Below are 114,200 nucleotides of genomic sequence, written 5' to 3' on the forward strand. Positions count from 1 at the left end.
GCCGGCACGAGGATGCGGGCCGGGAATCGACGGGCGAGCGGCACGACGCCGAGACCGGCGGCGATCATGACGGCGAGGCCCGGCAGCAGCGCGATACCCGCCTCCATGGGGCTGAGCTCGAGGACGAGCTGCAGGTGCTGCGCGACGAAGTAGAGGAAGCCCACCAACCCGATGACGCTCAGGAGGTTCACCAGGACCGCACCGCTGAAGGTGCCGCGGCGGAAGAGCGCCATGTCGAGCATGGGGTCGGCCGCGCGCAGCTGCCGGCGCACGAAGAGCGCCCCGGCGACGGCGCCCAGGGCGAGCAGCCAGGGGGCCGGTCCCGTGAAACCCTCGACCGCGAGGGACTTGATCGCGTACACGACGGGCACCATGGTCGCCAGCGACAGCAGGATGCTGATCGGGTCGATACGCCCGGGGCGGGGGTCGCGGCTCTCGGGGATGAGCAGCGGAGCGGCGACGAGGAGCGGGATGAGCACGGGCACCGCCAGCAGGAACACCGAGCCCCACGCGAAGTGCTCGAGGAGGAACCCGCCCACGATCGGCCCCAGGGCCATGCCGGCGCTGAACCCCGCGGCCCACACCGCGATCGCGAGTCGGCGCTGCTCCCGGTCGCGGAAGATGCTGCGCAGCAGCGACAGCGTCGAGGGCATGAGCATCGCCCCGAAGACGCCGAGACCCGCGCGGGCGGCGATCAGCAGCTCCGCCGTCGGCGCGAAGGCGGCCAGCACCGAGAGGATGCCGAACCCCGTCGCACCGATGAGGAGCAGGCGGCGGCGGCCGAAGCGGTCGCCCAGCGTCCCCATCGTCACGAGCAGGCCCGCGAGCACGAGCGGATAGGCGTCGATGATCCACAGCTGCTGCGCGCTCGTGGGCGCGAGATCCAGCGCGATCTGCGGCAGGGCGAAGCTCAGCACCGTGTTGTCGACCGAGACGAGCAGCACGGGGAGCATGAGCACGGCCAGCGATACCCAGCCGCGCCAGCCGACGCGCTCGGAGGCGCCGGACGCGAGGGAGGTGTCGATCGTGTGAAGAGCCATGATTCCGTCGTTCGTTTGTAAACCGTCCAGTCGGTACAGTATCAGGATGACCTCCCCCGCGTCCACGCCGCCACGGCGGATACGATCGAGACCATGAGCCGACCGCCGCGCGCCCGCGAGAGCGTGCTCGACGCCTTCGAGACCCTCGTCATCGACGAGGGCGAGCGCGCCGCCACGCTGGATGCCACGGCGCGCGCAGCCGGCGTCTCGAAGGGCGGACTGCTCTACCACTTCTCGTCGAAGGACGCCCTCGTCGAGGGGCTGCTCGAGCGGCTGCGGGTGCTGTCCGCCGACGACATCGAGCAGATCAAGGGCTCCCCCGAAGGCCCCGTCGCGGCCTTCATGCGCACGTCGATCATGACCGACTCCCCGCTCGACCGTGTGATCGTCGCCGTCTCCCGCCTCGCGCAGAACGGTCATCCCACGGCGGGCGCCGCGATCCGCGAGCTGCGCGTGCTGTGGGAGGACGCGCTGCGCCCTCACGCCCGCGACGAGACCGCGCTGCAGCTGATCATGCTCGTCAGCGACGGTCTCTACTTCAACAACGCCCTCACCGTCGGATCCGTGTCCGGCCCGGTGCCCGAGGGCGCCGAGCTCGACGCGCTCATCGCGCTCGTGGAGTCCTCCGCCGGGCGCTGACCCCGGCATCCACTGCCTCCGTCACCGTGCGAAACACCACATCCGCGGCGAGCCACCACGTGCCGTTTGGTGCGTCGGCGCGGAAGTGGTGTCTCGCGGGCGGGGAGGACGCGGGGTGCGTCAGGCCTCGGTGATCTCGATCTGGCGGAACAGATCGGCGCCCACGGCCTCGCGCAGCTCGTCGAGGATCTGCTCGGGCACCTGGCTGTCGACCGTGAGCACGGAGAGGGCGCGCCCACTGGCGTCGGGGTGGGCCACCTGCAGGCTCTCGATGTTGATCTGCGCATCGCCGAGCTTCTTGCCGTAGATCGCGACGATCCCCGGGCGGTCGGCGTACCGCATCACCACGTGGTGGCGCGCGATCGGCACCTCGATCTCGTAGCCGTCGATCGAGACGACCTTGGGAACCATGCGCGTGCCGGCGAGCGTGCCCGCCACCGTCAGGACGCTCCCGTCGGCCAGCGAGCCGCGCAGCACCGTGATGTTGCGGTAGAGCGGGCTCTCGGACTCGACGATCATGCGGGTCTCGATGCCGCGCTGTTCGGCGAAGAGCGGAGCGTTCACGTACGAGACGTTCTCGCTGACGATGTTCGTGAAGATCCCCTTGAGCGCCGCGAGCCGGTACACGCTGACGTCGTAGGCCGCGAGCTCGCCGCGCACCTCGATGTCGAGGCTCGTGAGAGCGCTCGGCGCGAGCGCCGCGAAGAACTGGCCGAGCTGCTCGACGAGCGCGATCCCGGGGCGCACGAACGGGTCGATCACGCCGCCGGCGACGTTCACGGCATCCGGGACGAGGTCGCCCTCGAGCGCGAGCTTGACCGACTTGGCGACCGAGACGCCCGCCTTCTCCTGGGCCTCCTCCGTGCTGGCGCCGAGGTGCGGCGTCACGACCACGTTGGGAAGCGAGAGCAGACGGCGGGCCGGCGAGTCCTCTGCCGGCGGCTCGGTGGAGAAGACGTCGAGACCCGCACCGGCGATCTGGCCGGTCGTGAGAGCGGTGTACAGCGCCTCTTCGTCGACCAGGCCGCCGCGAGCGACGTTGACGACGAAGGCGGAGCTCTTCATGGCGGCCATCTGCGGCGCGCCGATCATCCCCGTGGTCTCGGGTGTCTTCGGCATGTGCACCGTGACGAAGTCGCTCTCGCGCAGGACGTCGTCGAACGAGAGCAGCTCGACCTGCAGGTGCTGCGCCCGCGCCGGGGTGACGTAGGGGTCGTAACCGACGACCCGCACGCCGAAGGCCCGCAGGCGCTCGGCGACGAGCGCGCCGATGCGGCCGAGTCCGAAGATTCCCACCGTCTTCTCGTAGAGCTCGGTGCCCGTGAACGAGCTGCGCTTCCACTCTCCGGCGGAGAGCGAACCGTGCGCCGCGGGGATCCGACGGGCGAGGCTCAGGATGTGACCGACGGTCAGCTCGGCCGCCGAGATCACGTTCGAGGTGGGCGCGTTCACGACCATGACGCCCGCGGCCGTTGCGGCCTTGATGTCGACGTTGTCGAGACCGACCCCGGCACGCGCGACGACCTTAAGGGCCGGGGCCGCCGCAAGGGCCTCCGCATCGACCTTCGTCGCGGAGCGCACCAGTACCGCATGCGCCTCCCCGAGCGCCGCGAGCAGCGCGGCGCGGTCGGTTCCGTCGACGTATCGGACGTCGAAATCGGGACCGAGCGCATCGATCGTCGCGGGCGAGAGTTCTTCGGCGATCAGCACGACAGGCTTCGTCACGGGGATCCTTCGGGACGCACGCCGGCGGGTGAGCGCGGCGCAGGGCGGTGCAGGGATGCCGCGCCGCACGCCAAGGGGGCGAGGCCTAATGAGCCTATCGGCTGCGCCGGGGGGCCGTTGACCGTGTGACGCAGCGCGTGCGACGCGGCCTCATCCGATCACGGCCGAGGTGTTCAGACTCGTGTAGGCGACGACGTTGAGCCAGAACACGCCCACCAGCGCCAGCCCCGTGAGCAGGACGAGCGCGTAGGTGCCGGGGCCGCGGCGCCACGAGAGCGCGAAAGCACACGCGAACACGATGGCCGGCATCAGGATCGCGAAGATCCAGATCAGCCAGCCGAGGCCGTTCAACCCGATCTGAGCCGCCGCCACGGTGTTGCCGACCGCCTGCCAGATCGCGTAGGCGTAGAAGAGGCCGAGCACTCCCCCGATAGCGACGAGGATCCACACCGGGGTGCGGCGCCGGTCGTCCGATCCCACTGCGCTCATGCGCCCACCGCTCCGATCATGATGAAGGGCCACGGCACGAGGAGGACCGCTCCCGCGGTCAGCCACGCCCAGCGCGCCCATGCTCGACCGCCGCGCGTGGCGAACAGGACGGTGCCGAACCAGATGAGGGGCGCCGCCGCGGCGAGCCACAGCGCGCCCTGGTACATCGCGTCGGTAACGAGCACCCGGTACTGCCCCTGGAGCCGCAGGCCGCCGACGAGCCAGCCCACGGCGAAGAGCAGGTACACCCCGCCCAGCACGCCGAGCGCGACGAGGGACGCATTACCGAGCCCTGCCGGCTCCTCCGCCTCGGCGGGCGCCGCGGCATCCACCGGGCTCTCCTCGGCGGGCCCCCGGTCCCCGGCGCCGTCGGCGCTCGCGGCACCGTCGCTCCCCGTGCCCACTGCACGCCAGCCGGCGGGCAGCTCGTCCTCGGGGGCGGCCGGCGAGGCGGACCGGACGGCGTCCTCCCGGGGCGAGGTGACGAGCGTGGGGTCGTCGTCGCCGTCCCAGGAGAGTGCGTCGTCCTCGCGTCCGGTGATCACGGATCCAGCGTAGCCCGCAACGACAGACCCGGCCGCCCCGCCCCTTGATGCGGGGACGGGACGACCGGGCGAAAGCCGTGCCGGATGGGAACGGCTGGTCAGTGTCGGATCAGCGCGCGGCGGATCCCTCGACGTAGTCGGAGTCCTGTTGCTTCCACGCGAACAGCGCCCGAAGGTCCTTGCCGACCGCCTCGATGGGGTGCGACGCGGCCTTCTCGCGCAGCTCCCGGAACTCCACGGCACCGTTGTCCTGGTCGCCGATGAAGCGCTCCGCGAAGGCGCCGGAGCGGATGTCGGCGAGCACGCCGGCCATGTTCTCCTTCACGTGCGGGTCGATGACGCGGGGGCCCGACACGTAGTCGCCGTACTCCGCCGTGTCGGAGACCGACCAGCGCTGCTTCGCGATGCCGCCCTCCCACATCAGGTCGACGATGAGCTTGAGCTCGTGGAGCACCTCGAAGTACGCGATCTCGGGCTGGTAGCCGGCCTCGGTCAGCGTCTCGAAGCCGTACTGGACCAGCTGCGACACGCCACCGCAGAGCACCGCCTGCTCGCCGAAGAGGTCGGTCTCGGTCTCCTCGGTGAAGGTGGTCTTGATGACGCCGGCACGGGTGCCGCCGATCGCCTTCGCGTAGGACTTGGCGATGTCCCAGGCCTGGCCCGACGCGTCCTGCTCGACGGCGATGATGTCGGGGATGCCGCGGCCCGCGACGAACTCGCGACGCACGGTGTGTCCGGGCGCCTTGGGCGCGACCAGGATGACGTCGACGCCCTCGGGTGCCTCGATGTACCCGAAGCGGATGTTGAACCCGTGCGCGAACGCGAGGGTCTTGCCCGCGGCGAGATTGTCCTTGATGTGGTCGTTGTAGATCGAGCGCTGGTGCTGGTCGGGCGCCAGGATCATGATGAGGTCGGCCCACGCCGCGGCATCCGCGACGCTCTTGACCTCGAACCCGTCCTCCTCGGCCTTGGCCGTGGACTTCGAGCCGTCCTTGAGGGCGATGACGACCTCGACGCCCGAGTCGCGCAGGTTCTGCGCGTGAGCGTGGCCCTGCGAGCCGTAGCCGACGATCGCGACCTTCTTGCCCTGGATGAGCGAGAGGTCGGCGTCGGCGTCGTAGAAGATCTCTGCCATGGGGTTTTCTCCTTGATTCGGAAGCGGTGGTCGTTACGTCTCGCCGCGCTCGCCCAACGACCGGTGGGCGGGCGGCGCGGATCCTCAGCCGCGAAGGACGCGCTCGGTGATGCTCTTGCCGCCGCGGCCGATCGCGAGCTGGCCGGACTGCGCCAGCTCCTTCACCCCGAAAGGCTCGACGGCACGCAGGAAGGCCTCGACCTTGCCGCGGTCGCCCGTGACCTCGATCACGAGGGCATCCGCCGCGTAGTCCACGATCGACGCGCGGAACAGATTGACGACCTCGATGACGTTGGAGCGCGTCGCGTTGTCGGCGCGCACCTTCACCAGCATGTGATCGCGCAGCACCGACGAGGCGGGGTCCAGCTCGACGATCTTGATGACGTTGACAAGCTTGTTGAGCTGCTTCGTCACCTGCTCGAGCGGCAGCTGATCGACGTCGACGACGACCGTGATGCGCGACAGGCCGGGCACCTCGGTCACCCCGACGGCCAGCGATTCGATGTTGAAGCCGCGGCGGGCGAACAGCCCCGCCACGCGCGTCAGCAGACCGGGCTTGTCCTCCACGAGGAGGCTCAGGACGTGCGTGCTCACGATCAGTCCTCCTGCTCGCCGAAGGACGGCGAGTGCTCGCGGGCGTACTGGACGTAGCTGTTGCTGACGCCCTGCGGCACCATCGGCCACACCATGGCGTCGGCACTCACGACGAAGTCGATGACGACCGGGCGGTCGTTCGTCTCCAGGGCCGTGCGGATCGCGGCATCCACGTCTTCTTCCCTCTCGACCCTCAACGCGAGACAGCCGTACGCCTCGGCGAGCTTGACGAAATCCGGGATCCGGATCGAGTCGTGCCCGGTGTTCAGGTCGGTGTTGGAGTAGCGACCGGAGTAGAAGAGCGTCTGCCACTGGCGCACCATGCCGAGCGAGGAGTTGTTGATCACGGCAACCTTGATCGGGATGTTGTTGATCGCGCAGGTCGCGAGCTCCTGATTGGTCATCTGGAAGCAGCCGTCGCCGTCGATCGCCCAGACGACGCGTTCCGGCTCGGCCACCTTCGCGCCCATGGCTGCGGGGACCGCATAGCCCATCGTGCCGGCGCCGCCCGAGTTGAGCCACGCGTTGGGGCGCTCGTACTTGATGAACTGCGCCGCCCACATCTGGTGCTGGCCGACGCCCGCGGCGTAGACGCCCTCGGGGCCGGTGAGCTCGCCGATGCGCTGGATCACGTACTGCGGGGCGAGCAGCCCGTCGCTCGTGGGCGAGTATCCCAGGGGGAATTCCTCACGCAGCCCGTCGAGGTACGACCACCACTCGGAGATGTCGGCGCGGCCCTCGGTCGTGGCGCCCGCGAACGCCGCGTCGAGGTCGACGAGGACGTCCTTCAGGTCGCCCACGATCGGCACGTCCGCCGTACGGATCTTGGAGATCTCGGCCGGGTCGATGTCGACGTGCACCACCTGCGCCTTGGGGGCGAACAGCGCCGCCTTGCCGGTCACGCGGTCGTCGAAGCGGGCACCGAGCGAGACCAGCAGGTCCGCCTCCTGCAGGGCGAGCACCGCCGGCACCGTCCCGTGCATGCCCGGCATGCCGAGGTGCTGAGGGTGCGAGTCGGGAAAGGCGCCGCGGGCCATCAGGGTGGTCACGACCGGCGCACCGGTCGCCTCGGCCAGGCGCAGCAGCTCCTCGGCCGCCCGCGCTCGGACCACCCCGCCCCCGACGTACAGCACCGGCTTGCTCGCGGTCGCGAGGAGCTGGGCAGCCGCCTGGATCTGCTTGCCGTGGGCCTTCGTCACGGGGCGGTACCCGGGAAGGTCGATGCGCGGAGGCCAGACGAAGGGCGCCTCGGCCTGCTGCGCGTCCTTCGTGATGTCGACGAGCACGGGGCCGGGCCGGCCGGTGGAGGCGATCTCGAACGCCGCCGCGATCGCGCCGGGGATGTCCTCGGCCGTCTTGACGAGGAAGGAGTGCTTCGTGATCGGCATCGTGATGCCGACGATGTCGGCCTCCTGGAAGGCGTCCGTCCCCATCAGGTTGCTGAAGACCTGACCGGTGATGGCCACGATGGGGACCGAGTCCATGTAGGCGTCGGCGATCGCCGTGACGAGGTTGGTCGCGCCGGGGCCCGACGTCGCGATCGCGACGCCCACCCGGCCGGATGCCGCGGCGTAGCCCTCGGCGGCGTGCCCTGCGCCCTGCTCATGCCTCACCAGGATGTGGCGCACTCCGGTGGAGTCCATGAGCGGGTCGTAGACGGGCAGGATCGCCCCGCCCGGAAGGCCGAAGACATCGGTGACGCCGAGCAGCTCCAGTGAGCGGACGACGGCCTCGGCGCCCGTGAGCACGGGCGCGGATGCGGTCCGGGCGGGCGGCCGGGGAACGGCCGTGGCGGATTCGGCGGGCATGGTGGGATTCCTCTCCGCGAGAGATCGAGCGGGATGGGGTGGCCGCGGTTACCCCGTGACGGCGCCTTCCGCGGCGGAACGCACGAGCTTGGAGTACTTGGCCAGAACGCCTCGGGTGTAGCGCGGGGGCAGGGGCTCCCAGCCAGAGCGGCGGGAGCTCAGCTCTGCCTCATCGACGAGTAGGTCGAGAGTGCGAGCCGCGATATCGACCCGTATCAGATCACCATCGCGCACGAAGGCGATGGGACCGGCGTCCACCGCTTCGGGTGCTATGTGGCCGATGCACAGGCCGGTTGTGCCGCCTGAGAATCGTCCGTCTGTCAAGAGTAGTACATCTTTCCCGAGACCCGCGCCCTTGATGGCGGCCGTGATGGCGAGCATCTCGCGCATCCCCGGACCGCCCTTCGGGCCCTCGTACCGGATGACGACGACGTCGCCGGCCGAGATCTCCCCCGCCTCGAGGGCGTCCATCGCGGCGCGCTCTCGCTCGAACACGCGGGCCGGACCCTCGAACACGCTCGCGTCGAAGCCAGCGGTCTTGACGACGGCGCCGTCGGGCGCGAACGAGCCGTGCAGGATCGTCAGCCCGCCGGAGGCGTGGATGGGGTCGTCGAAGCGGTGGATGACCGTGCCGTCGACGGGGTCGGGGTTCAGGTCGGCGAGGTTCTCGGCGAGCGTCTTGCCCGTCACGGTGAGGGCGTCGCCGTGCAGCAGGCCCTCATCCAGCATCGCCTTCATGACGACCGGGATGCCGCCGTGGCGGTCGACGTCGTTCATGACGTACTTGCCGAACGGCTTCATGTCGGCCACGTGGGGGACCTTGTCGCCGATGCGGTTGAAGTCGTGCAGGTCGAGGTCCACCTCGGCCTCGTTCGCGATCGCGAGCAGGTGGAGCACGACGTTGGTCGAGCCGCCGAGGGCCATCGCGAGGGCGATGGCGTTCTCGAACGCCTCCTTGGTCAGGATGTCGCGCGTCGTGATCCCCTGGCGCAGCAGGTTCACGACCGCCTCGCCGGAGCGGTGGGCGAAGTAGTCGCGGCGGCGGTCGGCCGAGGGCGGGGCCGCGGAGCCGGGCAGGCTGAGGCCCAGGGCCTCCGCGACGGAGGCCATCGTGTTGGCCGTGTACATGCCGCCACAGGCACCCTCGCCGGGCGCGAAGGCGCACTCGATGCGCTTGAGGTCGGCCTCGCTCATGCGGCCCGACAGGCACGCACCGACACCCTCGAACGAGTCGATGATCGTGATGTCCTTCTCCGTGCCGTCGCTGAGCTTGACCCAGCCCGGCGCGATCGAGCCGGCGTAGAGGAAGACGCTCGACAGATCGAGGCGGGCGCTCGCCATCAGCATGCCGGGGATCGACTTGTCGCAGCCGGCCAGCAGGACGCTGCCGTCGAGACGCTCGGCCATCATGACGGTCTCGACGGAGTCGGCGATGACCTCGCGCGAGACGAGCGAGAAGTGCATGCCCTCGTGACCCATCGAGATGCCGTCGGAGACGGAGACGGTGCCGAACTGCAGCGGATATCCGCCACCCGAGTGCACTCCCTCCTTCGCACCCTGCGCGAGGCGGTCGAGGCTCAGGTTACAGGGGGTGATCTCGTTCCAGCTCGACGCGATGCCGATCTGGGGCTTCTCCCAGTCCGCATCGCCCATTCCGACCGCGCGCAGCATCCCGCGCGAGGTGGTGGCTTCGATGCCGTCGGTCACGACACGGCTGCGGGGCTTGATGTCGACGGGCGCGCTGGAAGACGGGTCAGAGGGGTGGGCCATGCCCAAAGTCTATTCCTGCGCCGCGGAGCGCATTCGCGCCAGCTGCGACAAGACCTGGGCGAGTTCTGTGGGGGATGCCACACGTACGGCCGCCGCGGTCTCCCCCGCGCCGACCTTGATCCCGAGGTCGTTATCCCGCAGGCTGCGCAGCGCGTCCTCGTCGGTGACGTCATCACCCGCGAACAGCACCGCGGTGGCCGCCAGCTGCTCCCGCAGGGCCGCGACCGCGGCATCCTTGCCCTCGTGCCGCCACGCGAACTCGAGGATGTCGCGTCCCGTGCGCCGGCGCCATGCGGGTGCGCGCTCCGCGACGATCGTGTCGACGGCGCTCGTCGCGCGATCGGTGTCTGCCGCGTTCGCCAGCCGGGTGTGCAGGCCGAAACCGAACTCCTTGCGCTCGATCCACGCGCCATCGAGCGCCTCGACGGCGGCCTCTACGGCCGCCAGCACCTCGTCCGCCACGTCGGGCCGGTCTTCGTCCACCGGCGAGACGCTCGCATCGTCGCGGACGGAGGACCCGCGCGGGTGCCAGAACTCGGCGCCGTGCGATCCCGCGAGGTGGAAGGGGGAATCGTCGTCGTGCTCCGCGATCACCCTCAGGTCGCGGAGGGTACGGCCCGAGACGAAGGCGACGTCGGTACCCGGTGCGGCGGCGAGGGAGCGCACGGCCTCGGCCGCCTCGGGCAGCGCCCGCACGCTCATCGGCTCGTCGCTCAGGTGGGAGAGCGTTCCGTCGAAGTCGAGGGCGACGAGCAGGTGCGGTGTCGTCGCTACCCGCGCCAGCAGCGCTCGAGCCTCGGGCGATCCGGCGGGTGCGGCGGCGCTCACGCGTGCGCCGCGCTCTCGGTGCGTCCCCGGGCCTGCTCCAGGGCCGCGAGGAACGAACGCGACCACGCATCGACGTCGTGCTCGAACACGCGACGTCGGAGCGCGCGCATGCGCCGGCCCTGCTCGGCGCCGGGCATGTCGATCGCCCGCAGGATCGTGTCCTTCATGCCCACGATGTCGTGAGGGTTGATCAGAAGGGCGCTGCCGAGCTCGTCGGCCGCGCCGGCGAACTCGCTCAGCACGAGCGCCCCCCGGTTGTCGATCCGGGAGGCGACGTACTCCTTCGCCACGAGGTTCATGCCATCCCGCAGGGCGGTCACGAGCATGACGTCGGCGGCGAGGAAGAGCGCGACCATCTCCTCCCGCGGATACCCGTGATGGAGGTACCGGATGACGGTGTGTCCCGTGGTGTCGTAGGTTCCGTTGATGCGCCCTACGGTGAGCTCGATCTCGTCCCGCAGCTGGGCGTACGCCTCGACGCGCTCGCGGCTGGGACTCGCGACCTGCACGAGCGTCACGTCGGATGCCTCGATCCGCCCGTCCTCCAGCAGCTCGCCGAACGCCTTCAGCCGGTGGCGAATGCCCTTCGTGTAGTCCAGGCGGTCGACGCCGAGAAGGATCTTGCGCGGGTTGCCGAGGCCCTCGCGGATCTCCCGGGCGCGTGCCTGCACCTTCGGGTCCCGGGCGAGCGCGGCGTACGACTCCGCATCGATCGAGATCGGGAACGCCTTGGCCAGCGCGGTGCGTGTCGTGCCATCGGGCTGCGGGACGGTGATGCCCGACGCCTTCGTGTCGTAGCGCAGCTGACGTCGCACCGCCCGGGCGAAGTTACCGGCATCCGCCACCCGCTGGAAGCCGATGACGTCGGCACCCAGCAAACCCTCGAGCACCTGACGCCGCCAGGGCAGCTGCGAGTACAGGCCGTATGCAGGGAACGGAATGTGATGGAAGTACCCGATCGTCAGGTCGGGCCGCAGCTCGCGCAGCATCATGGGAACGAGCTGCAGCTGGTAGTCCTGCACCCACACTGTCGCGCCGTCGGCGGCGACGGCTGCGGCCGCCTCCGCGAAGCGACGGTTGACGCGCACATAGGCATCCCACCACTGGCGGCGGTAGCGGGGCGCGGCGATCACGTCGTGGTAGAGCGGCCAGATCGTGTCGTTGGAGAAGCCCTCGTAGTAGAGCTCGACGTCTTCTTCCGTCAGCGTGATGGGCACGAGGTGCGTACCGTCGAACTCGAAGGGCTCGACGTCCAGGTCAGGTTTTCCCGGCCAGCCCACCCACGCCCCGTCTGCGCGACGCATCATCGGCTCGAGCGCCGTGACGAGGCCTCCGGGCGAGCGCTTCCACTCGCCATCGTCACCGCGGTCCACGGGGAGGCGGTTCGCGACGACGACCAGATCGGCGAGGTCGGGGGTCTGAGCGGAGGTCACGGGTTGCCTCTTTCCGGGGATGGGCGGGATGTCGTGAGCCTCCAGGGTATCGGGCCGCTCCCCCGCATTCCCGGGCTTGCGAGCGGGAGCGAAGCATGCCAGAGACTGCCCGAGGGCGCCACCGTGGGGCCGCGTGCTGCGTTGCAGGTAGCGTTGCCGTCATGCGCAAGTACGTGTTCGGCACCGGCATCATCTCGGCCGTCACCGGCGGCATCACCCTGCTGCGGTCGGCGCGCGCGGGCACCTTCACCTGGCGGACGGCCCTTGCGTGGCTCAGCTGGGGCATCAGTCTGGCGCTCGCGATCGGATCGATCGTCGACACCAGGCGCGCGACCCGTGGTCGCCCCATACCCGACGATTCCCCCGTTCACGGCAAGGAGAAGAAGCTTCTCCGCGGCCGCGTGCAGGGTGAGCGCTGACGCAACGCCCCGCTTTCACCGGGTCAGTAGGGGGCCTCGCGCTCGCCTTCCCCCACGCCCGCGATCATCGCGGAAGAGGCAGCCTGAATGCCGGCACCGCGGTATCGTGGACGAGATGCGAGCGACGACGATTCATGCTGCCGGCGATATCCGACTCGAACAGGTGCCCGACCCCGTGCTCAGCACGGGACGCGACGCGATCGTCAGGGTCGTCGCCGCCTGCGTCTGCGGCTCGGACCTCTGGAGCTATCGCGGCGTGCGCGTGCCCAAGGCCGGCTCGCGCACCGGCCACGAATTCGTCGGGGTCGTGGAGTCGGTCGGCGACGACGTCGAGCGCGTCTCGGTCGGCGACTTCGTCATCGCGCCCTTCTACGACTGCGACATGACGTGCGTGAACTGCGCGAACGGCGTCTCGACCTCCTGCCTCGAGCTCTCATGGTGGGGTTCGCGCGACCACTTCGGCGGGTTCGCCGACGGCGGACAGGGCGAGTTCGTCCGCGTCCCCCACGCCGATGGCACGCTGGTGAAGACCCCTGAGTATCCGTCGGAAGACCTCATCCCGCACCTGCTGACGCTGTCGGACGTCTTCGGCACCGGTCACCATGCCGCGCTCTCGGGCGGGGTCGGCCCCGGCACCACGGTCGTCGTGATCGGCGACGGAGCCGTCGGGCTCTGCGCGGTGCTCGCCTCGAAAAGGCTCGGCGCAGAGCGCATCGTGCTGATGTCCCGGCACGAATCCCGCCAGGCGCTCGGGCGTGAATTCGGCGCGACCGAGGTCGTCGCCGAACGGGGCGAGGCGGGGGTGGACGCGGCGAAGGCGTTGTTCGACGGGATCGGACCCGACGCCGTTCTCGAGTGCGTCGGGACGAGCGCGAGCATGGAACAGGCCGTCGCGACCGTCCGGCCAGGCGGCACCGTCGGCTTCGTCGGTGTTCCCGCCGAGGGCAACTCCGTCCCCGTGCAGTCGCTCTTCGGGGCCAACGTCGCCCTGCGCGGTGGCGTGGCGCCCGTCCGCAACTACATCGAGGAACTGCTGCCGGATGTCTGGGGCGGGGTCGTTCAGCCGGGTCGTGTCTTCGACCTCACCCTACCCCTGGCCGATGTCGCCGAAGCCTACGCCGCGATGGACGAGCGCCGAGCGATCAAGGTGCTGCTGCAGCCCTGACGCCACGGCATCCGCTCGCCCGGCGTTCGGTCGATATCAGTCGTCCCACCCGTTCTGGGGGGGGGTCGCGCACATGTCGCGGAAGACGTACTGCGACGGGAGCTTGCGCTCGTGACTCGACCAGTCGATCGGAGGCCGCCGGGCGTTCGGGGGCAGGTAGCCGAGGCGGTACACGGCCATCAGGTCGAGCGTGTCCGGCACCTCGAGCAGCCGCTCGATGCGCTCCCAGTTGCCCGGGACCTCCATAGGAAACGACACGAACTGGATTCCCATTCCGAGCTCGACGGTGGCGAGCCAGACGTTCTCCATCGCCGCACCCATGCTGAATATCGAGTAGAAGGACGACAGCTCGCCCGTGCGGTTCTCGGCCCGATCGAGCAGCACCGCCATGAGCAGGGATGATCCCGCGACGAGCCTCCGGTTTTCCTCCCCCCAGGGTCTGCGGGACCCGCAACGCATTCATCATCTTCTGGCCCCGGCGAGTGAACACCTGGCTCGTGAACGGCCGGAGGGGCGCGGGAAGGCGGTCGAAGAGCATCCCGTCGCGACGCCGCTGCATCTCGGCGGCGCTGAATCGGAAGTACCTCTTGTACCTCTCGAAGAAGTCCCGTTCGACATCGCCGTCGTCATGCTCTCGCCGCTGATCGCAGCGATCGCGTCGATGCTCCCGCGCTGCTCGATGAGCACGAATCGCCATGGTTGGCTGTTCAGCTGCGAGGGCGCACGCCCGGCGACCTCCATGAGCAGGCGCTGATGCTCCGCCGACACCGGATCCGGCAGGAACGGGCCGCTCGTCGTCTTCCGGCGACGCACCACATCGAGGAATTCCATTCCTACCTCCGAGAAGCGATGATCGCTCCGACGAAGAGCGGCGCCGCCGCCAGGGCGGTCGCGCTGTGGCGCCAGGTGCGTGTGCCGACGAACGGGATGAGGGCCAGCACGGCCAGCGCCGCGGACAGCGGGGCGACGAGTCAGGGACGGCGGGCGACACCCGCCGTGGCCGCGGTCACGCTCGTGAGGGCGGCCGTCGCCGCGAACAGGGCATGGTGAACCCAGCGGATCTCGTGCGTGTCTATCAGCCGCGTCGCGACGCTCGTTCCGAGCGCGCAGTTCGCGATATAGCCGATGGATGCCGCGGCCAGCCATGCGCGAACACCCAGCGGGTCGGCTCGGGTCGGTTTCCGGGTGATCGCCAGGGGTTCGGGATTCTACCCGTCGGACATCTCGGGAATCAGCTCGCCCGTCGCGTTCACATGTCGCCCGATCCGGGTCGGAGAACGATGGAAGGCCCGGCCACTGATTCTGCTCAGTGATCCCGGGCCTTCCTTTTCGTGCACCCCCAGGGACTTGAACCCTGAACCCACTGATTAAGAGTCAGTTGCTCTGCCGATTGAGCTAGAGGTGCGAGTGGTGCGCCGCGCGCACCGAGGATCAACGTTATCACCCGCGACCGGCTCGCCGCCAATCGGGACGACCACCCGCGGGTATCCTGGGCGGGTGACCCTCCCCGCTTCCCCGACGGGCGCGCTGACGCCCCCTCGCGCCGACGACCTCGCGCTCGCGCTGCGCATGGCGGATGCCGCGGACGCGGTCTCCATGGCTCGGTTCGACGCCGACGACCTCACGGTCGAGACGAAGCCCGACGCGTCTCCCGTCACCGAGGCCGACCTCGCCACCGAGCGAGCGATCCGCGACATCCTCGCGGCAGAGCGTCCGCACGACGGCGTGTTCGGCGAGGAATTCGGCCGACAGGGCGACCAGGCGCGGCAGTGGATCATCGACCCCATCGACGGCACCGCCAACTACCTGCGCGGCATCCCGATGTGGGGCACGCTGATCTGCCTCGCGGTGGAGGGCCGCCCCGTCGTCGGCGTCGTGAGCGTGCCGGGCATCTCCCGCCGATGGTGGGCCGCCGAGGGTCTGGGTGCCTGGACCGTCGATGCGGGCGGCTCCCCCGCTCGCCTGCGCGTCTCGGGGATCGACCGTATCGAGGACGCGAGCGTGAGCTTCCAGAGCATTCGACAGTGGGATGACGCGGGCCACCTGCCCGCCCTCGTCGCGCTGTCGCGCCGCGTCTGGCGCGACCGCGGCTACGGCGACGTGTGGCCGTACATGCTCCTCGCGGAGGGCCGGCTCGAGTTCGTCGCGGAGTTCGACGTGAAGGAGTACGACATCGCCGCGGTCGTGCCGATCGTTACCGAGGCGGGCGGCCGATTCACGTCGTTCGAGGGCGACGAGACGCTGTCGGCGCGCTCCTCGCTCGCCACCAACGGGGTGCTGCACGAAAGCTTCCTCGCCTTCCTCCATTCCGACCACGTCCCCGTATGAGCCTCATGCCCCGTCGTCCCCTCCTGCCCGCGGTCGCCTTGGTCGGCTCCGTCCTGATCCTGGCCGGGTGCGCGGGCGAGCAGGCACCCTCGCTAGAGTCCGGTTCTCCTCCGACCCCGACGGCGCCGGTCGAGACGACGACCCCCACCCCGGAACCCGCGCCGACGGTCGACCCGGCGAGCGTGACGTGCGAGAACCTCATCCCCGCGTCGGTCGTCGAGGCGTTCGGGGAGTCGGGGTGGACCTACCAGGAAGACGTCTTCCGCGTCGGTGCGCAGGAGATCGAAGACGGCATCTGGTGCACGTGGGGAGACGCCCAGAGCCCAGCCTCCGACAACGTGCAGATCTACGGGTGGACACCGCTCGAGCCCGGACTCGCCGCCGATGCGCAGGACGAGCTCGCCGACCAGGGTTGGGTGCGCGAGGATTCCACCGAGGGCGTGTACGTCACCGAGAATCCCGACACCCTCGTGTCGGCGGATGCCGAGGGCTACGGCATGACCTACCTCTTCGGCGACGGGTGGGTCACGGTGTCCCACGGCAAGTCGAGCCTGCTCGTCATCGAGCGCCCGGGAGTGTAGGCGCCGACCGCCCTCACCCGTCTCCGGCGGGCGTGGCCTTGAACCGTTCAACGGCGAGCGGAGAGGCGGGCCCGTCATAAAGATCCCCACGGCCGCCCGGGTCGTCCAGTACGACCGCACCGGCGGCCCGGATGTGCTGCGGCTGCAGGAGCGGCCCCTGTCGCCGCCCGGGGCCGACCAGGCCGTTATCGAGGTCGTCACAGCCGGGATCAATCACATCGACGCCTTCATCCGCGAAGGACACGAGACGCAGTGGGACGACCCTTTTCCCCGCGGCGCCGGCAGCGACGCTGTTCGGGATGACGATCCCGCGGCCCGCCCCTTCGCCTGTCGCGAACCGTCGGGGCGGGGCCGCGTCGACGACGTTTCGTGACAGGCGAGGAGGCGAAACGACGAAGGCCCGGTCCCCGCGAGCGTCACGCGCGCGGGAACCGGGCCCTGGTCGGTGCGAACCGCGGTCGTGGAGATGGGGGGAATCGAACCCCCGTCCATCGCTGTGTCTCTGGGGCTTCTCCGGGCGCAGTCTGTAAGAGCGTTCTGCTCGGCCCCGACCTTTGTCACAGACACCTAAGTCGACGGGCCCAGCCTGATAAGAGTCCCGCGCGACGCTCAGGCGTCGTCGCGCAGCAAGATCCCTAGATGACGCCAGGATCCGTGTCGGGATCACCCACGGTCTGACGGACTATCGGGCTCGCTTAAGCAGCGAGGGCGAAGTCAGTGCGCTTGGATTCGGCACTTATAGTTTTGCAGGGAGCGTTTACGAGATAACCCTGCATCCTCGGCCCGCTTCTCGCAGATTCGCAGGCGATGTCGAAACCGATCATCCCCGTGAACCTTCGTCGAAGGAACCGCTGTTCGCACGCTGTGGAGTTGTGTGCCGGGCGGATGCCGCCCGAGCCCTTCAGCATACAACGATAGCGAACGCCCGACCATTCCCGAGCCGCGAGGACGCGTCGTCCGCCCGGGTTTCGCCGGGCGTAGGCTCGGCCGCATGAGCGAGGTCATCATCACCGTCCGCGGCGAGCACGAGGCGCGTGTCTCCCCCGAGCGTGCAACGGCTCACCTGAGCGTGCGGTGCGACGGACCGGCCCGCGGCCCCGTCATCGAGAAGATCGCGGCGCTCACCGCGCCGCTGCGCGAGGAGCTCGACGCGCGTCGCGCCGACGGCGACGTGACGGAATGGTCGAGCCAGCGCGCAGCCGTCTGGTCGGAACGCCCGTGGAACGCCGAGGGCCGCCAGCTCACGCCCGTCTACCACGCATCCGTCGACCTCCAGGCGACGTTCGCCGACTTCGCGGCACTGTCGTGGTGGGTCTCCGCCGCGTCCGAACGGGAGGGCGTGCAGATCGGCGGCATCACATGGGAGCTGACCCCCGAGACGCGTCGCGCGGTCGAGGCGGATGCCGCGGCCCAGGCCGTGCGAGAGGCGCTCGCTCGCGCGACCGCGTATGCCGCCGCGATCGACCGCGGCTCCGTCACACCCCTCGAGATCGCCGATCAGGGGCTGCTCCTCACGAGGGGCGATCGACCGGAGCGCGCCGAGCCCCGCGCCCTGCGTGCGATGGCGACGTCCGCCGACGGCGGCGGACCTTCGGTGCAGTTCGAGCCGCAGCCGATCGTCGTGACCGCGAGCGTCGAGGGCCGGTTCTCGGCGCGCTGACGGGCCGCCGGCATGCGCTGACTCGTCACCGGCGCCTGGTCACGCGCGAACCTTCGGTCGCGCAGTCGTCAGGGTGAGGAGGGAGTCCGCGCCCGTCACTCCCCGAGGCGGTTGCGCGTGCGCATGGCGCGCTCGGCCTCGCGCTTGTCCTCGCGTTCGCGGATCGTCTGGCGCTTCTCGAACTCCCGCTTGCCCTTGGCGATGGCGATCTCGACCTTCGCGCGGCCGTCGGAGAAGTAGAGCTTCAGCGGCACGAGGGTGTATCCGCCCGCCGAGACGGCGTGGGAGAGCTTGATGATCTCCTCCTTGTGGAGGAGAAGCTTGCGCGTGCGCTTCGTCGCGTGGTTGGTCCAGTGGCCCTGCGAATACTCCGGGATGTGCACGGCGTCCAGGAAGGCCTCGCCGCCGTCGATGTATGCGTACCCGTCGGTGAGGTTCGCACGACCCTGCCGCAACGACTTGACCTCGGTGCCCGTGAGCACGAGGCCCGCCTCGTACGTCTTCTCGATCGCGTAGTCGTGGCGGGCACGACGATTGGTCGCGACGACCTTCTCCCCGCGTTCCTTCACCATGACGACCTCCGGCATCTGCGCCGCGCGGACGCACGGCAGCCTCTCAGTCTAGCGGTTGCGCACCTCGGGTCAGGCCCGGAGCCAACGCCGGATGGCGAAGCCGGCCGACAGTGCCGCGAGGAATACGCCGACGACGACCATCACCGGGATGACGACGAACAGCTCCTCCGCGCCCACCCACGTCGTGATGAACGCGACTCGCTCGCGGAGATATCCCTCCACCCCGAAGCGCAGCCCCGCCCAGACGGCGAGGGCGGCAAGACCCGAGCCGAGCAGCGCCGCCAGCACGCCCTCGAGGATGAACGGCGTCTGGATGAATCGGTTGGATGCCCCGACCAGCCGCATGATGCCGAGTTCTCGCCGGCGGGCGTACGCCGAAAGGCGGATGGTCGTCGCGATCAGCAGGACGGCCGCGATCAGCATGAGACCGGCGATGCCGACGGCGATGTACGTCGCCACCGTCAGGGCCTGGAACAGCGGATCCAGGTACTGCAGCTGATCGGCGACGTCCTCGACGCCCGCTGTGCCGCTGAACGCCTCGATGATCACGTCGGACTGCGTCTGGTCGACGAGGTTGATCCAGAACGTCTCGTTCATCTGCTCGGGCGCGATGACGCTCGCGTAGTCCTCGCCCATCTGCTCGATGAGGTTGGCGTAGGCCTCGTCGCGGGTCTCGAAGCGGTACTCCTGCACGAGCGGTCCCAGCGTGTCGGAGTCGAGGGACGCCTGCACCTGTGCGATCTGCTCGGGCGTGGCCGCGCCGTCGACGCACGTCGCGCTCACCGAGATCGGCGTGCACATGTAGACCGCGACCTGGGCCCGGTCGACCCAGAAGTCCTGCATCTTCGCGATCTGCATCTGCATGAGGATCGCGGCGCCGACGAACGTGAGCGACACGAAGGTCACGAGCACGACGGAGATGACCATCGAAGCGTTGCGCCGCAGGCCGCTGAACGCCTCGGCGAGTATCAGTTGCCACCTCACGACGTGGGACCCACCCTGTCGTCCTCGTCGCCTTCGCCGAGGCCCAGGCGGTCGGCGACGCCGACCTCGGGCAGCTCGGGCAGCTCGATCTCGATGGGTCCGGTCAGGTGCACGCGCGGCGCAGCTCCGGTGTCGTGGGGCGGCGGCGGCATGGGCGGCGAGGGCGCCTCCTCCTCGACATGGACGATGGGGTCGAAGGGCGGCGGGCTCACGGCGGCGGCGGCCTGACCCGCGACGGCCGAGAGCGCGGCGTTGGCAACGGCCAGCGCGTCCGCGTCGGGGATGGCCTCCCCCGCGGGGGCAGCATCCGCTCCGGCGAGGTGCTCGTCGCCGTCGGAGTGGGATGCCGCGTCGGCGCGGTTCTCGGAGGCCTGTGCCGCCGCGGGTTCCGGTTCGACGTCGGGGGCGAAGACGGGGACGTCGCCCGTCGGGAGCGCCGCGTCGCCCGCGGCGACGCGCTCCTGCAGCTCGAGAACGGCAGTGAGGGCGGCGATGGCGTCCGCGCCCTTCTCCTTGGCAGGGGCGAGGCTCGGCAGCTGCGATGTGTCGCCGTACCCTCCGTGCACCTCGTCGCGCACGATCTCACCGTGCGCGAGCTCGATGACGCGTCGGCGCATCTGGTCGACGAAGCCCGCCTCGTGGGTCGCCATGAGCACGGTCGTGCCGTTCGCGTTGATGCGGGCGAGGAGCTGCATGATGCCGATCGACGTGGCGGGGTCGAGGTTTCCCGTCGGTTCGTCGGCCAGGAGCACCTGCGGGCGGTTGACGAGCGCGCGCGCGATCGCGACGCGCTGCTGCTCGCCGCCCGAGAGCTCGTGCGGCATCCGCTTCTCCTTGCCCGCGAGCCCGACGAGCTCGAGCACCTCGGGCACCGCCTGCTGGATGAACCCGCGCGAGGCTCCCGTGACCTGGAGGGTGAACGCGACGTTCTGGAACACCGTCTTGGAGGTGAGGAGGCGGAAGTCCTGGAAGACCGCGCCGACGTGCCGGCGGAAGTACGGGACTTTGCGGTTGGAGAGCGTCGTGAGGTCGCGGCCCAGCACGACGACACTGCCCGTCGTGGGCATGTCCTCGCGGAGGATCAGGCGCAGGCACGTCGACTTGCCCGAGCCCGAGGGGCCGACGAGGAAGACGAACTCGCCGCGGGCGACTTCGAAGTCGACGCCCGAGAGACCCGGCTTCTGCGAGCCGCGGTAGGTCTTGGTGACGTGTTCGAACCTGATCATGGCCATCCGAGCCTAAGCGTGTCGCGGGGGATGCCCCTCAGCGACACCCGGCTGGCGGCATCCGGATCAGTCGTCGTCCTTGCGCTTGCGCCAGCGGATGCCCGCGGCGATGAAGCCGTCGAGGTCGCCGTCGAACACGACGGCGGGGTTGCCGACCTCGTGTCCCGTGCGCAGGTCCTTCACGAGCTGCTGGCCGTAGAGGAAGTACGAGCGCATCTGGTCGCCCCAGCTGGCCGTGATGACGCCCGCGAGCTCCTTCTTCTTCGCCGCCTCCTCCTCGCGCTTGAGCAGCAGGAGCCGGGTCTGCAGCACGCGCATGGCGGCGGCGCGGTTCTGGATCTGCGACTTCTCGTTCTGCATCGAGACCACGATTCCCGTGGGGAGGTGGGTCAGGCGCACGGCGGAGTCGGTCGTGTTGACCGACTGTCCGCCGGGGCCCGACGAGCGGAAGACGTCGACGCGGATGTCGCCCTCGGGGATGTCGACCTCGACGGCCTCCTCCATGACGGGGATCACCTCGACGGCGGCGAAGGACGTCTGGCGCTTGTCGGCCGAGCCGAATGGGCTGATGCGAGCCAGTCGGTGGGTGCCGGCCTCGACCGAGAGCGTTCCGTAGGCGTAGGGGGCATCGACCTCGAACGTGGCCGACTTGATGCCCGCGCCCTCGGCGTAGGAGGTGTCCATGACCTTGACGGGATACTTGTGGCGCTCGGCCCAGCGCAGATACATGCGCATGAGCATCTCGGCGAAGTCGGTCGCGTCGTCGCCGCCGGCGCCCGAGCGGATCGTCACGACGGCCGAGCGGGAGTCGTACTCGCCGTCGAGCAGGGTCTGCACCTCGAGCTGGCCGATCGCCTCGCCGAGGGCGGCGAGCTCGCGGCGCGCCTCGTCGGCTGACTCCTCGTCCTCCATCTCGCGAGCGAGCTCGACGAGCACCTCGAGGTCGTCGAGGCGACGCTCGATGGCGTCGACGCGCGCGAGGTCGGATTGGCTGTGGCTCAGCGCGCTCGTCACCTTCTGGGCGGCCTCGGGGTCGTCCCACAGGTCGGGAGCCCCCGCCTGCTCGCTCAGGCGAGCGATGTCGGCACGCAGGCCGTCGACGTCGACGACGGCGCGGATGTCGGAGAAGGTGGAGCGCAGCGCCTGGATGTCGGCGGACAGATCGAGTTCGAGCATGACAGTCCAGACTAACGTGGATACGGTGACCCGATCCCCCGTCTCCCCCGCCGACGCCGGCGACAGGGCTCGGATCGGGGCGGTCGTCGGCCGCCTCGCCCCCATGATCTACGGCCCCACGGTGCTCTTCGCGTTCGGCGAGGGGGCCGTGCTGCCGCTGCTGCCGGTGATGGCAGCTCGGCTGGGCGCCGACATCGCCGTCGCCGGCCTCGTCGCCTCGGCGCTCGTCGTCGGCCAGCTCGTGGGCAACATCCCCGCCGGCTGGGCAGTGGCGCGGTTCGGTGAGCGCGCGACGATGGCGGCGGCCGGAGTGGTGGCGCTCGCCGGCGTGGCGGGACTGCTCTGGGCGCCGAACATCGGCGTGCTCGCGGCATCCGTGCTCATCGTGGGTTTCTGCGCCGCGGCGTTCGGCCTCGCGCGCCACTCGTTCATGGCGACGCGGGTGCCGCTGGTGTTCCGCGCCCGCGCGCTATCGCTGCTGGGCGGAACGTTCCGGCTCGGGCTGTTCGCCGGCCCGTTCGCGGCGGCCGCCCTGCTGCTGCTCTTCGACGACGAGCGCGCCGCCGTCTGGTTCTTCGGCGTGTGTCTCATCGCGTGCGTGCTGCTCGTCCTGCTGGGTCCCGATCCGGAAGCGCAGCTCGCCGCGCGCAGCACAGCCACCCCGCCCGCCGGGCACTCCCGCTACTCCCGTCACGCCGATGGCGGCGAGGACTCGGGCGAGCCGGTCACGGGATCGATCCCCACGCAGTCGCGCGCCGGGGTGTTCCGCACCATGTGGGCGCATCGCGACGTGCTGGCGCGCCTGGGGCTCGCGGCGGCGTCGGTGTCGGCGGTGCGCTCGGCGCGCCAGCTGGTGCTGCCCCTGTGGGGCGTCTCGATCGGGCTGGACGCCGCGACGATCGCCCTCGTCGTCGGCATCTCGGGCGCGATCGACTTCGCCCTGTTCTACGCGAGCGGCCAGGTGATGGACCGCTTCGGCCGCCTGTGGGCCGCCCTCCCGGCGATGACGCTCATGGGCCTCGGCTTCCTGGCGCTGTCGGCCACGCACGATCTCGCCGACGCCGACGTCTGGTTCGCCGTCTTCGCGATGGTCGTGAGCGTCGGCAACGGGCTCTCCAGCGGCATCCTGCTCACCCTCGGGGCCGACACCGCGCCGCCCGCGAATCCGGCGCCCTACCTCGGGTCGTGGCGGACCCTGACGGATGCCGGGGGCGCCGCGACGCCGCTGCTCGTCTCCGGGGTGACGGCGGTGTGGTCGATCTCGGGCGCCGTCGCGCTCGTGGGGGTCATCGGGCTCGTCGGGGCCGTCGCGCTGACGCGCTTCATCCCGCGGTTCTCGCCGCGGCGCGGCTGAGGCCGCCGCACGGGCGCGGTCACCGCGCCGCGGTGCGGCTCGTCGCCGTGGACTCGAGCGCCACGCCGCCCGGGACGAACACGCTGAAGACCACCGGATGCCACGTGTCCGACACCGTCACGCGTGCCGACACGCCGTCCGGCGTCCACGCCCGCACGAGCCGCGCCGCGCGTCCGTGCGCGTCGACGATCGACGCCGCCTGCCCACGCACTCCCCCGTCGTGCAGCACCGCTCGGGGCACACCGTCCCAGAGCACGAGGTCGAACCCGTCCGCCGCCGCGAGGGCCGCGGCGTCCGCGATCGCGTCCACCCGCTTCTGGGCGAGGTAGAGGCTCGTGGCGTTCAGGCACACGAGCACGACGGCGATCGTGAGGAGGGCGTACCCGAGAGTCAGCAGCATGACCGAGCCCCCTTCGTCCCGCCTGCACGCGCGGACGCGCCCCGGTCGGTCTGAGCGACCCGTCACGAGGCACCCCAGAACCGAGAGACCTTCTGCATCGCCGTGGCCTCCACGGGCAGCGAGACGATGCGCTCCAGCCCGAAGACCGGAGGCACGAGCGGCAGCGCGACCCGCGTTCGCACGTCCACACGCACCGTCGCCCCCGCGGCGGGGCAGGGCGCGGCGGGCTCGCAGGAGATCGAGAGGACGACGGCGGAGGCATCCATTCCGTACTCCCTCGCGGTCGTCGCGAGCACCGCTCCCGCGCGGGCGTCGGCGGAGCGGATGCCGTCGGCCTGCGCGATCGCCCGGGCGACGTGCCGGGCGGCGGATTCGGCTCCGAGCGCATGCGCCTGCAGGGTTGCGGCGGCGAGCACCAAGTACACCAGCGGCACGAGCAGGAGAAGGCCCACGGCGATGAACTCCAGCGGCGCAGAGCCCGCGTCCGAGGAATCAGTCGAAGCTTTCGAGCGGCGCATGCGCCTGCACCTCCATGCCGGCAGCCGGGCCCAGCAACCCCACGAGCGGCAGGCGCGCCCGGACGGTCACCCGCACGGTCGGGTACCCGAGCTCGCCGCTGCGCTGCGCGCTCACCTCCTGCGCGAACGACTCGCCGACCGCCCGCCCGATCAGCTCGCGCGTGCGCTGCGCGCCCTCGGCGGGTGACGCATCCGCGAGCGCGCCGCGGTGCGCGCCCTCGACCGCCGCGTCGTGCACGACGTTGCGGACGTACACGGCCACGCCCAGCTGGATCACCCCGAGCGTCAGGAAGGTCAGCAGCAGCCCTACCAGGACGAACTCGACGGCCGCGGCCCCGGCATCCTCTGACGTGCGCGCGGAAGGCGGGGCGATGGCCATGAGCGCGGTCAGAACCCCGCCACGCGGGAGATGGCCTGTTCGAACAGGGCGCCGAGGGCGGGCCCCGCGAGCGCCCAGATCACGACGACGAGCCCCGCGGTCATCAGCGTTATCAGCACCCAGCCGGGCACGTCGCCGCGCTCTTCGGATGCCGCGGCACGCACCCGCGCCTCGAGCAGCCGCAGGGTGCGCGTCAGCCGCGACGGGCGGACGCGGGGAGCGGGTTCGGTCATGAGGGTTCCTTTCTGAACGGAGCGATCCGACCGGCGGGCATCAGCCGACGCCGAGCCTGAGCAGCACCACACCCGGAAAGACGGCGTAGATGACGGACAGGGGAAGGATGAGGAAGACGAGAGGGAAGAGCATGGCGATCTCCGCGCGGCCCGCCCGCTCGATCAGCGCACGCCGGAAGTCCTCGCGCGCGTCGTGCGCCTGCGCATGGAGCACCTCCGCCACCGGCGCGCCGCGCTCCAGCGCCGCCACGAGCTGGTCGGTAGCACGCGTCAGCGGGGGCAGCGACGCCCGTTCGGTCAGGGCCCGCAGCGCGGTGGTGAGCGAGGAGCCGGTGTCGACATCGAACACGACACGCCGAAGTTCAGCGCTGAGCTCACCGGAGCCGGATGCCGCGACGCGGCGCAGCGCATCGCGGAGACCCTCGCCCGCCGACAGCGACAGGCTCAGCAGCTCCAGCACCGTCGGCAGCTCCTCCCTCATGCGCTGACCGCGACGCCGCGCGGCGCGCTGAAGCTCGGCATCGCACAGGACGACGGCGATCATCGCGGTCACGGCGGGGAGCACGGCGAGCCCGGGGAATCCGCGTCCCATCAGCGCAAGCGCCACCCAGGCAGCGGCTCCCACGAGCAGCCCTGCCAGCCCCCATGCGAGGCGCCGCGCACGGAACTCCGACACGCTCCGCTCCCTGCCCGCCTGCCCGAGGCGCCGGGCGAGCACGGCGGGATCTCCCAACGCGGCGCCCCCGCGATCGGAGAGTGCCCGAAGCAGGCCGCGAAGCGTGGGAGGCGCGTCGCCGGGCCACCCGCCGGCGCTCTCCCACGGCGTCGTCCCGAGCGCATCGCCGATGTCACGGATGTAGCGGGCGACTCGTATCTGCAACGCGGGCGCACGCCAGCGCGGCACCGCCGCGACGATGCACCACAGGCCTGCGCCGAGCGCCGCTCCGAGCGGCAGCGCCCAGACCGCGGAAGTCGGGATGCCGAGGGTCACGCGAACCACCTCGCCTGCTCGGGCAGGCGGCCCAGCCGCAGCATGAGCCGGTACGCGACCACCGACACGGCCGCGCCGCCCAGCACGAGCAGGATCCCCTCGGGGCTCGAGTACGCGCGGGCCCCCTCGGGCCGGGAGGCCAGCAGGACGAGCACGACCCACGGTGCGATCACCCCCAGCGCGGCGGCGGCACGCACCCAGGACTGCCGGGCATCCACCTCGGCGCGCAGCGCGGCCTCCTCCCTCACCGACGACGCAAGGGCGCGCAACACCGTGCCGAGCTTCGTCCCGCCCACCTGTCGGGCCATCCGCAGCGTCTCGATGATCCGATCCGCGACCGGATCGGCGAGTGCCGTCTTGAGACGCACGAGGCTCGAGTCGCCGTTGCCCGAGGCCGCCATGTCGAGCGCGAAGCGGGCGAATGCGGGGCGGAGCACCTCCGGGCCTGTCGCCTGGAGCGCGGAGACGGCGTCGGTCACCGAAAGCCCGGCCCGCACGCCCGCGACGATGTGCTCGCAGACATCGGGCCACACGGCCCGTCGCCGGCGCCGCCGCGCCGCGCGCCGGGCGCGCAGCCACGCGTACGGCGCGACCGCCCCCGCGCACCCCGCCGTGACCGCGACGATCGCCACCCCCAGCACTGCGGCGGCGAGGACTCCCGCCAGCGCACCGACCGCCAGTGACGCGGCCACCAGCACCCGCACGCGCACATGCGCTAGCCCTGCCTCGTCCAGTAGGCGCCCGAGCCGCCCTCGACCGGCGTCGTGGCGATCCGACCGGCGGGGCCACAGCCACGGTGCTGTCACGAGGAGCGCACCGACAGCGAGCAGGCCGCCCCACACGGCCGTCATGCGACCACCTCGATGTCCGCCCGGCCGTCGCGGATCTCGCCCGTCGGGCGGACGATCTCGGTCACCCGCCGGGAGCCGCCCGGCAGCCGCGTGCAGTGCACGACCAGATCCAGTGCACGGGCGATCGCCGGGAGCGTGAAGGAGGCGTCGATGTTCCTGCCCGCCAGGAGCGGGAGCGCGGCGAGCTTGTCGATGGCGTCGGCCGCGGAGTTGGCATGGATCGACGCGAGACAGGGCAGGCCCGTGTTCAGGGCGAGGACGAGGTCGAGGGCCTCGGCATCCCGCACCTCGCCGACGACGAGCCGGTCCGGTCGCATCCGCAGCGCCTCCTTGATGAGCCGACGGAGCGTCACCTCGCCCGTTCCTTCGAGGTTCGCCACCCGTCCCTGCAGCGCGACGAGGTCGGGCGCGTCGACGGCCAGCTCGAACGTGTCCTCGACGGTGACGATGCGCCGGTGCGGCGCGCAGGCGGCCAGCAGGGCGCCGAGCAGGGTCGTCTTGCCCGCGTGCGTCGGCCCGGAGACGAGGATGCTGGCATCCGCCGCGACGGCGTGGTGAAGGATCTCGGCGTGCGCGGGGTCGAGCGATCCGAGAGCCACGAGCGCATCCAGGTCGCGCGATGCCGCGGGGAACTTCCGGATGTTCACCGCCCAGTGGCGACGCGTGATGTCGGGGATCACGACGTGCAGCCGCGAGCCGTCCGGCAGCGACGCATCCGCGAAGGGCTGGCTCAGGTCGACCCGTCGTCCGCTCGCGTGGAGCATCCGCTCGACGAGGTCGCGCACGCGCGCGTCATCCAGCCGGATCGGCAGCCTCTCGGCCACGCCGTCGCGCGCGGCGAAGACATCGCGCGGAGAGTTGATCCAGATCTCCTCTATACCCGGATCATCGAGGTAGCGCTGCAGCTCGCCGAATCCTCCGATACCCGCCAGCAGCTCCCGGACGAGCTCGTGCTCGTCCGCCACCGGCTCCCACCCCCGGGCATGCGCGATGTCGTTGTGACGACGCACCTCGGCCCGCGCGATCGCAGCGGCCGCTTCCGGCTCCTGTGCCGGATCGACCGACTCCCCCCGCAGCCGGTCCCGTGTGCGCTCCAGCAGCACGACCCCGGAGGGCGAGGCGAGCAGGGCACGAGCAGACACGAGGTCATCCTGCCCAAACCTCGGCCCGGGCCTCGCAAGTTATCCACAGCCGCCGAACCCGGACGGGGCGGGAGGCTCCCGTTAGAATGAGCGCACCCGCGGGAGTGGTGAAATTGGCAGACACGCAGGATTTAGGTTCCTGTGCCTCCGGGCGTGTGGGTTCAAGTCCCACCTTCCGCACGCGGCCGCCGACGATGGCACCCGCATCACATAGCCACCCGCCCAGCACCGACGGGAACATCACGTGCAGCCTGCAGCCCTCATCCCCTGGCTCGACCCCGCCGCCATCATCGAGTGGGCTGGGCCCTGGGCCCTCGTCGTGGTCTGCTTCATCGTCTTCGCCGAGACGGGGTTGCTGGTCGGTTTCCTGCTGCCGGGCGACACGCTCCTCATCATCGCCGGGCTGCTCTCGCACTCCACCTCCATCGCTCCCAACGGCGTCTTCGGGCTCAGCGCCTGGTGGGTCGCGCTCCTCATCGGCGTCTCCGCGTTCGTCGGCGGCGAAGTCGGATACCTCATCGGGCACAAGGCCGGCCCGGCGGTGTTCGAACGCAAGGAATCCGGCCTGTTCAGCGTCAAGAACGTCGAGCGCACCAACGCGTTCTTCGAGCGCTTCGGCGGGCTGACGATCATCCTCGCCCGGTTCGTGCCGATCGTGCGCACCTTCGCACCCGTCGCCGCCGGCGTCGGCCACATGCACAAGGGCAAGTACACCCTCTACAACCTCATCGGCGCCGTGCTCTGGGGCTTCGGCCTGACGATGTTCGGCTACCTCATCGGGTACATCCCCGGCGTTCGAGACATCGTCACCGAGTACATCGACGTGATCCTGCTCGTCGCCGTCGGCGGCACCGCGGTCGTGACGCTCTGGCACTACCTCTCCGAGCGCCGCAAGGCGCGCCGCGCCGCCGAGGCCGGAGAGGACGTCGTGACCGACGACGCCGAGGCCCGCGAGCTCGTGCTCGACCCCGAGGTGTTCGACAAGGCCCCCGAGGTCGGCGACGAGGGCAAGGATCCCACGACGACCGACCGCTGACCCCTCCCGCCGGTCACGGCGGGCGCGGACTCACGACGCCTTCGACGCCTTCTTCTTGGGCTTTTCGGCCTTGGCCGACTTCCCGGACGACGAGTCGGATGCCGCGGCACCCTTACCCTCGCCCCGGGCCGCGCGGGAGCGCTCCACGCTCGCGCGCAGCGCCTCCATGAGGTCGATCACCTCGCCGCCCTTCTCGCCCTCCTCCTGCTCCCCGAAGGTCTCGGAGGTGTCGAGCGCATCGCCCCGCTCGAGCTTCGCCTCGATGAGCGTCCGCAGCTCGCGCTGGTACTCGTCGACGAACTGCCCGGGGTCGAAGTCGTCGGCGAAGCTGTCGACGAGGCTCGCCGAGAGCTCGAGCTCCTTCGCCGAGATCTTCACGGGCTCGTCGAGCGCCGGGAACGCGACCTCGCGCACCTCGTCGGCCCACAGCAGCGTCTGTAGCACGAGCACGTCGCCGCGCACGCGCAGCGCCGCGAGGCGCGTCTTCTGGCGGAGCGTGAAACGCACGATGGCGGTGCGGTCGGTCTGCTCGAGCGTCTTGCGCAGCAGCACGTAGGCCTTCGGCGACGCCGAATCGGGTTCGAGGTAGTACGAGCGGTCGAGGATGATGGGATCGACCTGCTCGGAGGGCACGAACTCCACGACCTCGATCTCGCGGCTGCGCTCGGAGGGCAGCGCGTCGAAGTCCTCCTTGCCGAGCACGACCGTGCGCTCGCCGTCGTCGTAGGCGCGGTCGATGTCGGCGTAGGGAACCACCTCGCCGTCGATCTCGCAGATGCGCTGGTAGCGGATGCGTCCACCGTCCTTGCTGTGCACCTGATGCAGCGAGACGTCGTGATCCTCGGTCGCGGCGTAGACCTTGACCGGCACGTTGACGAGTCCGAACGCGATGGCGCCCTTCCAGATGGCTCTCACTCCCACAGTCAACCGCTTCCTTCCCCGCAAATCGAGCCCGACGGCATCCACCCCGCCTCGACGCCGAGGTGCACGGGGCCGCGGCGGCACGTCCGGCTGGGCCGCGGCCGGGTAGCGTGAGGGCGTGGCGGGCGAGCAGATCGTGCAGATCGGCGGCCGCCGCCTGCGTGTGACGAACCTCGAGAAGGTGCTGTACCCCGAGACGGGGACGACCAAGGCCGAGGTCATCGACTACTACTCGCGCATCGCCGGGTGGATGATCCCGCACCTGGCCGGGCGCCCGGTCACGCGGAAGCGCTGGCCCGACGGCGTGGGCACGGCGGCGGAGCCGCTCGAGGCCTTCTTCGCCAAGGACCTCGAGCCCGGCGCCCCCGACTGGCTGCCCCGGCAGAGCATCGCGCACTCGGGCGGACCGAAGGACTACCCGCTGGTGACGGATGTCGCGGCGCTCGTCTATCTCGCGCAGGTGGCGAGCCTCGAGCTCCACGTTCCGCAGTGGCGCTTCCGTGCGGACGGCGAGCGGGCCAATCCCGACAGGCTCGTGCTGGACCTCGACCCCGGCCCCGGCGTCGGGCTCGCGGAGTGCGCGGAGGTGGCGCGGGTGTGCCGCGACATCCTCGCGGGGATGGGCATGGCGGCGCATCCCGTCACGAGCGGCAGCAAGGGCATCCACCTCTACGCGGCCCTTCCCGGCGAGCAGACGAGCGACCAGATCACGGCGTTCGCGAAGGAGCTCGCCCGCGCGGTCGAGGCGGATCATCCCGACCTCGTCGTGAGCGCCATGAGCAAGGCCCTCCGGCCCGGCCGGGTCTTCATCGACTGGAGCCAGAACAACGGCTCCAAGACGACCATCGCGCCGTACTCGCTGCGGGGACGGCCGGAGCCGACCGTGGCGGCGCCGCGCACGTGGGCGGAGCTGGAGGATGCGGGGCTGCGCCACCTGCTCTTCTCCGAGGTGCTCGAGCGCGCCGAGGCCGACGGCGATCCGCTCGCGGCGCTCGGTGCACCCGGCCTCGGCACCGGTGGCCCCCTCGCCGCCTACATCGCCAAGCGCGACGCCGGCCGCACCCCCGAGCCCGTGCCCGCGGAGCCGACGGGCCGGCCCGCCCGGCCGGAGGAGCGGCCCCGCTTCGTCATCCAGGAGCACCACGCGTCGCGCCTGCACTGGGACCTGCGCCTCGAGCGGGACGGCGTGCTCGCCAGCTGGGCCGTCCCGCGGGGCGTGCCCCCCACGAGCGCCCGCAACAACCTCGCGGTGCAGACCGAGGACCACCCGATGGAGTACGCCTCGTTCTCCGGCGTCATCCCCGCGGGGCAGTACGGCGCGGGCACGATGACGATCTGGGACGAGGGCCGGTACGACCTCGAGAAGTGGCGCGACGACGAGGTGATCGCCACGCTCGAGGGGCGCCCCGGTGGCCCGCTCGGCACCGTGCGCCTCGCCCTCATCCGCACCGACGGCGCCGGCGAGAAGTCGACGTGGCTGCTGCACCGCATGAAGACGGATGCCGCGGGCCGCGCCCAGCCCGACGGCGCTCCCGTCGAACCCGCCGACCATGCGGGACTCGGTGCGACTGCCGAGCCGTCCGTCCCGGGACCCGAGCCGCCGTCCGCTCCGGATCCCGAGTCGCCGCCCGCTCCTACCGCCGGCCCGCCTCCGCCGGACGCCGGCCGCCATACGCCGATGCTCGCGACATCCGCGACTCCCGGCATCGCGAGGGCCACCGCGAGGCGCACCGCCGAGGCCGCCGGCACGGCGCCCTGGGTGGAGTTCAAGTGGGACGGCATCCGCGCGATCGGCGTGTGGAACGGGTCGTCGCTGCGCCTGCTGACGCGCACGGGCACCGACGTCACCGCGCGCTATCCGGAGGTGACGGCCGCGGCACCCGCCGTGTTCGGATCGGTGCCGCTCGTCGTCGACGGCGAGCTCGTGGCCCTGGACGAGACCGGTCGCCCGAGCTTCCCCCTCCTGCAGAACCGCATGAACCTCGCGCGAGACGCCGACATCGCACGCGAGACGTCCCGAACCCCCGTCACCTACTACCTCTTCGACGTCATCGAGCGGGACGGCGCCGACACCGCGGCGCTTCCTCTTCACCGTCGACGCGAACTGCTCGAGGGATCGCTCAGCCCCGGCGAGACGGTGCGCATCCCGCCGGTCGTGGACGACGTCGATGCCGCTCTGGACACGGCGCGCGAATTCGCGCTCGAGGGGATCGTGGTCAAGGATCCCGCCGCGCCGTATCGCCGCGGCATCCGCACCGAGGCCTGGCTGAAGGTCAAGCTGACCCGCACGCAGGACGTCGTCGTCGGCGGCATCCGTCCGGGGAAGGGCGGGCGGCGCGGCTCGATCGGCTCCCTGCTGGTCGGCGTGCACGACGAGCGCGGGCTGCACTACGCCGGGCGGGTCGGCACCGGGTTCTCGGAGCGCGCTCTCGCGCAGCTGGCGAGCACGCTCGAGCCGCTGCGCACCGAACGGTGTCCCTTCGCCGACGTGCCCGCCGCCGACGCCTCCGATGCGCACTGGGTGCAGCCGGTCGTCGTCGGCGAGGTGGAGTTCGCCGAGTGGACACCGGGCGGCATCCTGCGCCACGCCCGGTGGAGGGGCGTGCGCGCCGACGTCCCCTCCGACGAGGTCGTGCGCGAGGACTGACCCGCGGATCGCCGCCGACCCCCGGGTCAGCGGGGTAGCGCCTCCAGCAGCGGCGCGAGTGCGGCGAAGGCCCGGGCGCGATGCGACTGCGCGTTCTTCTCCGCCGCCGAGAGCTCGGCCGCCGTTCGTTCCGCGCCGCCCTCCTGCCCATCGGGCACGAAGACCGGGTCGTAACCGAAACCACCGTCGCCGGAGGGAGCGAGCGCGACGCGCCCCGGCCACACTCCCTCGACGACGTGCTCGCTCGCCTCCTCGTCGCCGTCCGCCGACGGGACGACGAGCGCGATCGTGGAGACGAAGCACGCCCCGCGGTACGGATCGGCGATGTCCGAGAGCTGGTCGAGCAGCAGGGCGAGGTTGGCCTCGGCATCCTTCCGGTGGCCCGCCCAGTACGCCGAGAACACGCCCGGCGATCCGCCCAGCACGTCGACGCAGATGCCGGAGTCGTCGGCCAGCGCCGGCAGTCCGGTGTGGGATGCCGCGGCGCGCGCCTTGATCAAAGCGTTCGCGGCGAAGGTCGTGCCGTCCTCGACGGGCTCGGGTCCGTCGTAGCCGACGACCTCGAGGTCGGGACGGGTCGCCGCCACGATCGCGGCGAACTCCGCGACCTTGTGCGCATTGTGCGTGGCGAGCACGACGCGCCGCCGGGGGCCGGCGCCGGGATCGGCGTGCGTCATCGTCGTCACTCGCCCGCGTCGGGCTGGAGGGCCGCCAGCTGCGCCACCCGCAGGTCGGCGCATCCTGCCACGCCGAGATCCAGCAGGGCGTCGAGCTCGCGCTTGTCGAAGGGCGCGCCCTCCGCGGTTCCCTGCACCTCCACGAACAGGCCGCGCCCCGACACGACGACGTTCATGTCGGTCTCGGCGCGCACGTCCTCGACGTAGGCGAGGTCGAGCATCGGCTCGCCGTCGATGATGCCGACGGAGACCGCCGCGACCGAGTCGACCAGCACCGACGAGCGCTGCGCGATGAACTTCTTCTCGCGGCCCCACTCGATCGCATCCGCCAGCGCGACATAAGCGCCGGTGATGGCCGCCGTGCGGGTTCCCCCGTCAGCCTGCAGCACATCGCAGTCGATGACGATCGTGTTCTCACCGAGCGCCTTCGTGTCGACGACCGAGCGCAGGGCACGCCCGATCAGGCGCGAGATCTCGTGGGTTCGGCCGCCGATCCTGCCCTTGACGCTCTCGCGGTCGTTCCGGCTGTTCGTGGCGCGCGGCAGCATCGCATACTCCGCCGTCACCCAGCCCTTGCCCTTGCCGGTGAGCCAGCGCGGCACCCCGTTCGTGAACGACGCCGTGCACAGCACCTTCGTGCCGCCGAAGCTGATGAGGGCCGATCCCTCCGCGTGAGCGCTCCAGCCACGCTCGATCGTCACGGGCCGCAGCTGGTCGGGGGTGCGGCCGTCGGCGCGCGTGGTGTCGGTCATCTCGTGGGGATCCCTCTCGTGGTTCTCGGATGTCTCGTGGTCGTCGTGCCCGGACGTGCGGGTCACGCCGGGTGGGGCAGGTCGATCGCCCCGGTCTGCACGAGGCGCACGCTCTGCACCTCGCGGCCCAGCAGGCGATTCGCGAGGTCGATGAAGGCGCCCGCGGAATCCCCGGTCGCCTCGTAGACGTGCGATGGGGCGCCCGAGTCGTCGGTGAGGAGGTCTCGGGTGACGAGCTCGCGGTACACGTCGTTCGCCGTCTCCACGTCGCTCGAGACGAGCGATACCGCCGGCCCCATCACGTAACTGATGGCGCCCTTGAGGAAGGGGTAGTGGGTGCAGCCGAGCACGAGGGTGTCGATGTCGGCCTCCCGCAACGGGGCGAGATACTCCTCCGCGACCCTCAGCAGCTCGCCCGACCCGGTGACCCCCGCCTCGACGAACTCCACGAAGCGGGGGCACGCGCGGGCGAAGACCGTGAGCCGCTCGTCGACGCCGAGCATGTCCTGGTACACGCCCGACCCGATCGTCCCCTGCGTGCCGATGACGCCGATGCGCCCGTTGCGGGTCGTCGATATCGCGGTGCGCACGGCGGGGCCGATGACCTCCACCACGGGCACGTCGTAGCGCTCGCGCGCGTCGCGCAGTACGGCGGCCGATGCCGTGTTGCACGCGATCACGAGCATCTTCACGCCCTGCGCGACGAGCGTGTCGAGCACCTCGAGCGAGTAGCGCCGCACATCGGCGATCGGCTTCGGGCCATACGGCGAGTGCAGCGTGTCGCCGATGTAAACGAGCGATTCGCGGGGCAGCTGATCGCCGATCGCCCGGGCGACGGTGAGTCCGCCGACCCCCGAGTCGAAGATCCCGATCGGCGCGCCGTTCATGGTCATCAACCCTACCCGCGGTCGCATCGGCATCCCGGCCTCGCGAGCGCCGTAAAGTGACCGACATGACGGCCGCCACCGCCCTGCTCACGGACCGCTACGAGCTCACGATGCTCGACGCCGCACTGAAGGACGGCACCGCGCAGCGACGCTGCGTCTTCGAGCTCTTCGCCCGGCGCCTGCCCGGTGGCCGCCGGTACGGGGTCGTGGCGGGCACCGGCCGCCTGCTCTCGCTCCTGCGGGACTTCCGATTCGGCGACGACGAGCTCCGCTTCCTCCGCGACGAGAGGATCGTGGATGCCGCGACCCTGTCCTTCCTCGCCGGCTACCGCTTCCGCGGCGACATCAGCGGGTACCGCGAGGGCGAGCTGTACTTCCCCGGCTCCCCCGTCCTCACGGTCGAGGGCACCTTCGCCGATGCCGTCGTGCTGGAGACCCTCGCCCTCAGCGTGCTCAACCACGATTCCGCCGTCGCGACGGCGGCCGCCCGCATGAGCGTCGCCGCGGGCGAGCGCCCCCTCGCCGAGATGGGGTCCCGGCGAGCCGGCGAGCGATCCGCCGTCGCCGCCGCGCGGGCGGCGTACATCGCGGGGTTCGGCGCGACGAGCAACCTCGAGGCGGGACGCACATGGGGCATCCCCACGATGGGGACCGCGGCGCACGCGTGGACGCTCCTGCACGACGACGAGGAGTCGGCGTTCCGGTCGCAGGTCGCGGCGCTCGGCGCGGGCACGACCCTCCTCGTCGACACGTACGACATCGCGCGCGGCGTGGAGACCGCGGTCCGGGTCGCGGGCCCGGGCCTCGGCGGCGTCCGCATCGACTCCGGCGACCTGCCCGCCATGGCCGCCGCGGTGCGCGCACAGCTCGACGCGCTCGGCGCCAGCGGAACGCGCATCACCGTCACGAGCGACCTCGACGAGTACGCGATCGCCGCACTCGCGGCGTCCCCCGTCGACGCCTACGGTGTCGGCACCTCCGTCGTGACGGGTTCGGGACACCCCACGGCGGGCATGGTCTACAAGCTCGTAGCGAGGGAGGACGCGAGCGGCGGCTGGGTCGCCGTGTCCAAGGCATCCGCCGCCAAGGCGTCCGCGGGCGGACGCAAGGCGGCGTTCCGGGTGCGGGAGGGCGCCCACGCCGTGCAGGAGCTCGTCACCGTGTCGGACGGCACCCGGTCGCGTGACGACGCCTCACGGCATCCGGATGCGCGTGCGCTGCAGGTGCCCCTCGTCGTGGCAGGCGAGGCCGACTCCGCCCATCTCGGGGCCGAGGGAACGCGGTCCGCGCGCGCCCATCACGCCACCGCTCGCGCCGAGCTTCCCGTGCAGGCGCTCGCGCTGAGCAAGTCGGACCCGGCCCTGCCGACGGTCTTCCTGGAGCGCTGAGCCCGGCGGTCAGGTCAGCAGCGACTCGTAGATCTCCTTGCAGGTGGGGCAGACCGGGAACTTCTCCGGGTCGCGTCCGGGGGTCCACTTCTTCCCGCAGAGGGCGCGCACCGGCTTGCCCGTCATGGCCGACTCGAGGATCTTGTCCTTCTTGACGTAGTGAGAGAAGCGCTCGTGATCGCCGGGCTCGACGCTCTCCTCGCGGATGAGCTCTTCGAGCTCACGGTCGAGGGTCGCGATGCCCCCTTCGTCGGGGGTTCCGGTGGGCGTGCTCATGAATCGAGAGTCTAGCGGCGGGCCCGCGGGACGGGGGCGGATCAGACCATCTCGGCGTGCTCGAGCAGGCGCGTGCCCCTCCGCGCGAAGATGGCTCCGCCCGCGAAGATGCCGGCCACGAGCAGCACGAGCCCGGCCCCGAGTCCGAGCGCCAGCGCCGCGTCTGCCGCGCCGGCATCGCCCGACAGCGCGCGAACGCCCCACCACAGCGACGGTGCCGCCGCGGCAAGGGCGCCCAGCAGCACGAGCGCCTGCGACCACACCCCGGAGGACCCCGCGCGCTGCGGCTGCCGGAAGGGGCTGTCGCCCGGCCGGGTGACGGCATAGGGCGCGAGCGCCGACGCGATGCTCGACAGGCCGAGCCCGCCGAGGAAGAGGGCGGCGGAGACCCCGAGCAGGGCGGGAAGCAGGTCGGCCTGGCCCGACAGCGTCGACGCGAGCACCGCCCCGACCACGAGGACGGGTGTGCCGAAGAGGAGGATCGGCACGAGCCGGCCCGCACGATCCGCCGCGCCGCGCACGCCCGCCGCGACGTGCATCCATATCGCCGTGTGGTCGTAGGCGACGTCGTCGTGCGGCAGCCATCCGAGGAAGAGCGCGGCGAGCGGAACGGGGATGAGCGCGACCAGTTCGGCCGGAACCCCCGCGACCAACGGAGGCAGCGTCACGAGCAGCGCCGCCACGGGGACGATCGCGATGTTCGTGAGATAGCGCCGGTCGTGGAGCCAATAGATCATGCTGCGCGCGCCGATCGCGCCCGCGGGGTTTCCCGGCATCACGCCGAACCAGCCGAGGCCGGCCCGGCGCGGCACGGGGCGCCTCGCGGGAGCCCGCAGCAGGCCGACGGTCACCGCGGCCCACGCCGCGAGGGTGACGACGAGGGTGATCACCGCGACCGCCCAGGCGTCGCCGCCGCCGGAGAGGAGCGCCCACGGTGCGGCGAGCGGGGACACGACGAGGGCGGATGCCGCGGCATCCACTGCGCCCGTGGGCGGCACGCCGGTGAGGGCGCCGACCGCCGCCGCAGCGGGGGCGGCGGCGAGCAGCACGGCGACCACGACGACGAGGCTGGGCCGCCGCCGTCGCGGGAGCTGGGCGGCGAGGGCGAAGCCGAGCCTCGCTGCACCCACCGCCGTCGCGAGAGCGATGAGAACGGCGAGGACCGCCGTCACGACCCCGAGGCCCGCGGATGCCGCGATGCCCGCCGCCGCGATCGCCGTCGCGACCACGGGGACACTCAGGAACGACGCCCCGAAGACGGCCGCCGCGAGTGGCAACGGCGCGACTCCGATGACGGCGAAGCGGCGGGGGTCGAGGGGGTCTTCCGCTCTCGTGAGAACGGGCATGAGGAAGAAGGACGCCGTCACCGCCGTCCCGAGGAGCACCGCGAAGGTCGTCAGCGCGCCGCTCTCGCGCGAGAGCGCGCCCGCGAGCGGCCAGATCAGGACGGCGCCGAGGCCGAGAAGCACGCCGCCGAGGACCGAGCGCACGGCCGCCCGCCGATCGCCGCGCGCCGACGCCAGCAGCAGGGAGATCCTCAGTCGGAGAAGTTGTGCAGCCACTCCAGGCCCTCCGCGTCGTCGAGCCCGCCGGTGAGTTCGATGAAACGCTGCTCCATCGTGAGGTCGCCGCGCACGTCGTCGACGGTGCCCTGCGCGAGGACCCTGCCATCGACGATCACCGCGACACGCGTGCAGACCCGTTCCACCAGACCCATGCCGTGGCTGGAGAGCACGACCGTTCCGCCGTGCTCGACGTAGCTGCGGAGGATGTCCAGGATGATGTCGGACGACTCGGGGTCGACGGCCTCGAACGGCTCGTCGAGGATCAGCACGCGCGGCGAGTGGATCATCGCGCCGGCCAGCATGATCTTCTTGACCATCCCCGCCGAGTAATCCGACACCGAGCGCGCCAGCGCATCGCGAAGGTCGAAGACGCGCGCGAGGTCGGCGATCCGGTCGTTCACGACCGCGGGGCGCAGCCCCCGGAGCACGCCGTAGTAGTACAGCAGCTGACGGCCGCTGAGGCGGTCGAAGGTTCGCAGCCGGTCGGGCAGCACCCCGAGCTTCGCCTTCGCGGCGCGGGGGTCGGCCGCGGCATCCACGCCCGCGATCTCGACGGTGCCCTCATCCGCTCGCAGCAGGCCCGCCATGATCGACAAGGACGTGGTCTTGCCCGCCCCGTTCGGGCCGACGAGCCCGAAGAAGCTGCCCGCGGGAACTGTGAGATCGATGGCGTCGAGCACGGTGTGCCCGCCGAATCGCTTGGTCACCGCCGTCATCGCGATGGCGGGGCTGTCGGAGTCCGCATCCGCGGTCGCCACCCCCTCTGCGGCTGACTCCGCCGCCACATCCGCGTCCGTCGCGGCGGTGGCGTCTACGGCTGAGACGTCCGCGACCGGCGCCTCGTCGGAACCCTCGGCTTTCGTCTCGGGCTCAGGCCCGGGGGCCGCATCCTCGCGCCCCGCGCGGGGCTGCCGCGCAATCGCCACCGTGTCCGGGACGGGCTCGGCAGCTGTATCGGCCTCGACATCCTCGCCTTCGCCCTCCGCCACCACCGCGATGTCCGGTGCGATGACCGGCGCAGCCGTCCCCGACGGCTCTTCATCGGCGTCGGCTCGACCCGCGTCGTCCTTCTCGCCCGTGCCCGCCGGGATGCCTTCGGCCGCGAGCGCCTCGCCAGGGACCGCGGCTTTCAGCCGGGCCGCCTCCGCAGCGCTCAACGGCGGAAGCGGCGGAAGCGGCGGAAGCGCCGATACGACGCCCGTGCTCTCGTCGTCAGCCGGGGAGGGGGCGGACGCACTCGATTCGGGCGTGGGAAGGTCCGTCTTCTTCGGCACCGCCGCCGCACGCGGCTTCCTGGGCGCCGCACCGGCCCCGGACTTACCGGACGCCGCACCGGACCCGGACTTACCGGATGCCGCACCGGACCGGGGCTTGCGGGGAGCCGTGGCGGCACGCGGCTTCTTGGCCGCCGCCCCGGCACCCGACTTCTCCGGCTTCGCCCCGCCGCTCGCGGCCGTCACACGGGGCGCCCGGGGCGCACGCGGCGCGGCGGGCTTCTTCTCGCCCGTCGGCGTTCGCGCGGGGCGCTTGCGGGGAGGTGGCGTCGACTTCTCCGCGCTCGATCCGGCATCGTCCACGGACGCGTCCGGTGCGGGCGCCGACGCGTCGGGCTCGTCGGACGGATCACGCGGGTCTGAGCTCGAGGCGGTCACCGTCCCAACGTATCAACCCCGTCGGGTTCGCACCGGCGCGGGGGGCAGCCTCGGCGCTCCGCGCGGGGCGACCGAGGCGCATGATGACGCAGTTGTCACGATGGCGCAACGGAGGCGGCATATTCTGCCCCTTCTCAGGGGGCTTCGATACCATGCAGGAGGCACAACGGGGTGTCGCGTCGATGAATCGACGTTGAACACACGAACCGCAACGGTTCATGAGCGGTCACACCACACACAGCGCACACTCCCAGGAGCACCATGACTCACCAGATCGTGATCCTCGCCGCGGGCATGGGCTCGCGGCTGGGCCGCAGCCTGCCCAAGCCCCTCACCGCGCTCAGCGACGGCCGCAGCATCATGCGTCAGCAGCACGACAACATCCGCGCCGCCTTCGGCGACGATGCGCGCATCACGACCGTCGTGGGATATCGCGCCGAGACCATCGTCGAGGCGTTCCCTGACGTCGATTACGTCTACAACGACCGGTACGACCAGACGAACACGTCGAAGTCGCTGCTGCGAGCCCTCAAGGCGACGGGCCGGGCCGGCGTGCTCTGGATGAACGGCGACGTCGTGTTCGACCCCCGCGTGCTCGGCCGCGCCGTCGACCTCATCGAGCGCGAGCAGTCGTTCGTCACCGTCAACACCGCGAAGGTGAGCGACGAAGAGGTCAAGTACACGGTCGATGACCGCGGTCTCATCAGCGCGCTGTCGAAGACCGTTCGCGGCGGGATCGGTGAAGCCGTCGGCATCAACTACATCGCCGCGGCAGACAAGAAGACCCTCATCCAGCAGCTGGGCCGCGTCGACGACCAGGACTACTTCGAGCGCGGTCTCGAGTTCGCCATCATCGAGAACGGTCTGCGCCTGCAGCCCCTCGACATCTCCGATCTGTACGCGGTCGAGGTCGACTTCGCGGAAGACCTGGAGCGGGCGAACCAGTACGTCTGATGGATGCCGCCGAGATCCGTCGACACCCATGAGTGACGAGATCCACCGCATCCACTCGCTGCCCCACGGAGCGGCGTGGGAGGGCGGTCTGCCCCCGGTCGGCTCCGCCGAGCATCCGCTCATGATCCGTGCGCTGGATCGGGTGCTCGCGATACAGCGACCGGTCGTCGTGGCGCACATCCGCAGCATCCGGCTCCGGCACCCCGGCGCCGGCCCGGCTCAGATCATCACGATGCTGGAGCGGCGCTATCTCGCCGCCGTCACGACGGGCGGCGCGGCGGTCGGCGCGACCGCCGTCGTGCCCGGCATCGGAACAGGCATCACGTTGGCGCTGTCCGGTGTCGAGACGGTCGGCTTCCTCGAGTCGACGACCCTCTTCGCGCAATCCGTCGCCGAGGTGCACGGCATCGCCGTCTCCGACCCCGACCGGGCGCGCGCACTCGTGCTCACCCTCATGCTCGGCAAGGAGGGCGTCGACCTCGTCGCGCAGCTCGCCGGACAGGCGTCGGGCCGTGGCGCGAGCCGCTCGGCCTACTGGGGCGAGATGGTCACGAAGACCCTACCGCGCGCGGCCATGGGGCCCCTCGTCGATCGCCTCAAGGGGGCGTTCATCCGCCAGTTCGCGGCGCGCGGCGGCGCGTCGTGGCTCGGCAAAGCCCTTCCCTTCGGCGTGGGCGCCGCCGTCGGAGCGGCGGGAAACCACATCCTGGGCCGGCGCGTGCTCACGGGTTCACGCCGGGCGTTCGGTGCTCCCCCGATCGCCCTGCCCGAGGACCTCGAGCCGCGCCCGGGGGCCCAGCGCGCAGAACGCGCCGCCCTGTCCTCCCTCCGCCGCGCCGGCGGCGCGATGACAGGGGGCGCAACGGCGGCGGCGCGCGGCATCGGGCGGGCGGGGCGCCGGGTGGGCGGCGTCGCGGACACGCTGCGTCGGAGCCCCCGCGCGATCGCACCGCCCGACGACGACGACTGACCAGGCCGCTGCGACTCCCCGCCCCCGCTAGGAGATCGTCGTCTCGTCGAGCTCGGCTTCCTCGGGCTCCTCATCGTCGCCGCGCCGCGCAGCGCCGTCGTGCCACGACTCCCACTCCCGCATGAGGGATTCGACCGCCGCGTGGAACTTCGCCGTGGCTGCCCCCGGCGCCGGGTCGCCGAAGTAGCGCCGCACCCACTCCGCGAGTCGACGTGTGCTCTCGGGATCCGCGACAACCCGCTCGACCTCCTCGGTCACACGCCCCGCGGCCTCCGCGGTGAGCCACTCGCAGTCCGAGAGGTATCCGTGCGTGTCGATCACGGCCTCCTCGTCGACCGGCCGCGTGATGAGCAGTGGCTTGCCTGCGGCGAGACGGTCGTAGACCATCGCCGAGATGTCGACGATTGCGACGTCGGCCGCAGAAAGCTGCCATCCGAGCTCTGGGCCGTCATCGAACACGTGCTGAGCGCGCGGGTCGGCCGCATTCGCGGCCCGAAGCGCGGCGATGATGCGGCGATTCGCCTCGCCGTACTCGCTGTCGACGACGCCGCTGCGCGGGTGCGGGCGGTAGATCACGCGGTGCCTGCCCGATGCGAGAAGGGGCGCGACGAGCGCCTCGCCGTGGCTGCGGATGGAGCCGTAGTGGGCCGAGGGCCGATCACCCTCCCAGGTGGGCGCGTAGAGCACCACCGTTCGGTCATCGGGCGTGTAGGGGGGCGTACCCGAGTAGTGGTCGGCCTGGGGCCGTCCGATCTCGATCGCGCGGCGGTCGAAGTCGTAGTCCCAGAGCACGCGCTCGAGCCGGTCGCGGGCCGCCTGCCCCGCGATGAAGGCGAAGTCGTAGGCCTTGTACTGATTCGTGGTCATGTACATCTTGTCGGACTCGCCATGGTTGATGAACACGTGCCACCGGCGTCCGTAGCGGAACATCTGGAAGTTCCGCGTGTTCTGGTTCACGTAGAACACCACGCGGATGTCCTGGCTCTGGATGGCCCGCTCGAGGTCTCGCACCGTCGGCACGAACGCGACCGGCAGGGCATCGTCGGCCAGCAGGGCCCGCGCACCCGTCGCGGAGCGCGCCAGGACGACGACGGGCCAGCGCGCGGCCAGCTCCTGGAGCGGCTTGTACCACTGCCGCATCTGGTACATGTTCACCTCGCCGTCGGCGAAGTACACGGCGATCCGATAGCGGTTCGACGGATGCGGGGGCGTGTGCGCGAGGGTCTGACGGACGCTGCGCACGGCCGACCGCGCCGCCACCGCCTTCCTCAGCAGCGCAGCCGCCTTGCGTGCATCCGACACGATTCCCATCCCTCCACCCTACCGACGGCCATCTCCGCTCCCGTGGGATGATCGATCGATGCATGAGCCCGGGACGACACGGCGGCCGCCGCGACGACGCGACGCACCCGTCGTGCCTCCGGGCGCGGGCGTGTCGTACGTCATGCCCGTTCTGAACGAGCGGAACTACCTCGAAGCCGCCGTGCGCACCGTGCTGACGCAACAGCTCGACGGCCCCGCCGAGGCGATCCTGGCGCTCGGGCCATCGACGGACGGCACCACCGAGCTGGCGAGGACGCTCGCGGCCGCAGACCCCCGGATCACCCTCGTGGACAACCCGGAAGCGGACATTCCGCGCGGCCTGAACCTCGCGATCGCCGCCAGCCGTTACCCGACGATCGTCCGCGTCGACGCCCACTCCGAGCTGGCCCCGGACTACACCCGCCGTGCCCTGCGCACGCTGGAGCGCACGCGAGCCGCCAACGTCGGCGGAGTCATGCGTGCGGACGGCCGTACGCCCTTCCAACGGGCTGTCGCCCGCGCCTACAACTCGCCCATCGGTCTCGGCGGAGGCGCCTATCACGGCGGTACGCGAGAGGGCGAGGCCGAATCGGCCTACCTCGGAGTGATGCGCAGAGCGGTGCTCGACGAGGTCGGCCTGTTCGACGAGTCGATCCGACGCGGCGAGGACTGGGAGCTGAACCTCCGTATCCGGGCGGCCGGCTACACGGTGTGGTTCGACCCGACGCTCGCCGTGACGTATTGGCCCCGCGAGAGCTGGGCGCGCCTGGCCCGCCAGTTCCGTGCCACCGGGTCGTGGCGCGGCGAGCTGGTACGACGGTACGGCCGGCGCAACTCGCTCCGTTTCTTCGCACCCCCCGCGCTGGTCATCACGATCGCGCTCTCGCTGGTCGTCGCAACGCTCCAGGCAACACGGGTGCTGACGGGATGGATCGCGCTGGCCGCGAGCATCGTGTACCTGCCACTCGCGGCGTATGCCGCCCTGGTGGCCGTCGTGGCGGTCGGTCCCGGCGGCGGGCGGGGCCTGCGCGACAAGCTCTGGACGCTCGCCGTGCTGCCCACGATGCACATCGCCTGGGGCGCCGGCTTCCTGCTCGGGCTCGCCCGGGGGGCTCACGACACGATCGACACGTCGCGCATCGGCGACCGGAACACACCGCTTCCCTGACCCGCCGCCGCCCGTCGCCGCTCCCGCCTCGACAAGGCGCAGATGGAGCCGTCAGCCGCGGAGGAGACCCTGATCGCGGAGACGCGCGACGACCCGCTCGGCGGCGCGCCCGTCGTCCCGGGCGTTGAACACCGCACGCCACGCGTCGTATCGCGCGGAGAAGACCTCGGTGACGGCGGGATCCGTCAGAGCGTCGACGAGCTCGCCGTGCGTGCTGACGACCGGTCCCGGTGCGCGCTCGGCGAGATCGAAGTAGAAGCCCCTCAGCCGCCCGCGGTAGTGGTCCAGATCAGGAGCGAAGAAGTAGATCGGCTTGCCGGTGACCGAGTAGTCGAACATCACGGACGAGTAGTCGGTGATGAGCGCATCGGACGCGAGGACGAGGCGTGAGACATCGGGATACCCGGTGACGTCGATGACGCGAGGACCCGCCACGTCGCTGCCGGGCAGGAGCGTGCGGGAATGCCCGCGCACGAGGACGACGGCATCGGCATCCTCTGCCAGCCGCTGCGGGTCCAGGAAGTCGACGATCAGCTCGCGGTCGTCGCGCCACGTCGGGGCGTAGAGAAGCACGCGCTCCCCGTCGCCGATCCCGAGCCCGCGCCTGACCGCGGCGGCCGGCCCCCTCGCGCCGGAACCGCCCGGCCCGTGGGTCGTCAGGACGTCGTTGCGCGGGTAGCCCTCCACCCAGATGGGACGCCGGAGGAACGCGTAGGCCTTCCGCAGGATCCGCGCCGCATAGGGATTCTGCGCGAGCAGGATGCTCCACCGCCGGGATTCCCTCACCACGGCGGCCATCCGCCGGGGATCGAACCCGGGGCGGTGCAACGCGAGTCGCTTGAGCGGCGTCCCGTGCCACGTCTGCAGCACGTGCTGCCCAGGACGGGCCCGGAAGCCGTGCCGCAGCCAGTCGTTGACCACCAGCAGCCGGGACGTCGCCCGCGCCCGCCACCACGACGCGGAGCCTTCCACCAGCGCCGTGGCGCCCTCGGGGACGGCCACGGAGAGGTCGACCACGCTCCAGTAGCGCGGTACGTGCGGCGCCACGCGCGCGATCTCCCGGTCCAGCGCGAGGGGGTTGCACGACGCATTGCGACCGTAGAAGCTCTCGAAGAACACGGCATCCTCGAGCGGTTCCCCCGCGGCCGCGCGGCGCGCCGCGACGGCTGCCGGGCCCTGGGGGGCGAGCTCGTCCGGATCCTGGGGCGGACCCACCTCCACCACCCCGCTGCCGCCGTCGAAGGACGCGCGCAGCATCTCGAAGCCCTGGGTCTCGAGCGAGTCGCGGGGCGCCTCCGCACCGTCCACCACGAGGCGGTACCGTCCCGAGGGCACGGGAAGCGACGGGTTGCCCCACCGGCGCGTGTGCAGCACCAGACGCGCCCGCCACGTCTTGCCGCCTCCGGTCAGCACCGCGTCGATGCGCGCGCGTGCGCCCTCGAGGCTCACGGCGGAGGGTCGCTCCCCCGCACCCGTCAGCTCCAGCGAGGGGACACCGTCCCGAGTGGTGAACGAGACGGTCGTCATGGTGTCCTCTCCGCAGCGGCGGGACGCGTCGTGGCGAGCGGTTCCCGTCTCAGGATGGCACGGTGGACGCGCTCGGCGTTCCGACCGTCTCGATAGGCGTGCACCTTTTCGCTGAGCTCCGCCGACCGGCGCGCGCGACGCTCCCATTCGGCGCTGTCGACGAGCAGCGCGCGCAACTGGTCGGCGGTCTCGTCCCAATCGCGTGCGCAGTCCGTGCCCGCGACATCCTCGTACCTGCCGTAGAAGCCGCGGTCGCGTGCGTATTCGCGGACGTCGGGCGCCAGGTACACGACGGGGAGCCCGAGCAGCCCCGCGTCGAACGCGAGAGAGGAGTAGTCGGTCACCAGCGCGTCGAATGCCGGCAGCACCGGCGTCACATCCCTCACCACGTCGGCACCGAGCGCCCGGATCCGCGGCGAGGGGACGGCGGGGCGGTACTCCCCCGCCCCCAGCGGGTGGGAGCGGATGCACAGCAGCGCGTCCTGCTCGTCGAGAAGGCGGGAAAGGCGCGACCATTGGTCCGGCGAGGGTATCGCGGGGTCCGGCGCGCCGTCGCGCCAGGTGGGCGCGTACAGCACGAGACGTGTCGCCGGGGTCGGGAGGTCGCCGATCGCGGCCCGGAGCGTCGCCGCCGCGGCGCGACGGCGCTCGGAGACGTCGCCCCGCGAGAGCACGTCCGTGCGCGGCTCCCCGGTCACCGGAACCTGCGCATCCGTGAGGGTGAACGCCGACTCGAGGCGACCGCGCACGAGGTGGGATGCCGCGGGAAGGAGGTCTATCTGGGACGTCGTGGCGCGGTAGAGCGCGCCGATCAGGCGGCGGAGGGCCCGGGAGTCGGGCAGCAGGGAGCTTCGCACCGTGGCGGGCGAATCGGCGCCGATGCGCTTGAGGGGGATGCCGTGCCACAGCTGCACGACGAACGCTCCTCCCACCGCATACCGGTTGACGTCACCGAAGCCGTGGGTGACGACGATGACCCGCGCCCGCGCGGTCGCCCAGAACCCGCGCAGGGAGACCGCGGGAACGTGCGGGATGCCGAGGGCGTCCGCCTCCGCCGCGTCGCGAGCGGAACCGGTCAGCCAGATCGAGCTCCGCGTCTGCGGGGCGGCGACGCGCCAGAGAGCGAGCGCCCCATCCGCGACGCCGACGCCGCAGCCGAAGACCCAGCGCCCACGCGCACGCGGGATGACGAGGGTTGCGAGATGGCCCAACACGTAGAGCGGGATGCGGACGAGCTTGGCGACGTTTCCCGCGCCGAACGAGAATGGCGCCACGATCCCTCCTCTCCGGGCGAGCCTATCGCGCGATGGCGTCTCCTCGCGGCGCACGACGAAGCGCCCCGCGAGGTGTGCGGGGCGCTTCGTCGTGCGTCGTCGTGTCAGTCGAGCGCGCCGAGTGTCGCCTCGACGGTCTTCTCAGCGCCATCCCGGACGAAGGTGACGGTCACCTCGGCACCGGCCGCCTCGGCCCGGACGAGCGCCGTCAGATCGATCGAATCGGCCACCGGGACGCCGTTGAGCGCCGTCACGATGTCGCCGGCCCGCAGACCCGCCTGCTCGGCCGCGCCGCCTTCGGTCACGGAGTCGACGTAGGCCCCGGAGATCTCGGCGTCCTCCACCGCCGCGGCGGACAGGACGGTCGCCCCGAGGAGGCCGTGCGTGGCCTCGCCGTCCTCGATGATCTCGTCGGTGACGCGCTGGACGATGTTCGACGGGATCGAGAAGCCGACGCCGATCGATCCCGAGCCGGACGACGAACCCGCCGTGGCGATGGCGACGTTGATCCCGATCAGAGCGCCGTCGCTGTCGACGAGGGCGCCTCCGGAGTTGCCGGGATTGATCGCCGCGTCGGTCTGGATGACCGAGATCTTGATCGTTTCGCCCGCTCCGGTGCGCTGCTGCTGGCCGGGGATGTCGAACTGGAACGGGCTCTGCGACTGCCCGTCCTCCTCGTCCTCCTCGGCATCGCCGCGGGACTCGGGCACGGCGGCGGAGGCGATTTCGATGCTGCGGTTCAGGGCGCTCACGATGCCCGTCGTGACGGTGTTCGACAGGCCCAGGGGTGCGCCGACGGCCACCGTCTGATCGCCCACGTTCAGCTCGCTGGAATCGGCGAACTCGATCGGCTGCAGGCCCTCGGCATCCACCAGCTTGATCACCGCGAGGTCGTACATCGGGTCGGTCCCCACGACCTCCGCGTCGAAGATGCGACCATCCGAGGTCGTGACGCGGATCGTCGGGTCGTCCGCAGCACCGTCGAGGGTGATGACGTGCGTGTTGGTGACGACATAGCCGTCCTCGCTGAGGATGACACCGGAGCCGCTTCCGCCCGAGCTGCCGTAAGTTACCTCGATCGTCACGACGCTCGGAAGGACCTTGGCGGCGATCGCCGTCGCCTCCGTCACGTCTTCCGTGTTGTTGATCGTGACGGCACCTCCCCCGGTGGCCACGGTCGTCGCGGGCTGATTCCACAGCTGCGATCCGGCATACGCGCCGCCGAGCCCCGCGGCGCCGCCAACGAGCGCGGCGGCCACGATGAGTCCCGCGACCTTCGCTGCGCCCGAGGCGCGTCGCGGCGGCGCGGCGGCGGGGCCGAACGAACCGGAGAGGGGAACGGTGGGCTGGGTGGGATTCGTCGCGGCCTGAGGCGGCAGCGGCGGACGCTCGGGGTAGGCGGTGCCGGAGTAGGGCGCAGCCGGAGCGGTCGGGGCCGCGTTCGCGTGCGCCGAGGCAGGCACTCGCTCCGCGTCTGTGGCGCCGGCGCCCTGCTCCTCGTGCGCGGCGGGCTGTGTCGTGTCGTGGTGGTCGTCGTCGTCGGGGCGGACGCCCAAGTTCTCGCTCATCGATGCTCCTTCGTCCAAAGCCCTCTCACCATCCCGCGCGATCCTGTGGGATTCTTATGACGCCGCCCCATTTCGGCTATGCGTACGCGTTGGCCTGGCCTTGAGCGCGGCCCGACGGACCGGAAAGGCGGGCGATGTGACCACGCTACCGGGGGCCTGGCGCCGTGCGGCCGGCGGGGCGGGATTGCTCTCCTCCGACGGTGTCGTGGCGCCCACGATCTTCGCCGAGATGAGCGCGCTCGCGGCGAGCACGGGTGCGATCAACCTCGGACAAGGGTACCCGGACGAGGACGGGCCGGCCGAGGTCCTCGAGGCCGCGCGCCAGGCGATCGCAGACGGGGCGAACCAGTATCCGCCGGGCCGCGGCATCCCCCGGCTGCGTGAGGCAGTGGCCGACCACCAGCGCCGGTTCTACGGCGTCCACCTCGACCCCGAGCGCGAGGTGATCATCACCGCCGGCGCGACCGAGGCCCTCGCGGCGACGGTGCTGGCGCTCGTGGACTCCCCGGACGACGAGGTCGTCGTCTTCGAGCCGTACTACGACGCCTATGCGGCGCTCGTCGCTCTCGCGGGGGCCCGCCTGGTTCCCGTCCCCCTCGAGTGGCCGCTGTTCCAGCCCGACCTCGATCGGCTCGAGTCGGCAGTCACGGATCGCACGCGTCTCATCATCGTCAACGACCCGCACAACCCCACGGGGGCGGTCTTCGACGCCGACGTGCGCGAGCGCATCGTCGCGCTGGCCGAGCGCCATGACGCCATCGTCGTCACCGACGAGGTCTACGAACACCTCCGGTTCGGCACCCCCCACGTGCCGATCGCGACGCTGCCCGCAGCGCAGGAGCGCACCCTCACGATCTCGTCGGCCGGCAAGACCTTCTCGGTGACCGGCTGGAAGATCGGGTGGCTGTCGGGCCCGGAGCCGCTCGTGACCGCCGTCCTCGCCGTGAAGCAGTTCCTCACCTACGTGAACGGCTCTCCCTTCCAGCCGGCCGTCGCCGCGGGCCTCCGGCTGCCAGACGCGTTCTTCACGGGGATCGCCGACGAGATGCGTCGAAAGCGCGACCTGCTCGGCTCGGGCCTCCGGCTGGCCGGTTTCGACGTCGGCGTGCCCTCGGGCTCGTATTTCACCGTCGCCGACGCGGCGCCGCTCGGTGTCACCGACGCCGTCGCGTTCTGCCGGGCGCTCCCCGAGCGGACAGGGGTCGTCGCCATCCCCCTGACGGCGTTCGTGTCGCCGGAGCACCGGGGCCGTTACGCCACGATGGTGCGCTTCGCCGCGTGCAAGCGCCCCGGGGTCCTCCGGCGCGCGGGCGCAGCCCTCGCCGGCCTGCGGCCCTGAGCGGGCACGCTCAGCGAGGCACGACGCGGTAGCGGCGCAGCTGCAGCGCCGGATTCACCCGCCGCACGTCCTCGAGCGCCTCGAGCGAGACGACGGCGACCGCGACATCCGACGCCGTGCCCACGGCCGCCAGGGTCACCCCCTGGGGATCGACGACGCCGCTGTGCCCCACCCCGAGGGGCGGAGGATGATCGGCCGCGGCGACGAAGAGGGTGTTCTCGATCGCCCGGGCCGCCAGCAGGGTGCGCCAGTGGTGCTCCTTCAACGGCCCCCGGACCCACTCGGCCGGCACGAGCACGACGTGCGCCCCGGCATCCGCGCACGTCCGCGTCACCTCCGGGAACCGGAGGTCGTAACACGTCTGCAGAGCGAAGCGGATGCCGCGGCACTCGAACGTCTGCGGATCGCTGATCGCACCGGGCTCCACCCAGTCGGACTCGCGCTGCCCGAAGGCGTCGTAGAGGTGCGTCTTGCGGTACGTCGCACGGAGACCCGTCGCATCCACCGCGACGACGGTGTTCCGCACCCGTACGCCGTCGGTCGCCGTCTCGAGGAGCCCCGCGACGATCACGGCACCCGTCGCGGCGGCCGTCTCGCGCAGTGCCGAGACGAAGGGACCGTCCAGCGTCTCGGCGTTCTCGCGCAACGAGCTGTCGAACGGGTGGATGAAGTAGCTCGAATACTCGGGGAAGAGCACGACGTGCGCTCCTCGCGCGACCGCGCGTTCGGTCAGCTCCCGCACCGTGGCGATGTTCTCCGGCCGGGAGTCGGTCGGTGCGAACTGCGCGACGGCGAGGCCGAGCGTGCCGTCGTGTGTCGGAGAGTTCACGTCGAAGACCCCCCGCCGCGCACGCGCCAGACGACCGGAACGACGATCCAGAGCACGACGATCGTCGCACCGAGCCCGGCCGCGGCGACGAGAGCTGCCGCCTCACCGACGACGACGTCGAACACGAAGGCGACCACCCCCACGACCAGCACCGACACCGTGATCAGCGCCGTGAGCAGCGCGGCGTGTCCGTATCCGACGATGCGCTTCTTCTCGTGCTGGCGGAACAGGACGCGGTGAAGGGCGACGGGTGCGAGGGCGATGATCGTGCTGACCGCCGCGGCGACGATGAGGAAGAGGTAGAACGCACGCTGTCCGCCCGTCAGATCTCCGAAGGCCGGCTGGAAGGCCAGTGCGAGCAGGAATCCGGTGAGGATCTGGGTTCCCGTCTGCAGCACGCGCAGCTCTTGGAGCAGCTCGATCCAGTTGCGGTCGTACCGCTCGGTCTCGGTCTCGTCCCGTCCGTCGGCGATGTCGTCGGTGCGCGCACGATCGCGGCGTCTCCGGCCGAAAGACCCCGCCCCGGCATCCTGCGCGGCACTCATACGCCCATCCTCGCGGTGCGGCGCGGCGCGGACAACTCGGGCGGGGACGCGGCCCTGCCCGACGCGGACGGAACGATCCAGCCGCAAGACGGGGACAATGAGAAAAGGCCCCTTCACCAGCTATTTCTGGTGAAGGGGCCTTCTCTTCTCGTTGCGGGGACAGGATTTGAACCTGCGACCTCTGGCGTTCGTCATCGCGGATGTCGCTCGTCGGCAGGCGGAACAGGAAGCGTTCGATCAGGATGTCGCGTACGACGCGGATGAGTCCGCGTACGTGTGAACGCAGTCGTCAGTTCCCGCTCGTCAGCGATGAGAGGAACGCGCGGAGTTCGCGATCAGGGTACGTGTGGCTGGTGCGGAGCGGGCCGCATGGCGTGTGTGCGGACATCATGGATAGCTCGCGCAGATCATCGGTGCGCTCGCGGCGGTGACCCGCGAGGAAGATGAACTCGTTCATCACCCCGACGACCTGTCGGTCTGCCGTCGGCGCAACCCTGATGTCGCGCATCCGGGCGTGCTCGTGATCGATGACTTGCTCGGGTACGCCGTGATCGCGGAGTGCGGATGCCACGACGTCCGGAACGCGGTCCGTGAGCGTCTTCGCGGGGGCGAGCGGCGCGAACACGGGCAGCAGGGTCCGGGCGTTCACGAGAAGCACCAGCGGTCGACGCCACGCGATGAGATTCCCGTACCAGTCGCCGAGCATCGTCGTCGACTCCTTTTCGTCGGTGGGCGCGACACCGCCGATCTTGTCACGGAGCTTCTTCGTGGCACGGAGGATCAACACCTCTCCATCATGCGCGGTCGATCGCGTTGACAGCGACGAGTCCGCTCCCTATGAGCCTGCTTATCGCGCCGAGGATCGGGGTGGGTGCAGGTCGATTGTGGGCGCATGGTCCCCGTCGACCCCGCGCTTGCGCAGCAGTTCGACCACATCTTATCTTCGAGTGCCCTGCGCGATAGAGACGATCGCGCAGGGCACTCGTCGACGCGATGGCGTCGACATTCAAGCTGCATCGAGCGTTCCGGCTCTCTCTGGCAACCCCCAATCCTGCTCGGGGCCAACGATGAGGATGGATGCCTCTCTGAGCGCGTCTGACGTCACGTCACATCCATGCGTCGTTGGACCCCCTGCTCCCAGCGAGATTGCCGATACCGGCGCTACGAGTACGAGAGACTGCTGTGGCGCTAATAAGCTGGCCGCACCACGCCCCGCTGCGGGTCACCAATGGGAATCGGCCACAAACGGGTGACCTCGGGGCTGCCGACGAGCAAGCCATCGAGCGCGCGGTTCAGCTCATCAACGATTCGGCCTTGCGAGTGAAGGTCGAGGTCATGCTCGCTTGCCCACCGTTCGAACATCACGATCCGCCCGGTCTTCTCTTCCTCCTGAATGCAGTAGAGGTCACAACCCTGCTCGCCATGGACCCGTGGAATGTACTTCCTCATCACTTCCAGCACTTGGCTGCGCGCACCGGGAGCGGGTGTAAAGATCGCGAGAACCGTGATGGGGTCTGTCTGCATCATTGGGCTCCAGCTCTGTGGGGTTGATTCATCGACCGAGCGCGCGCATGACGCGCAGGAGAGTATCGGAGGCGCCGACGTTACCCGGCACAACGACGTACAGCCGTTCTCGCCCGTCAAAGGCGCTCAGCTGCCAGAGAGAAACGCCGGGCAAGATCTGCCCAAGGACCCGGGCACTTGAGGCGCCAAGCGCGCTTCGAGCGATCTCTGCCGATGTAATGCCGCCCTTGGCGACGACGACATCGACCCTCGGTACGATTTCGCGTGCAGCGTGGACTAGCCCGCGCATGACCCTCTCCCCGTGGTGGAGTCCGTTGTCCGTGCCACGGCGGTTGCGTTCAGACGAGATGATTGTCACGTCAATATCACGTGCGAGCGCGCGGTTTGCCAGCGCATGACCCGCCCCGTCAGGATCGGCGAGGGCATCGTCGGTATCGAGGACTTCTGGTTCCCCGAACTCCTGCGCAAGTGCCGCGAGTTGTCCCGTGGCGCCTCCGGTGTGGGAACCGCATACGACGAGTACTCGCGACCCACGGTCTGCAATCGGGCCATCCAAGAGGCCTTGACTGCGTACGCCGGCGAGTTCGGCCGCCAGTGGTGCCGCCGAGCGCACGATGATCTCGCGCCCGCGGAGCTCGGCCGCCTCCGCGGCACGGGCAATTGCCGTGATGTCGGCGTCCGTGACAGCGTCAGGAACGATGACGCTGCCCGGTGGTGCGGCCAGGATCGCGTCCGTCAGGCTATCCCCACCCGAGCGTACTGACTCCAGCGGAATTGCCACCGGAGTGCGGTCGGACTTCTCGCGTACATATTGTTCCAGCCCGGAGCTGTGGAACGGAAAGACTGGGTCGTCCGCATACTCAGTTTCGCTCGCGGGCACTTCCGCCCCGTCGATGGCGACGTAGTGGATCCCGTTGCGGGTGGTGCGCCCGCCAGCGGGGAATGCGGGTACGAACAGCATGACCGCGTCTGGGGTCATGAACTGCTCGGTTTCAGCGAAGACATGCCCTCGCAGGGTCGAGTCGCCGCGAAGGACGATGCGGACGGGGGTGTTCGGTAGCGCGGCGCTCAGATCACCGCGGATCTGGTTTGCCAGGGCAACGGCAGACGCTTCATCGAGTGCGCGCGAGTTGGTCTGCAGATACACGCTGTCGGCGTGCTCCAGTGCGTCCCGGATGCGATCTGAGTCCCACGTCATCAGCACGCGGACGTCGGTGGCGGACTGCGTCCCGGTCGGGTCGTCGTCTAGGACTAGTGTCTTCACTCGTTGCTCCGTGACACTCGGTACGTTTCGCGGGGGCGTAGTTCGATGCCCCCGAGTTCGTAGAAGTCGGTGATGTGCTTGTGTACGCGTTCTGCCGCCGCGTCGTGGTCGCGGCTGAGCAGTGCGTCGAGGATGGCGCGGTGCTCGCGGCGGACGATTCTTGCGGTTGCCTGCCAGTCCGGGAGGTCTGCGTATGCCTCGATCATCTGACGGTTGATGGCGGTGCGAAGAGATTGCATCAGGTGTGCGCACAGCGCGTTGCCGGTGGACTCGGCGATACGGACGTGGAATGCGGCGTCGAGCGAGTTGAATTCGGCAGTGCTGATGTCTTCGTGATCCATTCGATCGAGGATGTCGACCAGCGCGGCGTGGTCATCGGCGGTGGATCGTTCCGCTGCTTCTCGACAACTCCAGGTTTCCAATGCGATGCGGGTTTCGAGGACATCGGTTTGATCGAACTGGCCGAGCGCGAGCTGCAACTTGAGGAGATTGACGAACCCGGATCCTGGTGTCCCCTGGAGGATGGCACCGCCTTCGCCGCCGCGCCGGATCTCGACGATGCCAAGGGCTTCCAGCACTCGGAGCGATTCGCGCAAGGATGCGCGGGATACGCCGAGCATGACTGACAGGTCGCGTTCGTTGGGGAGATGATCGCCTGCCGCCAGATGTCCCTCGAGGATGCGTTCCTCGATCTGTGCCATCACCTGTTCGTGCGCGCGGACCCGCTGGACCGGTTGCCAGTCGTCATTGGCCATGGCGGCATCCAATCTGTTTGGCGGAGGGGCTCCGCGGGTGCGGAGCCCCTCCGCTCCGTCACTTGAGGAACTCGTCGATGTTGGTGGCGTCCGCGACCTTGACGGCGAGGTTCTGGATCTTGTCGACACTCTCACCGGCGGCCAGCGCAACCGCGGTGTTGACGGCGGTTTCGCCCATCAGGATGGGGTCCTGCACGACCGTCGCTGACAGCTGCCCGGCCTTGATGGATTCGAGGGCATCCTGGATCCCATCGAAGGAGATCACAGTAATGTCGGCGAGCTTACCTGCCTGCTGTGCGGCCTCCACGGCGCCGAGAGCGGCGAGGTCATTGCGTCCGAAGATGGCGTTCAGGTCGGGGTTTGCCTGCAGGATGTTCTGCGTGACGGTGTAGCCCTTCTCGCGGTCCCAGTCCGCGGGCTGCGAGGCAACTGTCTCGATTCCCGGGTAGTTGGCGAGGGCTTCCTTGCATCCCTTGTCGCGGTCGAGTTCCGGCGACGTTCCCGCGATGCCTTCGAGGACGGCGAGCTGGCCCTGACCGTTCAGCTTCTTGCCGAGCCAGTCGCAGATCAGTCTTCCGCCCTCGACGTTGTCTGAAGCGATGTGGGACGCGACGTCCCCGCCGGCGGAGCTGCGGTCGACAGTGATGACGGGGATGTCGTTGCTGTTGGCGAGTTCCACGATGGGTGTTGCGGACTCGGGTTCGACGGGGTTGAGGATGATGACCGTCGCCCCCTTGGTGATCATGTCCTGCACGTCGTTGAGCTGCTTCTGGGTGTCGTTCTGCGCGTCGGAGACGATGGTGCGGATTCCGTCCTCGTCTGCCTTCGCCACTGCGCCGTCCTTGACGGTACCGAAGAATGGGTTCTCCAGGGTGGACATCGAGATGCCGATTGTGATCTCGCTCGAGCCGCCCGATCCGGGGTCGCCTCCGTCGGAGCTGCAACCGGTCAGGGCGAGGGTCGCCGCGACAGCGAGTCCGGCGGCCGCCGCCAGGGTCTTCTTGATCTTCATGGGATAGCTTCCTTGCTTTCTCTTGATGGTGTTGCGGAAGGGATGAGTCAGGTGCGTCGGCGACGACGGTGTCGGCCAAGGGTGTCGATCATTACGGCGGCCGCGATGACGGCTCCGATGACGACTTGCTGCCAGAACGCGGAGACGTCCAGCAGGTTGAGGCCGTTGCGGAGCACGCCGATGATGAGCGCGCCGATGAGGGTGCCGATGACGGTGCCGACACCGCCGCTGAGGCTTGTTCCGCCGATGACGACAGCCGCGATCACGTCGAGTTCGAGGCCGGCGCCCGCGGTCGGCTGTGCTGAGTTCAGTCGGGAAGTGAGTACGAGTCCGCCGAGGCCGGCGAGGGCGCCAGCGACCATGTAGATGCGGAGTTTGACCCAGCCGACGTTGATGCCCGAGAGGCGGGCGACTTCTTCGTTTCCGCCGACCGCGTAGATCTCGCGTCCGGAGGGGCGGAACTTCAAGTACCAGGCGCCGAGCGCGTAGAGCACCAGCACGAGGATGACGACCGCGGGGACGATGTCGCCGATGTCGAAGCTGGTCAGTGCTCGGAACCAGTCGGGGAAGCCAGAGATCGGCTGCCCATTGCTGAGCACGAGGGTGAGTCCTCGGGCGATCGAAAGGGTCGCGAGCGTTGCCACGAACGGTGGCACTTTGCCGTAGACGATCAGGAGTCCGTTCGCTCCTCCCGCTGCGGCGCCGGCGAGCAGCGCAAGCAGGAGGGCGACAGCCATCGGAAGTCCGACCTGTGAGAAAGTTACCCCTGCGATCATGCCGGAGAGCGCGGCCACCGATCCGACGGAGAGGTCGATGCCCCCGGAGATGATGACCATCGTGGCGCCGAGCGCGATGATCGCGAGCACGGTGATCTGCTGGAAGACGTTGAACAGATTGTTCACCGTCAGGAAGTAGGGCGAGAGGATACTCAGCAGCACGATCAGAACGATCAGGCTTCCGAGGGGGCCAATTGCTCCGAACTTCCTCACGCTGGCAAGCGCTCGACGCCACCCGGGGTCTGGCTGGGTGGGGACAGCCGTGGTCGAGGTGATGGTCATGATGCCACCGCCAGTGCCATGGTGCGTTCCTGGGTGGCTTCTGCGCGATCCAGGATCCCGGTGACTTTGCCGCGGGAAAGAACGACTACTCGGTGAGACAATCCCAACACCTCCGTGAGTTCAGACGAGATGACGATCACGGCAGTTCCCCGGTCGGCGAGGTCCGCGATCAACTGATAGACGGCTTCTTTGGCTCCAACGTCGATGCCGCGGGTCGGTTCGTCGAAGATGATCACTCTGGGGTTGGTCAGCAGCCATTTCGCGATGACCACCTTCTGCTGGTTGCCACCGGACAGTGTTCCTACCGGTTGGTCCGGGCGCCCCTTCAGCGCAAGCGATTGGGCAGCGTCCGCAACGATGCGGCGAATCTTCGGCCCGAGCAGCATTCCGCTGGTCAGCGCTTTCTTCATCGAGGCGCTGATGATGTTCTCGGACACGCTTTGCCCCAGAAGCAGACCCTCCTGCTTGCGGTCTTCGGGGACGAGCGCGATCCCGGCCCTGATCGCGTCGGACGGGTGGTGCAGGTTGAGTTGGGTTCCGTCGAGCTGGATCGTGCCGGACTCGGGTGGTTCGGCACCGAAGATCGCGCGCGCAATCTCGGTGCGTCCTGCCCCGACGAGGCCGGCAATGCCGAGCACCTCGCCCTCATGCACCTCGAAGCTGACGTCCCGGAATGAGCCGCTGCGGGTGATCCGGTCGACTTTCAGCACGACCTTGCCGTCGTGGGGATGCGGGTCGGGGAACACTCGATCGATGGGTCGATCCACCATGGCCTCGACGAGGACATCCGGGTCGACCCTGGCTGTGTCGAAGTCTCGGACCCTGCGGCTGTCGCGCATCACGACGATGCGACTGCCGATGCGGGCGATCTCTTCGAGTCTGTGCGAGATGAAGACGAACCCGACTCCCTCCGCGGCTAGTTGGTCGACCACGGTGAACAGCTGCTCGGCGTCGTCGTACCCCAACGCGGCTGTGGGCTCGTCGAGGAGGAGGAATCGTGCGTTCAGTGCAAGCGCCTTCGCGATCTCCACCTTCTGCAACCCCGCGACGGAGAGCGCGCTGACCGGCAGGTCGGGATCGAAATTCGCCCCGAGTCGCGCGAGGTGCTTCTGGGCTTCTTCCCGCATGAACTTCATGTCCACGCGCCCGTTGCGCACCGGCTGTCGTCCCAGGAACACGTTCTCCGCGATCGACAGGTGCGGAATCAGGTTTGTTTCCTGGTGGATGAGACCGACGCCCGCGTCGATCGCTGCCGCAGGCGTAGCAGGGGCATAGATCTCACCGGCGATCGACATTTCGCCCCCGTCCGGGTGGACGACACCGGACAGCATCTTCGCGACGGTGGACTTTCCGGCGCCGTTCTCACCGAGGAGACAGAGCACCTCACCGGGCCGGACTTCGATGTCGACGTCGCGGACGACGGTGACGCCGCCGAAGGACTTTGTGAGCCCTTTCGCGGTCAACGCTGCGCTCATGACTCGCTCCATGCCGCGTACACGGTCTTCTTCCGTCGGTACAGCTCTAGTCCGTGGACGCCGTCGTCGCCGCCCAGGCCGCTCTCACCCCAGCCGCCGTGGAACCCGTTCACTTCCTCAGGGCCCCCACGATTGATGAACACCTCGCCGCTGCGCAGTGCATGCGACATCCGCATCGCGCGGGAGAAGTTCTCGGTGTACAGGTACGAACTCAGGCCGAAGGTCGTGTCGTTGGCCAACGCCACAACCTCGTCTTCGGAGTCGAACGCGACGACTGGAAGGACAGGCCCGAACACTTCTTCGCGGATGACCGGCGAATCGGGTGCGACGTCGGTGAGGAGCGTGGGACGGTACCAGTAGCCTCGCTCGAAGCCGCTACCCTGGGGGCGCTCCCCACCGGCGAGCACGCGTGCGCCAGCGTCGACAGCAGCGCCGACGATTCGTTCGACGTTCGCGAGCTCACTGCCGGACGCCTTCGGACCCACTTGGGTCGTCTCCTCGAGCGGGTCCCCGAGGACGATGTGTTCCATCCGCGCGGCGACGAGGTCGGTGAACTCGGTGAACACCGACCGCTCAATGTAGGTTCGCTCGTTCGCGACGCACGCCTGCCCGTTGTTGAGCATGCGGGTCGCTACCGCGGCCTCAGCAGCCGCGTCCAGGTCGGCGTCGGCGAACACGATGAACGGCGCCTTCCCTCCGAGTTCGAGGGACACCGGGATGATTCGGTCGGCCGCATTGTGGAGGATCGACCGTCCTGCGCGTACGCTGCCGGTCATCGTGACGAACCCGATGTTGGGGTTGCGCACCAGCGCGGAACCGATGATGGAACCGCGACCGGGCAGTACTGAGACGATCCCGGCTGGTACGCCTGCTTCGATTGCGAGTTCCGCGATCGCCAGCGCCGACAGCGGCGTGATCTCGGCCGGCTTGAGCACGATCGCGTTGCCTGTGACGACGGCCGGCGCGAGCTTGCGGGTGGTCAGAGCCATCGGGAAGTTCCACGGGATGATGCCCGCGACAACACCGATCGGCTCCCGTCGCAACCACAGCTCCTGGGACGGGGCGGACGTCGGAAGCACCTCGCCGCCCTGCGTGGTGATGATGCCCGCGAAGAAGCGGCAGAACCCCGCGGCAGCGCTCACTTCCCCTCGCGCTTCACGAACAGGTTTGCCCAATTCAGTCACGAGAATCCCGGCGAGGCGCTCACTGTCCCGTTCGATGAGCGATGCCAGACGGTGCAGCACACCGGCGCGGTCTGCTGCGGGCACCTTCGCCCAGTCCTTCTGCGCACGGGCAGCCTCCGTCACGGCGACTTCTACGTCGTCTTCACTCGCAGTCGAGACCCGCGCGATGATCTCCTCTGTGGAGGGGTTCTCGACCTCGTCGTACGCGCCGGCCGATCCCTCGACCCAGCGCCCCGCAAGCAAGAGCGGCGTGATCGTGTCAGACATTGACCGTGACCTTCCTGTGGTCGAGTTCCGGCGCGTCCGCGTTCGCGGGCGTGACCTTCTGCGATCGGATGTGCGCGCCGTTGGCGATGATGTACTCGGCGGCGCGCACGGCGAGTGCGCCGATCGTGGGGGTCGGGTTCACTGCGGCGCCCGTGGTGAGGCTGGAACCGTCCACGACGAACAGGTTCGGCACCTCCCACGTCTGGTTCCACTTGTTCGTGGTGGAGTCCTCTGGGCTGTTGCCCATCCGGGCAGTCCCCATGAGATGCCAGCCCGGGTTCACGTTTTGGTGGCCTGTCGACCGCACCCGTGACGCGCCGGCTGCCGCCGCGACCTGCTCGAGGCGCTCGACCCCGTAGTTGGTGAGGAGGATGTCGTTCTCGTGCGGCGTGAAGTCGACGGTGAGTCCGGGAAGCCCCGACGAGTCAGTGATCGAGGTGTCCAGACGCACCCTGTTGTCATAGACCGGGAGGTCTTCGGCGAGCACGTACACCAGCATCTGGTTGCCGAAGTCGTCGTCGAACCTGCTGTGGTGCCCGGCACCCCATCGGATCGGCTCGCGGGTGTGGGATCCCGTCGCCGTGAATGCGGCCCCGTAGGAGCGGCCCACCTGCATCGTGAATCCGTTGACGAACGGCTTCGTGGGGTCAGTGTCGTAGAACTCCTGCGAGTAGAACGGTGCGCCGAAGGATGCCTTGTACCCTTCGATCGGCTCGTCGAACCACACGTCGCAGTTGGCGTAGCTGTGATGCATGAGGTGGCGGCCGACGAGGTCGTTGCCGTTTGCGAGGCCGTTTGAGAAGCCCTTCTGCTCCGACATCAGCAGGATGCGGGGTGTTCCGAGGCCGCTCGCGGAAAGGACGACCATGTCCGCCGAGACGTAGTGCCGCTGACCGGTGGCGAGGTCGATGTAGACCGCTCCGGTGGCTCGGCCGTTCTCGACCTCGATCTTCTCCACGCGAGCACCCGTGCGCAGATCGACCCCGTTGCGGAGCGCCTTCGGCCAGTACGCGTCGTGTACACCTCCGAGCGAACCGCGAGGGCAGCCTGAGAGGCAGCCGCCGCACTCGTTGCAGCCGAGACGGCCATCCTTGGCCTGTGTGATGATCGCGTTATCGGAAGGCCACCAGTGCCATCCGAGGGCGTCAAAGCCCTCCGACAGGCGCAGACCGAGCTTGCCCGGCCGGGTCGTGGGTTGACGCGGCGCGTTCGGGCGCGCCGGGTACGCGGGATCGCCGGGAACGCCCGAGATCCCCATCTCGGCGTCATTGATGTCGTAGAAGGGTGCGAGCTCTTCGTACGAGATCGGCCAGTCGATGGTGCCTTCGAGTCCATGCTCGGTGCCCTTGCGGAAGTCGACGGGCTTGTACCTCGGCCAGTGACCGCCGTAGCAGACCGTGCTGCCACCTACGGCGTTGAACAGGTACGGGCGGATGTGACCGTTGACCGGGTAGTCCTCGGGAAGCTGGCGGTCATTCGGGCTGTACGACCACCCGCGGAGCTTCTCGAGCTCCCAGGTGTTGAGCTCATGGGAGTAGTCCACGCTGGGGTCGAGCCATCCGCCCTGCTCAAGGCAGACGACGCGAACCCCGGCGTCGGAGAGGCGCTTGGCGACCGCTCCGCCACCCATTCCGGACCCGATGACGAGGACGTCGAAGTGGTCAGTGGTCATGCGCCTGCCTTCCGTGCCTGCGGCGCGCGGAGCACCGCGTTCGTGGGGATGAACGTGCCGCGATCGGGTGATGGGCGGCGCGTGCCCCAGTTCTCTAGGACCGCGTCATAGCCGATCGGCTGCGGGCGACCGTGGAAGTCCTTGCCGTATCTCGTGCGCTGGCGGATGAGTTCCACCACATCGGAGTGGCCGTAGTACACGTAGTAGACGAAGTCGAGAACGCGACGGAACGTGGTCGCATCTTCATCCTCGAAGTTGGACACCGCGGCCACCCGCTCAGCCGGCGCGAGGTCGGCCAGGCCTGGCACACGCTCGTCGAGCAGCGCGAAGAACTCGCTGACCCGGAAGTTCGGGTACAGGGAGAGATCAGCGTCATCGGGCACGAGGTACTGAGCCGCGAGCTCAGCGAGCGAGAGCTCATCGGCGGGAGGCCAGCCGTCCTCGGCGGGGATGAACGTGTCGACGAGCGCATTGAACGAGTCGCTCTGCGTCCTGGTGAGCGGCCTCGCGGAGGCGTACCCGCCGTGCATCATGCGGCTACCCGAACGGGCGGCGCTGCTGCGTTCAGAATTGGAGAGCATCAGTGAACCTTCTTTGGATCGTTGATAGTCGGGACTTGCGAGCCTACGAACTAGCGGTGAGATGCTCCGCCCGGAACTCGTTCTCCAACTCCCGTCGGACCTTCACAGCGAGGAGCGTCTCGTCCGCGTCGACGTCGTCCCACGACACCGCGCGGTCCTTCGGGACGTCGCGAATGAGCTTCGCCCCATGGGCGAGACCCAACGGCAGCGCATTGTGGGCCAAGGACATCTCGGCCGGCGCCAGCTTGCCGTATACGGTGAACCCGCCCTCACCATCGAGCGTGTCGCCAGCGCGAAGGTCAGTTTTGGCGGTGGACACGACATCTCCACGGAACCCGGTCGGAGAACCGGTCGGCTCGCCGCGCAGCACAGCCGACGCGATCGACACCGGCAGTTCCAGCCCGATCATGTGGTACGGGCGGTACAGCGCGCCGTAGCGGCCGCTGTCGTCAGTACGAACCCCGTACTCCGCGAAGCACTGGACCGCGTAGTCGGTACGAGCCTCGAACGTCACATACACACCCCACCGGAGATCGCGGTAGACCTCGCTGCCGTCGCGGTTGAGGCTTGAGATGAGCTCTACAGTCCCGCGGCGTGTCAGCGTGCCGCCACGCTCACGCTCCTTCAACAGCTGCGGCAAGTCATCCACTCCCACCGGGGTGAACTGCAGGCCCTCATCCTGCGGAATGAGGCCCGTTCCGTTGGCGACCGCCGCCATCTCGATGGCGGACTTGGTTCCATCCAGGAACGAGTTGAACATCTTCGGGTTGAAGTCGCCGGTGGCGAGCTGTTCCTGGGTGAATCCGTAGTAGTCCCACACCGTATCCGGGGTGGAGTAGTGATACTCGGGCAGATACTTCGTGCCTTTGCCCGCAGCGACCACATCGAATCCGACAGTGCGGCACCAATCGACGAGCTCGGAGATCAGCGCGGGCTGGTCCCCGTAGGCCATGGAGTAGACCACGCCCGCGGCCTGGGCGCGACGCTGCAGGATCGGGCCGACCATGCAGTCAGCCTCAACATTGACCATGACGATGTGCTTGCCGTTGTCGATCGCCCGGAGTGCGTGGTAGGTCCCGATGATCGGGTTCCCCGTGATCTCGAGAATGACCTCGATCTCCGGCAGTTCCAGGAGCGAGTCCGCACTGTCGGTGACGTGCGTGCCACCCGAGGAGAGTGCCTGCTGCAGGCTGGTCGCGGCGTAGCGTTCCGCAGGCCAACCTGTGCGCTTGAGCGCATCCATTGCCTTCGGCACATTGATGTCGGCCACGGCGACCACATGCAGGCTCGGAAGATTCACGGCCTGGGTGAGGAACATCGACGCGAACTTGCCAGCACCGATGACGCCGACACGGATCGGGCCGGCCTCTTCAGCGCGACGCTGCATAAGCGAATAGAGATTCATACGTGGTCCACTCCGGTGTGTTCGGCAACAATCTGCGTTGATGGTCTGACCATCAGATTAGTGGACCAGGCAGAGATGTCAACCCCTACTATTGCGTTCAGACGACCAAACACCTCATAGCGTCTCGCGTCCCCCGTTACTTTCTTCGCAGCCGTCTGGTGAGCATGCTGGGCGGTGACGGCCTGCCGGGCCCGGCATGATTGCTGCCCCCTGTCCTCGATGATCTGGGGGGTGTTGTCACCGGGCCTGGTTGGCGGTGTGTGATCGCTGATAGGGGCTGGACCCGAGCATGCTCGAGGCCGTTCGTAACGTGGATGCCGAGACGCACCGCCTGCGGACGCCGTCGCGAGCGAACGGGAGGCAACGTGGTCACCAGCATCGACAGATACGACGAGGTTGACGTGTTCGTCGGGCTCGACGTCGGCAAGGGCGAGCACCACGCCGTCGCCCTCGACCGGGCCGGCAAACGGCTGTTCGACAAGGCGCTGCCGAACGACGAACGTCGGCTTCGTGGAGTGCTCGACCAGCTCGCGACACACGGCACGATCCTCCTGGTCGTGGATCACCCCGCGACGATCGGCGCACTTCCGGTCGCGGTCGCACAGGCGGTCGGCGCGCTGGTCGGGTATCTACCGGGTTTGGCGATGCGACGCATCGCTGACCTGCACCCGGGCGAGGCGAAGACCGACGCCCGCGACGCGGCGATCATCGCCGAGACCGCACGCACGATGCCCCACACACTCCGAGCGATCCAGGTCGCCGACGAGCAGGTCGCGGAGCTGTCGATGCTCTGCGGATTCGACGACGACCTCGCCGGACAGATCGTCCAGGTCTCCAACCGGATCCGCGGCCTGCTCACGCAGATCCACCCTGCGCTGGAGCGGGTGATCGGACCGCCGGCTGGATCACCCGGCGATCCTCGACCTGCTGCAGCGCTACCCGTCTCCGGCCGCGATGCGCGCCGCCGGCGAGAAGCTCGCCGCGTTGCGGCGGCAGCGGGACGAGATCGCCGTCGAGGTCGAGAAGATCGTCGATGCTCACCCTCTTCAGCCGGTCCTGACGAGCATGCCCGGAGTCGGCGTCAGGACCGCAGCCCGGCTCCTCACCGAAGTCAGCACCGAGACCTTCCCCACCGCCGGACACCTCGCCGCCTACGCCGGCCTCGCACCCGTCACCAGACGCTCCGGCACCTCGATCCGCGGCGAGCATCCATCCCGGCGCGGGAACAAGATCCTGAAACGGACCATGTTCCTCTCCGCCTTCGCCGCGCTCCGCGACCCCGAGTCCCGCGCCTACTACGACCGCAAGATCGCCCAGGGCAAACGCCACAACCAGGCCCTCATCGCCCTCGCCAGGCGACGATCAGACGTCCTGTTCGCCATGCTCCGCGACGGCACCCTCTACCAACCACGCCTCACCGGACCAGCCTTCGCTGCTTGACAAGAGACATAGGGGCACCCCCCGGCGCCCGGGCATGCGGATGTGAGCGGGGTACCAGGTGATGCTCACCGCATCCCCAGCGGCCAATCAGTTGCAGGTGTTCGCCGCCCTCGAGGAGCCTCCGGAACATGACGTTGACATGAAGGCCCCATAGCTTGACGACGAAGTTTCGCCGCGTGCGTCCAACGGTGCCGTAGCGAGTACTATCTGGGCACCCCACCGTCCCGACGTCTGCGCATTTGGAGGTTCTCCCCGTGCGCTGCCTCGAGCGCGCGCTCAAGCCTGGTCACCTCTTCGCGGTGTGCGGCACGTTCGCGTTTGAGCTGTTGAGCGAGTTGCCGGACGGCGGCGCTCATGTGCTCTGCCGTCGTGGCCGGGACCGGTTCTCCCCGGCGTGGGCGTGGCACGCGCAGCCGCTCGATCCGGACCCGGAGGTCGGTGTGCCGGTAGAGGAAGTCGGTGGACACGCCAGCGCGTTCGGCGACCGCGACGAAGTTGATCCGGTCGTGGCGGCGTTCCATCTGATCAACCGCACGGGTCGCGCGTTCGGTCGCCTCAACGGTGCGGCGCCGCGCCGCTGCCGCGAGATGCTCGCGGGACATCGTCACGCCTCCGACTCTCCGCCCGCGAAGGGCGCGCCAGCGGCGCGTACCGCAGAACCGTCGGGCGCATTGCGAATGCTGAGGAGGATCCGGTGGAGCCCGTCGACTTCCCGCTCACGGCCTTCCAGCCAGACGTTGTCGGCGCTCATCTCTACCCCGTATTTCTCCGCGAAGGCCTTCTTGCGTTGCGCGATCAGCTGCCGGGTTGCGTCGCGTTGCGCTTCCAGCTGGGGGGCGTGGGTGCTGTCGGTGACGAACTTGTTGCATGTCAGGCACGCGTTCCCGCGGTCGCAGGTCTGTTTCGGGGGGAGCATGCACCACCCGTTGGGCAGCACCCGGTCCGCACGCTGGTCGAGGTGGAGCACGTCGAACAGGTCCTCCGCGGACATCTCCAACGGCTTCCCTTCGCTGGTGTACTTCTGGAACTTCATGAACTCCTGCTCGGCGACCTTCTGGCTCGTCATGGCGTAGTGCAGGGTCATGTCGGCGGACACGTGCCCGAAGTACCGCATCACCACATGCAGCGGGACGCCGGCGTTGAGCAGGCTGGTGGCCTTGGTGTGCCGGAACTGGTGGGTCTTCGAGATCCGGACCGGGTTGCCGACCGAGTCGCGGATGTCGAGCGCCTCCGTCAACCGGCCCAGCAGCGAGTTCAGGGTCCCCGCAGGGTACGGGCGGTCACCGTTTCGGTTCTTGAACCTTGCGAGGAACAGGTACCGCGGCGTCGCCCCCGGTGCCCCATTCTCCGCCAGCCACGCGTTCGTGATCTGCTGCTGGTCGTGGACGATGGACACGATCTCCGCGTCGACCGGGATGCTGCTCGGCAGCGTGGTGTCGACCTTCGTCTGCTGGTAGCGCAGCCGCGCCACAAGCCCCACCCCGTCACCCTCCGCCGTGGCGCCGACCAGCGGGGTCAGCGGGTCGAAGTCCATCATCAGGATCTCGTTGAGGCGCCGTCCGGTGCGCATCAGCAGCATCAGCGCGTTGAACGCGGACGCGTCCCCGAACCCGCCCTCCGCGGTTGGGCGGCGGAGGAGATCCGCGCCGGCGGCGATCTGCGACATGACCTGGTCCTCGAGGACGAGCTCATCGTGGCGCTTGTTCGTCAACCGCGGCTTGTCGCCGGGACGGAACAGCACACTGTACGGGTGGGTGAGGGCGGCCCACCGCGGATCAACTGTCCGTAGGGCTTGCTCGGTGCGGTTGTCGTACGCCCACTGGTAGAACTGCTCGATGCCGACCATGATCTGCCGGACCGGGTTCCCTCCCAACGGTCGCCCCGCGTTCGTGCCCTGCGTGACCCGATGCGCGCGGACACGGCCGATCAACTCGCGAACGAACCCCCGGAGCTCCTCCGGCGCCGCCACCAGTAACGGTCCCTGGTCGCCGTGCTCGTCGATCGTGTGCTGCAACCACTTCAGGTTGTCGACGCGGGTCTGAACAGTGCTCCACGAGTAGCGGGACGCGTCGAGACACTCCCCCAACCACAGCCTCGCCGCGCCACGAAGCCAACCGCTGGTCAGGCGGCTGAAGTTCACCACACTCCGACCAGCAGGGTCGTGCCGCCGCAACGGAATCCGCGAGTCAAGCTGCGGATTCCACACATCCAGTTCCCACCACTGGCCGGAATGGTAAGCAGGCACCAGCACGTCCTGCAGCGCACTGATCCGGTTCAATGCGACCGAGTCCCCCGCCGTCCCGATCTGAGCGCCCTGCAGTCGGGCGATCGCGACATGATGAAGCCACCCCTCCGGAGTCAGCGCGAGCAGCGACTCCGCCTCCCGCGCCTTCCTGCCACCGGAGGTGACAGCGACCCGCAACCGTGAGGTGGCGGAATTGAACGCCGACGGGTGGATCGAGCGGCCCAACTCGATCTCGCGGTGGATCAGCCACGCCAGCTCCCACACCATCGGCTCTGGCAGCCCCCGCATGCTCAACGCGACGGAGAACCACTTCGGTTCCACACCCGCCTGCCGGTGCGGCCGCGGAACCACCCCACCCCTGTACGCGTCCGGCAAAGTTCGGTAGTCGAAGTGGTCCCGGCGTTGCTCCACCGGGAGCGACTCCCACAGTTCCCGTGCACGGTCAACGTCGAACAGCCCGTCGGCAGGGAGCCGGACGTCCCGCCGCTCCGGCCGCCGCACCGCCACACCCTGGGGCCCATCCACTCTCGGGGTCATCGGTTCGTCTCCCATCCGCGTGTGACCGCTTCCCAGTTCGCGAACGCCGCAAGCTCCGCGTCGTCCGTGACGTGCCCGTAGTGATCGATCGTGGTCTGGATACTGCGATGCCCCAACCGTCGGCTGACCACCTCGATCCGAGCGCCCGACATCAGCATCGCCGTCGCGTGCGTATGCCGGAACCAATGCGGCGTCGCCGCGGCCGGCAACACGGCGATCCGCTTCTTCATCACTCCGAGATGCGCGTACACCGACTCGACCCGCAACGGCGCGTACAACGGCCGACGTTTCACGTTGCAGAAGATGAACGAGTCGTCCCAGTTCGCGATCTCCCGATCCGCGCCACGCTCGCACAGCCACCACACGTAATCCCCGTACAGGCCGTCCAACGCCGCCCCCACATGCACATCCCGCGGGCCGCTCTTCGGCCGGTAGCCGTGAGGGTGCGCGCTGGGCCGGATCAGCACCTTCGCCGTCGAACCGCGCGCGACAACCCAGTCACGGTGGCGCAGACCCAGCGCCTCCCCGATCCGCATCCCCGACTGCCACAGCAGCAACCACAACAACCGGTACCGCAGATCCCCCACCCATGAGCCCCGTGCCGGATCGAACCTGGCCTCCGCGTCCAGCAGCCGGTCGATCACCACCGGATCGAGCACAGGCAGCTCCCGCGGGGAAGCACGAAGGACAACCGGCGCTTGCGCCCTGACCGCATGCCGGCGGCTCAGGTGCCCCAGGAACGGCACGAAGCTCCCGGTCGGCTCGGCGCCCCACGCGGATGATGACGGCAACACCTGAGTGCCGAGCTGCGCGTGATACCGGTACATGCTCAGCACTGCACGCACCCGAACATTCACCGTCGCCTCCGCCCGCGCCGGCACCCGAACCCCGATGCTCGGAACCCCCACCTGCCCGGAACGAACCGCGCTCATGAACCGAGCGAGATCCGCGGCCGTCACCGAATCCCACCCGCGGCGCCCGCCCTCCAAATGCGTCCACCACAACGAGAGACTCTTCGCGTAGCCGCGAATCGTGTTCGGCGAGTAACCCGCCCCGCGTGCGAACTCTAGAAACGACTCCGCAGGCCCGACGACTGCGCCGACGTCGTCGACCACCGTCCAGGTGACAGCCTCGGCCGCCGCGACCCTCTGCACCCTCGCCATGCACCCTCCCGAACCACGTTGCCAACGAGTGATAACCCTGCCGACGACAACGCGAGATTCCCAAGATCCGAGGCGCAATCCGTCATCGACTCCACACCGAGGAGTACCAGATAACATGTCTTCCTGCCGCGGTTGGCCGAGCGTCAGTCGGTAGAGGGCGAGATCGTCGCGAAGTCGCTCGTATCGGTCTTGGTCGCGGCTGAGTGGGTATCGCGCGAGGATCCGTTCCACCTGTGCCGGCCCGGGGTACACCCACCATGGGGCGAACTCGCCGAACTGCTCGACTGCTTCGGACTGGGACGCCGCGTCGAAGGCCGCAGACCACGGGTCGTCGCCCTCGCCTGCGAGTACGTCATCCCAGTGTGCTTCTGCGACGTTGCGGCGGATGGCATGGCCGGCGAAGCGGTTGACGCGCCCTTCACGCTGCTCGAAATCGACGGGGTTGCGCGGGAGGTTCCAGTGGACGACCGCGTGGCACCACCAGTGGAAGTCGATGCCTTCTTGTCCGACGCTGGTCGAGATGAGCACGAAGGGTGCGAAGGGGCTGTTGAACGCGGCGCGCACAGCACCGTCGCGGATGTCGGCGTTGTCGCCGAATCGGGCACCGTACCGCAACGCGAAGCGTGCGTGGAACGGGATGGGTGCGCGGTCTCGCGTGGTGTCGTGGCCGAGGTAGCGGGCTGGGCGAAGGCGGAGCACCTCGGACGCGTGTCGAGCGATGTGCAGGAGTTCGGCGTCACCGACCTCGATGCCGCCGAGGTCGCTGCGGAGTTGGAAGAGGTACTCGTCGAGGACGGCTTGCAGGTTGCCGTCTGCGCAGTATGAGAGCACCGACGACCAGTACGGGTGTTCGACTCTGTCGTCGCCGTAGATGCCGACGAGTGTGGCGACGCTCTCGGTGCGATCGAAGAGGCGACGCAGACCATCGGCGAGCGCAAAGGCGGCCACCCAGATCCCATCGGGGGTCACGCTCGTTCCTGCAACGCGCTGCAGCGCGCGATAGGCGATGTTGCCGGGCGCGTGCATTGCGAGCCGAACGAGGTCGGGATGCCCGGCTTCGTCAGGTGAGGCTTCGAATCGTCGCATCGCTTCTTCGACGTGTCGCAGAACCCCGGAGTCTGGGACCTCGCTGCTGGTGTCTTCGCTGGCTTCGTCTCCGAGCGCGGCACGTACCAGGCTGCGAGCGTCGGTGAGAGAAGGTCGGAGTCCTTCCACCGAGAAGAAGGCGTCCCAGGCGTTGTCAGCGGCGTGGGTCGGGAGTGCGCGCGCGACGTGATTCTCGGCGTCGACAATGGATAGACGGCGCCCGGCTTCGCGTGATGCAGTGAGGGGGTCGCCGGTCTGCGCCAACGACGGGTGCGGCCAGAAGAGTGCGAGGGTCGACAGGGCGCCGACTTCGCCGGCCTTGGTGCGGTAGGTGAAGCGTTCGGCGACCTTGAGGCGCGCTGCGGAGGTGTTCTCGGCGAGGAATCCGCCCGATGCCTCGGCGACCTTGCGATCTGCTTCGTAGGACAGCAGCGACGCCACCGAGGTCGGCACGCCGGACCATGCGGAGAAGACGAGCCGCTTCGTGACATCGCCGATCGCGGAGTAGATCTCCCCGGGCTCGAGGTAGGGCATGGAAGGTGGCATCCACAGCATGCGCCACCACCCCGCGTCGACTGTCTGAGTCTTCAGCGCGGCAAGGTAGCCGTTGGCGGGTTCGACGGCGGCAAAGGCCTCCAAGTCATCCGGATTCATCGATCGTGTTGCGGCGAGGATGCCTTCGGCGCGGTGTCCCTCGGGTGTCGCGAAGGTGGCCCGCGCCTTCACTCCGGGCTTGTAGCCTTCCATGAAGTTCGCGAAGTACGGGATGGATTTCCAGTACTCGATGTCGATCGGCGCGCCGATCTCCTCACCGAAGGTGCGGAGATGAACGAAGTCGACGATGTCGGCCGGCGCGGGCACGTCGACAGGGAGACCGCTGACGACGAATCCGTGCGTGAGTTGGGGGCGTTCGGACCTGGTCATGTACGGGAGCAGGGCCTGACGGACGTCGCCTGCAGCTGCGTGTGCGTCACCGCCGAGGATCAGCGCCGAGCGGTAGGCCTCTAGTGCGTCGCGGATACGGCGAACCGGTTCTTCTTGCCAGCCGGCCAGGAATCGGACCGTGTCGAGGAACTCCTTGTAGTGGTCGTCGTCGGCGTCGTCGGCTCGTGTGAAGGGTGAGTACGGGGTTGCCGACAAGAGGAGCACGCGTGCGTCCTCATGAGTGAACATCGCGTGTGCCAACTCAGCGGCTTCGCTCGTATCGGGGTCGGCGAGCAGTTCACGGAACTTCTGGAATTCGTCGAGGATGACTAGGTCGGGTTCGAGCGCGTTCACGCTGGCTTTCGCGAGGGCTTGGCGTAGCCGTCCCACGAGTGACGCGACACGCTCCCAGTGCACGTTCTGACCGGACGCGCGCTCCTGGACCAGCGCGCGCATCCGTCCGAGCATCGACGTACTGTCGTCGTCAGTGGTGGCGCCCTCGCGGATCAACGCCTCGAATGCTCCCTGGATGGCGGGATCGACGGTGCCGCCCATCCGCTGGGCCAGGTCGTTCACGCCTTCGCGGAATCTCTCGACACCCTTGGTCGCCTTCATCAGATCGATGAGCGCGTCCCATTCGCTGGCGCCTGCGGCGATCAATGGTCGGAGAAGGATGCTCAGCAACGCCCGTTCCTCCCATTTCCCGGTGCGCCACCCTCCACCCGTCATCCCTGAGGTTGCGGGCGTGAAAGAGATCAGATTGACCTTCTTCCCGCCGTCGGTCGACGGTGCCGACAGCCGCGGCAGCACGGTCGCGAGGAGCGTCAGCCTCGTTGCGAGCGGCAACTCTCGTTCTCCGGTGACGTTGAGTCGTCGCAGGTTCTGTTGCGCGAGGTCTTGGTTGGAACAGATGTAGACGATGTCGATCCGTTCGACGTTGGGATCGGTTTCGAGCTTGTCGATCGCTCGCGCAATCGCGCCGCGCGCGACGATGCTCTTTCCGAGCCCCGTTTCATCCGCGATCAGGAAGCGGGGTGACGCGGGTTTCTCACCGTCGGGGTAGAACTGTGCGATCAGGTGGTCGACCGCGTCGCGCTGGAAGCCTTTGAGTGCGCGCAGGACTCCCGCCACATCGACGTCAGCCATGCTGTCTGCTCTTCTTCACGGTCTGCTGCGCCGCCCAGATCGACGCCCAGAGTGCATCGAATCCTTCCGGCAGGACGGAGGTGCCGTCGGGCTGGCGCCCCATGTAGTCGATGACCCGCTGCACTTCTTCGAGGCCGGTCCGGTCGGGACCGACAGCACGCATTAGCGCTTCGAACAGGCCCGTCGCATGTCCGTCTCCCGCGGAGATCGGCTGCCAACTGCCGCCGTCACCCGCACCGGGGAGTGCGAAGCCCCCGAGTTCCAGCAAAAGCATGAGGAAGCGCATGAAGGCGGCACGGTCGGTGAGATGTGCGGCGATCACCGCATCACGACGATCGACCGGGTCGTCGTGCAGCTCGGCCAGAACGACGGTCCGCTGCGCGAAGCGCTCGCCCCGAGCGTCACGGGCCGTCACGATGATGAACGGCGTGATGTCGGTGAGCCCCAAGTCGCCCACGACCGACGGGGCGCTCTGCTCACCCGGCAGTCCTGGGATGGCGAGTCCCGTGCGAGTGATCGGATGCCACGACAGCTCTACCTCGCGTGGAACCGTGACGTCGCCGTCTCGCCAGACGTGCAGTTCGTACGACTCGGCGTGAGCGACACGGGCATGCAGCCGGATGCCGGCAATTCGTCTCAGCGCGGCCGACAGGTCTCGATCGGCCTTCTCGTTCTCGCTCTCTTCGACGCCGCCGGTGTACTCGAACTCCTGAAGGAACTCCTTGAGCCCTTCCAGTGTGTTCTCCACACCGAACGGCTTCACCTTGCCGACGGCTTCGACCATGACCTCCACGTTCTCGTGCAGAGCAGGCCCGGTGGCGTTCAGCGATCCCAGGAAGACGTGCGCGCCGTCCTGACGGTCGAACACGTAGGTCTTGGCGTGCAGCCCGGTCAGGAGGGACCGCCGAGCCTTCTGCTCGTCGTCTTCCGTCGCGATGTCCGCCGCGTCGTCAAGGACGTACGCCTGCCGCAGCTTCTTGTCGAAGGTTGCCGGCGCGAGAGCGTCGATGCTCGTGCCACGAGAGACGAGATATGCGTCGCCGTACGCACCCTTCTTGAGCTCGATCAGCCCGGCGTCGGTCAGGAACGGTGAGATGAACAGCCCGCGGATTCCCCAGAACTCGGGCTGGGGACGTTCCCCGACGCCCCACACGTGGAACCGGATGTCACGCATGCCTTCCGGCGGCGTCCAGGCGACGTCACGGATCCGTGTCGCGAGTGCATCGATACGGGCGCGCCGCGGGCCCGGAACTGGGCGCACGGACATTTTCGGCAGTGAGCGGAGCAGACGCACCAGAGGCTCGTTGATCTCCCGGGCTGCGGCGCGATCAGACGGCATAGCAGGTGATCCATCGAGGGAGATGACGACGTCCCAGCTGCGGTCCGCGGTGAGATTGCGGCTCGCGCAGACGAACCGATAGGCGCGCTCGTCGCCGCGTTCGTACTCGAGGAACCACACCTTCGGGTGGAAGATCCCGCGTTCCACCTCTACCGGGTGAACCATGGGCTCTAAGAACGCGACCAGCGCGCTCGGCGGGATCTCGATGCCGACCTGACCGGCTTGCGCGAAGATGTCGACTTTGTCCGCGGCTCGCCGCACAGCATCGAGGATCCCGATCGGGTCGTCGCTCGCTGTGACGCGGTGCGCCGCGAACGACAGCGGAATGGTCAGCGCCGTGTCGAGGTCGAGGGTGAAGGTCGTCGCGACGGCGTGCGAGAGGGCGAACCCCGTCGGCGGGTGGAGCATGTCGGTGAGTGCGGCCCGTGTCTGCGGCTCAAGCATCGCGCCCCAACCCCGCGTGGATGTCGAGCGCGATATCTCGCACCGTATCCCAGCGGAATGTGAGCGCACCGGCTCCGGCAGCACCCGACCAGGCGCTGAGCCGCTTCGGGTTACCCAGTCGCGCAAGCGCACGCTTCTGTCGGCGCTCTCGTTCACGGACGAGGTCGCGCGCCGCCGAGTCGTCGGAGATCGCGCGAGGGTCAATGCCCTGAATGTGTGCCACCCAGTCAGAGATGAACCGCGCGGACCCAGGCGCGATCGTCGCCTTCGCCGTGTCGAGAACCCAACCCCACAGGTCACCGACGTCCCACTGAGCAATCCGTGCCCGCTCGACCCGATCCGCCCATTCCGCCAACTCACCGCGGTATTGATCCACCGGTGCAGAGAACCTGCGCCGATCCTCGGGGACGACGCGCTCGTACTCTTCCGCGAGCTGAAGGTTGTAGAGCAACGCGGCACCGTGCATCGCGGTCGAGAACGCTTCGGCGTTCCGCAACAGCAGCGCCGCCTCACCCTCGACGCCCTGGACAGCCGGGTCGGTCCACGGGCTACGGCTGTCCTTCATGGGCGCGTGATTCATGAGGTGCGCCATGACTGTGTCGGGGGCGTGCTCCAGCACGCGCTCGCGCAGCCATCCCGCTTCGTCGCGCGATAGGGCGAACGCGTCATCGATGCGGTGCGGGAACTCCGGCGGTATCGGAGGGACTGAGTGCGACCACGCCGAGATCCGTTTGCGGGCGCCTTCATCGTCGCCGTCCTCGGGACGGGACACGGCCCCGAACGCGTCGGATTTCCATGCGTATTCCTCGCGAACGATGCCGTAGCGACGCAGTGTTCCCCAATAGATCGTTGACGGAAGTGTCTGCAGCGCTTGCCCGACGCGCGCGCCGAGCAGTCCGGTGAGGTCGTCGCTCCCTGACTTGCGAAGCGTGGAGATCACCTGCCGCTCGTTCTTGTCTGCAAGGGCCAGCGGATCGGGTTTGCCTTCGGCGAGCTGGAAGCACCATGGCACGAACAGCAGATATCGGGCGCGCGTCAGCAGCACTGTCGTTCCAGGAAACAGTCCGTCGGAGATCACGTCGCGGACTTGCCCGAGCCCGAGCTCATCCCGACTGTCGCGATCCGTGAACAACTTGATGATGTCCCGCATGCGGGCCTGGTCTTCAGTGTCAGCATCCAGCCAGGCGATCGTTGAGGGCACACCCTCACGGTAGTGCGAGGTGCGGACACTTGGCGGGCGCCACCGCCTACCCGTCGTCCTTCCGCCGTGGCGCGAGCGACTCCAGGATGTCGGCGGTGACGGGGTTCACGGCCTCGTCTGGCTCGATGTAGTGCTGCAGCGTGATCTTCGACGACGTGTGTCCAAGCATCTCGGCCGCAAGCTCCGGCCCGCTCGCGCGATCCAGCACGGTCGCGACCGTGCGGCGGAACGCGTGCGGCGTCACGCCTTCGATCCCGGCCGCGCTCAGCGCAGTCCCTAGCCGACGCCGCACGTTGTTCGTCGTGAACGGCGTCCCGTTTCGGGTGAAGAACAACAGATGCTCGGCATCCGCCCCCGAAGTGGCCACGAGCCTCACCCGCAGCGCCTCGGCAGCGAACCCCGGCACCGCGACGACGCGGGTGGACTTCGCGGTCTTCGGATGGTCCTGCCGATGTGTCGGCGTGCCCTTCTCGGAGATGATCGTGCCGCAGATCCGCACCGTCGCCGGCGTGACCGTGACGTTGACATCGCATTTGCGGATCGCGAGCACCTCGCCGATACGCGCCGACGTGCCGAGCATGACCTCGATGATCTGCTCCAACTGCCCATCCGGCGGCGGACCGGAATGACCCGGATCGCGTCGCCACGAACTCACCGCCGAGCGGATCGCCTCGACCTGCTCGATCCGCAACGCCATCGCCTGCGAGGCGGGCTTACGGAGCCGGGCGATATCGCGCACCGGGTTGGAGCGCATCGCGTCGTACCTGACCGCCAGCCCGAACGCAAGGCTGAGGACGGTGCGGGCCTGCTTGGCGCTGCTGTAGCTCTTCGTCGCTTTGAGTGTCTTCACGAGCTGATCGATCATCCGCACACTGATCTCACGTAGCGCGTAGTTCTCCAACGCCGGCAGCACCAGGTTGCGCATGTTCCACTCGTAGAGCGTGCGGGTGCGTGACGAGATCACCCCGTCGAGGTCAAGGTCAGCGAGCCACACCTCGACCAACTGGCGGAACGAGCTGTCTGCAGTCAGCTCACCCTGACCGATCGCGGCTTCTGCGCGCACGGCCAGGATCGTCTTGAGTTTGTTCTCGGCGGCCTTCTGTGTGTCGGCGGTGGCACTGACTTTGCGCAGGCGACCGTCGTTGTCACGGAAACGCGCGACCGCTCGGATCTGTCCGTTCTCCTTCGACTCGAATCGAATCTGCCCGAAAGTGCCGAGCGGGGTTCGCGGCCTAGCCATGAGCACTCACCGCCCGTGCTGCGGATGCCCCGGCGTGGTCTCGCGTTGCGACGTGATCCACTCGCGTACATCGCTGACGCAGAAGCGCAAACGCCCGCCGATACGAACAGCCCGCGGACCCTTACCGTCGGTGCGCCAGTCCCGGATCGTGGCGACCGGCACGTCGAGATACGAGGCAAGATCCTCGATCGTCAGAAGCGGCTCCAGATCGCCCAGCGCCGCAATGCTGGTCGCCATGCAGAGGAGGTGTGTCGAAGAACCCACCGGGTTCCGACGTCATCCGACGACTCCCATGAGGATCGACGGGGCGAAGCCCACAAAGGGCTTCAGCGAGGAGTTCATGGCCACTTTGTGGCGTCGGGTTCAAATCCGGAACCTTTCAGGCCCGGAGATCTACGATCTCCGGGCCTGAAATTCGTTGCGGGGACAGGATTTGAACCTGCGACCTCTGGGTTATGAGCCCAGCGAGCTACCGAACTGCTCCACCCCGCGGCACAAGAAGTAAGCCTAGCACGGGGCTGGAGAGCCGTCCAATCGGCCCGCTCAGCGGGATTCGGGCTCGAGGCGTCCGACACCGTACCTGCGGTTCTCCGGCACGTCGGCCGCGGAGCACAGGGCCAGCCACACGTCGCGCGGCGGCACGCCGTCGCGGAGGGCCTGGTCCGCGGTCCGCCCGCCGATGTCGGCGAGCTGCAGGTCCGCCCTCAGGACGGCGCCGTAGGCATCGCCGAACTCATCGTCGACCGCCCGGCCGAATTCGCTGCGCCGCACCGGGTCAGCTGAGCGTGAGCTCTTTGTCCACCGAGGCCACGAGGTCGTCGGGGACGACGTCGGGGAACGTCGAGACACCCTCGAGCACGGAGATCCGGTCTCCGACCTCGCGCATGATCGTGGAAATGGGGACATCCAGCGCTTCGGCCACGGATGCGAGGATCTCGCTCGAGGCCTCTTTCTGACCGCGCTCGACCTCGCTGAGGTAGCCGAGGGCGACCGACGCCTTGCCCGCCACCTGACGGAGGGTCTGACCCCTCTGCAGACGGAAATCACGCAGAACATCGCCGATCTCTTGACGAACCAGGATCATGATGGCCCCCTCCTCACTGTGCTCGTCGTGTCGCCCGAGTGTTAGAGAGTACAACACCGGGTTGAGCCAATCTAATGCCCTCGACTGAGGGATGGCTCGGAATCACCGAATGTAACGGAGACGAAACACTCGCTATTCCCTCACGCGGCGGCGTCGACGAGCACGCAGAGGGCGTGGCGCACGGTCGCCTCTCGGATCTCGTCGCGGTCGCCCTCGAGGCGCAGAGACACGACACGCGACCCCCCGGGGGTGCAGATCGCCAGGTGCACCGTGCCGACGGGCTGGCCGTCGGGCGAGTCGGGACCCGCGATTCCCGTCGTCGCGATCCCCACATCGGCGGCGCGCCCGCCCTCGGCGGTGGCACGACGGACCCCCTCCGCCATCTGGAGGGCGACGTCCGGGTGGACGGCACCGTGAGCCGCGAGCAGGCCGGCGTCGACGCCCAGCAGCGAGTGCTTGAGCGACACGGCGTAGGCGACTATCGCGCCGCGCACGGTGTCCGAGGCACCCGGCACGCCGATGAGCGCGGCGGCCAGAAGACCGCCCGTGAGAGACTCCGCGACTCCGAGCGACCAGCCTCGGGCGCGCAGGCGGCTCAGTGCGAGTGCCGCTTCCCCGTGCACGTCCGCCTCCCCCGCGCAGGGGGGCCATTCGCCGCCCACCGCGGTGGACCGGTCGCTCATGGCCGGGCGGGGCGCGCCCGACGCGAGCCGCGGATCTCGGCGACGAGGTAGTCGATACCGCTTGCGACCGTGAGGATCACCGCGATCCACATGGTCACGACGTTGACCCAGAGCACCCCGTCCCCCACGATCGTCCAGAGCGGCATCAGGGCGAGGGAGAGCGCGACCGCCTGCGCGACGGTCTTGAGCTTGCCCATCCACGCCGCGGCGACGACATGGTCGCTCGCGACCAGCAGCCGGTGCACCGTGATGCCGATCTCACGCACGAGCACGAGGATCGTGACCCACCACGGCAGTTCGCCGAGGATCGACAGCCCGACGAAAGCGAAGCCCGTCAGCACCTTGTCCGCGATCGGATCCAGCAGCTTGCCGAGGTCGGTGACGATCTCGTACCGCCGGGCGATGTAGCCGTCGATCCCGTCCGTCGCGATCGCGACGACGAAGAGCGCTCCCGCCCACCACCGCAGCGCACCGTCCCCGCCGGCGTCGGCGAGCAGCATCCAGAGGAACACGGGAGCGCAGAGGATGCGCGCGATCGTGATCGCGTTGGGAAGCTGCCGTGGCACTGCCATCAGTCGCGACCCGTCAATCCCCAGGCATCCTCGTCGGTCTCGGCCTCCACGACGGGAAGGCCGGCGTACTGCGACTCGACGGCGTCGGACCCGTAGGGATCGGAGTTCGACGACGACCCCGCGTCAGCGGGCGGGTCCTCGCCCCTCAGGCGCGCGAGCACACCCGGCAGCTGCTCGGCCGTGACGAGCACGTCCCGCGCCTTCGAGCCTTCCGAGGGCCCCACGATCTCTCGGGACTCGAGCAGATCCATCAGGCGCCCGGCCTTCGCGAAGCCCACGCGCAGCTTCCGCTGCAGCATCGAGGTCGACCCGAACTGCGTCGAGACGACCTGCTCGGCGGCGGCGAGCAGCAGCTCCAGGTCGTCGCCGATGTCGGCGTCGACCTGCTTCTTCTCCGCGGCCGCCTGCACGTCGGCGCGGTACTCGGGCCGGGCCTGCGCCGTGACGTGCTCGACCACGGCCTCGATCTCGGGCTCGCTGACCCAGGCGCCCTGCACGCGCAGCGGCTTGGACGTGCCCATCGGCAGGAAGAGGGCGTCGCCCTGGCCGATCAGGCGGTCGGCGCCGGGCTGGTCGAGGATGACCCGCGAGTCGGTGACGCTCGTCACCGCGAACGCCAGGCGCGATGGCACATTCGCCTTGATGAGCCCGGTCACGACGTCGACGCTCGGCCGCTGCGTCGCGAGGACCAGGTGGATGCCGGAGGCGCGCGCAAGCTGGGTGATGCGCACGATCGAGTCCTCGACGTCGCGGGGCGCGACCATCATGAGGTCGGCGAGCTCGTCGACGACCACGAGGAGGTAGGGGTACGGCTTGAGGATGCGCTCGCTGCCGACCGGAACCTCGACTTCGCCCGCGACGACGGCGCGGTTGAAGTCGTCGATGTGGCGGAAGCCGAACGACGCGAGGTCGTCGTACCGCATGTCCATCTCCTTCACGACCCACTGCAGCGCCTCCGCCGCCTTCTTCGGGTTCGTGATGATCGGCGTGATGAGGTGCGGAACCCCCGCGTAGGACGTGAGCTCGACACGCTTGGGGTCGATGAGCACCATGCGCACCTCGGACGGCTTGGCGCGCATGAGAAGGCTCGTGATCATGGAGTTCACGAAGCTGGACTTGCCCGATCCCGTCGAGCCGGCCACCAGGAGGTGCGGCATCTTCGCGAGGTTCGCCACGACGAAGCCTCCGCCGACATCCTTGCCCACACCGATCGTCATGGGATGGGTCGACTTCGCGGCCGCCGTCGAGGTGAGCACGTCGCCGAGCGTGACGATCTCGCGGTCGGTGTTGGGGATCTCGACGCCGATCGCGCTCTTGCCGGGGATGGGTGCGAGGATGCGCACCTCGTTGGATGCGACGGCGTAGGCGATGTTGTTGGTGAGGGCCGTGATCCGCTCCACCTTCACGCCGGGCCCGAGCTCGATCTCGTACTGAGTCACCGTCGGGCCGCGCGAGAAGCCGGTCACGCGCGCGTTGACCTGGAACTGGTCGAGCACCTCGGTGATGGCGCGGACGACGTGGTCGTTCGCCTCCGAACGCTCCTTGTGGGGGGTGCCGGGCGCGAGGCTCGACACCGACGGGAGCCGGTAAGGGGTGGTCGCACCCGAACCCGCACGCGAGCCATCGGTGCCGAGCCCCGACAGGCCGGGAAGCGCCTCGCCCGTGTCGCCGTCGTCGCCGTCGTCGTGGATCGATGTGTCGGCGCGGGGCGCGGATGCCGCGGCACGCTCGGCGTCGGACAGCAGCGACGGGTCGAGCACCTCCGTGAGCGCATCGGGAGCGAACGTGGGCGCCGGCGGCGTGCGGGGCGCGGCCGGCGGCGCGGTCGCGACGGGGGTGTCGAACCCGCCACGCGACGCACCCGGCGTCAGCAGTTCCGTGAGGTCCTGGGAGCCGAGGCCGCCGTCGGCGTCCTCCTCGCGGCCGCTGCGGTTGCGCCGCCACCACGGGATCCCGGCATCCTCGGCCGGCGCGTCATCCGTCGCCGCGGAGCTGCGCTCGGGCTTCTCGACGCGCTCCGCGCCGAACATCCACGCGTACAGGTCGCCGAGCCGCCGTCCGATGCGGTTCGGCGGCGTCTTGGTGATGATCAGGACGCTGAGAACCGCGAGCAGCACCAGCACGATCCATGCGCCGATCGGCGTCAGGGCGATCGCGAGGGGCTCGGCGACCATCCACCCGAAGAGACCGCCCGAGCGGCTCAGAACCGGCAGGCCGTCGCTCGGAACGGGGCGTTCGCCGCCGAGGTGGCAGAAGCCCGCGCCCACGAGGGCGAGCAGGCCGAAGCCGATTCCGATGCGCCCGTTGTCGTGGACGGTCGCGGGATGGCGGAAGAGCCAGCCCGCGAGGATGAGAAGCATGACGGGCACGATGAACGCCAGCCGGCCGACCATCCCCCCCACGGAATAGTCGGAGATCGTGAGGGCCATATCGCTGCCGATGAAGAACCACTCGATGATCGCGCCCACGACGGCGAGCAGGACGAGCAGGAAGGGAAACCCGTCGCGGCGCTGGTCCTTTTCGAGGGTCTCCGGGCCGAAGGCGCGGAACAGACCTCCCACGCCGTGGGCGAGACCCATCCACGCGCGGACGACGACGGGCGGCTTGTCGTCCTCCCCCACGTAACGCTTGGGCGCGGGCTCGGGCTTGCGGGCGCGCGAGGACGGTGCCTTCGCCGGCGCGCGGGAACCCTTGGTCGGGCTGGTGCTCCTGGCCATGCCACCACGCTACGTCCGACGGGCGACATTTGCCCGCAGCGACGCGGGGGCACTCTCGGGCGGCGCCCGCCGAATCAGGCCTCGATGACCAGCGGAACGATCATCGGACGACGCCGCAGCGACTGGTTGACCCAGCGACCGATCGTGCGACGCACGATCTGCGAGAGGGCGTGAGGGTCGCGCACGCCCGACTGCGCGGCATCCGCGAGGGCCGCGGCGATCTTCGGCTTGACGCCCTCGAACACCGCGTCGTCCTCGGCGAAGCCGCGGGCGTGGATCTCGGGCCCGGTGACGACGCGTCCGGTGGAGGCGTCGACGACGACGATGACCGAGATGAAGCCCTCCTCGCCGAGGATGCGGCGGTCCTTGAGGTCGGCGTCGGTGATCTCGCCCACCGTCGAGCCGTCGACGTACACGAAGCCGATGTCGAGCTGACCGACGACCGACGCGATGCCGTCGCGGAGGTCGACGACCGTCCCGTTCTCACCGAGGATCGTGCGCTCGGGCGGGATGCCGGTGTCCTGCGCGAGCTTTGCGTTGGCCATGAGGTGCCGGTATTCGCCGTGGATCGGCAGGACGTTCAGCGGCTCGACGATGTTGTAGCAGTACAGCAGCTCGCCCGCCGCGGCGTGGCCCGACACGTGCACCTTCGCGTTGCCCTTGTGCACGACGTTGGCGCCGAGCTTCGTCAGGCCGTCGATCACGCGGTAGACGGCGTTCTCGTTGCCGGGGATGAGGCTCGACGCGAGGATGACGGTGTCGCCGGGACCGGGCTCGATCTCGTGGTCGAGGTTGGCCATCCGCGAGAGCACGGCCATGGGCTCGCCCTGCGACCCCGTGGACATGTAGACGATCTTGTCCTCGGGGAGGTTCCGGGCCTTCTTGTAGTCGATGAGCACGCCCTTGGGGACGTGCAGGTAGCCGAGGTCCTCGGCGATCGTCATGTTGCGCACCATGCTGCGCCCCAGCAGCGCGACCCGGCGGCCGTGCGCGGCTGCGGCATCCAGCACCTGCTGCACGCGGTGGACGTGGCTCGAGAAGCTCGCCACGATGACGCGGCGCGGCGCGCGGCCGATCACCTGGTCGAGCACGGGCCCGATCTCGCGCTCGAGGGGGGTGAAGCCCGGCACGTCAGCGTTGGTCGAGTCGACGAGGAAGAGGTCGACGCCCTCCTCCCCCAGCCGGGCGAACGCGCGGAGGTCGGTGAGGCGGCCATCCAGTGGCAGCTGGTCCATCTTGAAGTCGCCGGTCGCGAGGGCGAGGCCGGCGGGGGTGCGGATCGCGACGGCGAGAGCGTCGGGGATCGAGTGGTTGACCGCGACGAACTCGAGCTCGAACGGGCCTACCTTCTCCTCCTGCCCTTCGGCGACGGTCAGCGTGTACGCCTTGATCCGGTGCTCCTTGAGCTTGGCCTCCACGAGCGCCAGCGTGAGGCCCGAGCCGATGAGCGGGATGTCGCGCTTGAGCCTCAGCAGGTAGGGCACGGCGCCGATGTGATCCTCGTGCCCGTGCGTGAGCACGACACCGACGATGTCGTCGAGCCGGTGCTTGATCGGTTCGAAGTCCGGCAGGATCAGGTCTACCCCGGGCTGATGCTCCTCGGGGAAGAGCACGCCGCAGTCGACGATGAGCAGCTTGCCCTCGTACTCGAAGACGGTCATGTTTCTTCCGACCTCGCCGAGCCCGCCCAGCGGGATGACGCGGAGGGTTCCGGGCGCGAGAGCGGGCGGGTCGATGACGCTCGTGGGCATGCATGCCTCCTCGGGATGACGCGGTCCGCGTCACCCTCTGTGTTGTTGTGTTGTGGTGCGATCCGTCTGCGGAACGCGTGAGGTTTCGGGGCCGACAGGTCGAGTCAGCGGGTGGTGCCGTGCACCTTGGGCAGCGCGCCGCCGGCGGCCGCGTTGCGGTCGGGGCGGAAGTTCCGGAAGTCGGCGCCGGCGACGTCCTTGACGAGGGCGAGCTCGTCTTCGATCATGGCGGCCTCCCACTCCTCCGGCCCCACGAGGGGAAGGCGGACGCGGGGGCTGCCGATGCGGCCGAGCCCGTGAAGGATGTACTTCGCCGCCACGGTTCCGGGCACGTGCGTCATGACCGCACGCACGAGCGGCTCGAGCTTCATGTGCGCCGCCGTCGCCGAGGCGAGATCGCCCGTGTTGACGGCGTCGACGATCGTGCGGTACGGGCCCGCGGCGATGTTGGCGGTCACGCCGATCAATCCCGACGCGCCGATCGAGAGGTGCGGGAGCACGTTCGCGTCGTCACCGGAGAAGTAGATCAGATCGGTCTGGTTGAGCACGCGGCTGACCTCGCTGAAATCACCCTTGGCATCCTTGATCGCGAGGATGTTCGGATGCTTGGCGAGGCGGAGGATCGTCTCGTACTTGATCGGCACACCCGTGCGGCCCGGGATGTCGTAGAGGATCACGGGCAGGTCCGTGGCGTCCGCGACGAGACGGAAGTGCGTGAGGATGCCGGCCTGGGTCGGCTTGTTGTAGTACGGCGTGACGATCATGATGCCGTCGGCGCCGGCCTTCTCGCTCGCCTTGTACAGCTCGATCGCGTGCGCGGTCTCGTTCGAGCCGCCGCCCGTGATGATCTTCGCGCGTCCGGCGGCGACGTCCTTGCCCACCTCGACGAGGCGCAGCTTCTCGGGGTCGGTGAGGGTACTCGTCTCCCCCGTCGTGCCGGTGACCACGATGCCGTCGGCGCCCGCGCTGATGCACGAGTCGATGTGCTTCTCCGTGGCGGGCCAGTCGACCTCGCCGTCGGCCGTCATGGGGGTGACGAGCGCGACCAGCACCTGACCGAACGGATTGGCGGTGTGCGTCATGGTTCTAGGCTATCGGGCCGCTCCGGTCGGCGCGTCCCGCCCCTCCGAGGGAGGACTGCACGATCGCCGCGCGTCAGGGGGCGACGCGGCCGTTCGCGTTGAACGACGCGTGGGTGAGCGGCATCAGCTCGGTCCAGGCCCGCTCCATCTTCTCCGCGACCATCTCGATCTCGCGCTGCGGGAAGGACGGGAAATGCGTGCCCTCCCGCTTGGTACGCAGGGAGAGGAAGTTCATCAGCGACCGCGCGTTCATCGTGACGTACATGGACGAATAGATGTTCAGCGGCAGCACGATGCGCGCGACCTCGCGCGCGACGCCCGCGTCGAGCATGCGCTGGTACGCCTCGAACGCCTGCACGGATGCCGCGCGCGTCGCCTCGTCGACGAGGGCGGTCTGCTCCGGGGTCCCGTCGAGGAACTCGTACGCCCCGGGCTTGCCGACCTGGATCAGCTTGCGCTCGGGCGCGGGCACGTAGAACACGGGACGCAGCTCGCGGTAGCGGCCCGACTCCTCGTTGTACGAGGCGATGCGGTGGCGCATGAACTCCCGGAAGACGAAGATCGGCGCCTGCACGTAGAACGTCATCGAGTTGTGCTCGAACGGGGAGCCGTGGCGATCGCGCATGAGGTAGTTGATGAGGCCGCGGTCACGGGCGGATGCCTCGGCGCCGGAGGCGGCGTCATCCAGCGTCTGCTCGCCCATCGTCGAGACACGGGCGGCGAAGAGCACATCGGCATCCGATGCGCTGGAGCGGACGAGCTCGACGGCGACGTCGGAGCGGAACTCGATCGGGGGCACAGGCGATGCAGCGTCGGTCACGCCGCCAGACTACCCTCGGCGGGGCAGCAGCCCCGCGCGAGAACGACGGCAACTCCTTTGTTACGGCGCTGCGTCATACTCGAGCGCTCCGGCGCCTGCCGCCCCCCGCGGGTTTACGCTGGGATGTTGTGAATCCGCTTGATGCACTCCTCATCCTGGCAGCCCTGCTGGCGGTCGCCGCGGGGCTCGGCGTGCTGCTGCGCCGGCACCAGGGCCGCGCCCGCCACGATGTGTCGCACGAGGTCATCGACCCGCTCCGTCTCGGCGCCGACGCCCTGGGCGAGAACGCGACGCTGCTGCAGTTCAGCACGGAGATGTGCGCCAAATGCCCCGGTGTGCACCGCATGCTCGCGGCCGTCGCCGATCGCCACGACGGCGTACGTCACCTCGATGTGGATCTCACCCACCGGCCCGACATCGCCAAGCACTTCCACGTCCTGCAGACCCCGACGACGCTCATCCTCGATGAGAGAGGCGTCGTGCAGACGCGTTTCGGCGGCGTCCCCCGGCGCGACGTCGTCGAGCTCGAGGTCCTCCGCGTCGCGGGAGCCGTGGAGGCCGAGCGTGTCTGAGCTCCGTTCGCCGGCGGGCATCGACCCCCGCGGGCCCCGCTTCGCGGCGGGCATCACCTCCGTGCTTCTCCTCATCGCCGTCGCGCTCGGCCTCACCGGTCTCTCCACGGCGCGGACGCAGACCCTCGGCTGGGCGGAGTACGTCGGCGAGACGGATGCCGCGTGGGCCGTGACCGCGGCATCCCTCGCGCAGCGTGCGCTCGACCCGGGCTTCCTCCTGCTGCTCGCGATCGCCCTCCTCTTCCTCTGGGGCGTCCTCTCGCCCCGCTCGGCGCCGTGGGGCGTGCTGTTCCGCCGCGTGGTACGCCCGCGGCTGAGCCCTCCGACCGAGTGGGAGGACCCGCGCCCGCCCCGTTTCGCCCAGGGGGTGGGGCTGTTCGTCACGGGCCTGGGACTCCTCCTGCACCTGGCGGGCGTACCGTGGGCGCTGCCCGCCGCGGCGGCCGCCGCGTTCGTCGCGGCGTTCCTCAACGCGTTCTTCGGCTACTGCCTCGGCTGCCAGATGTATCTGCTGCTCCAGCGCGCGGGAATCGTCGGCCGCGAGCGACCCGCAGCGGCCTAGCGGCCGTTCGTCGCGCGCGCAACCGGTGGCCCGCTCCGGTTCGCCGTGGATAGGCTGACGACGCACATCCCCGAGCGAAGGAGCACCCCATGAGCGTGACCAGCGAAGCCACCACCGCCTGGAAGGGCGGACTCGCCGACGGCGCCGGCACCGTCGCATTCGACAGTTCGCACCTCGGCACCTTCGACGTCAACTGGAAGGCCCGCTCGGAGGGCTCCGACTCGACGACGACCCCCGAAGAGCTGATCGCAGCGGCGCATTCCGCGTGCTTCTCGATGGCGCTCTCGCACGCGCTGGGCGAGAACGGGACGCCGCCGCAGAGCATCGACACCACGGCATCCGTCACCTTCGTGCCCGGCAAGGGCATCACGGGCAGCCACCTCAACGTCAACGCGGTCGTGCCGGGACTGTCGGCCGACGACTTCGCCCGCATCGCGGAGGAGGCGAAGACGGGCTGCCCCGTCTCGCAGGCGCTCGCCGGCATCGACATCACCCTCGAGGCGACCCTGGCCTGAGGAGGCGCTGCGGATGCCCGAGCGCATCGTCATCGCGGGCGCGTCGGGCCTCATCGGCCGGGCCCTCGTCGAGAGCCTGCGGGCCGACGGGGTCCGAGTCGACACGCTCGTGCGCCGTGCCCCGCGCGCGGACGGCGAGATCGAGTGGCTGACGGATTCGCGGCCGCTCGATCCCGACGTCCTCGCGGGGGCCGACGCCGTCGTCGGGCTCAACGGTGCGAGCATCGGCCACATCCCCTGGACGCAGCGGTACAAGAGCCGGCTGATGTGGTCGCGGCTGACCCCCACCCGCACCCTGGCGCGCGCGGTGCGGGAGTTGGGAGCGGATGCCCCCGCCTTCGTCTCCTCCAGTGCGGTCGGCTTCTACGGCTCGGTCCCCGGCGCCCGCCTCGATGAATCGGCGTCGGCGGGCGACCTCTTTCTCTCGAGCGTCTGCGTCGAGTGGGAGTCCGCCGCCCGCGAGGCGGGCGATCGGGCTCGCGTGGCTCTGCTTCGCACGGCTCCCGTCGTGCACGAGAGGGGCGTGCTGCGTCCGCTGCTGCTCCTCACGCGCGCGGGTGCTGCGGGCCCGATCGGCCGAGGCACCCAGGTGTGGCCGTGGATCTCGCTGGTCGACGAGGTCCGGGCCATCCGGCACACGATCGACGGCGGCCTCACCGGTCCCGTGAACCTCGCGGGCCCCACCCGCGCGACCGCCAACGACCTGGGCTTCGCGCTCGCGCGGCGCATGAACAAACCGTTCCTCCTGCGCGCACCGGCATGGGCCCTCCGCGCGGCTCTCGGGCGTGACATGGCGGAGTCGGTGCTGCTCAGCGACACCCATGTCGTGCCCGATGCCCTGGAGGCGAGCGGCTTCGTCTTCCGCCACCCCACCGCGGAGGATGCGATCGCCGCGGCGGTTCCCGCTCCCTGAGCGTGCCCGAGCGCGCCCTCAGCGGGCGGCGCGCTCGAAGCGGATCGCCTGGCGGACGGCGTGTCGAGCACGACGTCGATCGCCGGCCGCGTCGTAGGCGAGCGCGAGCCGGTACCACGCGCGCCAGTCCTCGGGGGCGGCCGCCACGGCATCCCGGTAGCGAGGGAAGACGGCTTCGCCCTCCGAGCGGTCAATGCGCCCCGAGGGATGCGTGGCGACGACCTCGTCGGGCAGCGCCCCCTCCGCCTCGAGGCGGCGCCCCAGGCGCTCCGCGCCGACGCCGAACCAGAGTTCGCGCCCGATCGCCCACCCCGCGATGACGGGCAGCACGAGCAGCGACACGCCCATCGCAACCCCGACCGCCTCGCCCGCGCCGATCAGCACCACGGCTCGCTGACCCACCAGGACGAGGTAGAGGACCAGGAGCGCCGCCATGACGACGACGCCGATGCGCGCCTTCACTGCGCGGTCGTGCGCGCGACCTGGCCCGGCACGCCGTCGTCGGCCACGGGTGCATCATCGGTCGGGGCAGGGCTGCGCACGCCGATGTCGATGAAGGAGTCGAGCCCGACGACGACACCCGACGCGGAACGGGCGTGCTCGAGGGCGATCCGGATGCCGGGGGCGTAGGCCGCCGCGGGATCGACCGTGTCGTGCACGATCTGGAGCGTCTCCCCCGGGCCCGACAGCAGCACCTCCTGACGGGCGATCACCCCGGGCCGGCGCAGACTGTGCACCGGCACGCTCGCGACCCTCTGCCCGCGGGCGCGCTGGTCGGTGTGCGGCGCCTCCACGGGCCCCTCGTCGTCGCGCGCGGCGGCGATGAGTTCTGCCGTCCGCACGGCGGTGCCGCTCGGCGAGTCGACCTTGCGCTCGTGGTGCGCCTCGACGATCTCGATGAACGGGAAGAACGGCGCAGCGGCTGCCGCCAGCGCCGAACCGATCACCGATCCGAGCGAGAAATTCGGGATGAACACGATCCCGGTGCCGGATGCCTGCACGAGCGGCCGGACGAGCCCGATCCGCTCCTCGGACCAGCCGGACGTGCCGACGAGGACGTTGATCCCGCGCTCGATCGCCGCGCGCACGACATCCACCGACACGGCGGGAGTGGAGACGTCGACCACCAGGTCGGCGCCCGCCATCTCGTCGAGGTCGCTCCGCGACGACAGCGTCGCGGAGATCTCGTACCCCTCGGTCCGCTCGACGACATCGCAGACGACCTTCCCCAGTCGTCCCGTCGCACCCACGATGGCCACTCGCGTCGTCATGCTCCCATCCTAGTTTCGGCGGGCGGCCTACACTCGACGCGTGGTTCTGCTTCGCGAGTCCTCGACCGACGCCCCCGACGCTCGTACCCTCGTCACCGAGTACTTCGGCGAGCGGGCCGACATCTTCCCCGGGGGCGCGTACCGGACCGTGTTCCCGGATCCCGCAGCGTTCGTCCCGCCGGGCGGTGTCTTCCTCATCGCCGACCCGGATGCGCACGAGGACGGCGCCGACGGGCCGGTGGGGTGCGGTGGCATCCGCCGCATCCCGGACGGGCCCCTCGGTGTTCGATACGAGGTCAAGCACCTGTACGTGCGTCCCCTCGGACGAGGCCGCGGGTGGGGACGGGTGCTGCTCGACGCCCTCGAAGAGCGGGCGCGGGGGTGGGGCGCCGCCGAGCTCGTGCTCGACACGCACCACACGCTGGAGGCCGCGGGATCGCTCTACGCGCGCTCGGGGTTCGTCCCTGTAGCCCCCTACAACGACAACTCCAACGCGACCCGCTGGTACGCGAAGCCGCTCCAACGCTCCGACGCGGCGGGCTAGACGGGCGGGGTCTCGGGCAGGCCCGTACGCAGCTCGAACGGCAGGTGAGCCAGGTCGTTGTGCGTCACGAGGGACCACGGCCGGCCCTGCTTCTGCGCGATAACGGTCAGACCGCAGTGGGCTTGGTTCAGGGTCATCCAGCGCCACTCGGGCGCGCCGAGCACCTCGCGCACGAACCATGCGATGACGAAGTTGTGCGTGATGATCAGCTCGTGCACGTCGCCGGTGCGGCGACGCAGGAACTCCGCCGTGGCATCCGACATCTGCGCCCGCCCCGCGTCGATCTCCGCCTCGGTGACCGCGCCGAAGAACGGTTCGAACGCGGAGGGGACATCGGGCGTGGGTCCTGACGGAACACAGTCGAACAGCAACGCGGACGCCTGAGGCTCGACCGACGGCATCCGCTCGGACACGATCTTCGCCGTCTCGGCCGCGCGTACGAGGGGCGAATGCCAGACCGCGCTCAGCGGCACGCCCGATAGACGATCGGCGATGAGCGAGGCCTGACGCTGACCCCGAGGAGAGAGCGGACCATCCACGAGTCCGTGTTCGGCGTCCTGATGCTCACCGTGTCGGACGAGGTAGATGTAGTGCGTCACGCGAATCGTCCCTATCCGGCGGGCCCCGACGTCCGCCTCACCCAGCCTATGTCATCACGGCGACAAGGCGAGGATCACTGCGCGGCGCGTGAGAGTTCTGCGAGCTGGGCACGGCCGAGATGAACGCCCACGCCCTGGACGAGCTCTTCGACGTGCTCGGGCGCGTAGGCGTTGACGATCGGCGCGGCGACGGTGCGCTGCGCGATCAGCCACGCGACGGCCACCGCGGCATCGGGCACGTCGAGCTCCAGCGCCACATGGTCGAGCGCCTTCAGCACCCGTTGGCCGCGACGGTTGAGATAGGCCGCCAGCTGCACACCGCGCGCGGACATCCCGACGCGGTCGCGGCTGCGGTGACGGCCGGAGAGGAAGCCGTGGGCGAGCGGGTGCGACGGCGTGACGGCGATGCCCTGGGCGCCCGCGACGAGCCGGAGGTCGCCCTCGAAGGGCGTGCGGTTCACGACGTTGTAGTGCGCGTCGAGCACCGTGATGCGCGGGTATCCCGCGGATGCCAGGATGCGGGCCTCCACGAGGCGCTCGGGGGTGAAATCCGCCGCGGCGAGGTGGAGGACCTTGCCCGAGCCGGTCAGCCACTCGGCCGTCGCCAGCGTCTCCTCGAGCGGGACCGACGCATCGCTGCCGTCGAGGTAGAGCACATCGATGCGGTCGGTCGCGAGGCGCGTCAGCGACGCCTCGACCGCGCGCACGAGGTTGACCGGACCGAGACCCGGGTTGTCGGGATGGCCCCCCACCCGCACCATGACGGCGATGTCGTCGCGCAGCCCGCGCGAGTTCATCCACTGGCCGATGATGTGTTCGCTGCGCCCGCCGGCGAACGAGTCGGCCGTATGCAGGGCGTTGCCGCCGAGCTCCACGTAGCGGTCGATGATGCGGTGGCTCGCGGTGATGTCGACGTTCCAGCCGAACTCCGCGCCGCCCAGGATCAAGGGGAAGACCGACAGGCCGGTCTCGCCGAGTCGCGTGCGCACCGCGTCTCCGACGGCGGGCCCCTGCACCGGGATCGGCGCGGACGGGTGCGCGCGCGCTGATCGCAGCCCCTCGGCATCCGCCGAAGCCACCGCCGAATCGACGCCGGATACGCCCATCATCCACCCCCCTCGCGACGTCGAATCGACGCGATCTGTTCTCGTGCACGCCCCCCGGCGCCTACCTCCGAGGGTAGGCCAGCCACCGCGGCACGACGGCGGATCCGGTCGCCGCGCCGGGAATTGTATATAACGCTTTGATCACGAACGTGACGAATGCCCCGGCATCCCGCCGGGGCGGGACACCGGGGCATCCGGTCTACGCTCTATCAGCCTTCGGCGGGCGCCTCCGGGGCCTCGCTCGCGGCGTCGCGCCCCTCCTGGTCGGCGGCCTCCTCGAGGACGGGCTCGAGCGACAGCTTGCCGCGGTCGTCCACCTTGGTGATGCGGACGAGCAGCTTCCGGCCGACGGAGACGACGTCCTCGACGTTCTCGACCCGCTTGCCGCCGGCGAGCTTGCGCACCTCGCTGATGTGCAGCAGGCCGTCCTTGCCGGGAAGCAGCGAGACGAACGCGCCGAAGGTCGCGATCTTCACGACCGTGCCGAGGAACTGGTCTCCCACCTCGGGGTTGGTCGGGTTGGCGATCGCGTTGACCCGCGCACGGGCGGCCTCGGCGGAGGGACCGTCGACGGCGCCGATGTAGACCGTGCCGTCCTCCTCGATCGAGATCTGCGCGCCGGTCTCGTCCTGGATGGCGTTGATCGTCTTGCCCTTGGGGCCGATGAGCTCGCCGATCTTGTCGACCGGGATCTGCACGCTGATGACACGAGGCGCCGTGGGGGCCATCTCGTCGGGCGCGTCGATCGTCGCGTTGATCAGGTCGAGGATCTGCAGACGCGCGTCCTTCGCCTGCTGCAGCGCGCCGGCGAGCACCGACGACGGGATGCCGTCGAGCTTCGTGTCGAGCTGGATAGCCGTGACGAACTCGCTCGTGCCGGCGACCTTGAAGTCCATGTCGCCCAGGGCGTCCTCGGCGCCGAGGATGTCGGTCAGCGCGGCGTAGCGCGTCTGGCCGTCGACCTCGTCGGAGACGAGACCCATCGCGATGCCCGCGACGGGCGCCTTCAGCGGCACGCCCGCGTTGAGCAGGGAGAGCGTCGAGGCGCACACCGAGCCCATCGAGGTGGAGCCGTTCGAGGACAGCGCCTCGGAGACCTGACGGATCGCGTACGGGAACTCCTCGCGGCCCGGAAGCACCGGGACCAGGGCGCGCTCGGCGAGGAAGCCGTGCCCGATCTCGCGACGCTTGGGGCTGCCGACCCGGCCGGTCTCACCGGTCGAGTAGGGCGGGAAGTTGTAGTGGTGCATGTACCGCTTGCTCGTCGTGGGCGAGAGCGAGTCGATCTGCTGCTCCATCTTGAGCATGTTCAGCGTGGTGACGCCCAGGATCTGGGTCTCACCGCGCTGGAAGATCGCCGAACCGTGTACGCGCGGGATGACCTCGACCTCGGCCTCGAGCGCGCGGATGTCGGCGAGACCACGGCCGTCGATGCGCACGCCCTCGGCGAGGATGCGTCCGCGGACGATCTTCTTGGTGACCGACTTGTACGCGGCGGAGAACTCCAGGTTCGCGACGGCCGGCAGCTCGCCGGATTCGACGGCCGCGAGGAGTTCGCCCTTGACGCGCTCCTTGACGGCGTCGTCGGCATCCTGTCGCTGCTGCTTGTCGGCGATCTGGTAGACGCCCACCAGCTCGTCGTACGCGCGGCCGGCGACGAAGTCGTAGGTCTCCTGGCTGTAGGGCAGGAAGACCGGGTAGTCGCGGATCTCCTTCGCGGCGCCGTCGGCGATGACCTGCTGCGCCTCGACGAGCTGCTTGATGAACGGCTTGGATGCCTCGAGGCCCGCCGCCACGACGTCCTCGCTCGGCTTGGTGGCGCCGCCCTTGATGAGGTTCCAGCTGTGCTCGGTGGCCTCGGCCTCGACCATCATGATGGCCACTTCGCCGTCGGGCAGCACGCGGCCGGCCACGATCAGGTCGAAGACGGCGTCCTCGAGCTGCGCAGCGGTGGGGAACGCGACCCACTGGTCGGCGTGCTCCCCGTGACCCGGGATGAGCGCGAGGCGGACACCGGCGATCGGGCCGGAGAAGGGCAGGCCCGAGATCTGGGTGGACGCCGAGGCCGCGTTGATCGCGAGCGCGTCGTAGAACTCGCCGGGAGCGATGGAGAGCACCGTCACGACGATCTGGACCTCGTTGCGGAGTCCGTCGACGAACGACGGGCGCAGGGGCCGGTCGATGAGCCGGCAGACGAGGATCGCCTCGGTCGAGGGGCGGCCCTCGCGGCGGAAGAACGAGCCCGGGATTTTGCCCGCGGCGTACGAGCGCTCTTCGACGTCGACGGTCAGCGGGAAGAAGTCGAAGCCCTCGCGGGGGTGCTTGCCGGCGCTGGTGGCCGAGAGCAGCATTGTCTCGTTGTCGAGGTATGCGGCGACGGCGCCCTGCGCCTGCTGCGCGAGACGGCCCGTCTCGAAGCGGATGGTACGGGTTCCGAAGCGGCCGTTGTCGAGAACGGCCTCGGCGGATGTGATTTCAGGACCTTCCAAGAGGTCACTCCTTCTTTGTTTAGACTCGCACGCCCTGGTGGCGCACGAGGTCGCACGAAGGAGCAGGAACAGGCAGTTATGGGCGCGGCGCGAATGCGGTTCGCCTGCGCTGGCCACCAGTGAAAATCCACTCGGCGCGCGACGCGACGAGGAGACCACCACAGGGGACCAGCTTCCTGCCAGCCTGCTCCAGTGTGCCGGGAGACCCCGGCGTATTCGGTTGTCGCCGTCCGAATTCTGCTCGGACAGACCCGATCAGCCTACCAGCGCCCCGCGTGCCACGTGCGTAGGCTGGGCCGCATGGACGAACAGCGCAGTTCCGAACCGGTGCCCGACGACGAGCGCGAGGTCGCCGTCGACGACGAGACGGAGTTCGAGACCCCTCCCCCGACGATGGATCCCGAGGAGGAGATCGAGTATCGCGAGGACGTGGACTTCGAGCTCGAGCAGTTCGAGCAGGGCATCGAGTAGACCGGCCCGGATGGCTCAGGCGGAGTCGGTCGCCCGCGTGTCGGGGCGGCGCAGGCTCCTTGAATCGGATCCGCCGCGCCCCGGAAGCACCACGAGCGCCTCGTCGAGCGGGCGCAGCCGGATCGCCTCCTCGTAGTGGCCGACGAGCTGGGCTCCGAGCGCCTCCCACGTCCGGTCCCGCACGCCCGCGCGCGCCGCGACGCCGAAGGCGGCTCGCTTCGCCTGATCGCCGACCAGGTCGCTCACGCGCAGACGGAGGTCCCCGAGGTCGCCCGGGCGGTAGAGCCAGCCATCGATGCTGCTGCGCACGAGATCGAGCGGTCCGCCGCGGCCCGTGGCGACGACCGGCACGCCGCTCGCGAGCGCTTCCTGCACGCCCTGGCAGAACGTCTCGTGCTCGCCGGGGTGGACGAAGACGTCGAGGGATGCCACGGCCTCCGCCAGCGCGTCGCCCCCGAGGAACCCCGTGAAGTGCGCATCGGGGAGCAGCGCCTCGAGACGAGCCCGTGCGGGCCCCTCCCCCACGACGACGAGCTTGACACCGGGGATGTCGGCGAGCGCCGCGAGATCCTCGACCTGCTTCTCCGCCGCCAGACGGCCGGCGTACCCCACGAGCATCCGCCCGGCGCCCACGAGGCGCCGCCACGCCTCGTCGCGGCGTGACGGCGCGAACCGCGCGGCATCCACACCCCGTGCCCACGTGCGGATGCGGTCGACGCCTATCCCCTCCAGCTGGGCGCGCGCGGCGCTCGAGGGCGCCAGGGTGAGGGTCGCCCGACGATGCAGGCGCGCGATGTGCCCCGCGACGAGCGGGGCGGCCCCGGCGACGCCGTACTTGTGCGCGTATGCGGTGACGTCGGTCTGGTACACGGCGACCGAGGGGACACTGAGCGCGTCGGCGGCCTGAACGCCCTGCCATCCGAGCACGAAAGGCGAAGCCAGATGGATGACGTCGGGTCTGAACTCTCGAAGGATCCGCGTCAGCGTCGCGGTGCGGGCGAAGACGATCCGCACCTCGGGGTACGCCGGCAGGGGCACCGACCGCAGGAGCGCCGGGCGGGCGCCGTGCAGGTCGGCCTCGATCTCGCCCGCCCGCGGCGCGATCACGAGCGTCTCGTGGCCGGCGGCCCGCAGGTATCGGAGGACGTGGAGGACCGAACCCGTCACCCCGTTCATGTGAGGGAGGAAGGACTCTGCCAGCAGCGCGACTTTCACACGTCCACGGTGCCCCCTTCGCCCGGGCTCGCGCGCGTGATCCGCGCTCGGGCGGCAAGAGTTCACCGAACGCACCCTCGCGCGTCACCGGCCGTCTGCCGCTCGGTGGCGGCTCTGCGGTGCGCCCCCTGGAGCGGAGGCCGTCGCGTCCTACTCCCCCGAGAGGCCGCCCAGAAGGTGACCGAACGACCGCCCCTCGCCGAGGTAGGTCGCCGGGTCGAACGGGTCGGGGCCTCCCGCGGGATCGCGCCGGATGATCGCGTCGGCGAGCTCACGGGCGCCGCGGGCGATCCGATCGCCGAGCGGTGCCACCCCATCGGCCGACGCCCCCCAGTCCGCGGACGCCGCGAAGACCCCGGTCGGCACGGGGTCGGCGTGCAGATAGGTGAACAGGGGGCGGATGGCGTAGTCGATCGCCAGCGAGTGGCGCGCCGTGCCCGCGTTCGCCCCGAGCAGCACCGGCGTCCCCTTCAGCGCGTCCGGGTCCAGCACGTCGATGAACGACTTGAAGAGCCCCGAGTAGCTGGTCGAGAAGATCGGCGTCACCGCGATGATCGCGTCGGAGGACACGACGGCGTTGATCGCCGACTCGAGCGCGGGGGGCGCGAAGCCCGTCAGCAGGTTGTTGGTGATGTCGTGCGCATGGTCGCGGAGCTCGAACACGTCGACGGATGCCTCGACGTCGCGCGATGCGAGCTCGGTGAGCACCGCCTGCGTCATCCGATCGGCGAGCAGTCGGGTGGTCGAGGGGTTGGACAGGCCGGCGGAGACGACCGCGATGCGTCGGGCGCCCATCTCAGGCTCCCTTCCGCGTCGCGGCAGCACCGAACGCCGATCCCGCCAGCACGGGCGCCGCGGGCTGGTCCTGGTAGGGCGACGGGCCGGAGAGATTGTCACCGCGGTTGGCCCGCGGGCGTGCCTCGCGCGTGGGCCCCTCGCCGTAGACCGCGCGCACCCGAGCGGCGTGCGTGGGTCCGTCGGGGACCTCGGCGGGCCGATCCTTGGCAAGCTCGCGCCGCAGCACGGGGACGACCTCGCCGCCGAGGATGTCGAGCTGCTCGAGCACCGTCTTCAGCGGGAGACCGGCGTGATCGATGAGGAAGAGCTGGCGCTGGTAGTCGCCGAACGTGTCGCGCATCGCCGCGTACCGGTCGATGACCTGCTGGGGCGAGCCCACCGTCAGGGGCGTCATGTCGGCGAAGTCCTCGAGGGCGGGGCCGTGTCCGTAGACCGGAGCGTTGTCGAAGTACGGCCGGAACCGGGCCACGGCATCCTGCGACTTGGCGGCCATGAAGACCTGGCCGCCGAGCCCCACGATCGCCTGCTCGGGAGTGCCGTGCCCGTAGTGCGCGAAGCGCTGCCGGTAGAGGGTGATGAGCCGCTGGTAGTGCTCCTTGGGCCAGAAGATGTTGTTGGCGAAGAAGCCGTCCCCGTAGTAGGCCGCCTGCTCGGCGATCTCGGGTGTGCGGATCGAGCCGTGCCAGACGAAGGGCGCGACGCCGTCGAGGGGTCGCGGGGTCGACGTGAAGCCCTGGAGGGGCGTGCGGAACTTGCCCTCCCAGTCGACGACGTCCTCCCGCCACAGCTTGTGCAGCAGCGCGTAGTTCTCGATCGCGAGAGGGAGCCCCTGGCGGATGTCCTGCCCGAACCACGGATAGACGGGACCGGTGTTGCCCCGCCCGAGCGTGAGGTCGACGCGTCCGCCCGAGAGGTGCTGCAGCATCGCGTAGTCCTCGGCGATCTTCACCGGGTCGTTCGTCGTGATGAGGGTCGTCGCCGTCGAGAGGATGAGGCGCTCGGTCTGCGCGGCGATGTACGCCAGCGTCGTGGTGGGCGAGGACGACCAGAACGGCGGGTTGTGGTGCTCGCCGAGGGCGAAGACATCCAGCCCCACCTCCTCGGCGTGCTTGGCGATCGTCACCGCGTTGCGGATCTTCTCGGCCTCGCTGGGGGTCTGACCCGTCGTCGGGTCCTCGGTGATGTCGCTCACCGAGAAGATGCCGAACTGCACGGCCCGTGGCGTGGTGTCGTTCACGATCTGCTCCGTCTCCGCCCGCGTCGGGATCGCCGCCGAGGCTTTTCTATGCAAGTGAATGTACCTGATGGAACGCGTGTGCGCCCAGGTTATTCCCCGCGGCGCAAGCCCGGACGCCGGCGACGCGGCGGGCGATAGTGTGGCCTCGCCATGAGCGCATCCCCGCCCGCCGACGACCCGGTCACACCCGCGGACGCAGCCGCGACCGGGTCTTTCCCGCGCCCGAACCGCCGCGTGCCCTTCTGGGACAACGCCCGCTTCGCGTGCATCGTGCTCGTCGTGCTGGGCCACGCCATCCAGCGCCTCACGTACGACTCCGACATCGCGCTCGCCGTGTACCTCAGCGTCTACGCGTTCCACATGCCCGCGTTCGCGATCATCGCGGGGTACTTCTCCAAGTCGGGCGCCCCGACCAGACGGCAGATGGGGCGCGTGATCACCGACATCCTGCTCCCCTACGTCATCTTCGAGGGGCTCTGGACCCTCACGAAATGGCTCGTCGAGGGAGACGGCTCGCCCAACCTCACCCAACCGTCGTGGACGCTGTGGTTCCTCCTCGCGCTCGGGATCTTCCGGCTCGTGCTGCCGTACCTCGCCCTGCTGCGGTGGCCGTTGCTGTGGACCGTGGCGATCTCGATCGGCGCCGGGTATCTGCCGAACATCGACTCCACGTTCTCCCTCTCCCGAACCCTCGGCCTGCTGCCGTTCTTCACGCTCGGCTGGTGGCTGAGCGAGAAGGATGTCGTGGCGCGCTTCCGGCTGCTGGAGCGCCGCCCCTGGTGGGTGCCGGTGGCGGCCCTCGCCGCGTTGGGCGTGACGGGCTGGGCGGCCTGGGCCTACGTGGACGTGTGGGAGCGGATGAACCTCCGCACGTGGCTGTTCTACGACGACTCCTACCCGGACCTGGGCGGCGACCAGTGGTGGGCGGGAGGCGTGCGTCTGGCCCTCATGGCGATCGCCCTCGTCCTCAGCGCCGCGTTCTTCGCACTCGTGCCGCTGCGGCACACCTGGTGGACGCACTTCGGCCGGTACACGATGTACGTGTACCTGCTGCACTCGTTCGTGCTCTACCCGTTCCGCGAATCGGGCGTGTTGCGCGGGCTCGACCCCACCTGGCTCTGGCTGCCCCTCGTCATCGTGCTCGCAGTGGGCGTGGCGCTGGGACTGGCCACGAGGCCCGTGCGGCGCATCTTCCGGCCCCTCGTCGAACCGCGTCCGCGGTGGCTGTTCTCCGATCCCGAGCTCTCCGGTCGGGAGGGGCGTCGATCCGACCCCACGGGTTCACAGCGCCCCCGCTCGGGATCCTGAGGAGCCCGGGCGGCTGCGTCGGCGGTCGGTCCGCCCGGCTCGCGCCGCTCTCATCGGCGAACGGTCTCGACTCGCCGCATGCTCGCCCATCCTCGCGGCGTGTCGCGACCGTTCGCGATGGGAGACAGCGCCGCGCAACGCGGAAGGGCCGCCCCACACCTGGGACGGCCCTTCAAGAACGTTTTGCGCGATTGAACGCTGGTCGCGGTGGCGACCCCTGGGTTATCGGCGCAGACCGAGACGCTCGATGAGCGAGCGGTAACGGCTGATGTCGATGTCCTGGAGGTAGCCGAGCAGCCGACGGCGCTGACCGACGAGCAGGAACAGCCCACGACGCGAGTGGTGGTCGTGCTTGTGCTCCTTGAGGTGCTCGGTGAGGTCCTTGATGCGCTGCGACAGCATTGCGACCTGCACCTCGGGGGATCCGGTGTCACCGGGGTGCGTCGCGTACTCTTCGATGATCGCCTTCTTGACTTCTGCTTCGAGTGCCATAGATTCGATCCCCTTCCTCTTCACTGCGCGGCGCCCGACGCCTGATGCGTGAGCTCTCTTTATCCGCGGCCGATCAAACGGCAACCAAGCAAGTCTACCAGCGCCCGGCAGCTCCGGCGACCGGGACCGGCGGCATCCGCTAGCCTCGACGGGTGCGTATCGGGGCGGGTGAGTGAGGGCGCGGCTGCGCCGTGACCACTTCATCGATCTGCGGCCCTTGACGAGCAGTCCCGCCTTCGCGCGCCTGTGGTTCGGAGCCACGCTCGCCGGGCTCGGCGGCCAGCTGACCATCGTCGCCGTCATGCTCCACGTGTTCGATCTGACGGGCTCGACGCTGGCCGTGTCGATGATCGCCGTGGCGGGCCTCGCCCCCATGGTGATCGCAGGACTCTACGGCGGCATGCTCGCCGACTACTTCGACCGCCGCTCGGTCGCGCTCGTCGCCGCGACCGTGACGTGGGCGTCGACCGCCCTGCTCGCGGCGCTCGCGTGGACCGGGACCGAGAGCGTCGCGTCACTGTTCGTGCTGTCGATCGTCAACTCCTCCGCCAACTCGATCGTGTCGGCGACGAAGTCGGCGATCACGCCGCGTCTCGTCGCTCGGGAGCTGCTCCCCGCCGCGGCCGCACTCAATGGGATCACCGTCGGCATCATGGTGATGGCGGGCCCGGCTCTCGCCGGCGTGCTGGTCGCCCTCGTGGGATATCCCTGGACCTACACCGTCGACGTCGTCCTGATGCTGGCCCTCTTCCTCGGGCTGGGTACGCTTCCCCGCATCCGCCCCGAGGGCGCGACCGTCCGGCCGGGGCTGCGCTCCCTCGCGGACGGGTGGGCGTTCCTGCGGCGCGCGCCCAACATCCGCCTCCAGTACCTGCTCGACGTGATCGCGATGACCTTCGGGCACCCGCTCGCGCTCTTCCCCGCCGTCGGGTCGGTGCTGCTCGGGGGCGGGGCCATCACGACGGGCGTGCTCACCGCGTCGATCGCCGCGGGGGCCTTCCTCTCGAGCCTGTTCTCGGGGCCGATCGGGCGGGTCCATCGCCACGGGCTCGGCATCGAGCGCTCCATTCTCGTCTTCGGCGCGGCGACCGCCGCGTTCGGTGCGGTGCTGCTCGCGGCATCCTTCGGAGTACTCGCTCCCGAAGGGGTGGGCGAGGACGTTCCGAACCTGCCCCTCATCGCGGTCTCGATGCTGCTGCTGGCGGTCACGGGCGCGGCCGACAACGTCAGCGCGATCTACCGCCAGACGATGATGCAGTCCGCCGTCCCCGACGCGATCCGCGGCCGGCTCCAGGGCGTGTTCATGGTCGTCGTCGCGGGCGGCCCACGACTGGGCGCCCTGTACGCCGGCGTCCTGGCCACCGTCACGACCCTCTGGTTCCCGCCCCTCATCGGCGGCGTGATCATCCTCGTGCTCGTGACCGCCCTCGTGCGGCGCAGTCCGCGGTTCCGCGCCTACGACGCGCGCGATCCCCAGCCGTGAACGGTCGGAGCGACCGCGAAGCGCCGTCCACCTTCGGCACCACCGCGTGCGACGGCTCCAGCCTTGCGTACGGGCGGCGCCCTCGTCGTCTTCCTCGGGATCCTGCTCGCCCAGAACCGGCTCCGGTTCGGGCGCGGTGCGCGCCCAGCCCCATGACACGACGAAGGGCCGGATGCCTCGGCATCCGGCCCTTCGTGAGAGGTCACGCCTGCAGCGAGCCCTGCAGATCGAGCGTGATGGTGACGTCCTTGCCGACGAGGACGCCGCCGGTCTCGAGCGCCGCGTTCCACGTCAGGCCGAAGTCCTCACGGTTGATGACCGTCTTGGCGGTCGCACCGGCCTTGTAGTTGCCCCACGGGTCGGTGCCGAAGCCGCCGAACTCGAACTCGAACGTGACGGGCTTGGTGGTGCCGCGGATCGTGAGCTCGCCGTCGACCAGGAAGTCGCCGTCCTCTACGCGGACACCCGTCGAGCGGAAGTCGATGGTCGGGTAGGTCTCGACGTCGAAGAAGTCGGCGGAGCGCAGGTGCTGGTCGCGACCCTCGTCCTTCGTGTCGATCGACGCGGCGTCGACGGAGGCGGTCACTTGGGCTTCGAGCGGGTTCTCGGGAGCGATCAGCGTGGCGCTCTTGACGCCGAAGGTGCCGCGCACCTTCGAGATCATCATGTGGCGGACACTGAAGGCGACCTCGCTGTGCGAGGGGTCGAGCACCCAGGTGCCAGCCTTGTAACCGGGAACGTCGAGGGCGGTGGTCGTCATGTTCTCTCCTTGGGAAGTTCGGTGCCGCATGCGCGGCGACGCAGGTTCGTAACCAGTATGCAGGTGAATGTATTCCCCGCACGCCGATCCGGCGTGTCGGGCATGTGGACGACGAGACAGAACGCCGGGGGCGCCGGCCGTCGTGCGGTCCGGCGCCCCCGGCGCGAAGAAGTGCTGTCGGCGATCCGCGCTCAGCCGACGGCGAGCAGATCGATAACGAAGATCAGCGTCTTCCCTCCCAGGAAGTGACCCCCCGCGGGCCCGTACGCGAGGTGCGGCGGGATGACCAGCTCGCGGCGGCCGCCGACCTTCATACCGGGAATGCCGTCCTGCCACCCCTGAATGAGACCGCGCAGGGGGAACTGGATGCTCTCGCCCCGGTTCCACGACGAGTCGAACTCCTCGCCCGCGTCGTACTCGACACCGAGATAGTGCACCGTGACGGTGTCGCCGGGGTTGGCCTCGGCGCCGTCCCCGACGATGATGTCGCGGATGACGAGCTCTTCCGGGGCGGGCCCCTCGGGGGCGTCGATTTCGGGCTTGGTGCGGTCTGCAGTCATATGACCATCCAACCGGAGCCGAGGGCGCGGGTCAAAGCCTGCGGCAGCCCGCGCGATCCGCAGGGGATGCCGTGAGGGACCTTGACAGCGCGCTCGGCGCGGAGCACGATTGAGTCACGACCAACTCAGCGCCCGGGAGACACGCAGGCATCGCCGCGGCACCGGGCGCTGAGTCTTGGAGGGGGTCGGACCGGGGCGCAGAGCGCCCTGTCAAAGGGCGAGCAGGGCCTGTCTCGCGGCGGCGGTGCGTTGCAGCAGCACGCGCTCGTCCTCCTGCGCCCTCGGGTCGCGCCCCGACAGGGACCGCTCCCGCGCCGCGGCCAGCGCGGTGGCGTCGTGGATGAACTCCCGCATGAGCGGTGTGCGATCGCCGCGCAGACCGCGCGCCCACTCGAGCCCGCGGCGGCGCCCGGCCGACGTGGCGAGCATGTCTACCTCCTCGGGAGTGAACCACCCGGCCTCCGCGTACTCGCCCAGCCGCCGGTGCGTCAGGCGCGACTCCTCGCGCTTGAGCGCCAGGACCCCGAGGGTGAACAGGACGAACAGCGGCACCTGGAGCGTGAGGTACAACGCGAAGAAGTCACCCAGCATCGCCGACCCATTCCAGAACGCGTGCAGCGCGATCGCTCCGAGCAGGCCGAGCAGCCAGGGCCCGAGGATCGCGGTCCCGCGGGAACCACGGCGCGCGGCAAGACCTAGCGCGAAGCCGATGACGGCGGTGAACATCGCGTGAGCGAACGGCGAGAGGATGCCGCGGACGAAGAACGTGGCGCTCACCTCGGACACGCCGCCCTCGATGAAGCTGATCGCGAAGTACTGCACATTCTCGGTGAGGGCGAACCCGGCGCCGACGAGCGCTCCGTACACGACGCCGTCCACCGGTCCGTCGAACGCCCGGCGCGCCGTCGCGATGATGAGCAGCAGCCCCAGGCCCTTGCCGACCTCCTCGACCACCGGCGCCTGGACGACCGAGGAGAACAGGTCGCGGGCGAAGGACCCGTCGGCACCGATAAGCGCCCCCACGCCCAGATCGACGAGGAGGGCGATCGCGACCGAGGCGATCGCACCCCAGGCGGCGGCGAAGACCAGCAGGCTGCGCGGCTCCGGCTCCCAGCGGTCGATCAGTCGCACGGCGAAGAGCACGACGGCGAAGGGCACGAGGGCGAGCACGAACCCCACGATCGACGCGCCGGCCCCGAGGAAGGTCAGGAAGTAGCCGACGAGGCCGACCAGGACGACGGCGAGCAGAGCGAACAGCCAGACGGAGGCGGTGCGCCCGCGCGTGGGCATCTTCGGCAACGGAGGCGGCGTGCCGATCGACGGCGGCGGGGGCGGGATGAGGGCGCCCCGCCCGGGGTGAGGCTGCTCCAGTGGTGAGGCGAAGTCGTGGGCCCCGGGCGAGGAGTCACTCGCGGGCCAGGGCGGCGGTTGGTACGTCACATCGGCCAGCCTAGGCGCGGGCCGGTACCGTGGGAGGGTGCGTTTCGCCCACATCGTCTCCCCCTCGTCCCCCGAACCCGCCCTCGTCGTCGTCTCCGGCGAGGAGGGGGTCGTCGTCTCCGAGCTGTGGAAGGGTGCTCCGAGCGACCTGCAAACCCTGATCGAGGGCGGAGACGACCTGCTCGCCCGGGTCCGCGACGCGATGGCGCAGCAGCCGGGGACGGCGACGCGGCATCCCCTCTCCTCCGTGTCGTTCGCGTCCGCCGTGAGCGCGCCGCCGCTGATCCTCGCGATCGGCCTCAACTACTCGGCCCACTCGAGCGAACTGGGGCTGAAGACCGATGCGGCTCCGACCGTCTTCACCCTGTGGCCCAATTCGCTCACCGGTCACGGTCAGACCACGACGTGGCCGCGGACGCTCAGCGAATCGGTGGACTACGAGGCCGAGCTCGGCGTCGTCGTGGGCCGGGCGGGAGCCGACATCGCGCCCGAGGATGCGCTCGATCACGTGTGGGGGTACACCGTGGTCAACGACATCACGGCCCGCGACATCCAGTTCTCCGAGGCCCAGTGGTCGCGGTGCAAGTCCTTCGACGGTTTCACGCCGACGGGCCCGTTCGTCGTGACCGCCGACGAGATCGCCGACCCGCAGGATCTCCACATCTGGACCGTCGTCGACGGCCACACCGTTCAGGATGCCTCGACCGGTCAGATGGTGCGGTCGGTCGCGACCCTGGTGGCGCACCTGTCGCAGTCCGCCACCCTGCTGCCGGGGACGTTGATCTCCACCGGCAGCCCCGGGGGCGCGGGGTACTCGCGGGATCCGCAGATCTTCCTGCGCGATCGGTCCACGGTGACGGTGGGCATCGACGGCGTGGGCGAGCTGACCACGCACTGCCGCATCCTCGGCTGACCCGAGCCGCCCTAGAGGTCCTCGGCGGAGGAGACGGTCGGAATCGCCGCCGTCACCGCTTCGAGCCCCGACAGCCGCGCGGGCGAGAGCTGCTTGACGACCTCCTCGCGCGACATGAGCCCGGCCTCCACGACGAGGTCGGCCACGTTGCGCCCGGTCAGCAGCGCCGTCTTGGCCAGCGCCGCCGACGCCGAATAGCCGATGAAGGGCGTGAGGGCGGTGACGACGCCCACGGACGAGCCGACCATCGCGCCCAGACGCTCGCGGTTCGCGGTGATACCGTCGACGCAGTTGACCCGGAGGGTGAACGTCGCCTGCCGCATCCACGTGATCGACTGGAAGATCGAGTGCGCGATGACCGGTTCGAAGGCGTTGAGCTGCAGCTGCCCCGCCTCGACGGCCATCGTCACGGTCGTGTCGGCGCCGACGACGGCGAAGGCGACCTGATTGACGACCTCGGGGATGACGGGGTTGACCTTGCCGGGCATGATGCTCGAGCCCGCCTGCCGCGCCGGCAGGTTGATCTCGCCGAAGCCCGCCTGGGGGCCGGAGGAGAGCAGTCGCAGGTCGTTGCAGATCTTCGACAGCTTGATCGCATTCCGCTTGAGCGACGACGAGAACGACATGAAGGCGCCGGTGTCGCTCGTGGACTCCACGAGATCGGTGGCCGTCTGGAGATCCAGCGCGGTGATCTCCCGGAGGTGCCGCAGGACGGCGACCGAGTACCCGGGGTGCGCCGTGATCCCGGTGCCGATCGCCGTGGCACCCATGTTGATCTCCGTGAGCAGGTAGGCGTTCTCCTTCAGGCGGTTCCAGTCCTCGCGCAGCGTCGTGGCGAAGCCGTTGAACTCCTGTCCGAGGGTCATCGGAACGGCATCCTGCAGCTGCGTGCGGCCCACCTTCAGGATGTCGTGGAACTCGTCCGCCTTGGCCTGGAAGGATCGGCGAAGCAGATCGAGCTGCTCGAGAAGGGCCCGCAGATCAAGGCTCAGACCCACCTTGATCGCGGTGGGGTAGACGTCGTTCGTCGACTGGCTGCGGTTGGTGTCGTCGATCGGCGAGAGGAATGCGTAATCGCCCTTCTCGCGTCCCGCCATCTCGAGCGCGACGTTGGTGATCACCTCGTTGGCGTTCATGTTCGTCGACGTGCCCGCCCCGCCCTGGATGACGCCGACGACGAACTCGTCGTGGAACTCGCCGTCGATGATGCGCTGGGCCGCCGCGTCGATCAGCGACGCCTTGTCCTCCGGCAGGACGCCGATCTCGCGATTGGCGCGCGCCGCGGCCTGCTTGACCATCGCGAGGCCGCGCACCAGGTCGGGATACACCGAGATCGGACGCTTGCTGATCGGGAAGTTCTCGAGCGCTCGTGCGGTGTGGATGCCCCAGTAGGCGTCGGCGGGGATCTCGAGCGATCCGAGGGAGTCGGTCTCGGTGCGGGTACGGGGCGCTGCGCCCACGTCCATGTGGGAGGCCATGTGGTGTCCTTGTGGGTCGATCACGGCGGATAGTCGGATGTGCCCCGAGCCTACTCGCGACGAACGCCGGGACCGACGCGAGGTGCGACGATCCCGGCGCCCGGTGTGTGCGCGATCAGCGATTCAGCGGCGACATGTCGGCGTAGCGGTCGCCCACCTCGGCGCCGACCGCCCCGACTTCGCCCGCGACGGCCTCGACCTTGTCGACGATCGCGAGGTTGGCGTTCAGGGCGTCACCGGCGAAACGCGGGTTGGAGCGGCGGAAGTCGCTCTCGTCGAGTTGGTCGAGCGAGCGGATGGCTCCGGTCAGGAATCCTCGCCCGAGCGGCGAATAGGGCACGAACCCGATGCCGAGCTCGCGGACGGTCGGCAGGATCTCGGCCTCGCTAGAACTTCGAGCGCACTCGAAGTCAAGCGTCCGGCGCGCCGTGCGGGCCGGGCTTGCGTGAGAACACCTCGAGGCGCTCATCGGGGGTGAGCCCGGACATCCGCTCGTACCACCCCGGACCGAAGAAGTCGCCGGACGGCGCCTCCGCGACGGGGACGACCGTGTGCGTGATCGTGTCGTCGTAGACGTGCACGAGGTGGAAGGACTGTCCGGCATCCATGCCGTTCACCGACGCCGCCGGACGGCCGAGGTCCATCGTGTAGCAGGTCGCCGACGCCACGCTCACGGGGACGCCCGCGAACGTGCCGTGGGTGGAGTAGTGGAGGTGCCCCGCGAGGACGGCGCGCACGTCGGCACCGGCGATGGCTTCGGCGAGGAGTTCCTGCCGCTGCAGTTCGAGGATGCCGAAGAGCGGCACATGGCTCGGGAGCGGCGGGTGGTGGAGGGCCAGGATCGTGCCGAGCGGGGCGGGGTCGCGCAGCCGCTCGCGCAGCCACGCGAGCTGCGCGTCGTCGATGTCGCCGTGGTGCCAGCCCGGGACGGTCGAGTCGAGCGCGATGAGGCGCAGACCGCCCAGGTCCCACTCCCCCGTGATCGGCTCCTGCGTGGGCTCGCCGCCGAGCAGGTCGCGACGCATCTGCGGACGCTCGTCGTGATTGCCGGCGACCCATACGATCGGCGCCGACAGACGCTCCGCGAGCGGCTCGACGACCTCGCGGAGGAGCCGGTACGCCTCCGGTTCGCCGAGATCGGTGAGATCGCCGGTGAAGACGAGCGCGTCGGGCGCGAGCTGCATCCCCTCGATGCGCTCGATCGTGCGGCGCAGGTTTGCCTCCACGTCGTACACGCCGCCCAGGCGCCCGCCGCCGCCCAGGAGGTGGGTGTCGCTCAGGTGCAGCAGCGTGCGCAGCGGGGCGGGGTGACGGCCGAACGTGTAGGAAGTGCTCACGCCGACAGCCTAGGAGCGGCTCACCCCACCACGATGAGGACGATGCCCGCGATGACGGCGAGACCGCACGCAGCGAAGCATGCGTATGCACCCGCGGCGGAGATGCGCTTCTGTCCCAGGGACAGCGGGTTCTTCTTGGCGGCCTTCGCCGCCGCCTTCTCTGCGCGCCGCGCCTGCTTCTCGCTGATGACGGTGATCGCGTCCGTGAACTCCGCCGGCGAGACGACGGGGACGCGACCCGCGCGCACGAGCAGGCGCAGGCCCAGCGCGTAGAAGCCGACCACGAGGATCGCCCCGACGAGGGCGGCGGCGAAGACCTGGAGGAATGCGAGCCAATCGATCGCCACGCCCGTCACCGCCCCGCCCTGTCGTCCTGCTCGCGACGCGCGGCCGCGGCGGCCCGACGGCGCGTGGGCGGCGGGTCGCCGGTCACCGTCACGGCGTGCCCGGACTCGGCGACCTCGCTCATCGCGTTGCCCGCATCGACGACGTTCCGGCGCGAGCGCAGGAACAGACCCACGATGATGACGAGGGCGATCGCGGCATCCACCATCACTCCCCACGTGCCGAACCAGACGACGACCAGCGCGGCGAGCGCGCCCACGAACCCGGCGGCCGGAAGCGTGAGCACCCAGCCGATGGCGATCCTCCCCACGGTGCGCCACCGCACCGTGGAGCCGCGGCGCCCGAGGCCGGATCCGATGACCGAGCCGGAGGCGACCTGGGTGGTCGAGAGCGCGAAGCCGAGCGCGCTCGAAGCGAGGATCGTGGAGGCCGTGGACGTCTCGGCGGCGAACCCCTGGGCGGGCTTGACGTCGGTCAGGCCCTTGCCGAGGGTGCGGATGATACGCCACCCGCCCATGTAGGTGCCGAGCGCGATCGTGACGGCGCAGGCCACGATCACCCACAGCTGCGGGTCGGGGTCGCTCTGCCAGCCCACGGCGAGGAGCGCGAGGGTGATGACCCCCATCGTCTTCTGCGCATCGTTCGTGCCATGGGCGAGCGCGACCAGGCTCGACGTGAAGATCTGCCCCCACCGGAAGCCCGAGCGTCCGTCGGGCTTGCCGTCGTACCGCCGCGTCAGGGCGTAGGCGATCTTCGTGACACTGAAGGCGATGAGGCCCGCCGTGACGGGCGCGATGACGGCGGGCAGGATGACCTTCGACATCACGACGCCGAAATCGATCGCGGCGACGCCGACGCCGACGAGGGTGGCGCCGATGAGCCCGCCGAACAGGGCGTGGGAGGAACTGGAGGGCAGCCCGAGCAGCCAGGTCAGCATGTTCCAGGTGATCGCGCCGATGAGCCCCGCGAAGATGATGGCCGGGAAGACGGCGCCCGAGATCTCATCCTCGCGGATCATTCCGCCGGAGATGGTCCGCGCGACCTCGGTGGACAGGAACGCCCCGACCAGATTGAGGACGGCGGCGAGCAGGACCGCCACCTTCGGCTTGAGCGCGCCGGTCGCGATGGGCGTCGCCATCGCGTTCGCGGTGTCGTGGAAGCCGTTGGTGAAGTCGAAGAAGAGCGCCAGTCCGATGACGAGCACGATGACGAGTGCTGCGGTGTCCACGTTCGCTTTCCGGGAAGGGGATGGGCGTGCCGCGCGTGCGGCGTGACGAACGAAGAGTTCACCGGCTGTTCAGGGGCCGTTCACGGGCCGTTCACGGGCCGTGGAGAATCCTCGCACCGGCCCCCGTGTCGGTCAACTCCCGGCACCACGGCCCATCCCCAATCCGATCCACGCTCCGCTGCGGATGACCGAGAGGACGCAACACGGCGACCCGGGAAGGGAGCGGACCCATGCGCACGAGGACGACGGGAACAGCATCCCGGCTCAGCGGCTTCGTCTGGGCGGGCGTTGCCGGGATCGTCGCGGCGGCGGCCTTCCTCGCCGCCGCCGAGGTCGTCGCCCTGCTCGCCGGCCCCACCGCGAGCCCCCTGCTGGCCGTCGGATCGTTCGTCATCGACATCGCGCCGCAGTGGCTCAAGGAGTTCGCCATCTCGACCTTCGGCGCCTACGACAAGGTCGCCCTGCTCGCCGGGCTCACCCTCGCCGTCGTCATCGCCGCGGCGATCGCCGGAATCCTGGAGTATCTGCGCCCTCCGCTCGGCATCCTCGCCTTCGTCGTCGCGGGCGGCCTGTCGCTCGCTGCGACCCTCACGCGTGCCGGGACGGGCGCGTTCGCCTTCCTGGGACCCCTCGCAGGAACGATCGCCGCCGCGATCACGATCTTCCTCCTGGCCAGACGGCTGCGGGCCGCGGACCGCGTGGCCACCGGGGGCGAGGATGCCGCGGGGCCCGACCGGCGCGGCTTCTTCCGCCTGGCGGGGATCGCCGCGGCATCCGCCCTCGTCGTGGGGGCGGGGTCGAGGATCCTCTCCGGGGTCATGACGTCGATCACCGCCGCGCGCGAGGCCCTTCGCATCCCGGACCCGCGATCGAGGGTCACGGTGCCGGAGGGCGCGAAGCTCGACGTCGAGGGCATTTCGCCGCTGTTCACCCCCAACGGCGACTTCTACCGCGTCGACACCGCCCTCACCGTGCCGGAGGTCGATCCGGCATCCTGGCGCCTCGTCGTCGACGGGATGGTCGATCGCCGTGTCGAGCTCAGCTTCGACGACCTCGTGGGCATGGGGCTCGACGAGTACTCGATCACCCTCACGTGCGTCTCCAACGAGGTGGGCGGAGGGCTCGTCGGATCCGCCCGCTGGCTCGGCGTGCCCGTGCGTGATGTGCTCGCGACGGCCGGCGTGTCGGCGGACGCCGACATGGTGCTCTCCCGCAGCATCGACGGATACACGGCGAGCACGCCGCTGGATGCCCTGACCGACGATGGCCGCGACGCGATCTTCGCGGTCGCGATGAACGGCGAGCCGCTCCCCCTCGAGCACGGCTTCCCCGTGCGCATGGTCGTTCCCGGGCTCTACGGCTACGTCTCCGCCACGAAGTGGGTGACGGAGCTGAAGGTCACGACCTTCGCGGAGGACGAGGCCTACTGGACGCCGCGCGGCTACGCCGCCGAGGCGCCGATCAAGATGTCCTCGCGCATCGACACGCCGCGATCGGGAACCCCCGTGAGCGCGGGGACGGTGGCCGTGGCGGGCGTGGCGTGGGCCCAGACGGTCGGCATCGAGCGCGTCGAGGTGCGCATCGACGAGGGCGGGTGGCAGAGCGCGCGGCTGTCCGCTCCCGTCAACGAGGACACCTGGGTGCAGTGGGTGCTTGAGTGGGATGCCGAGCCCGGCACGCACTACATCACCGTGCGGGCGATCGATGCCGAAGGGAACATGCAGATCGAGGAGCGGGCGCCCATCGCGCCGAACGGGTCCTCGGGATGGCAGCGCACCCTCATCACCGTGAACGGAGGCGCGGCGCCGGTGGCGAGGCCCTGGACTAGCGTGGACGGGTGAGCATCGACGAGACCACGCCGGCAGCACCCCGCCCCCCGATCGCCCTGCGTGCGCCGCGGAGCCGGGCGTTCCACGGCGACTCCGTGGACGACGACTACGAGTGGATGCGTGCGAAGGACGACGCCGCGGTGATCGCCCACCTCGAGGCGGAGAACGCCTACACCGAGGCGCGCACGGCCCACCTCGAGGGCCTTCGCGAGGCGGTGTTCGCGGAGATCAAGGGACGCACCCTCGAGACGGACCTCTCGGTTCCGTCGCGCCGTGGGCAGTGGTGGTACTACGGCCGCACGGTGGAGGGGAGCCAGTACGGCATCCAGTGCCGCGCACCCATCTCGCACCCCGACGACTGGGAACCGCCGAGGCTAGAGCCGGGCGTGGATGTTCCCGGGGAACAGATCCTGCTCGACGGGAACATCGAGGCCGACGGCCACGACTTCTTCTCCCTCGGCTCCTTCGACGTGTCCGACGACGGCACCCGGATGCTGTTCGCCGTGGACGTGGCCGGAGACGAGCGCTACACGATCCATGTGAGAGACCTCGCAACGGGCGCCACGCTCGGCGAGGAGATCCCCGGGACGGCCGCCGGGGCATCCTTCTCCCCCGACGGCGCCTCCATCGTCTACACCACCGTCGACGACGCGTGGCGACCGGACACGCTCTGGCTGCACACCGTGGGAACGGCCCCGGCGGATGACGTGAGGCTCTTCCACGAGCCCGACGACCGGTACTGGCTCGGTGCCGGCTTCACGCGCAGCGACCGGTACCTCGTGATCGGGCTGGGTTCCTCCATCACGTCCGAGGCGTGGCTCGTCCCCGCCGACGACCTCCGAGCGGAGCCCACCGTCGTGTGGCCGCGCCGCGAGGGCGTCGAGTACTCGGTCGACCACGCCGTGATCGACGGCGAGGACGCGCTCTACATCCTGCACAACGACGACGCCCTGGACTTCGAGCTGGTGCGCGTCGCGGCGGGCGACCCCGCCGGTCGCCGCGAGACGGTTCTGCCTCACACCCCGGGCGTGCGCCTGCTCGATGTCGACTGCTTCCGGGACTTCTCCACCGTGGAGTACCGCCGCGGGGGTCTCGCCCGCATCGGTCTGCTCGATCACGGCAGCTCCGAGGTCCGCGAGCTGAGCTTCGAAGAGCCCCTGTATGCCGCCGCGTTCGGCGGCAACCGCGAGTGGGCGCCCCCGCTGCTGCGGCTGGCGTACGACTCCTTCGTGACCCCCAACACCGTGTGCGACTACCGGCTCTCCGACGAAGCGCTGCTCGTGCGGAAGCGCCAGCCCGTCCTCGGCGGTTACGAGAGCTCCGACTATGCGCAGGCCCGGGTGTGGGCCCCGGCCCAGGACGGCACATCGATCCCCGTCTCACTGGTGTGGAAGCGCTCGTTCGGCGAGGCGGGCGCCGCCCCTCGCCCCGTCCACCTGTACGGCTACGGCTCGTACGAGCACTCGATCGAGCCCCGCTTCTCGGTCGCGCGCCTCTCCGAGCTCGACCGCGGGGTGGTCTTCGCCGTCGCCCACGTGCGCGGCGGCGGGGAGATGGGGCGCCAGTGGTACGAGGACGGCAAGCTCGCCCGCAAGAAGAACAGCTTCACCGACTTCGTCGACGCCGCGCGGCACCTCATCGAGCAGGGGTACACCACGCCCGAAAGTCTCGTCGCCGAGGGCGGCAGCGCCGGCGGCCTTCTCATGGGCGCGGTCGCGAACCTCGCGCCCGAGCTCTTCGCGGGCATCCTCGCGCAGGTGCCCTTCGTCGATGCCCTGACGACGATCCTCGACCCCACCCTCCCCCTGACGGTCATCGAGTGGGACGAGTGGGGCGACCCGCTCCACGACCCCGACGTCTACGCGTACATGAAGTCCTATTCGCCGTACGAGAACGTCCGAGAGGGCGTCTCCTACCCGCGCATCCTCGCCGTCACGTCGCTCAACGACACCCGCGTGCTCTACGTGGAGCCCGCGAAGTGGGTCGCCCGCCTGCGCGAGGTCGGCGCCGACGCGCTGCTCAAGTGCGAGATGGTCGCCGGGCACGGCGGCGTCTCCGGGCGCTACAACGCGTGGCGGGAGCGAGCCTTCGAGCTCGCGTGGATGCTCGACGTGCTGGGCGTCGCCGAGGTCTGAGCCCCTTCGGCGGCGGTGGTCCCGCCGTCGGCGGCAGGAGATCGGCCCAGAACAGGATGCCCCGGCGACGTTCGTCCTGTCTCCAGCCGTTCACCTGCACCCGCTCGCCGGTCGCGCGAGTGCATATCCCCAACCCGGCTGTGCTGCAGCCGTCCACAGAACCGTCGGCCGTCACCGCCCTGACGCGCCAGCGACGCGACAGTTGCAGCATGCTCGATCCTTCGGAATTCACCGCCTGGCTCCGGGCTCAGGGCGGCGTCGCTCACACGCGCACGGCCCGGGTCGCCGGATTCTCGAAATACGACATCGACGTCGCCGTCCGACACGGCGCCGCGAGCCGCGTGCGGCGCTCGTGGCTCGTCGGTCCGAGCGCGTCCCGGTGGCGGCATGCCGCGGCATCCGTCGGCGGACGTATCACGTGCCTGAGCGCGGCAGCCGAACGCGGCCTGTGGACGCCGGAGCACCAGACGATCCACGTCGCCGTCTCCGCCACGGCCTCGCGCCTGGAAAGTGCGGGCATGCGTCTCCACTACGCGACGGGTCCGGCCCCCGTCGCGCGCACCAGCGCGACCGAGCCGATCCTCAACGTGCTCTTCCACATCGCGCGCTGCGTGCCCACGCTGGATGCTCTGGCGGTGTGGGAGTCCGCGCTGAATCGAAAGGTCGTGGACTCGGCGACGCTTTCCCGGGTCGTGTGGCGGAGCACCGCCGCCTCCGCACTGTCGGCCGCGGCCACCGCGCTGTCCGACTCCGGCATCGAGACGGTCTTCCGGGAGCTCATGGCGAGCATCGGCGTGGCGGTGCGCCAGCAGGTGTGGGTCGACGGACATCCCCTGGACGCTCTGATCGGCGACCGACTGGGGATTCAGCTGGACGGATTCGCGCATCACAGTTCTGCCCGCGACCGCCGCCGCGACCTCCGTGCCGATGCACGGCTCGTACTGCGCGGATACACGATCCTGCGCTTCGACTATCAGCAGGTGCTCTTCGATCCGGCGTATGTGATCGAGACGATCTCGATGGCCATCGCCCAGGGTCTCCATCTCGCGGGGCGACCGTCGAAGTGACCCGACGGGCCGGAGATCGCCCCGGCACAGGACGTTCTCCGGCCCGTCGTCCTGTCTTGGACGACTTTCCTGTTCTCGGCGACTCAGCCGAAGAGCGCGGCGACTCAGCCGAAGAGCGCGGCGGCCTCGTCGTAGCGGTGGCGCGGCACGGTGTTGAGCTCGCCCAGCGCGTCGACGAACGGCACGCGCACGATCTCGGTGCCTCGCATCGCCACCATCTGGCCCCAGGCGCCGTCGACCACCGCATCCGCCGCGTGCAGCCCCAGGCGGGTCGCGAGCACGCGGTCGAAGCCGGAGGGCGAACCGCCGCGCTGGATGTGGCCGAGGACGGTCGCACGGGTCTCGACGCCCGTGATCCGCTCGATCTCGGGCGCAAGCACCTCGCTGATGCCGCCGAGCCGCGGCCGGTTGAAGGCGTCGAGCCCCTTGTCGGAGTACGCCTCGTCCATCCCCGTGAGCGTGAAGCCCTCGGAGACGACGACGAGCGGCGCGCGGCCGCGGTCGTGCGCGCTCGTGACCTGCGCGCAGATGTCGTCGATCGAGAGGGGGACCTCGGGGATGCAGATGACGTGCGCCCCCGCCGCGATCCCGGCGTGGAGG

General features: G+C 69.7%; 106 protein-coding genes, 3 tRNA genes, 1 other RNA gene and 2 pseudogenes (2 of these 112 running past the window's edge). 29 read left to right on the forward strand and 83 right to left on the reverse strand.

Features of this window, described 5'->3' with window-relative positions; translation table 11 throughout:
- On the reverse strand, positions 1-1,040 hold the 5' portion of the coding sequence (locus RYJ27_RS07430; RefSeq protein ID WP_330169702.1) for an MFS transporter. Its footprint begins 511 nt before the window's first position; only the first 1,040 of its 1,551 coding nucleotides appear in the window; the start codon lies at positions 1,038-1,040; its stop codon lies off the left edge, out of view.
- Positions 1,041-1,133: 93 nt separating this feature from the next.
- Between RYJ27_RS07430 and RYJ27_RS07435 the strand changes: the two genes are divergently transcribed.
- The gene (locus tag RYJ27_RS07435; RefSeq protein WP_330169703.1) at positions 1,134-1,679 is read left to right on the forward strand and encodes a TetR/AcrR family transcriptional regulator; all 546 of its coding nucleotides are present in this window, start codon (positions 1,134-1,136) and stop codon (positions 1,677-1,679) included.
- A 120-nt stretch (positions 1,680-1,799) separates the two neighbouring features.
- Here RYJ27_RS07435 and serA read toward each other — a convergent pair whose 3' ends face one another.
- The 9 genes from serA to RYJ27_RS07480 all read right to left on the reverse strand — a co-directional run bounded on the left by serA (position 1,800) and on the right by RYJ27_RS07480 (position 12,006).
- Positions 1,800-3,404, reverse strand: a complete 1,605-nt coding sequence (serA, locus tag RYJ27_RS07440; protein WP_330169704.1) for a phosphoglycerate dehydrogenase — start codon at positions 3,402-3,404, stop codon at positions 1,800-1,802.
- Between the two features lie 150 nt (positions 3,405-3,554).
- Positions 3,555-3,893, reverse strand: a complete 339-nt coding sequence (locus RYJ27_RS07445; RefSeq protein WP_330169705.1) for a bacitracin resistance protein — start codon at positions 3,891-3,893, stop codon at positions 3,555-3,557.
- The gene (locus RYJ27_RS07450) at positions 3,890-4,438 is read right to left on the reverse strand and encodes a DNA polymerase III subunit gamma/tau (RefSeq protein WP_330169706.1); all 549 of its coding nucleotides are present in this window, start codon (positions 4,436-4,438) and stop codon (positions 3,890-3,892) included. The genes RYJ27_RS07445 and RYJ27_RS07450 overlap by 4 nt, the downstream gene beginning before the upstream one ends.
- Positions 4,439-4,547: 109 nt before the next feature.
- Positions 4,548-5,573, reverse strand: a complete 1,026-nt coding sequence (gene ilvC, locus RYJ27_RS07455) for a ketol-acid reductoisomerase (protein WP_330169707.1) — start codon at positions 5,571-5,573, stop codon at positions 4,548-4,550.
- An 84-nt stretch (positions 5,574-5,657) separates the two neighbouring features.
- Complete coding sequence (gene ilvN / locus RYJ27_RS07460) at positions 5,658-6,167, reverse strand: acetolactate synthase small subunit (RefSeq protein ID WP_330169708.1); 510 nt, start codon at positions 6,165-6,167, stop codon at positions 5,658-5,660.
- A 2-nt stretch (positions 6,168-6,169) separates the two neighbouring features.
- Positions 6,170-7,975 (reverse strand): acetolactate synthase large subunit, encoded by a 1,806-nt coding sequence (locus tag RYJ27_RS07465; RefSeq protein ID WP_330169709.1) that lies wholly within the window; start codon positions 7,973-7,975, stop codon positions 6,170-6,172.
- A 48-nt stretch (positions 7,976-8,023) separates the two neighbouring features.
- Positions 8,024-9,745, reverse strand: coding sequence for a dihydroxy-acid dehydratase (ilvD, locus tag RYJ27_RS07470; RefSeq protein ID WP_330169710.1), 1,722 nt, complete (start codon positions 9,743-9,745; stop codon positions 8,024-8,026).
- 9 nt (positions 9,746-9,754) lie between these two features.
- A complete protein-coding gene (otsB, locus tag RYJ27_RS07475; protein ID WP_330169711.1) occupies positions 9,755-10,573 on the reverse strand; it encodes a trehalose-phosphatase in 819 nt (272 codons plus the stop codon).
- Entirely contained in the window at positions 10,570-12,006 is a 1,437-nt protein-coding gene (locus RYJ27_RS07480) for an alpha,alpha-trehalose-phosphate synthase (UDP-forming) (protein WP_330169712.1), read from the reverse strand. The genes otsB and RYJ27_RS07480 overlap by 4 nt, the downstream gene beginning before the upstream one ends.
- A gap of 161 nt (positions 12,007-12,167) precedes the next feature.
- Between RYJ27_RS07480 and RYJ27_RS07485 the strand changes: the two genes are divergently transcribed.
- Positions 12,168-12,425 (forward strand): hypothetical protein, encoded by a 258-nt coding sequence (locus tag RYJ27_RS07485; RefSeq protein ID WP_330169713.1) that lies wholly within the window; start codon positions 12,168-12,170, stop codon positions 12,423-12,425.
- A gap of 115 nt (positions 12,426-12,540) precedes the next feature.
- The gene (locus RYJ27_RS07490) at positions 12,541-13,590 is read left to right on the forward strand and encodes a zinc-dependent alcohol dehydrogenase family protein (RefSeq protein ID WP_330169714.1); all 1,050 of its coding nucleotides are present in this window, start codon (positions 12,541-12,543) and stop codon (positions 13,588-13,590) included.
- Between the two features lie 36 nt (positions 13,591-13,626).
- On the opposite strand, the pseudogene RYJ27_RS07495 reads toward RYJ27_RS07490, so the two are convergent.
- Positions 13,627-14,421, reverse strand: a pseudogene (locus RYJ27_RS07495) (nitroreductase family protein).
- Positions 14,422-14,439: 18 nt separating this feature from the next.
- Between RYJ27_RS07495 and RYJ27_RS07500 the strand changes: the two are divergent.
- Positions 14,440-14,640, forward strand: coding sequence for a hypothetical protein (locus RYJ27_RS07500; protein ID WP_330169715.1), 201 nt, complete (start codon positions 14,440-14,442; stop codon positions 14,638-14,640).
- A 282-nt stretch (positions 14,641-14,922) separates the two neighbouring features.
- Here the strand turns inward: RYJ27_RS07500 and RYJ27_RS07505 are convergent.
- A tRNA-Lys gene (locus RYJ27_RS07505) sits at positions 14,923-14,995 on the reverse strand.
- A 92-nt stretch (positions 14,996-15,087) separates the two neighbouring features.
- Between RYJ27_RS07505 and RYJ27_RS07510 the strand changes: the two genes are divergently transcribed.
- Together RYJ27_RS07510 and RYJ27_RS07515 are read left to right on the forward strand one after the other, a co-directional pair.
- Positions 15,088-15,918: an inositol monophosphatase family protein gene (locus tag RYJ27_RS07510; protein ID WP_422732823.1), complete on the forward strand. Its 831-nt coding sequence runs from the start codon at positions 15,088-15,090 to the stop codon at positions 15,916-15,918.
- A gap of 5 nt (positions 15,919-15,923) precedes the next feature.
- Positions 15,924-16,499 (forward strand): hypothetical protein, encoded by a 576-nt coding sequence (locus RYJ27_RS07515; protein WP_330169716.1) that lies wholly within the window; start codon positions 15,924-15,926, stop codon positions 16,497-16,499.
- 13 nt (positions 16,500-16,512) lie between these two features.
- On the opposite strand, the gene RYJ27_RS07520 is transcribed toward RYJ27_RS07515, so the two are convergent.
- Complete coding sequence (locus RYJ27_RS07520; protein ID WP_330169717.1) at positions 16,513-16,743, reverse strand: hypothetical protein; 231 nt, start codon at positions 16,741-16,743, stop codon at positions 16,513-16,515.
- 214 nt (positions 16,744-16,957) lie between these two features.
- Positions 16,958-17,327, reverse strand: a transfer-messenger RNA (tmRNA) gene (ssrA, locus tag RYJ27_RS07525).
- A gap of 163 nt (positions 17,328-17,490) precedes the next feature.
- Here ssrA and RYJ27_RS07530 point away from each other — a divergent pair.
- On the forward strand, positions 17,491-18,159 hold the full coding sequence (locus RYJ27_RS07530; RefSeq protein WP_330169718.1) for an SIMPL domain-containing protein: 669 nt from the start codon (positions 17,491-17,493) through the stop codon (positions 18,157-18,159).
- 95 nt (positions 18,160-18,254) lie between these two features.
- Here RYJ27_RS07530 and smpB read toward each other — a convergent pair whose 3' ends face one another.
- From smpB to prfB, 4 genes are all read right to left on the reverse strand, one after another.
- A complete protein-coding gene (smpB, locus tag RYJ27_RS07535; RefSeq protein ID WP_330169719.1) occupies positions 18,255-18,731 on the reverse strand; it encodes an SsrA-binding protein SmpB in 477 nt (158 codons plus the stop codon).
- Between the two features lie 69 nt (positions 18,732-18,800).
- Positions 18,801-19,715, reverse strand: a complete 915-nt coding sequence (gene ftsX / locus RYJ27_RS07540; RefSeq protein WP_330169720.1) for a permease-like cell division protein FtsX — start codon at positions 19,713-19,715, stop codon at positions 18,801-18,803.
- Positions 19,712-20,941: a cell division ATP-binding protein FtsE gene (gene ftsE, locus RYJ27_RS07545; RefSeq protein WP_330169721.1), complete on the reverse strand. Its 1,230-nt coding sequence runs from the start codon at positions 20,939-20,941 to the stop codon at positions 19,712-19,714. Before ftsE ends, ftsX begins: the two co-directional genes overlap by 4 nt.
- Before the next feature lie 66 nt (positions 20,942-21,007).
- Positions 21,008-22,117: a peptide chain release factor 2 gene (gene prfB, locus RYJ27_RS07550; protein ID WP_330169722.1), complete on the reverse strand. Its 1,110-nt coding sequence runs from the start codon at positions 22,115-22,117 to the stop codon at positions 21,008-21,010.
- Positions 22,118-22,220: 103 nt separating this feature from the next.
- On the opposite strand from prfB, the gene RYJ27_RS07555 reads away from it, so the two are divergent.
- Positions 22,221-23,471, forward strand: a complete 1,251-nt coding sequence (locus tag RYJ27_RS07555) for an MFS transporter (protein WP_330172016.1) — start codon at positions 22,221-22,223, stop codon at positions 23,469-23,471.
- A 19-nt stretch (positions 23,472-23,490) separates the two neighbouring features.
- Here the strand turns inward: RYJ27_RS07555 and RYJ27_RS07560 are convergent, their stop codons facing one another.
- The 7 genes from RYJ27_RS07560 to RYJ27_RS07590 all read right to left on the reverse strand — a co-directional run bounded on the left by RYJ27_RS07560 (position 23,491) and on the right by RYJ27_RS07590 (position 27,985).
- Positions 23,491-23,871, reverse strand: coding sequence for a pilus assembly protein TadG-related protein (locus RYJ27_RS07560; RefSeq protein ID WP_330169723.1), 381 nt, complete (start codon positions 23,869-23,871; stop codon positions 23,491-23,493).
- Between the two features lie 62 nt (positions 23,872-23,933).
- The gene (locus RYJ27_RS07565; RefSeq protein WP_330169724.1) at positions 23,934-24,389 is read right to left on the reverse strand and encodes a TadE family protein; all 456 of its coding nucleotides are present in this window, start codon (positions 24,387-24,389) and stop codon (positions 23,934-23,936) included.
- Complete coding sequence (locus tag RYJ27_RS07570) at positions 24,364-24,768, reverse strand: TadE/TadG family type IV pilus assembly protein (RefSeq protein WP_330169725.1); 405 nt, start codon at positions 24,766-24,768, stop codon at positions 24,364-24,366. Before RYJ27_RS07570 ends, RYJ27_RS07565 begins: the two co-directional genes overlap by 26 nt.
- A gap of 8 nt (positions 24,769-24,776) precedes the next feature.
- Positions 24,777-25,001 carry a hypothetical protein gene (locus RYJ27_RS07575; protein WP_330169726.1) on the reverse strand — a complete coding sequence of 75 codons (225 nt, stop codon included), beginning with the start codon at positions 24,999-25,001 and terminating at the stop codon, positions 24,777-24,779.
- Between the two features lie 40 nt (positions 25,002-25,041).
- Positions 25,042-25,992, reverse strand: a complete 951-nt coding sequence (locus RYJ27_RS07580) for a type II secretion system F family protein (RefSeq protein ID WP_330169727.1) — start codon at positions 25,990-25,992, stop codon at positions 25,042-25,044.
- Entirely contained in the window at positions 25,989-26,843 is an 855-nt protein-coding gene (locus RYJ27_RS07585; protein ID WP_330169728.1) for a type II secretion system F family protein, read from the reverse strand. The genes RYJ27_RS07580 and RYJ27_RS07585 overlap by 4 nt, the downstream gene beginning before the upstream one ends.
- Entirely contained in the window at positions 26,840-27,985 is a 1,146-nt protein-coding gene (locus tag RYJ27_RS07590; RefSeq protein WP_330169729.1) for a TadA family conjugal transfer-associated ATPase, read from the reverse strand. Before RYJ27_RS07590 ends, RYJ27_RS07585 begins: the two co-directional genes overlap by 4 nt.
- Before the next feature lie 98 nt (positions 27,986-28,083).
- On the opposite strand from RYJ27_RS07590, the gene RYJ27_RS07595 reads away from it, so the two are divergent.
- Positions 28,084-28,165: transfer RNA gene (locus tag RYJ27_RS07595), tRNA-Leu, on the forward strand.
- 64 nt (positions 28,166-28,229) lie between these two features.
- Complete coding sequence (locus RYJ27_RS07600; protein WP_330169730.1) at positions 28,230-29,021, forward strand: DedA family protein; 792 nt, start codon at positions 28,230-28,232, stop codon at positions 29,019-29,021.
- A gap of 30 nt (positions 29,022-29,051) precedes the next feature.
- Here the strand turns inward: RYJ27_RS07600 and ku are convergent, their stop codons facing one another.
- Positions 29,052-29,936: a non-homologous end joining protein Ku gene (gene ku, locus RYJ27_RS07605; protein WP_330169731.1), complete on the reverse strand. Its 885-nt coding sequence runs from the start codon at positions 29,934-29,936 to the stop codon at positions 29,052-29,054.
- A gap of 124 nt (positions 29,937-30,060) precedes the next feature.
- Here ku and RYJ27_RS07610 point away from each other — a divergent pair, with 124 nt between their 5' ends.
- Positions 30,061-32,589, forward strand: coding sequence for an ATP-dependent DNA ligase (locus tag RYJ27_RS07610; RefSeq protein WP_330169732.1), 2,529 nt, complete (start codon positions 30,061-30,063; stop codon positions 32,587-32,589).
- Between the two features lie 26 nt (positions 32,590-32,615).
- Here the strand turns inward: RYJ27_RS07610 and rdgB are convergent, their stop codons facing one another.
- From rdgB to murI, 3 genes are all read right to left on the reverse strand, one after another.
- Positions 32,616-33,266: an RdgB/HAM1 family non-canonical purine NTP pyrophosphatase gene (rdgB, locus tag RYJ27_RS07615; protein ID WP_330169733.1), complete on the reverse strand. Its 651-nt coding sequence runs from the start codon at positions 33,264-33,266 to the stop codon at positions 32,616-32,618.
- 5 nt (positions 33,267-33,271) lie between these two features.
- Positions 33,272-34,018 carry a ribonuclease PH gene (rph, locus tag RYJ27_RS07620; RefSeq protein ID WP_330169734.1) on the reverse strand — a complete coding sequence of 249 codons (747 nt, stop codon included), beginning with the start codon at positions 34,016-34,018 and terminating at the stop codon, positions 33,272-33,274.
- Between the two features lie 62 nt (positions 34,019-34,080).
- Complete coding sequence (gene murI / locus RYJ27_RS07625; RefSeq protein ID WP_330169735.1) at positions 34,081-34,905, reverse strand: glutamate racemase; 825 nt, start codon at positions 34,903-34,905, stop codon at positions 34,081-34,083.
- Between the two features lie 65 nt (positions 34,906-34,970).
- On the opposite strand from murI, the gene RYJ27_RS07630 reads away from it, so the two are divergent.
- Positions 34,971-36,293 carry a nicotinate phosphoribosyltransferase gene (locus RYJ27_RS07630; RefSeq protein WP_330169736.1) on the forward strand — a complete coding sequence of 441 codons (1,323 nt, stop codon included), beginning with the start codon at positions 34,971-34,973 and terminating at the stop codon, positions 36,291-36,293.
- A 9-nt stretch (positions 36,294-36,302) separates the two neighbouring features.
- On the opposite strand, the gene RYJ27_RS07635 is transcribed toward RYJ27_RS07630, so the two are convergent.
- The 3 genes from RYJ27_RS07635 to RYJ27_RS07645 are packed head-to-tail and all read right to left on the reverse strand — an operon-like array spanning position 36,303 to position 39,786.
- Positions 36,303-36,569, reverse strand: coding sequence for a DUF3039 domain-containing protein (locus RYJ27_RS07635; RefSeq protein ID WP_330169737.1), 267 nt, complete (start codon positions 36,567-36,569; stop codon positions 36,303-36,305).
- A gap of 41 nt (positions 36,570-36,610) precedes the next feature.
- Complete coding sequence (locus RYJ27_RS07640; RefSeq protein ID WP_330169738.1) at positions 36,611-38,131, reverse strand: hypothetical protein; 1,521 nt, start codon at positions 38,129-38,131, stop codon at positions 36,611-36,613.
- On the reverse strand, positions 38,107-39,786 hold the full coding sequence (locus tag RYJ27_RS07645) for an ATP-binding cassette domain-containing protein (RefSeq protein WP_330169739.1): 1,680 nt from the start codon (positions 39,784-39,786) through the stop codon (positions 38,107-38,109). The genes RYJ27_RS07640 and RYJ27_RS07645 overlap by 25 nt, the downstream gene beginning before the upstream one ends.
- 261 nt (positions 39,787-40,047) lie before the next feature.
- On the opposite strand from RYJ27_RS07645, the gene RYJ27_RS07650 reads away from it, so the two are divergent.
- Positions 40,048-40,740 carry a phosphocholine cytidylyltransferase family protein gene (locus RYJ27_RS07650; protein ID WP_330169740.1) on the forward strand — a complete coding sequence of 231 codons (693 nt, stop codon included), beginning with the start codon at positions 40,048-40,050 and terminating at the stop codon, positions 40,738-40,740.
- 28 nt (positions 40,741-40,768) lie between these two features.
- A complete protein-coding gene (locus RYJ27_RS07655; RefSeq protein ID WP_330169741.1) occupies positions 40,769-41,710 on the forward strand; it encodes a hypothetical protein in 942 nt (313 codons plus the stop codon).
- A gap of 27 nt (positions 41,711-41,737) precedes the next feature.
- On the opposite strand, the gene RYJ27_RS07660 is transcribed toward RYJ27_RS07655, so the two are convergent.
- Entirely contained in the window at positions 41,738-43,021 is a 1,284-nt protein-coding gene (locus RYJ27_RS07660; RefSeq protein ID WP_330169742.1) for a CDP-glycerol glycerophosphotransferase family protein, read from the reverse strand.
- 49 nt (positions 43,022-43,070) lie between these two features.
- Between RYJ27_RS07660 and RYJ27_RS07665 the strand changes: the two genes are divergently transcribed.
- Entirely contained in the window at positions 43,071-44,180 is a 1,110-nt protein-coding gene (locus tag RYJ27_RS07665; protein ID WP_330169743.1) for a glycosyltransferase family 2 protein, read from the forward strand.
- Between the two features lie 51 nt (positions 44,181-44,231).
- Here RYJ27_RS07665 and RYJ27_RS07670 read toward each other — a convergent pair whose 3' ends face one another.
- From RYJ27_RS07670 to RYJ27_RS07680, 3 genes are all read right to left on the reverse strand, one after another.
- Entirely contained in the window at positions 44,232-45,707 is a 1,476-nt protein-coding gene (locus tag RYJ27_RS07670; protein ID WP_330169744.1) for a CDP-glycerol glycerophosphotransferase family protein, read from the reverse strand.
- The gene (locus tag RYJ27_RS07675) at positions 45,704-46,981 is read right to left on the reverse strand and encodes a CDP-glycerol glycerophosphotransferase family protein (protein ID WP_330169745.1); all 1,278 of its coding nucleotides are present in this window, start codon (positions 46,979-46,981) and stop codon (positions 45,704-45,706) included. Before RYJ27_RS07675 ends, RYJ27_RS07670 begins: the two co-directional genes overlap by 4 nt.
- Before the next feature lie 104 nt (positions 46,982-47,085).
- Positions 47,086-48,549, reverse strand: a complete 1,464-nt coding sequence (locus tag RYJ27_RS07680; protein WP_330169746.1) for a S1C family serine protease — start codon at positions 48,547-48,549, stop codon at positions 47,086-47,088.
- A gap of 136 nt (positions 48,550-48,685) precedes the next feature.
- Between RYJ27_RS07680 and RYJ27_RS07685 the strand changes: the two genes are divergently transcribed.
- Positions 48,686-49,888: an aminotransferase class I/II-fold pyridoxal phosphate-dependent enzyme gene (locus RYJ27_RS07685; RefSeq protein ID WP_330169747.1), complete on the forward strand. Its 1,203-nt coding sequence runs from the start codon at positions 48,686-48,688 to the stop codon at positions 49,886-49,888.
- Positions 49,889-49,898: 10 nt separating this feature from the next.
- On the opposite strand, the gene RYJ27_RS07690 is transcribed toward RYJ27_RS07685, so the two are convergent.
- The 13 genes from RYJ27_RS07690 to RYJ27_RS07750 all read right to left on the reverse strand — a co-directional run bounded on the left by RYJ27_RS07690 (position 49,899) and on the right by RYJ27_RS07750 (position 63,459).
- Positions 49,899-50,717 (reverse strand): carbon-nitrogen hydrolase family protein, encoded by an 819-nt coding sequence (locus RYJ27_RS07690; protein ID WP_330169748.1) that lies wholly within the window; start codon positions 50,715-50,717, stop codon positions 49,899-49,901.
- Complete coding sequence (locus tag RYJ27_RS07695; protein WP_330169749.1) at positions 50,714-51,262, reverse strand: DUF6328 family protein; 549 nt, start codon at positions 51,260-51,262, stop codon at positions 50,714-50,716. The genes RYJ27_RS07690 and RYJ27_RS07695 overlap by 4 nt, the downstream gene beginning before the upstream one ends.
- Before the next feature lie 289 nt (positions 51,263-51,551).
- Positions 51,552-52,049 carry a DUF6933 domain-containing protein gene (locus RYJ27_RS07700; RefSeq protein WP_330169750.1) on the reverse strand — a complete coding sequence of 166 codons (498 nt, stop codon included), beginning with the start codon at positions 52,047-52,049 and terminating at the stop codon, positions 51,552-51,554.
- Between the two features lie 401 nt (positions 52,050-52,450).
- Positions 52,451-52,789: a putative quinol monooxygenase gene (locus tag RYJ27_RS07705; RefSeq protein WP_330169751.1), complete on the reverse strand. Its 339-nt coding sequence runs from the start codon at positions 52,787-52,789 to the stop codon at positions 52,451-52,453.
- Between the two features lie 25 nt (positions 52,790-52,814).
- Positions 52,815-54,050, reverse strand: a complete 1,236-nt coding sequence (locus tag RYJ27_RS07710) for a four-carbon acid sugar kinase family protein (protein ID WP_330169752.1) — start codon at positions 54,048-54,050, stop codon at positions 52,815-52,817.
- A complete protein-coding gene (locus RYJ27_RS07715; protein WP_330169753.1) occupies positions 54,047-54,805 on the reverse strand; it encodes a FadR/GntR family transcriptional regulator in 759 nt (252 codons plus the stop codon). The genes RYJ27_RS07710 and RYJ27_RS07715 overlap by 4 nt, the downstream gene beginning before the upstream one ends.
- 58 nt (positions 54,806-54,863) lie before the next feature.
- Positions 54,864-55,817 carry a substrate-binding domain-containing protein gene (locus tag RYJ27_RS07720; RefSeq protein ID WP_330169754.1) on the reverse strand — a complete coding sequence of 318 codons (954 nt, stop codon included), beginning with the start codon at positions 55,815-55,817 and terminating at the stop codon, positions 54,864-54,866.
- Between the two features lie 47 nt (positions 55,818-55,864).
- Positions 55,865-56,875 carry an ABC transporter permease gene (locus tag RYJ27_RS07725; protein ID WP_330169755.1) on the reverse strand — a complete coding sequence of 337 codons (1,011 nt, stop codon included), beginning with the start codon at positions 56,873-56,875 and terminating at the stop codon, positions 55,865-55,867.
- Complete coding sequence (locus tag RYJ27_RS07730; protein WP_330169756.1) at positions 56,872-58,350, reverse strand: sugar ABC transporter ATP-binding protein; 1,479 nt, start codon at positions 58,348-58,350, stop codon at positions 56,872-56,874. Before RYJ27_RS07730 ends, RYJ27_RS07725 begins: the two co-directional genes overlap by 4 nt.
- Positions 58,347-59,801, reverse strand: a complete 1,455-nt coding sequence (locus RYJ27_RS07735; protein WP_330169757.1) for an aldehyde dehydrogenase family protein — start codon at positions 59,799-59,801, stop codon at positions 58,347-58,349. The genes RYJ27_RS07730 and RYJ27_RS07735 overlap by 4 nt, the downstream gene beginning before the upstream one ends.
- Positions 59,794-61,473 (reverse strand): GMC family oxidoreductase, encoded by a 1,680-nt coding sequence (locus RYJ27_RS07740; RefSeq protein ID WP_330169758.1) that lies wholly within the window; start codon positions 61,471-61,473, stop codon positions 59,794-59,796. The genes RYJ27_RS07735 and RYJ27_RS07740 overlap by 8 nt, the downstream gene beginning before the upstream one ends.
- Entirely contained in the window at positions 61,470-62,054 is a 585-nt protein-coding gene (locus RYJ27_RS07745) for a hypothetical protein (protein ID WP_330169759.1), read from the reverse strand. Before RYJ27_RS07745 ends, RYJ27_RS07740 begins: the two co-directional genes overlap by 4 nt.
- 43 nt (positions 62,055-62,097) lie before the next feature.
- The gene (locus RYJ27_RS07750) at positions 62,098-63,459 is read right to left on the reverse strand and encodes an NAD(P)H-dependent oxidoreductase (protein ID WP_330169760.1); all 1,362 of its coding nucleotides are present in this window, start codon (positions 63,457-63,459) and stop codon (positions 62,098-62,100) included.
- Positions 63,460-63,773: 314 nt separating this feature from the next.
- Between RYJ27_RS07750 and RYJ27_RS07755 the strand changes: the two are divergent.
- Positions 63,774-64,899: pseudogene (locus RYJ27_RS07755) on the forward strand (IS110 family RNA-guided transposase).
- Between the two features lie 203 nt (positions 64,900-65,102).
- Here the strand turns inward: RYJ27_RS07755 and RYJ27_RS07760 are convergent.
- The 16 genes from RYJ27_RS07760 to thyX form a co-directional block, all read right to left on the reverse strand.
- Complete coding sequence (locus RYJ27_RS07760; protein ID WP_330172017.1) at positions 65,103-65,501, reverse strand: DUF6262 family protein; 399 nt, start codon at positions 65,499-65,501, stop codon at positions 65,103-65,105.
- 2 nt (positions 65,502-65,503) lie between these two features.
- Positions 65,504-67,681: a tyrosine-type recombinase/integrase gene (locus tag RYJ27_RS07765; RefSeq protein ID WP_330169761.1), complete on the reverse strand. Its 2,178-nt coding sequence runs from the start codon at positions 67,679-67,681 to the stop codon at positions 65,504-65,506.
- On the reverse strand, positions 67,678-72,000 hold the full coding sequence (locus tag RYJ27_RS07770; RefSeq protein ID WP_330169762.1) for a tyrosine-type recombinase/integrase: 4,323 nt from the start codon (positions 71,998-72,000) through the stop codon (positions 67,678-67,680). The genes RYJ27_RS07765 and RYJ27_RS07770 overlap by 4 nt, the downstream gene beginning before the upstream one ends.
- Positions 71,993-73,783: a phospholipase D family protein gene (locus tag RYJ27_RS07775; RefSeq protein ID WP_330169763.1), complete on the reverse strand. Its 1,791-nt coding sequence runs from the start codon at positions 73,781-73,783 to the stop codon at positions 71,993-71,995. The genes RYJ27_RS07770 and RYJ27_RS07775 overlap by 8 nt, the downstream gene beginning before the upstream one ends.
- Positions 73,776-74,984 carry a DUF6361 family protein gene (locus tag RYJ27_RS07780; RefSeq protein WP_330169764.1) on the reverse strand — a complete coding sequence of 403 codons (1,209 nt, stop codon included), beginning with the start codon at positions 74,982-74,984 and terminating at the stop codon, positions 73,776-73,778. Before RYJ27_RS07780 ends, RYJ27_RS07775 begins: the two co-directional genes overlap by 8 nt.
- Before the next feature lie 46 nt (positions 74,985-75,030).
- Positions 75,031-76,224: a tyrosine-type recombinase/integrase gene (locus RYJ27_RS07785; protein ID WP_330169765.1), complete on the reverse strand. Its 1,194-nt coding sequence runs from the start codon at positions 76,222-76,224 to the stop codon at positions 75,031-75,033.
- 6 nt (positions 76,225-76,230) lie between these two features.
- Positions 76,231-76,461, reverse strand: coding sequence for a helix-turn-helix domain-containing protein (locus RYJ27_RS07790; protein ID WP_330169766.1), 231 nt, complete (start codon positions 76,459-76,461; stop codon positions 76,231-76,233).
- A gap of 181 nt (positions 76,462-76,642) precedes the next feature.
- Positions 76,643-76,716 (reverse strand) — tRNA-Met (locus RYJ27_RS07795).
- Between the two features lie 51 nt (positions 76,717-76,767).
- Complete coding sequence (locus RYJ27_RS07800; protein ID WP_330169767.1) at positions 76,768-76,995, reverse strand: DUF3046 domain-containing protein; 228 nt, start codon at positions 76,993-76,995, stop codon at positions 76,768-76,770.
- 4 nt (positions 76,996-76,999) lie between these two features.
- Positions 77,000-77,308 carry a helix-turn-helix domain-containing protein gene (locus RYJ27_RS07805; protein WP_330169768.1) on the reverse strand — a complete coding sequence of 103 codons (309 nt, stop codon included), beginning with the start codon at positions 77,306-77,308 and terminating at the stop codon, positions 77,000-77,002.
- Between the two features lie 140 nt (positions 77,309-77,448).
- Positions 77,449-77,931 (reverse strand): CinA family protein, encoded by a 483-nt coding sequence (locus RYJ27_RS07810; protein WP_330169769.1) that lies wholly within the window; start codon positions 77,929-77,931, stop codon positions 77,449-77,451.
- A 56-nt stretch (positions 77,932-77,987) separates the two neighbouring features.
- Positions 77,988-78,563: a CDP-diacylglycerol--glycerol-3-phosphate 3-phosphatidyltransferase gene (pgsA, locus tag RYJ27_RS07815; protein ID WP_330169770.1), complete on the reverse strand. Its 576-nt coding sequence runs from the start codon at positions 78,561-78,563 to the stop codon at positions 77,988-77,990.
- Entirely contained in the window at positions 78,563-81,280 is a 2,718-nt protein-coding gene (locus RYJ27_RS07820) for an FtsK/SpoIIIE family DNA translocase (RefSeq protein ID WP_330169771.1), read from the reverse strand. Before RYJ27_RS07820 ends, pgsA begins: the two co-directional genes overlap by 1 nt.
- 74 nt (positions 81,281-81,354) lie before the next feature.
- Complete coding sequence (locus tag RYJ27_RS07825) at positions 81,355-83,031, reverse strand: ribonuclease J (RefSeq protein ID WP_330169772.1); 1,677 nt, start codon at positions 83,029-83,031, stop codon at positions 81,355-81,357.
- 104 nt (positions 83,032-83,135) lie between these two features.
- Positions 83,136-84,113, reverse strand: coding sequence for a 4-hydroxy-tetrahydrodipicolinate synthase (gene dapA / locus RYJ27_RS07830; RefSeq protein WP_330169773.1), 978 nt, complete (start codon positions 84,111-84,113; stop codon positions 83,136-83,138).
- Positions 84,114-84,186: 73 nt separating this feature from the next.
- Entirely contained in the window at positions 84,187-84,933 is a 747-nt protein-coding gene (gene thyX / locus RYJ27_RS07835) for an FAD-dependent thymidylate synthase (protein WP_330169774.1), read from the reverse strand.
- A 128-nt stretch (positions 84,934-85,061) separates the two neighbouring features.
- Between thyX and RYJ27_RS07840 the strand changes: the two genes are divergently transcribed.
- The 4 genes from RYJ27_RS07840 to RYJ27_RS07855 all read left to right on the forward strand — a co-directional run bounded on the left by RYJ27_RS07840 (position 85,062) and on the right by RYJ27_RS07855 (position 87,495).
- Entirely contained in the window at positions 85,062-85,505 is a 444-nt protein-coding gene (locus RYJ27_RS07840) for a TlpA family protein disulfide reductase (protein WP_330169775.1), read from the forward strand.
- On the forward strand, positions 85,498-86,067 hold the full coding sequence (locus RYJ27_RS07845; RefSeq protein ID WP_330169776.1) for a DUF4395 domain-containing protein: 570 nt from the start codon (positions 85,498-85,500) through the stop codon (positions 86,065-86,067). The genes RYJ27_RS07840 and RYJ27_RS07845 overlap by 8 nt, the downstream gene beginning before the upstream one ends.
- An 89-nt stretch (positions 86,068-86,156) precedes the next feature.
- The gene (locus tag RYJ27_RS07850; protein ID WP_330169777.1) at positions 86,157-86,582 is read left to right on the forward strand and encodes an OsmC family peroxiredoxin; all 426 of its coding nucleotides are present in this window, start codon (positions 86,157-86,159) and stop codon (positions 86,580-86,582) included.
- Positions 86,583-86,595: 13 nt separating this feature from the next.
- Positions 86,596-87,495, forward strand: coding sequence for a TIGR01777 family oxidoreductase (locus RYJ27_RS07855; protein WP_330169778.1), 900 nt, complete (start codon positions 86,596-86,598; stop codon positions 87,493-87,495).
- A gap of 18 nt (positions 87,496-87,513) precedes the next feature.
- On the opposite strand, the gene RYJ27_RS07860 is transcribed toward RYJ27_RS07855, so the two are convergent.
- A complete protein-coding gene (locus tag RYJ27_RS07860; protein WP_330169779.1) occupies positions 87,514-87,957 on the reverse strand; it encodes a tetratricopeptide repeat protein in 444 nt (147 codons plus the stop codon).
- Positions 87,954-88,766, reverse strand: a complete 813-nt coding sequence (gene dapB / locus RYJ27_RS07865; protein ID WP_330169780.1) for a 4-hydroxy-tetrahydrodipicolinate reductase — start codon at positions 88,764-88,766, stop codon at positions 87,954-87,956. The genes RYJ27_RS07860 and dapB overlap by 4 nt, the downstream gene beginning before the upstream one ends.
- A 40-nt stretch (positions 88,767-88,806) precedes the next feature.
- On the opposite strand from dapB, the gene RYJ27_RS07870 reads away from it, so the two are divergent.
- Positions 88,807-89,310, forward strand: coding sequence for a GNAT family N-acetyltransferase (locus tag RYJ27_RS07870; RefSeq protein ID WP_330169781.1), 504 nt, complete (start codon positions 88,807-88,809; stop codon positions 89,308-89,310).
- Here RYJ27_RS07870 and RYJ27_RS07875 read toward each other — a convergent pair.
- The 3 genes from RYJ27_RS07875 to RYJ27_RS07885 all read right to left on the reverse strand — a co-directional run bounded on the left by RYJ27_RS07875 (position 89,307) and on the right by RYJ27_RS07885 (position 93,504).
- Entirely contained in the window at positions 89,307-89,909 is a 603-nt protein-coding gene (locus RYJ27_RS07875) for a histidine phosphatase family protein (RefSeq protein ID WP_330169782.1), read from the reverse strand. The two genes, RYJ27_RS07870 and RYJ27_RS07875, sit on opposite strands and share 4 nt — an antisense overlap.
- 74 nt (positions 89,910-89,983) lie before the next feature.
- The gene (locus RYJ27_RS07880) at positions 89,984-91,015 is read right to left on the reverse strand and encodes an aldo/keto reductase (protein WP_330172018.1); all 1,032 of its coding nucleotides are present in this window, start codon (positions 91,013-91,015) and stop codon (positions 89,984-89,986) included.
- Positions 91,016-91,224: 209 nt separating this feature from the next.
- A complete protein-coding gene (locus RYJ27_RS07885; RefSeq protein WP_330169783.1) occupies positions 91,225-93,504 on the reverse strand; it encodes a polyribonucleotide nucleotidyltransferase in 2,280 nt (759 codons plus the stop codon).
- A 300-nt stretch (positions 93,505-93,804) separates the two neighbouring features.
- Between RYJ27_RS07885 and RYJ27_RS07890 the strand changes: the two genes are divergently transcribed.
- Positions 93,805-93,975 carry a hypothetical protein gene (locus tag RYJ27_RS07890; RefSeq protein ID WP_330169784.1) on the forward strand — a complete coding sequence of 57 codons (171 nt, stop codon included), beginning with the start codon at positions 93,805-93,807 and terminating at the stop codon, positions 93,973-93,975.
- A gap of 15 nt (positions 93,976-93,990) precedes the next feature.
- Here the strand turns inward: RYJ27_RS07890 and RYJ27_RS07895 are convergent, their stop codons facing one another.
- The 3 genes from RYJ27_RS07895 to RYJ27_RS07905 all read right to left on the reverse strand — a co-directional run bounded on the left by RYJ27_RS07895 (position 93,991) and on the right by RYJ27_RS07905 (position 97,201).
- Complete coding sequence (locus tag RYJ27_RS07895) at positions 93,991-95,190, reverse strand: glycosyltransferase family 4 protein (RefSeq protein ID WP_330169785.1); 1,200 nt, start codon at positions 95,188-95,190, stop codon at positions 93,991-93,993.
- A gap of 150 nt (positions 95,191-95,340) precedes the next feature.
- Positions 95,341-95,985: an FMN reductase gene (locus tag RYJ27_RS07900; protein ID WP_330169786.1), complete on the reverse strand. Its 645-nt coding sequence runs from the start codon at positions 95,983-95,985 to the stop codon at positions 95,341-95,343.
- A gap of 1 nt (position 95,986) precedes the next feature.
- Positions 95,987-97,201, reverse strand: a complete 1,215-nt coding sequence (locus RYJ27_RS07905) for an LLM class flavin-dependent oxidoreductase (protein WP_422732890.1) — start codon at positions 97,199-97,201, stop codon at positions 95,987-95,989.
- A gap of 174 nt (positions 97,202-97,375) precedes the next feature.
- Between RYJ27_RS07905 and RYJ27_RS07910 the strand changes: the two genes are divergently transcribed.
- Positions 97,376-98,533, forward strand: coding sequence for an acyltransferase family protein (locus RYJ27_RS07910; RefSeq protein ID WP_330169788.1), 1,158 nt, complete (start codon positions 97,376-97,378; stop codon positions 98,531-98,533).
- A 222-nt stretch (positions 98,534-98,755) separates the two neighbouring features.
- Here RYJ27_RS07910 and rpsO read toward each other — a convergent pair whose 3' ends face one another.
- Positions 98,756-99,025, reverse strand: coding sequence for a 30S ribosomal protein S15 (gene rpsO / locus RYJ27_RS07915; protein ID WP_330169789.1), 270 nt, complete (start codon positions 99,023-99,025; stop codon positions 98,756-98,758).
- 217 nt (positions 99,026-99,242) lie between these two features.
- Between rpsO and RYJ27_RS07920 the strand changes: the two genes are divergently transcribed.
- On the forward strand, positions 99,243-100,508 hold the full coding sequence (locus RYJ27_RS07920) for an MFS transporter (protein WP_330169790.1): 1,266 nt from the start codon (positions 99,243-99,245) through the stop codon (positions 100,506-100,508).
- A 202-nt stretch (positions 100,509-100,710) separates the two neighbouring features.
- Here the strand turns inward: RYJ27_RS07920 and RYJ27_RS07925 are convergent, their stop codons facing one another.
- The 3 genes from RYJ27_RS07925 to RYJ27_RS07935 all read right to left on the reverse strand — a co-directional run bounded on the left by RYJ27_RS07925 (position 100,711) and on the right by RYJ27_RS07935 (position 103,268).
- Entirely contained in the window at positions 100,711-101,268 is a 558-nt protein-coding gene (locus tag RYJ27_RS07925) for a YceI family protein (protein WP_330169791.1), read from the reverse strand.
- 191 nt (positions 101,269-101,459) lie between these two features.
- Positions 101,460-101,828, reverse strand: coding sequence for an FKBP-type peptidyl-prolyl cis-trans isomerase (locus RYJ27_RS07930; RefSeq protein WP_330169792.1), 369 nt, complete (start codon positions 101,826-101,828; stop codon positions 101,460-101,462).
- A 210-nt stretch (positions 101,829-102,038) separates the two neighbouring features.
- Positions 102,039-103,268, reverse strand: coding sequence for a PrsW family intramembrane metalloprotease (locus tag RYJ27_RS07935; protein WP_422732824.1), 1,230 nt, complete (start codon positions 103,266-103,268; stop codon positions 102,039-102,041).
- Between the two features lie 37 nt (positions 103,269-103,305).
- Here RYJ27_RS07935 and RYJ27_RS07940 point away from each other — a divergent pair, with 37 nt between their 5' ends.
- Positions 103,306-104,181: a fumarylacetoacetate hydrolase family protein gene (locus RYJ27_RS07940; protein WP_330169793.1), complete on the forward strand. Its 876-nt coding sequence runs from the start codon at positions 103,306-103,308 to the stop codon at positions 104,179-104,181.
- An 11-nt stretch (positions 104,182-104,192) separates the two neighbouring features.
- On the opposite strand, the gene RYJ27_RS07945 is transcribed toward RYJ27_RS07940, so the two are convergent.
- The 5 genes from RYJ27_RS07945 to RYJ27_RS07965 form a co-directional block, all read right to left on the reverse strand.
- Complete coding sequence (locus RYJ27_RS07945; RefSeq protein WP_330169794.1) at positions 104,193-105,659, reverse strand: aspartate ammonia-lyase; 1,467 nt, start codon at positions 105,657-105,659, stop codon at positions 104,193-104,195.
- Positions 105,660-105,774: 115 nt separating this feature from the next.
- A complete protein-coding gene (locus RYJ27_RS07950) occupies positions 105,775-106,128 on the reverse strand; it encodes an aldo/keto reductase (protein ID WP_330169795.1) in 354 nt (117 codons plus the stop codon).
- Positions 106,070-106,996 (reverse strand): metallophosphoesterase, encoded by a 927-nt coding sequence (locus RYJ27_RS07955; RefSeq protein WP_330169796.1) that lies wholly within the window; start codon positions 106,994-106,996, stop codon positions 106,070-106,072. Before RYJ27_RS07955 ends, RYJ27_RS07950 begins: the two co-directional genes overlap by 59 nt.
- Before the next feature lie 20 nt (positions 106,997-107,016).
- Positions 107,017-107,343, reverse strand: a complete 327-nt coding sequence (locus RYJ27_RS07960; protein ID WP_330169797.1) for a peptidase — start codon at positions 107,341-107,343, stop codon at positions 107,017-107,019.
- A 5-nt stretch (positions 107,344-107,348) separates the two neighbouring features.
- Positions 107,349-108,569: an inorganic phosphate transporter gene (locus RYJ27_RS07965; RefSeq protein ID WP_330169798.1), complete on the reverse strand. Its 1,221-nt coding sequence runs from the start codon at positions 108,567-108,569 to the stop codon at positions 107,349-107,351.
- Positions 108,570-108,799: 230 nt separating this feature from the next.
- On the opposite strand from RYJ27_RS07965, the gene RYJ27_RS07970 reads away from it, so the two are divergent.
- From RYJ27_RS07970 to RYJ27_RS07980, 3 genes are all read left to right on the forward strand, one after another.
- Positions 108,800-110,410, forward strand: coding sequence for a molybdopterin-dependent oxidoreductase (locus RYJ27_RS07970; RefSeq protein WP_330169799.1), 1,611 nt, complete (start codon positions 108,800-108,802; stop codon positions 110,408-110,410).
- A gap of 2 nt (positions 110,411-110,412) precedes the next feature.
- Positions 110,413-112,533, forward strand: coding sequence for a S9 family peptidase (locus RYJ27_RS07975; RefSeq protein ID WP_422732891.1), 2,121 nt, complete (start codon positions 110,413-110,415; stop codon positions 112,531-112,533).
- Positions 112,534-112,742: 209 nt separating this feature from the next.
- Positions 112,743-113,600, forward strand: coding sequence for an endonuclease domain-containing protein (locus tag RYJ27_RS07980; RefSeq protein ID WP_330169800.1), 858 nt, complete (start codon positions 112,743-112,745; stop codon positions 113,598-113,600).
- A gap of 104 nt (positions 113,601-113,704) precedes the next feature.
- Here the strand turns inward: RYJ27_RS07980 and RYJ27_RS07985 are convergent, their stop codons facing one another.
- Positions 113,705-114,200, reverse strand: the 3' end of a protein-coding gene (locus RYJ27_RS07985) for a 6-phosphofructokinase (RefSeq protein ID WP_330169801.1). 533 nt of this gene lie beyond the right edge of the window; the window shows 496 of its 1,029 coding nt (coding positions 534-1,029); its start codon lies off the right edge, out of view; its stop codon occupies positions 113,705-113,707.

The organism is Microbacterium limosum (assembly GCF_036324365.1).
Lineage (GTDB): Bacteria > Actinomycetota > Actinomycetes > Actinomycetales > Microbacteriaceae > Microbacterium > Microbacterium limosum.

Excerpts from the sequence above, each read along its gene's own strand:
- RYJ27_RS07760 (WP_330172017.1), bottom strand. The coding sequence starts at position 65,501 with ATGTCCCGCGAGCATCTCGCGGCAGCGGCGCGGCGCCGCACCGTTGAG.
- RYJ27_RS07630 (WP_330169736.1), top strand. The coding sequence starts at position 34,971 with ATGACGGCCGCCACCGCCCTGCTCACGGACCGCTACGAGCTCACGATG.
- RYJ27_RS07490 (WP_330169714.1), top strand. The coding sequence starts at position 12,541 with ATGCGAGCGACGACGATTCATGCTGCCGGCGATATCCGACTCGAACAG.
- murI (WP_330169735.1), bottom strand. The coding sequence starts at position 34,905 with ATGAACGGCGCGCCGATCGGGATCTTCGACTCGGGGGTCGGCGGACTC.
- RYJ27_RS07880 (WP_330172018.1), bottom strand. The coding sequence starts at position 91,015 with ATGGGCGTATCCGGCGTCGATTCGGCGGTGGCTTCGGCGGATGCCGAG.
- RYJ27_RS07570 (WP_330169725.1), bottom strand. The coding sequence starts at position 24,768 with ATGGCCATCGCCCCGCCTTCCGCGCGCACGTCAGAGGATGCCGGGGCC.
- RYJ27_RS07485 (WP_330169713.1), top strand. The coding sequence starts at position 12,168 with ATGCGCAAGTACGTGTTCGGCACCGGCATCATCTCGGCCGTCACCGGC.
- RYJ27_RS07575 (WP_330169726.1), bottom strand. The coding sequence starts at position 25,001 with ATGACCGAACCCGCTCCCCGCGTCCGCCCGTCGCGGCTGACGCGCACC.
- RYJ27_RS07655 (WP_330169741.1), top strand. The coding sequence starts at position 40,769 with ATGAGTGACGAGATCCACCGCATCCACTCGCTGCCCCACGGAGCGGCG.
- RYJ27_RS07790 (WP_330169766.1), bottom strand. The coding sequence starts at position 76,461 with ATGGCGACCAGCATTGCGGCGCTGGGCGATCTGGAGCCGCTTCTGACG.
- ilvC (WP_330169707.1), bottom strand. The coding sequence starts at position 5,573 with ATGGCAGAGATCTTCTACGACGCCGACGCCGACCTCTCGCTCATCCAG.
- RYJ27_RS07930 (WP_330169792.1), bottom strand. The coding sequence starts at position 101,828 with ATGACTGCAGACCGCACCAAGCCCGAAATCGACGCCCCCGAGGGGCCC.
- RYJ27_RS07680 (WP_330169746.1), bottom strand. The coding sequence starts at position 48,549 with ATGAGCGAGAACTTGGGCGTCCGCCCCGACGACGACGACCACCACGAC.
- RYJ27_RS07855 (WP_330169778.1), top strand. The coding sequence starts at position 86,596 with ATGCCCGAGCGCATCGTCATCGCGGGCGCGTCGGGCCTCATCGGCCGG.
- RYJ27_RS07890 (WP_330169784.1), top strand. The coding sequence starts at position 93,805 with ATGGACGAACAGCGCAGTTCCGAACCGGTGCCCGACGACGAGCGCGAG.
- RYJ27_RS07560 (WP_330169723.1), bottom strand. The coding sequence starts at position 23,871 with ATGCTGCTGACTCTCGGGTACGCCCTCCTCACGATCGCCGTCGTGCTC.
- RYJ27_RS07715 (WP_330169753.1), bottom strand. The coding sequence starts at position 54,805 with ATGGCCAATGACGACTGGCAACCGGTCCAGCGGGTCCGCGCGCACGAA.
- RYJ27_RS07445 (WP_330169705.1), bottom strand. The coding sequence starts at position 3,893 with ATGAGCGCAGTGGGATCGGACGACCGGCGCCGCACCCCGGTGTGGATC.
- RYJ27_RS07910 (WP_330169788.1), top strand. The coding sequence starts at position 97,376 with ATGAGCGCATCCCCGCCCGCCGACGACCCGGTCACACCCGCGGACGCA.
- RYJ27_RS07635 (WP_330169737.1), bottom strand. The coding sequence starts at position 36,569 with ATGAGCACGCCCACCGGAACCCCCGACGAAGGGGGCATCGCGACCCTC.
- rdgB (WP_330169733.1), bottom strand. The coding sequence starts at position 33,266 with ATGACGCACGCCGATCCCGGCGCCGGCCCCCGGCGGCGCGTCGTGCTC.
- RYJ27_RS07785 (WP_330169765.1), bottom strand. The coding sequence starts at position 76,224 with ATGGCTAGGCCGCGAACCCCGCTCGGCACTTTCGGGCAGATTCGATTC.
- RYJ27_RS07945 (WP_330169794.1), bottom strand. The coding sequence starts at position 105,659 with ATGGCCTCCCACATGGACGTGGGCGCAGCGCCCCGTACCCGCACCGAG.
- RYJ27_RS07950 (WP_330169795.1), bottom strand. The coding sequence starts at position 106,128 with ATGAGCGCCTCGAGGTGTTCTCACGCAAGCCCGGCCCGCACGGCGCGC.
- RYJ27_RS07900 (WP_330169786.1), bottom strand. The coding sequence starts at position 95,985 with ATGGGCGCCCGACGCATCGCGGTCGTCTCCGCCGGCCTGTCCAACCCC.
- RYJ27_RS07750 (WP_330169760.1), bottom strand. The coding sequence starts at position 63,459 with ATGAATCTCTATTCGCTTATGCAGCGTCGCGCTGAAGAGGCCGGCCCG.
- RYJ27_RS07745 (WP_330169759.1), bottom strand. The coding sequence starts at position 62,054 with ATGCTCTCCAATTCTGAACGCAGCAGCGCCGCCCGTTCGGGTAGCCGC.
- RYJ27_RS07650 (WP_330169740.1), top strand. The coding sequence starts at position 40,048 with ATGACTCACCAGATCGTGATCCTCGCCGCGGGCATGGGCTCGCGGCTG.
- RYJ27_RS07530 (WP_330169718.1), top strand. The coding sequence starts at position 17,491 with ATGAGCGAGGTCATCATCACCGTCCGCGGCGAGCACGAGGCGCGTGTC.
- RYJ27_RS07730 (WP_330169756.1), bottom strand. The coding sequence starts at position 58,350 with ATGAGCGCAGCGTTGACCGCGAAAGGGCTCACAAAGTCCTTCGGCGGC.
- RYJ27_RS07820 (WP_330169771.1), bottom strand. The coding sequence starts at position 81,280 with ATGGCCAGGAGCACCAGCCCGACCAAGGGTTCCCGCGCGCCGGCGAAG.
- RYJ27_RS07825 (WP_330169772.1), bottom strand. The coding sequence starts at position 83,031 with ATGCCCACGAGCGTCATCGACCCGCCCGCTCTCGCGCCCGGAACCCTC.
- RYJ27_RS07695 (WP_330169749.1), bottom strand. The coding sequence starts at position 51,262 with ATGAGTGCCGCGCAGGATGCCGGGGCGGGGTCTTTCGGCCGGAGACGC.
- RYJ27_RS07660 (WP_330169742.1), bottom strand. The coding sequence starts at position 43,021 with ATGGGAATCGTGTCGGATGCACGCAAGGCGGCTGCGCTGCTGAGGAAG.
- RYJ27_RS07515 (WP_330169716.1), top strand. The coding sequence starts at position 15,924 with ATGCCCCGTCGTCCCCTCCTGCCCGCGGTCGCCTTGGTCGGCTCCGTC.
- RYJ27_RS07500 (WP_330169715.1), top strand. The coding sequence starts at position 14,440 with ATGATCGCTCCGACGAAGAGCGGCGCCGCCGCCAGGGCGGTCGCGCTG.
- RYJ27_RS07670 (WP_330169744.1), bottom strand. The coding sequence starts at position 45,707 with ATGACGACCGTCTCGTTCACCACTCGGGACGGTGTCCCCTCGCTGGAG.
- prfB (WP_330169722.1), bottom strand. The coding sequence starts at position 22,117 with ATGCTCGAACTCGATCTGTCCGCCGACATCCAGGCGCTGCGCTCCACC.
- RYJ27_RS07805 (WP_330169768.1), bottom strand. The coding sequence starts at position 77,308 with ATGATCCTGGTTCGTCAAGAGATCGGCGATGTTCTGCGTGATTTCCGT.
- ilvD (WP_330169710.1), bottom strand. The coding sequence starts at position 9,745 with ATGGCCCACCCCTCTGACCCGTCTTCCAGCGCGCCCGTCGACATCAAG.
- smpB (WP_330169719.1), bottom strand. The coding sequence starts at position 18,731 with ATGGTGAAGGAACGCGGGGAGAAGGTCGTCGCGACCAATCGTCGTGCC.
- RYJ27_RS07850 (WP_330169777.1), top strand. The coding sequence starts at position 86,157 with ATGAGCGTGACCAGCGAAGCCACCACCGCCTGGAAGGGCGGACTCGCC.
- RYJ27_RS07705 (WP_330169751.1), bottom strand. The coding sequence starts at position 52,789 with ATGATGCAGACAGACCCCATCACGGTTCTCGCGATCTTTACACCCGCT.
- RYJ27_RS07770 (WP_330169762.1), bottom strand. The coding sequence starts at position 72,000 with ATGGCTGACGTCGATGTGGCGGGAGTCCTGCGCGCACTCAAAGGCTTC.
- RYJ27_RS07740 (WP_330169758.1), bottom strand. The coding sequence starts at position 61,473 with ATGACCACTGACCACTTCGACGTCCTCGTCATCGGGTCCGGAATGGGT.
- RYJ27_RS07585 (WP_330169728.1), bottom strand. The coding sequence starts at position 26,843 with ATGACGGCCGTGTGGGGCGGCCTGCTCGCTGTCGGTGCGCTCCTCGTG.
- pgsA (WP_330169770.1), bottom strand. The coding sequence starts at position 78,563 with ATGGCAGTGCCACGGCAGCTTCCCAACGCGATCACGATCGCGCGCATC.
- RYJ27_RS07765 (WP_330169761.1), bottom strand. The coding sequence starts at position 67,681 with ATGACCCCGAGAGTGGATGGGCCCCAGGGTGTGGCGGTGCGGCGGCCG.
- RYJ27_RS07720 (WP_330169754.1), bottom strand. The coding sequence starts at position 55,817 with ATGAAGATCAAGAAGACCCTGGCGGCGGCCGCCGGACTCGCTGTCGCG.
- ftsE (WP_330169721.1), bottom strand. The coding sequence starts at position 20,941 with ATGATCAGGTTCGAACACGTCACCAAGACCTACCGCGGCTCGCAGAAG.
- rpsO (WP_330169789.1), bottom strand. The coding sequence starts at position 99,025 with ATGGCACTCGAAGCAGAAGTCAAGAAGGCGATCATCGAAGAGTACGCG.
- RYJ27_RS07925 (WP_330169791.1), bottom strand. The coding sequence starts at position 101,268 with ATGACGACCACCGCCCTCGACGTTCCCGGTTACAAGGCTGGCACCTGG.
- dapB (WP_330169780.1), bottom strand. The coding sequence starts at position 88,766 with ATGACGACGCGAGTGGCCATCGTGGGTGCGACGGGACGACTGGGGAAG.
- RYJ27_RS07465 (WP_330169709.1), bottom strand. The coding sequence starts at position 7,975 with ATGCCCGCCGAATCCGCCACGGCCGTTCCCCGGCCGCCCGCCCGGACC.
- RYJ27_RS07665 (WP_330169743.1), top strand. The coding sequence starts at position 43,071 with ATGCATGAGCCCGGGACGACACGGCGGCCGCCGCGACGACGCGACGCA.
- RYJ27_RS07735 (WP_330169757.1), bottom strand. The coding sequence starts at position 59,801 with ATGTCTGACACGATCACGCCGCTCTTGCTTGCGGGGCGCTGGGTCGAG.
- RYJ27_RS07435 (WP_330169703.1), top strand. The coding sequence starts at position 1,134 with ATGAGCCGACCGCCGCGCGCCCGCGAGAGCGTGCTCGACGCCTTCGAG.
- rph (WP_330169734.1), bottom strand. The coding sequence starts at position 34,018 with ATGACCGACACCACGCGCGCCGACGGCCGCACCCCCGACCAGCTGCGG.
- RYJ27_RS07775 (WP_330169763.1), bottom strand. The coding sequence starts at position 73,783 with ATGCTTGAGCCGCAGACACGGGCCGCACTCACCGACATGCTCCACCCG.
- RYJ27_RS07970 (WP_330169799.1), top strand. The coding sequence starts at position 108,800 with ATGCGCACGAGGACGACGGGAACAGCATCCCGGCTCAGCGGCTTCGTC.
- RYJ27_RS07980 (WP_330169800.1), top strand. The coding sequence starts at position 112,743 with ATGCTCGATCCTTCGGAATTCACCGCCTGGCTCCGGGCTCAGGGCGGC.
- RYJ27_RS07555 (WP_330172016.1), top strand. The coding sequence starts at position 22,221 with ATGATCTACGGCCCCACGGTGCTCTTCGCGTTCGGCGAGGGGGCCGTG.
- dapA (WP_330169773.1), bottom strand. The coding sequence starts at position 84,113 with ATGACGCACACCGCCAATCCGTTCGGTCAGGTGCTGGTCGCGCTCGTC.
- RYJ27_RS07725 (WP_330169755.1), bottom strand. The coding sequence starts at position 56,875 with ATGACCATCACCTCGACCACGGCTGTCCCCACCCAGCCAGACCCCGGG.
- RYJ27_RS07565 (WP_330169724.1), bottom strand. The coding sequence starts at position 24,389 with ATGCGCCGCTCGAAAGCTTCGACTGATTCCTCGGACGCGGGCTCTGCG.